The organism is Streptomyces sp. NPDC056883 (assembly GCF_042788835.1).
Taxonomy (GTDB): domain Bacteria; phylum Actinomycetota; class Actinomycetes; order Streptomycetales; family Streptomycetaceae; genus Streptomyces; species Streptomyces stoeckheimensis.
The window spans coordinates 106,795-190,754 of record NZ_JBHUBS010000016.1; the positions used below are offsets into that span (position 1 = coordinate 106,795).

The following is an 83,960-nucleotide window of genomic DNA, read 5'->3' on the forward strand; positions in this document are numbered from 1 at the left end:
AGGTGTCCGTCTCGCTCCAGCCCGGCGCCTCCAATTGCTGCTCCATGTTGGCGACGTGGACGGTCGCGATCCCGCGCACCTCCTGCCTGTTGAAGACGGGGCGCCGGGTCCAGGTCGTGCCGGTGCGGTCGAGGGTGTATCCCTCGGGGCGCCCGTAAGCGACGAGGAGGCAGCCGGGTTCGTTCCGGGCCGGGCTGATGGTGATCCACCCGCCCGCCTCGGCGACGTGGTAGAGCGCGAGCCCGAACCTCCAGTCGGTCTCGGCGCGTACGGTGAGTCGGTCGCCGGTCGGCGTCGTCAGGTGGAGCGGGCCGCCGGGCGGGGCCGGGGTCACGTGGCGGCGCCGGGCTGCGGGAATCCGGGAGCCCAGCTACTGCCGGTCCAGACCTCCCAGAGAGCGGCCTGGGGGGTGTCCCGGGCCAGCTGGCGCGCCACGCTCGGCGTGAACCGCTCGGGCGGCTGGTGAAGCGTGATGAAGGCGATCACCGAGCCCGTGGGGGAGAAGCCCCGGACCAGGGTGTGCTGGAGCCGGCTGGCCTTCTGGGTCTGGAGCTCCATGTCGTACTCGCGGACGAGATCGTCGTAGACCTCCTCGTCGCCGACGGGCTGGCCGCTGCGGCGGGCTGCGGCGACGAACGCGCGCACGGTGTCCAGGTGCGCGCGGGTGAGGGGGGAGAAGATGGCGCCGCCGCCCCGACCGGCGTCCTCGATGGACCCGGCCGGGCGCCCCTTGTAGGAGAGGACCGCGGTGTAGGCGGACAGGTCGCTCACGGCGTCGAGTTCGGTGACCTCAAGGTCGCCGTGGGGCACGACGAGGCCGGTGTGGCGCAGGATGATGGACACGAAGCGTCTCCTCGCTCTGGTTCATGGTGTCCGGAACGCGGTTTGCCCTCCCCGTTCCGACATAGACTAATTTACTCCATGAGTGTCGGTTCGTCAACCCGGGGCCCTCCCGTACGGATCCGGGCCGCCGGGCGATGGAAGGGGTGGAGCTCGGCCGTCAAGTCCCCTTCACCCGAAGGGATTGAAGCTCGAAAACGATCTTCAGTCCCGCACGCGGGTGCCGTACCGTTTGCGGACTGCGCGGGCCCAGGGGAGCGCAGCATGCCGGACCAGGGAGAGGGCGGGCACAGGGGTGGGCGCGAATGACCAGGAGGCCTGGAGTAAACGGGGGCTCTGCAGGACCGCGGATCCGGAGGAGTTGTTCGTCGACGGTGCGGCACAGAACCGGGCGAAGGCTATTTGCACCGGCTGTCCCGTGCGCACTGAGTGCCTCGCGTATGCCCTCGACGGGCGTATCGAGCACGGTGTCTTCGGCGGCATGACCTCCAGGGAGAGAAGGGCGCTGCTGCGCCGGCGCCCCCTGGTGACGTCGTGGCGGCGTTTGCTGGAGGCTGCCCGCGCGGAGCACGAGCGGCAGACGGGCAGCGGTAGCGGCCTCGCCGAGGCCGGCTGAGCCTCACCGGGCAGGCCGTGTCCCTGGACGGATCCGTTCGGCTCACCGCAGCCTCCACCGGCCCTGCCGACGATCCGGAGAAGCTCGGCACGGCGGTCCTACAGAAGCTCCTCGGCCCGGGGCGCGGGACATCCTCGCGGAGATCCGCCCGGCGGCCGCCGGCGCGCGGCAGGCCGCCCCCGTGGCAGACCATCGCGGTTCGGCGTGCCGCCGGGAAGCTCTGGTGGATCAGGCGCGCGAGGCGCTCTCAGAAGGCCGTGCGGATGTCGCTGCGCGGGTCCCCGGCTACCAGTCGGTCCTCGTAGAGCCCTTCCTGCGCCCGGCGGCGCCAGGGCCGGGCGTACCGAAGGGCCACGTCGCCAGCGCGGGTTGCCCGTCGGCGGGGCACTGCGCCAGCCACCGGCCGCCCGGCGCCACGATCCCGGACGGCACCGTGGCGCTGAACTGCGCCGGCACGGCATAACCCAACCAATAGCTGTATAGCGTCCCGTATGCCTGGGCGACACGCGCCCTCGGAGCGTCATCGACCATCACGGAGAGCAGGACGCAGTCGACGCCCAGACGCTCGTACTCGGCGAAGAGCGGCGGGAAATTCGCCTCGACGCACAGCGCGCAGCCGATACGGATGCCGCCGACCTCGAAGACCAGCGGCTCGCGCCCCGGGGTGTACAGGTAGGAGACCTCGGTGTGCGACAGGAACCGCTTGTCGTACCGCGCGACCAGCTCGCCGCGGTCGGAGACGACGAACTGGGTGGGCTGCGCGGCGAGGTCCCGATGTTCCGGGCCTTTTCCGCGCAGCCTCCCGCCGAACCCAACGGGCATCTTTCAATGCATTGGGCTCTCCAGTGACTATGCCGCGTTCGCTGCTGAGGAGGCGTGGATGTGTTGGTGACATCCGTGGCAGACAACGAGCGTCTTGCGCCGCTTCCTGGCCATCAGGGCTGCCCATGCGGGCTGGTCCGGCCCCCGTATCCCCAGATCCGCGAGCTTGGCGACCTGGTGGACTGCCACCGTCGCACCTTGCTCACACAGTTCGCATCGCCGCTCTCGGAGTCTGTGAATCAACTCCTTGGGCGGAGGGCGAACGTGGACCGGAGCCGGGTCATGGACGTTCGCACGCCTGTCATGTCTGAGAGGTATTCCACCGAATCGTGACACTAGATCTGGCTTGTCCGGGCGTGTCTTGCTGGCCTCGTAGCAGATCCGCAGCCCGTCTTTGGTTTCAGTCTTGACCCGATAGCGGGCTGACATTTTCCTGACGGTTGAGCGGTGCTTGGCGGCCAGTGTTTTCAGCATTGACGTCTGGGCGTTCCAGCACAACATGCCGAGTTGTGACACATTCTGGGCAAGTAAATAGTAGTTCACGACGCCCCGGTATTCGGCCCCATAGATCCGCACGATGTCGTAGTCGTCCAGATTCTGGAGCTCTCCCCGGTGCCACGGCTTTCCGTGTTTCCGGTAAGGGGCGCACTTGGCTTTGATCACATCCGTTGGCACGCGCAACGCGATTGTCCCGTTGACCGAACGGCGGCCCCGAGAGAGTTTCGTGTTGTCGTGCTGGACGATGACGTTGTAGCCGAGGAACCGCGCCGCACGTGTGCGGCCGTGTGTGATCAGGGTCTTGTCCTGGTTCAGTTCCAGCCCGAGGGTCTCCCGTAGGAACTGTGCCAGCCTGTCCTTAATCTCCTCAGCCTCAGCCTTCGGCCCTATGAAGCCCAGCAGGTGATCGTCGGCGTACCGTACATAGGTCAGCCTCCGATAGTCAGGGTCCATTGGGTCCGTTGCCGGGATGCGCTGCGTCTGCTTTTGCAGCTCTCGGGCCTGCGCCCGGTCGCCGCGTTGCACCGCACGAAACCGCCGACTTTTCAACCTGAGGTACTCAGTGTTGCCCTTTCGGCGGCTTCCCCGTGTGTATTCGGGGATAAGAGTCCCCTCTATGAATGCGTCGAGCTTGTCGAGGTAGATGTTACTTAACAGGGGGGAGAGAACGCCGCCTTGCGGAGTACCGCTCAGCGTTTCTTGGTATACCCAGTCCTCCATGTACCCGGCTTTGAGCATGTTACGAACGAGCCGGAGAAATCGGTTATCTTGGATCTTCTCCGCCAGTATCCCGAGAAGGATTTCGTGGTCAACTGACCCGAAGCAGTCGGAGATGTCACCTTCGATGAACCACACGGTTCCGGACCAGGTGCGCTGCACCTCGCCAAGCGCGGTGTGACACCCGCGCCCCTTCCGGAAACCGTGCGATCGGGGAGAGAACTGCGGCTCGTAGAACGCTTCCAATAGAAGACGTACCACTTCACCGACAAGCTTATCTCCCCAGGATGGCAAACCAAGGGGACGAAGCCGCCCGTTTTTCTTCGGGATGTATACACGGCGGGCCGGAGAAAACCGATACCGCTCGCCGCGCATTGCTTCGATGATCTGGTCGATCTTCCCTTCGGACATGCCATCAGCGGTTTCTTCGCTGACTCCCGGAGTCATCGCACCCTTGTTTGAGTAGATGCCACCATAGGCCAGCAAATACAGATCCTTGTTAAACATCTGCCTGTAGAGCTCGCTGCACGACAAACCCTTCTTGCCGCGTTCGCGGAGGACAGAAAGCACCGCTTCGGCGTCTTGCATTTCGCATACCTCGCGGTTCTATTTTGTCCATCACCTGTGCCCCTTCGCCCTGTGATCCGGCTCTCCCGGTCTCCAGATTGGCAGGACGTTACCCCTGCGACTACTACGGGCACTCTGTCGCCATAGGACTCGCGTCCCTTAGGCGATCCCACGTTCGTCAGTGCCGTACGTTCTAGCGTGACTTAGGCGTCCCGTTCGTTTCCTTGAATACCCTGACTGGGCATCGCTCCCGCGCCCCGGAGAATTGCAGCAGAAGCCTTTACATCCTGCCGTAGGGGCCGGCACCGGTTTCAGGCGTCTTTCCGGCGGGTGACAACATTTACACCTTCTGGAACTGGGATTCAGGCAATTCAGCTTTCGCCTTATCACGCGGATCTCCCGACGCACCGCCCCATACGCCTGGGCACGGTCGCCGGTTTCCTGGCATGCTGCTGTTCCCTTCACCTTTCGGATCTTGGGTAAGCCATCAGATCCAGAGACATTCCTCCAATCTCTGCCCGCTGCGCGGGCGATACGGCACTGCGCCTCGTGGCGCAGAGAGACTGTTGTGGGGCCGATTCGGCGGTGTGAGCGGGTGGAGCGACCCGAACGCCGTCCACAGCCGCAGCTCCCCCGCCAGCGCGGCGATCGACTCGGCCTCCTCGCGCAGGACATCCCAGGCGGCACGGCTCCAGTCGGCCGGGACCAGCTCGCCGTCCGGGCCCGCCGCCATCACGTGCTTGTTCGGGTAGGTGATCGCCCCCTCGGGGAACTGCACCAACTGCGCCCCCGCCCCGGCGGCCTCCGCCATCAGGGCCCGGATCTCCTGCCCCGCCGCCCGCAGCGCACCGCGGTCTGTGGGGTCCTCCGGAACAGTGCTCTGCGCGACGGCCAACCGCAATGTCCTCGCCATGGCGCAGAAGCTACGGGATCCGCACCGCCACGGTCCGAAGCTCCGGCCGAACCGGCCGGATCCGCGCGCGTTCTGTCCGGTTCGCCGGCCGCGCGCGGTGACCCGGCGCGCGCTGGCCCGGGGAGCGCTGGCCCGGGGAGCGGGCTCCGGTCGAATTTCTCCGGCGGTGCGGCACAGAACCGGGCGGAAAGCGGGTGTTCACGCCCGGTGCGCTCGCGCCGCCTGAGCGAGGACCTTCACCACCTTCGAGGCGACGCCCAGGGGGAGCCGCTCGATCCTCAGGTCGGCCGTCGCTCCGCTTCCGCTCCCGCTGAGCAGGGCTCTGACCTGAACGGGGGAGTCCTGGCGTGTTCCCGGTAGTGGGAGGGGGAAGTTCCCGGTGACCGTGGCGGCGTCATCGGGATGGCCGCTGGACCATCGGCCATCGGGGAGGAGGCGGGAGAGGTGCTCGGCGGCCTCCCGTCGCCGCGCCTTCGTCCACGCCGCGTCCAGGACGTGCTGGCGAGCTGCAGTATTGGCCTCCGCGTAGCGGGGGAGCAGCTTGCGGCGGACGTCCTGGGCGATGGCCTTCCCCCGGTCCGCGCGGGCCGAGATGGGGGCGGGCGCGAACGACTCGCCTCCGGCCGGCATCACGGCGTGGACGCGGACGTACACGGTGGGGTGCATCCGGGGGGCGGTGACCTCCAGGGTCAGGCCGTCGGGATGGTCGATCTGCGCGGCACGGCCGGAGTCGTGGTCGCCGCCCACGGCCCAGGGGGCGCCGAGGCCTTCCGCGATCTCGGCGGCGGCCTGGATGCAGATGTCGAGCTGGTTCATGCGGTCTCCGGTTCGGTGGGGCGGCTCGCGCGGCGTGCACGTGCACTCGGCGGCGGCCGCCGCGCGGTCAGGTGTCTTGCGGCCAGCGGAATCCGGCACGGTGGACGCGGTCTTGGACCTCGTGGAAGAAGTCGGCGCCGGAGGCGCCCTGCGCGAGTTCGTCCAGCGTGATCCGGGCGATGTCGAAGGGGTTGGGGACTCCGGCGCGGCGGGCCGTGTGGTCGGCGGCGCGCAGGAGGCTGCGGGCGAGGTGGGCGGCGATGGTGCGCTGGTTCATGGGGTGCCTGCCGGTCGGGCCGGGGCGCCGCGTTCGCGCGGCGCCCCGGGCGGCTTTGGGGTCTAGGCGTACGCGAGGGGCGTGGTGGCGTTCAGGCGGGACGTCGTGTGGTCGAAGCGCTGGCCGCAGGGGGTGCAGAGCCAGGTGCTGACCAGTGCGCCGGTGAGCGTCACGCGGCAGTGGCGCTGGAGCGCCTCGGGACGGCGGCAGTCGTCGCAGTGGTTCGTCATGATGGTCTCCGTGAGGTGCGGGCGGCGGTTCGAGGTGGCCGTTCCGGGGCTTGCCCTCCCTGATTCGACATGGACTAATCTACCAGCTTCGGGTATGGGGTGCAACCCCGCGTCCTTCGCGGTGGAGCTGCTGCCGGGCAGCGTCGGTCCGTGCGTCCGCAGCCGTGTAGCCGCACGGGCAGCCGGACCGGCAGAACGCCCCGGCGGGTGCTTCGCACCCTTCGCATGCCTCGTCGAAGTCGGCGGGTTCGAACGGGCGGAGAGCGGGGTGCGGTTCGATGCCGGTGTCACTCATGGGCGGATTCCTTGTCGGTGGTGGGGGCGGCGGGGGTGCGGTGGAGCCAGAAACCGGGGCTGATCGGGTCGTGATGCCGGCGACCCAGCTCCCATCCGCGCAGTCGGGCGAGCCTTCCCCAGGTCCATTCCTGGCCGGCCTCGCGGTAGTCCTCAGCGTCCGGCCGGTCCGTCACCCACAGCCGGGTGGTCGGCGGGGCGGTGAACGGTACGTCCGCGCGGTCGGGGTACTCCACGACGGTGCGGACCAGGACGCGGGCGGCGCTGAAGGGGATCTCCTCGGTGGAGCTGAGGAGGGCTTTCCAGACGGGGCAGGTTTCACAGTCGGGCTGCCGGCCTTCCCAACGGGAGTTTTTGACGCAGCTGCCGAAGCCGCCCCACCGCGCACGGACGGTGTTGTAGCTCTCCAGCAGGGCGGCGTACGACGTCGGCTGGAGCGCGCACTGGGCCCCGATGCCCATGTGCGCGTTGAGCGAGAGGCGGTTCCACCCGCCGCGGGGCCGCGTCGGGGAGGGTTCGGCCAGGAAGACCGGCATGACGTCATCTCCTGATGGTCGGGGGCCCGCCGCCCGGTGGAGGGCACCGTTGCGCGGGGGCGGCGGCAAGGTTGATCGGGCTGTTCGCGCCGATCGGCGGCCGTGCCCACCCGGCTGCTCAGGTAGCCGGGTGGGGTGCGGCCGGGGCGCGCGGCGACCCGGTGGGCCGCCGCGCGCCGACTGGACGGCTACCGCGCGGGGGCGGTGCTGCCGTCGCGGGTCGGGTAGCAGGCGTTCAGCGGGATGATGTCGATCTCGTGCCGTGTGTCCTCGTCGGGGATGTACTGGTGTTTGCGCAGCCGGTTGGTGGACTCCTCATCGAGGCGGATGACGGTGCCCTGCCGGGCGCCGCGCCGCAACGGGCTGATCTCCAGCAGCGTGCCGCGCAGCTGGGCGAGATACTTCGGGCGGATCTTGTCGACGATCACCTCGTCGCCCACCTTGAAGCTCGTCACCCTGATGGTGTCCAGGGCGGTACGCCTCTTGCTGATTGCGGGGCGCAGGTTCTCGAGGTGCGTGTCGGTGGCGTGCTTGGCGAGGAATTCGTTGACGGTGTCGGCGCTGAGGTCCACGGGATGAGTCCTTTCGGTGTGGGGTCGGTGGGCGGGGTCAGGCGGGATAGCAGCCCTCGGCGTGGAGCCGGGTGACCACGTGCTCCTTGACGCCGTCCGGGACTCGGTGGAAGTTCCCGTAGCGCTCGGTGGACGTCTCGTCGAGGCGGACGGCCACGTAGGTGGTCCTGCGCGGCTGTCGGTCGATGTGCTCGACCTTGCCCGTCAGGCCGTTGAGGCGGGCATCGGCGTAGTGGTCGAGCCGGACGTCCTGCCCGACCGTGAGGGCCGCCGCCCTCTGGGTGTTCAGGGTGCGGGTACGGGCGCGGGCGGTGTCCTCGAACCGGTCGAGGTCGTCTTCGGTGGCACTGTTGCGGATGAAGACGAGGGTGTCGTCGAACGTGATGGTGCTGGCCGTCATGGGCCTTCCTTCCGGAAGTCGGGGAAGTCGGGGCCGGGCCTGCGGGGGCCCGGCCCTGGATGGTGGTGGGCTCAGCCCAGGTCGAGCAGGAACCGGTGGGGGTCGGCTTCGCCGAGGGGGATCCAGGTGGACTCCTGGTCGTGGTGCGCGCACCTCTTCGCCCGCGGGGACCGCTCGGGAGCGCCGGGGCCGTAGTGGGCGAGGAGGATGGCGGCGATCAGGTCGAGCGGGTCGGGGGCCACCGGTTCCGGCTCGGGGGCGTCGTGTTCGCTGATGACGATGCGGATGCGGAGCGTGGTGGGGCCTTCGGCCCGACGGGAGGTCATGGAAGTTCCTTGCCTTCGATGGTCTGTGGTGTCCGAACCGGGCTTGCCCTCCCCGTTCCGACATTGACTAGTCTACTTCATGGGGTGGTGGGCGTCAACTGTGGAGTGGGTAACTAGCCCAGCCTGGTGAGCAGTTCGGTGATGGCGCTGGCCTGCTCGGCGTTCAGGCCGTCGATCGTCAGGGAGACCTCGGCTCCCGAGGCGCCGACGACCGCGCTGACGCTGACCGCCTTGACGCCCCTTCGGCCGGTGACGGTGGTCTGCCTGCGGTACGGGGCGTCGGGGTGTACGCAGATGTCCGGCGCGGTAGCGGCGAGCCTGTCGGCGATCTGCTGCGCGACCCGGGCGCGTTCGCGCTGTTCGGTGCGCTGCGCCTGGATCAGGGCCTGCTGTTCGTCGCGCGCGGCCGCGTAGCGGGGCAGGAGCCTGCGGCGGATGTGCCCGGCCACGTACCGGGGGCTTCGGGGAGTGACGCCGATCTCCGGTGGGGAGGGGCCGTGCCGGAGGCTGCGGGCCTTGGTGTCGGGCAGGAGGCCCCGGACGATTCCGGGAAGGAGGACGAGTCGTCCGCCCCGGCCGTCGACCAGCTGGAAGCGGCCGGGCCAGGTGGCCGGCCGGGGTGACCACTGCGGCCCCAGCTCGGCGGCGACGGCGCGGGCGAACTCGGCCTCGGTGTTGGCGGGGGCGGTGCGGGTCGGGGTGGACATGGGACGGTGCGCCTTTCGTGGTTCATGGCGCCGGGGGCGCGCGGTGGTGCGCCCCCGGCGGGCCGGGTGGTGCGGGGCGGGCTACTTGGGCCGGTTGACGGCGGCGCCGCGCTCCTCGTCGGTGAAGACGAACTCGCCGGTCTGCGTACCGCGCCGGACCATCGTTCCGGCGGCCGTGAGGGTGGCCTGGGTCTGGGACGCGTCAAAGCTCATGGTGGTGGCGCTGGGGATGCCCAGGGTGCCGCCGACGGTGAAGGCGTCCTGGTTCGCGCCGAGGAACAGCACCGTCCAGCCGTCGTTCTTCTGGGCCCCGTTGATCAGGTATCGGACCAGGCCCGCGTCGAAGCGGGTGGAGCGGTTGTCCTTGCCGTCGGTGAGGATGACGAGGGTGGTCTCGGACGGTGTCTCGGCGGGCGGGAGCGTGGCGATTCGCTGCCCCTCCTGCAGCACGGCGGTGCCGATGGCGTCCAGGAGGGCGGTCATGCCGCGCGGCCGGAGGATGAACTCCGGGACCTCGCCCAGCGGGCGTCCGGCGTAGACGGTCTCGACCTCCTCGTCGAACTGCACGAGGGTGACGGTGGTGATGCCGGGCGCCTGGCGCTGCTCGTCGAGGAGGGCGTTGAGTCCGCCCTCGGTGTCCTCGCGGACGCGGTTCATGCTGCCGGAGCGGTCGAGGACGACGATGATGTGCCGACGGGCGGGGGTGGTCATGGGGGAGAACTCCTCGTGCGGGACGGTTCGTGATGGCCGATTCAGGGTTTGCCCTCCCTGTTCCGACATTAACTAGTCTACCTATCGGGGTGGTGGGTGTCAATCGGGCGGGGGGTCAGGCTCGCTGGTCGCGCTCGCGGTGCCACAGTCGTTCGTCGGCACGTTTGGCCGCCCGGCGGGCCCAGCGCCGCGTGCGGCGGCGGATGCTTCCGCGCCGGTTCCGATGTGGGCGCCCTTCGTCGGGCGAGGCCGGTATGAGCCGGTAGTTCAGGACTGCCATGCCGTCTCTCTTGCCGCTTCGGGGTTCGCCCCGCGGGTGCGCGGGGCGGCGTGTGGTCGCTGCTGCCGGTTCGCTGGGCAGCGAGGCGCATCGGCTCGCGGGTCGAGAGGGCGCCGCCCCTGCGGGAGCGGCGCAAGCGGGCGGCTGCGGGGCTACGGCTTCGCGGCGGCGGGCGCGGCCTCGGTGCGGCACGTGTGGTTGAAGATGCTCCTGCGGGTGGCCAGGACGCCGACGAAGCCGGCCGCCGAAATCCGCACGCCGCAGGCGCAGTCCAGCTCCACGTACGGTGCAGGGGAGGGCTGGCGTCGGCTCCAGAAGCGCGGGAAGCGGCGCTCCGTGGGGCGGGCGGTCGCGGCGGGGGTCTCGGCGGTGTAGGCGTTCACGGAATGGCTCCTCGCGGGTGGCAGTGGGGTCGACCCGGGGTTTGCCCTCCCCTTCGCGACATTGACTATTCTACTTCACGTTCGGGGGTGGGGTCAACTCCGTGTCCGGGTGCCCGCGCACCTTCATCCAGAGGCGGGCGCACGGGCACCGGCCGGTATCCGCGCGCGAGGCGGCGCCGGCGTCACCAGGGGCTGGCGGCCTGGCCGTTCGCCCACCTCAGAGTGGTCTCGATCCCGGCGAACCAGTCGCGCGGGAGGTCGCGGCGCTGATGCGCGGCCGCGCTCGCCGCCCACCGTTCGGCCTCGACCTCGAGGAACCCCGGCCCTCGCGGCGGACTCTTCTGCCCCGTGAGCGGGCCGTGCGGCGCTTCCGCGGCGAGCCAGGCGAGCGCCTCGGCGGCGCCGCGCAGGTAGAAGGAGTCGGTGTCGTGCCGGGCGATGGCGTGGCGGTGGGCCAGGATCGGGGCGGCGCCGGGGCGGATCGCCGGGGGTTGCTCGCGGTCGCCGCCGAGGGCCCTGAGGATATTCAGCGGCGCGGCGTGGGTGGTGGCGAGGATCGCGGCGAAGAGGTCCTCGCGGCGGGTGTAGCGGGGGTCGTAGCCCATCAGCCAGACGGTCGGGTTGGAATTGACGGGGTCGCCGTCGCGCCAGAGCTGCGCGAAGTACGACTCCAGCCCCTCGTCGTAGCCCCAGGCGCTGAGCTCGGACCAGCCGTCGATATCCAGGGCGAAACGGAAGCTGCTGCGCGCGGCGGTGGCGGTGAGGGTGGTCATCAGCTTGCCACCCACCCGAAGAGCAGCCATGCCGGCTGTCCGTCGACGGGATGGAGGGGCAGGGCCCCGGCCGGGCCCCACTTGTCGCGGATGCGTTCGTCGTCGGCTTCGATCAGCTCGTGGGCGCGGGTCTGGGCTTCGTCCTCGGTCCGGGATTCCTCTTTGATCAGCACGACCTCGTCCTTCATGCCGACCGTTCCGGAGTAGGGGTTGTGTCCGTACTCGCGCTGGGCCTGCTCGACGGCGTCATGGAACGCCTCTTGGAGCGTCGCCCCGCTGATCACCTGTTCAAAGTCGTGTCCACCCACGGATATCTCCTCGGCTCGGCGGTGTGTGGTGCGTGATCCAGGGCTTGCCCTCCCTGTTTCGACATTGACTAGTCTACCCAATTTCGTGAAGGGTGGCAACCGGGCCGGTGGGTATGGCGGCCGGACGGTGGCGGGAGCGCGGGCGCCCCCACAGCCGCAGCACGGTCCGGTAGGCGAGTCCGGGGAAGCCGTTGTCGTAGAGGGTCCGATAGGCGGTGCGCCGGGCTGCGTCATCGCGTGCTTCGGCGTCGAGGTTGTCGCGTTCGGCGTGCAGGTATCCCAAGTAGACCGCGCCGAGCATGTTGTCGGTGAGGTGGCCCATGACGTCCTCGTCGGTGACGCCGTCGCGTTCGGCGGCACGCCGTACGAGCCGGGCTACGTGCTCGATGGCCTGGTCCAGGGCTCGGGGCCCGAAGGCTTCTTCGGAGACGAGGGCGGGCAGTTGCGTGTTCATGGTGTTCTCCAGGCTCGGCGGGATGGTCGGGGAAAGTCGGTGGTTGGCGGCGCGCACCGGGGTCCGGCCGGATGGCCGGGTGACGGTGGTGCGGCCGGGCCGGAGTGGACGTTCGCGACGGGATCAACCACCACAACGAGCCGGCGCCGACCGCGCGCGGAACGCGACCGCCGGCTCTCCTGCCGACCGGCCTCCTGTCCGCCGGTGTGCTGCGCCAGGGTGGCGGTCATCGGTGCTCCGAGAGGGGAAGGGCGGCGCGGGGCGGGAGTTCCTCGCCCGCCCCGGGCTCCGGTGTGTCAGGACGCGGAGGCTCGGATGAGGTCGAGCCTGTACCAGGTGGTGTGCGTGCCGCCGTCCTGGACGGCGCACAGCTGCTCCCAGGTGTCCTGGTTGTCGGTGGTGAGGAAGTGGGCCCACCCCTGGAGGTGGTAGACGTCGTCGGCTCCCTGGAACTCGCGGCGCTCCCCGTCGGCGGTCCAGTAGTAGCCCGTGGCGCTCACGGTGCCGGGGCCCGGGTTCAGCCGGAGCTCAAGCCCGGTGGCGTCGAAGGGGGCGTCGTGGTCGCAGTCGGTGAGCAGGTCGCGGACCGTGGCGGCCAGAAGGAGGCAGGCCGCGCGGGCGGCCCCCGCCTGGTCCGTCTCGTACTGCTCGGCGCGGTCACCGGCCTCGGCCAGGGCGAGGGCGGCGGGGAGGGTGTAGCTCTGGGCGGTGATCTGCTGCGGGGTCAAGGTGGTGTCCTTCGGTGAGGTGATGGACCGGCGGGCGGGAATCCGCCCGCCGGGGCGGGGCGGGTCGCCTCCGGTCAGCTGGCGGGCGTGAAGGTGCCGTGGACGCAGCTGGTTCCGTCCGGGCGGTGGAGCCACGGCGCGCACCACGAGCAGTGCTCGGCCTCGAAGGCCCCGCACCGCGTGCAGCTCGGCCCCCAGGAGGTGGGAGCGGCGACAGGCTCGGCGTGCCAGAACTCGGACGGGTCCCAGGGCATGGGCGGGGGGCCGGTGAACCGGATGATCCCGCCGGGGTGGAACTCCACCTGCCCGTGCGGCCATCCGACCGGCGGCTTGCGCGTGGAGCCCTCCACTGCGGCGCGCACGGTGGTCCCGCGCCACGTCTGCGGGCCGCTGGCGGTGCCGGACGGCGGGGTGACCGCGTAGGCCTCGGAGTAGAGGAAGCGGCTGACCCTGGCAGCCACTTCGGTGGAGCTGTAGTAGTGCGCGGTGACCGGGCGGGGGGCCGTAGTCGGCTGCTGGTACGTCATCGCTGTGTCCTTCGTCGGCGCGGGCGGCCGGTCGGGGGCGGGGTACGTGCCACCCCCGACCGGCGCCTACTCCCTTACGGCGTTTGGGGTCAGGCCGTGCGCTGACGGTCCTTCCAGGTCGCGTACGGGGTCTGGAAGTCCCCGAAGCAGAGCTGGGCCTCGATGATGACCCAGCGGCTGAACTCGGCGGCTTCGGCCTCGGTGGAACCCGCGGCGCGCGCGGTCTCCTTCAGGTTCTCGATGAAGACCGCGTTACTGGAGAGGTAGTCGTGCGGCAGGACGGAGAGGATCGGCTCACCGCCTGGGGCGGCATCCTCGGGGCGCTCGCCGTGCATGGAGCCAGGCGTGAGCAGGCAGTCCAGGCCGTAGAAGTCCTTGCCGACCCAAGGGCTGGGCCACATGGTGACGGGGAGCGCGGCCCGTACGGCGTCCTTGAGCATGGAGGGGACGGCTCCCGCGGGGGTAGCCGCGACGTGGGCGGAGACCTCCTCGGCGGTGACCGGCTCGGCCTTGGGAGCCCGGTAGTTGCGAGTCATGATCGCTCCTCGTGGTTGGTGGTGTCGTCGGGGCGGGTTGCCCTCCCTCTCTCCGACATGCACTAGTCTACCTAATGCGATGTGGTCTGTCCACCCGGGATCTGGCATCTTCGCAGTTCAGGGCACCTTCTCAGGTGCCCGTGCGGGGACTTGCGGCCGCTGGCCAGAGTTCCGGCCGAGCGGGGTGGGTCCCTCGTTGGGCGGCGATCACGGTGGGCCCTGCGGGCACCCGGGGGCGCGGCATGCATTTCGCCGCGCCCCCGGGCGGTCGTAGGGCATGGTGCGGAGAGCGACCAACGAGGGACCCACCCCGCGCCCCATCCCCCTTCACCCCCGGCGGGCCGCACGCCACGAGCGGAGCCTCACCCCCTCAGCAGGGTGGCCGGGGGTGCGGGGGCAGCGCCCCTGCCGGCCGTCACGCCGAGGCTCGGCGGATCGTGGCTACCTCCCGGCTGCCGGCCCTCCCCACCCCGTTCGGCGAGGCGATCCGTACACCTGCCACCACCAGCTCCAGCTGCACGGATTCCCGAGCGGCCTCCATGCCCCATGCGTAGATGACTGGGTGAGTCAGGGCGGCCGAACGGGCCCGCAGGAGTCAGCGGCGACGGCGCTTGACGATCACTGTGGCGGCGAGGGCGAGACTCACGGCGACGACGGCGCCGAGTGCCGGTCGCTGCCAGGAGAGGCCGGGTTCCGCGTCCGCGGCCGCCGCCGGGAGCGGCGCCGCAGCGGTCGGGTCGGTGCTGGGGGTGGGGGTCTTCGCGGGGGCCGGCGCGGCCAGGGGGTCGACGTCGGGCGCCCCCGGGTCTCCCTCGTGGTCGAGCAATACCTTGCGGGGTCGGGCGACTCCGTAGCCGACCCAGTCGCTGCGCTTGGTGCCGTCGGTGGGGGCGCCGGCGGTCTGGATGAGGACGCGGGCCACCTGGTTCGCGGTCCAGTCGGGGTGGGCCGACCAGACGAGCGCCGCGGAGGCGGAGGCCAGACTGGTCGCGTATGAGGTGCCGCCGTTCCCCACACACCAGCCCTTGTTTTCGGAGCAGCGGATCTGGACCTTGCTGCCGACGGAGGTCAGGTCCGTGTCGGGCCCGTGGGAGCTGAACGGCATGGCCTTGCCGGTCGGGTCGACGGCTCCTACGCCGATCACTCCCGGCAGGCCGGCGATCGCGTTGGTCCAGTTCTTGCGCTCGCCCTCGTTCCCCATCGCGGCGAAGATCAACAACCCCTTGCTCTGGGCGTACTCGACGGCGGGCTTGATCTTGTCCATCGGCCAGTCTGGAGTCACGCCGATGGACAAGTTGATGATCTTGGCTCCGTTGTCGGCCGCGTACCGGATTCCCCGTGCGGCTTCCGAGGCCACGGCGAAAGCCATGGGGGTGCCAACGGACGTGCGGATGGGCAGCACCTTTGCGCCGGGAGCCAGTCCCTTGGGGCCGCCTGACGAGCCGTCGCCGACGATCGCCGCGGTCATGCTCGTTCCATGCCCGACGAAGTCGTCGTGGGGCGGGTACGTGATATCCGGGCGCTCGAAGGGCGGTTCGATGTAGGACACGCCTGGAAGAACCGAGTCGCTCTTCCAGCCCGAGCCGTCCTTGACCCCGCTGTCGATGACGGCCACTGTGACGCCGGTGCCTTCCGCCACCTTCCACATCTCCCGGGCCTGCATCTTCGTGAGGTAGTCCCACGAGTCGGTATCGGCGGCCGCCGGCAGCACCGTGCCCGAGCTGACCGCCACCGCTGCCACGACGACGCTCGCCGCCCTCCACCACGACCCGTGTCGACGTATGGTGTCCTGCATCTTCGCGCCCCTCTTTGTCCATGCGCTGCTGCAAATCCCGCGCGGACCCACCCCATCACACTGTCCATCCAGGGCAGCACCTGACCCGAAAAGGGTTATTCAGGTTGTATGGGAGGATTCTGGCCATGGATGCGAACGCTTGGAAGTCGTCGGTGACCGGCGAGAACTGCCCGCCGTGGTGCACACACGCCGATCACAGCGCCGAGGACGCGGGCACCGACACGATCGTCCACCTCTCGCAGGCGGCGGCGGTGAGGTTCCCGCCGACGGTCAGCGGTGAACTCCTCAACGTCTCATTCGCGATGTCCGCGAACGAGACGTTCCAGGAACAGGGGACGCCGCGGCAGCCGCAGATCCACTTCGGAGTCGACGACGCGAAGGGCCACAACCAGCTGACGGACTACCTGCCGGTGCGCACCCGCGCCGAGCTGGACACCGTGCTGGCCGGCCTGGACCGGGTGGCCGGACAACTGCGTGCCTGGCGCGAGCTGCTCCCCGAGAACGCGCAGGACGCGGCCTGATCCGCTAGACGCCGGCCGCGGGGCGGGTGACCCTGCTCGGAGACGTCGGGGATCTTCCCGAAGGGCGCGTAGATGCTGACGGTGAGCGTCCCCGTAGGGACGGGCGCCGGTGTCAGTGGCATCGGGGAGGATGAGCACATGACTCTGGAATCCCTGGTGCGCTCGATGGCGGACGGCTGGTGGTACCCGTCGGCTGTCGCACTGCTGATGGCGCTGAACGTGGGGGGCCTCTACCGCAAGCTGGCCGCGATTGAGCCCGACGCCCCAACGTTCACCACCCGTGAGCGCGCCGGACTGCTGATGCCCGGCCCGACCAGCCTGCCCTTGCTGTACTTCCCGACGGCCTGGTCCTGGCTCTCCTTCGGCGGCTCCGGTACCCCGGCTGTCCCGACCATGGTCCTGGGTGCGGTCATTCTGCTCGCAACGGTGCTGGGCGGCCTCATCATGGTGAAGCGGTCACGAGGCGCTGGAGCCGGCAGCGTCCCGGCCTGACGACGAGGGCTTTCCTGAGCTCCGTCCAGGCCTCCGCGACGCACGACGTGCGGGGTTGGCGTGACGGCGGTTGGGCTTGGTCGTTGGGCTGTTCGTGGTGGGGATGCACCCCAGGCTTAGCCGTCGAGCAGCGCTGTTCCCGGTACGGGCCATGTCTCCCGCCTGCGACGGTGTAGCTGTGCGGCGGCCATCTCGCTCCATAAGCTGTTTGCGCGTATGCCTGTCTGTGACGTCAGCGTGCACACGGACGGTTTCCCGTTCGACCGAAGGACTGAGCCGTGCCCGACCGGCCCGAGATTGTCTGCATCTGTGGCTCCACCCGGTTCGTGAACGAGATGCGTGCGGCGAACCGCGATCTGACCTTCGCAGGTGTCATCGTCGTCGCGCCAGGCGAAGCAGACGAGTTGATCACCGACGAGCAGAAGACCGCCCTGGACACCCTCCACCTGCGCAAGATCGACCTGGCTGACCGGGTCCTGGTCGTCAACCCCGGCGGGTATATCGGCGAGTCCACGAGCAGGGAGATTGCATATTCCCAGGCCACCGGCAAGCCGATCTCGTACACCGATCCCGTCTGACCCGTCGACGCTTCGTCGTTCACACGGGCAACGAATCTCGGTCAGCCTCGGAGCCTGCTGCTCTTCCCACTCCTCGTACGCACGGTAGTCCCCGGTGATCGCGTACCAGCGCAGCTCAACCATCTCCGCCGCCCGGTAACCCCCGGGATCCACCTTGAAGAGCCCTGCGAGCGTGCGGGCCGCGTCCCGATCCGAGAGGCGGCTGGCGCCAGTTCCGGTACCGGGGCGCCGCCTCACTCCTTCACGGCGCCCTCGAGGAAGTCGTGGTGACGGGCGAGGGCTTGGCCGAGCTCGGTGCGGCCCGGTGTGCCGGGCTGGGAGGCCTGCCACAGCGCGATGCCGGCGTTCTTGATCTCTGCGGTTCGGAATGCCGCGATGGCGGAGTCGTCGGGGCCATTGGCGGCCACGAGGAGTGCGAGGACCTGGTGGGCGGTTTCGAGGTTCGGCCGCCGAGCCGCGCGTCGTGCCACGGCGGTGATGTTGGTGATGCCCGTGGTGCGCTTGAGGGTCTGGGCGGTCAGCTCCAGCCACACCGAGTCGTCCAGCGCTGTGGTGTGGGTAAAGCTCCCGGCCCCGTGCAGGTGGCCGGCCGAGTTGGGAAGGTCGAGGGCGAGAACGTCGCGCCACAGGTCAATGCCGTGCTCGATGTCCGGCGCGTTCTCCGGAGTGGTGGTGCGGGGTAGGAGGCGCTCGGCCTCGCTCAGCAGTCGGGAGATCGCCGCAGGGCCGCCGTCGTAGGTGGTGAGGAGGGCGAGGAATTCGGGGCGGCCTCCGAGGTCGGCTGGCTTGGCCAGCAGCAGGGCCGCGCAGTATGGCCAGAGCCTCGCGTGCGTCGTGTCGTCGCCGCTGGTGCGGCTCAAGTAGGCGGCGAGCTTGAGCGGGTCGAGGCGCCGCAGGATCCGCATGCCGGCCGCGTCGATGCTCCGCCGGGAGTTGATCCCGATGACGGCGGGCACGAACGGCTTGTCGAGGTCGAAGAGATCTGCCTGATGCCGTTCGGTCCACAGGGGCGCGTGCTGGATCAGGGCGGGGAGGTGTTGGCCGATGACGGCCAAGGCGCGGCTGTCGGTTCCCTCGTCGAGGATGCTGTCGAGGAGGGTCTCGATGGCCGCCGTGAGTTCGGCCGGGGCGACGGCGAACGTCAGGCCGTATCGGAGGAGGGCGTCGAGCGCGAGGCCGCCGATCTCGGAGTGCGTGGCCGACAGCGGGTCGGCCACCGGGTCAGTCGGCTCGGTCCAGGCAGCGAATGCCGTTTCCAGCCAGCCGGTGATCGCAATCGAGATGTCCCCGAGGTCGATGCGGCTCGTCCAGGCCTCGCTCAGCGCCAGGCACAGGGTGAGCTCCGTCTGCAGCCGGACCGAGGCCTCGACTCCGGGTGCGCAGAGCAGGTCCCACAGCGCTGCGATGACGGCCCTCGTGGTGGCCTCGTGGTCCGGGAGCGGGCACGGGTCGGCGGTCAGCGGGGTGCGCAGCGCGGCCAGGTAGGCCTGCTGCAGAGCGTGGTCCGCGAGAGCCGCGGTGACCGCGGGGACGTCGGCGGCCCACCGGGCCGGATCGGTGGCGACGAGCTGGCCCAGGACGATCCGACAGTAGTCCGGGGACAGGGAGCCAGCCTGCTGCCGTTGCAGCAGGAGCGCGGCGGCCACCGGCGCGCCCGGGCTGGCGGCCGCGGCCGCGAGGTCCTGTCCGGCGGCGGTGAGGGTGTCGAGGTAGGGGACGACCTGAAACCGCGGCAGCGGCTTGGCCGGAACGGGCCCGAGCCGGGAGGTCACCGCGTCAACGACGGGCTGCCACGGGGCCAGCACCGATGCGGGCAGCACCGGGGACAGCGACCACACCACGGACCAGCCCGCCGGGGCCGGGACAGTCCAGTCGGCCAGAGCGCTGCGGCCCGCTTCGAGGGCGGCCCCGGTCGGGGCCGGGCCGAGCGCGGCCGTGAGCTCCTCCTCCAGCTCCGGCAGGGCATCGGGCGGGCAACGGTCGAGGGCGACAGCGACCAGGTCGAAGGCGTCGGCGCCGATCATCTCGACCTCGCCCAGGCGAGCCAGGAGGCCGCGGGCGGCCGCGAGCCAGCTCTGGGAGGCATCGGAGTCGTCGCGCTGCTGGGGGAGGCTCTCCAGCAGGTGCACGGCCAGCACGCGGTCCGCCCACCGGGACGGTCCCGGCAGACTCGGCCATCCGTCGATGCGCTCGGCCAGGGTGACGCCGTGCTCGAACTCGGTCCGGGCGAAGTCGAGGCGGGCACGGACCGCGATCCGGGTGGCGGAGGGGCCGCCGAAGTCGTCGGCCGCGACGATCTGGCGCAGGTCGTCCGCCAGGTCAAGGTCCGCCCGCTCAACCTCGGACGTCACGGCGGCCTCGACGACCTCCCTCACCGCGGAACGTACGGCCCGCACCACGGCCGCCTCCCCGGCGCCGTTCGGGCCGTACGCGGCGCGCTGGAGCTCCACCAGCTGCGCTTGGAGCTCCCAGTACTGCCCGGCCGGGTTCTCCACCGCGAACAGCAGCACCCGCTTGGCCACCTCCACCCAGTTGACGTCCCGCTTGCCGGCCGGGATGTCGACCAGCCACACCACCAACTGGTGCCAGAGCACCTCCACGGTGCCGTCCTGGTCCAAGACGGCGCGCACCACGGGGGAGGAGTCCCCGCCGATGGAGCGACCCACCCGCAGCAGGCCGCCCAGCACGGCCGGGTCCACGCCGGTGAACGCGCCCTGGTGCAGCTGGATCCAGGCCAGGGCCCGCTGCGGATCCGCCTGCGCGACGCGCTCCAGGTACGGCTGGGCCGGCCACCGCGCCGCCTCGGGCAGCAGCCGCGTGGTACTGACGAGGTCGAGCCAGGCGGGGCTCACGGCGTTGGCGAAGAACCAGCGGATCGCACGCGGCTGGTGGATCGCGGCCACCGCGGCGGCGTCCGCCGCGCTTGGCACCTCGGTACGGGCGAGCCGGACCAGCAGCGGGGCCAAGGCGGGCAGGTCGAGCAGGAGCTGCTCGATGTGGGCCAGGAGGTCGACGAAATGGCGACGGGTGCTCGCCTCGTCCTCGGCCCCGCCGCCGTGAAGACTGCCGGAGGCGCGCCGGTAGAACTTCGCCCACGCCCGGAACGCCTCCTCCTCACCGTCCCCGGGGACGGTGCCGGTGCGCTGAGTGACGATGTACGCCAACTGGCGCCGCCGGAAACCGCCGCCGATCTGCCTCTCGCGCTCCTGGTAGGCCCACGCGTTTCGCAGGCCGTCGAGACCGTCCGGCAGGGCCGCCTCTTCGGCCGCTCCGGACATCTGGCGGGCCTGCCGCACGCGGCGCAGGATCTCGATGACCGCCCGCTGGTCATTCCCGCCAGCGGGCAGCGCCGGCAGCTCCTTGACCAAGTCCAGGAGCTCGCGGACCGCCTCGTACTCCGGCCGGGGGTCGGCGAGAACCGGCAGGCGGCCCTTGGGGATGTGGATCAGCCGCTCGACTTCCGCTCCCAGGCCGGCCTTCGGCTCCAAGGTGTCCGGCACATCTGCGGCGTCGAGAGCGGTGAGCAACTTGCCCAGCGGGGTCTGTCTCTGCTTCCCGGCCTGCTTGAGGAAGCCCGCGACCTCGTTGTTGACCTGCTCCTGGGCACCGCGCGGACCTTCGAAGTCCTCCCCGGCTTCCTTTAGGAGCGCATCCAGAGCGGACCGGCAGGACGCCTGGACGGTCTCGAACGGCCTGGGCCAGCGCTCGGGCTCCTGAAGCATCTGCGCGGCGGTGCGAAGGTGAGCCAGCGCACGCTCGCCGTTGGCTCCCAGCGCGGTGAGGGCGTTTGCAGTGTGCGAGCCGTCCACCAGCCGGGACGGGTCAACTTCCGCGCGAGGAGCGCCATTCGGTGTCACCGGGCCACGCTAGCAGTGCTTGACGCACCCCGGGGCGTGGTGCCAGTGCGCTCACGCGACGAAGGTGACCGACGGCTGCCTCCCCGGCGGAGCCAGCCTTCAACGGCGGGGCGCCGGTGTGCGGCTCACCCGGTGTAGACCTCCGAGAGCGGAAAGACCGACCAGTCCCACTTCTTGTTGTCGTCGAGGTCTGCGAGGACAACAAGGTCCTCGTCGCCGCCAGCGCGGGCCTGCCTGCGTGCCTCGTTGATCACGACCAGCAGCGCAAGGTGGAAGTCCTCGGGCAGGACGGGTGCGGGACCGCAGAGACCCTCGCTGTCCTTGTGGGCCAGCACCACTGAGTCCTCTGAGCCGATCCGCGAGGCGGTGACCTTCTCCGTGGACGCCTGTAGATGGGTGATGGCGTCGGCGCGGACGAGGGACCCGGAGTTGCCCTCTTGCAGGTGGGTGCCGAGTACCCAGACGTCGGACATGCAGTTCCTCCCCGTGCAGAATGATCGTCTCGGCCATCCTGCATGACGGCGCCGACAATCCGGAATGCAGCCCGGTCCGACCCGCCTCTCGCCGGCCGTGAGAACGCACCGGGCCAACCTGATGGCATGGCCGCCGCCGTCACGTTCTCCTCGGTGTCCTTCATGGCCTGCCCGCACCCGGCCACCACCAGCGGCGTGGGCGGGGCGGTGCCGGGGATTCCGGCGGGGGCTCGGACGGAGGGGCGACGCGGTCGGGCGGCGTACCGATCTTGTGGGGGTGGACGCATGCCGGCTCTCCGGCCAGGGTGTACCGGTGTCCGTCGGCGGGGTCGAAGGGTGCTTCGCGGCACGGCCGGTCGTAGATCACGAACTGCTCGCGTGGGTACCGCAGGGCGGGGCAGATCCCGCAGAGGCGGTGGTCCGAGTCGGGGTCGGTGTGGGGCGTCTGCCCGTCCGTGACCATGGGCCAGCATGGCAGAGGCAGAGCCCGCCGCGGCCCGGAAAGAATTAAGTCGGGGCCAGACGACACGGACCCGAAGGTCCGTACCGGCCTCGGAGGACCGGCTTGGGCAAAATCGTCTGACCCCTCACCACAAACCACCAGGCAGGGTTCCTCAAACTCAGAGAGCGAGGTCACCCACAAGGAGATTCGTAGGAGTAACTATAGCCGGGTGGGAACTGCTCTCGGGCTCCGGCCGTACCTCGTCCGGGCGCCGCAGGTACACCGACTTCGCCCGCCGCCCGGACTCGCCGACCTTCCACGCGGCACGCTTCGATTCCTGCGCCCCCTCCATGATCGGAAGTCTCCGGGACCGTCCCGAAAGACGTTCGGGACATTTGCCACGTCCACCCATGCGAGTGAACGGGGAATGATCGAAGGGCAGTCGGCCGTGGCGCGTTCACCCTGATCATGGTGGGGAGCGAAGTCCGCGCCGAGATGGAGGAGACGCTGGTGGGAGTCATTGAACGGATGTTTGGCAAGGGGGAGCCTGACCCTCCGTACAGCGACTGGCCCGTGAGCTACGCCGCGTACCAGGCCGACCTGGCTGTGGCTGCCGGTATCGGGGTGGCCCGCGTGCGCTGTCACGGCCACACCTGGGCCTACCTGCTGGAGAACGTCGCCAAGGACGGAGAGAGGGCTTACACCACCGGGCCTATGAAACAGGGGAGCGCGTTCCGCCCGCCGACGGAGGACGAGGTCTCGCCCGACGACGACGGCATGGTGACGGTGCCACTGTCCGGCATCACCCTCGCCGCCGTCCTCAGCTGGTGTCGCAACATTCAGCACAGCGACATTCACAGCGAGTGGACGGCGACGGACCGGGCCATCGGGCGGCGCGTCGGCGCCGCGGTCTCCCAGGCTCTGGGCAACGTGGTCCCCTCCGACGCTGGAGCCAGCGCCACAGCCGTGGTGTACCTCGACGACCGGATCGCCGCGAAGGACACGACCGTGTGATTCGGCCGTGAGTCCGTACGACAGGGGTTCGGTCGGGCCGTCCCGGAATCGACCGATTCCGGGACGGCCGCCCGCCACGGCGTCCGGAGCACCAGAGGCGTCCTGAAAGGCGTCCCGGAACTCGCGGACGCGTCGGGGAAGCGGGACGGGTTTTCGGGACAGGCTGACCGCTGACGTTCCCGTACCGGGCAGTTTCGCCGAAGTCACCGCGAGGTGAGGGGAGGCTACGAGACGATGTCACGGTGCAGCTCCGGTACAACTACCGCTTTTACCCGCGGTTGGCCGCGCGCGAGGCGCTGGCCCGGTCCTTCGGGTGTGCTCGGGTTGTCTACAACGATGGCCTGCTCCTGCGGAAGCAGGCATTCGAGGCCGGCGAGAAGTACATCCCCAGCGGAGAACTCCAGAAGCGCGTCATCACCGCGGCCAGGCACACGCAGGAGCGGGCCTGGCTCGCGGATGTGTCCCACACGATGCTGCAGCAGGCCGTTCGCGATCTGGACGGAGCCTTCCGTCGATTCTTCGATTCGCGAGCCGGGAAGCTGCTGGGGCCACGGGTCGGCTACCCGCGCTTTCGATCGCTGCGGGACCGCCGGCAGTCGATCAGATTCACCCGCAGTGACTTCCGGGTCCTGCGCGATGGCCGGGTTCACCTCGGGAAGATCGGCAATGTCGAGATCCGCTGGTCCCGTCCGCTTCCCGCGCCCCCGTCGTCCGTGACTGTGCTGCTGGACAGGGCGGGCCGCTACTTCCTGTCCTTCGTCGTCGACGTCGACTTCCTACCTCTTCCGGAAGTGGAGCCGGAGGTAGGGATCGACCTGGGTCTGACTCACTTCGCGGTTCTGTCCGACGGCACGAAGATCGCCGCACCCCGCTTCCTGCGGCGTGCGGAACGACGCCTACGCAAGGCGCAGAAGAACCTGAGCCGAAAGGCGAAGGGGAGCATGAACCGGGAGAAGGCGCGTGTCCGTCTCGCACGGCAGCATGCCCGGATCGCTGACACCCGGCTGGACTGGCACCACAAACTCAGCACTCGCATCGTCCGCGAAAATCAAGCGGTCTTTGTCGAGGACCTGGCGGTGCACGGCCTGGCGCGTACACGGCTGGCCAAGTCCGTTCACGACGCGGGCTGGGGCCAGTTCCTGACCATGCTGGAGTACAAGGCGCGACGGCATGCCCGTACCTTCGGCCGGATCGGCAGGTTCGTACCCTCCACCCAGGTCTGCTCTGCCTGCGGCACCAACGGCGGAGCCAAGCCGCTAGGGATCCGTGAGTGGACTTGCGGCAGCTGCCACGTGACCCACGACAGGGACATCAACGCCGCGAAGAATATCCTGGCCGTCGGGCGGACGGACAGCCAAAACGCCTCTGGAGGGCAGGTAAGACCGGGTCTGATCCCGGCACAGCCCGGCGAACGAGGAACCTCCCGCGCGAAGTGCGGAGCGGACGTCAAACCTATGCATCTCGATCACCCCCTGACCGACGCCGAGCACAGGGGGTAGCGAGTCCGAGCCCCGACCCGGCGGAGCCCCATCACCACACATGCACGGTCAGCCCGTGAGTTCATGGACGGCGGCGCCTATCAGCGCGACCGGGTCGTCACCGGTGAAGTCGAACCACTCGCCGTGCAGACGGCGGCCAGCGAAGTGGCGATGCAGTTTGGCCTCCAGCTGCTTGGTGCCTGCGAACTCGGCCAGGACCGTGAGGGGTACCGGCGAGCCGGTCTGGAGGGAGCGCAGGCGCTTCGTGGCGTCATCGCCGGTGAACCCGATCTTCACCGGGCCAGTCGCGGGCGGTGCCGGGCTGATGACGTACACGGCCCCTTGGTGGGTGCGCCGGGGGACGGTCACCTTCGGTGCGGTGGCCTTCTGGATCAGCGCGAAGACGTCCACGGGATCCTGCGGGTACGGCGGGTCCGTGAGCCAGGAAGTGTCGACCTGAGGTACGGGCGGGGTCCAGGGCCCGCGAGTATCCAGTGCCTGCACCATCTCGCTTGCTCTGTCTCGCACTTACTGCCAGTCCTTCGATCGGAGCATACGAGAGGCGGGCCCCCACAGTGGGGGCCCGCCGTGCTGCGGGTGATCAGCCTGCGAGTCGGAGGAACGGCTGGACGTCGGGCATGGGGGCTTCCTCGCCGCCGTCCGGGTCCGGATCGAAGTCAGTGCCTGCCCGTTGGTCGAGCCGCCGGGGCGGGCGAACGCCGGCGTCGTACGTCAGCGGCCACAGCTCCGTCGCGGGGTCGTTGATTGTGTTGACCATGTGCGCGAGGGACTCGTATCCGGCGAGCAGCGGGTTGATGCGGTACCGGCCGGGCGTGGTGCGCGCGTGCAGGATCCCGCGGTCTCGGAGTTCACCGATCGCGCGACCTACACCGGACTGCTGTATCCCGAGCTTGCCGGCGATGTCCTTCTGCTTGACGACGACCAGGCCGCCGGGCTGCTGGCGGGAGGTGAGCACGTCGAAGACATCGCGAGCCGTCCCGGACAGACGGGCGTTGGGCAGGTTCTCCCAGATCGCAGGGTTGTGCACCAGGGGGATGCCGCTCAGGGGTTCACCGCTCATGGCTTCCTCGTCTCGGGCATGGGGATCACGATGGGCCGGTCCGTCAGCACCGGCCGCATCTTGTCTACCAGGGCCCGCTGACGGCGGCTTCCCCACCGGTACGCGGCGCCCGGGTGAAGCTGGTACAGGCCCTGCTTCGCCTTCCATGCGAGGTTGACGGCGTCGAGGGCCTTCAACGCCCGGTTGATCTTCGAGTGGTGGCAGTTGAAGTGCCGGCCGAGCTCGGCTTGCGTGACCTTCGTCTGGCCTTCGTCGTCGTGGTTGGCCTTGAAGTGGCTGAACAAGTGGTGTGACATCAGCGGCAAGCCGAAGCGCCACAGGTTGTCTTCGAGAGCGACCGATTCGGCGATGAAGAACTTGCCGCCCAGCAGGTTGAAGTCCTGCTTCTCCCCGTCCGAGGAGATCATGCCGCCCTGGCGGCTGATCTTGGAGAGGGCGTCCAGCAGGAACTTCGCCTGCGAGGCGCCTAGGGCATCGTCGATCTGGGGCTGCGGCGCCGCAAGCTCCAGCTTGAGTGCGCGCCCCTCCGGGTCGACGACCCTGCGCCGTGCTTGTGGCACCTGACCCGCTCCTTCAAGTTGTCCGCAAGCGCAGTATATCCAAGAGGGTATGCGATCCGATTACCCGCCGCACAACTTTCGTTGATCAACTTGCTTCCCGCAGCTTGTGCATGCTGCTGCACAAAACCCCGGGATTCGAGGGCATCCAGTTGTGCATGCATGCGCACAAAACTCTCGCGTTTCCGCAGGTCAGAGCGATGCCGCTATCTGTTAAGAGGGAACCCCAGCCCCGGGATGCAGGAACGCGCACTTCACACCGCCGGGACATACTCACCGAGCGGCAGCACCAGGGGCAGGGCCTCCTGCTGGCCTGCACCACGTGTCCGGATCGATCCTCCCACCGGCGTGGCGGCCCGCGTGCAGGGCCGCGCCGGGACTCCACCCCTCATGGACTTCACCGTGCGGCTTCCTACGTCAGGGGCTCTGCCCCCGACACCCCCGCCGGGGCCACGCCCCCCGGAGGGCGGTCGCGTCCCGCCCCCTAGGGCCGGGACGACGCCCTGCGGGCTCGACGTGGGGCGTGGCCGCTGCCCCGCCCTAGGGGGCGGGACCCCGCCCCCTCCCCGGTGGGGGGCGCGGGCGCGTCAATACGGCTCATCTCGCGCGGTACTGGGGCCGGGACGCCTTGGACTGGCGTGGCTGGTGCCCGGGGGTGGCTGAGGCCCACATGCGAGCCGTATGTCGCCCGCGGGCCGCATGTGGCTGGCTTTCGGTGGCACAGGCCCAGGATCATGAAGACGAAGGCTGCAAGTATTCCGAGAACAGGCCCCCACGCCGTAGGGGTTCAGCCGGCTGCCGAGAGGGTGAAGGCCCCAAACCTCACCTGTCAGGGATGAAGCCCGGAGAGCTAATACCCGGCGGCGGCAGCATCGGCCGGACATTGGCACGCCGCCGGGCAGGCCTATTCTCGCCCATGCGCCCACGGTGATGTCTCGGACCGCTTGGGCGCACTCCACGAGGACGCAGTGCTTGTCGAGGTGGTAGGCGTCGACGAGCATGAACTCGCTGAAGGTCGCGAAGCCCCTGATCGCCAAAGAACTAGCCGGCTCCCTGCCAGGGCACTGTCCAGTTGCGGACCTGGTCCTCCGGTGGCCGAGCCCCGCTGTTCGTGACCGCGTGGCCTACGCGTCCTCGGTCGCGGTGGCGAGGAGTCCGCCGAGCTGGATCTTGACGAGCTGGAGTGATGCTCGGGTGTCGTCAAGGGAAGTGGAGAGCAGCTCGGAGTGCTCGTTCGTGGCCGCCTGGAGCTCGGTGAACCGGTCGTAGAGCTTCCTGGCGTCCTCGGCCTTCCCGTTGCGCTGGGCCACGGCGATGTCCATGGCGAGGGCGTCGAGTTCCTCCTTGGCCTTGGTGGTGAACGCGATGATGATCATCTCGCGCATCTCATCCTGGTCCGGCAGCGGGACCCGTACGAGGTGACTGCCCTGGCCGAACCGTCCGACGAGCTCGCGCAGCGCGCCAAGGGCCTGGGCGTGCTGGCGGTGGACGAAGTACACGCCGCCGGTCGGGCGCACCCTGATGGCGCTCAGGTACTCGACGTAGCGGCGGACGACCGAGCGCAGCTTGTCGCTGGTCAGGTAGGTGCACCGGTGGCGGAAGGAGGCGTTGACGTCGGTGAGCATCTGCCGGACGGTGGTCTGTTCCGCCTCGGGGAGCTTGGCGATGGCGGAACGGTTCTCTTCGATGGTGAGCGTGCCGGCCCCTTCGGGGCTGTTTTCGGAGTTGTCCCGTTCGAAGGTGCAGGTCGCAAGGCGGGTGTCGTACTTGAGACTGGTCTGCTCCTCGTCGCGAACCTCTCGTACTACGTGCCGCACGATCTGTCCGCCGTCCCGGCGTACGGGACGGACCATCAAGGTGGCGGTCTTGACGAGCTGGGTGCGGCTGCGGCGCTGGCCGCGCTTGCTGGCGGGTCCGGTCGCGCTCGGGTCGTCCAGGGGGTAGGTCACCCGGACGCCGTCGGGACCGGTGACGCGCTCGAAGGCGTCGACGGGCCGGACGGGCGGGGGGAGGAGGTTCTCGTCCAGCTCCAGTTCGGTGAACCAGTCGACGAGGTCGTCGCGGGTGACCTTGCCGTCGAAGATCGAGTAGAGCACGAGGTGGCCGAGCAGCGGGGTGCCTTCGCCGTCCATTGCTTCGGCGTAGGCGTCGAAGACCGCGTCGCCGGTCTTGAGGTCCGGCTGCTGCGTTTCGGGCGGGGGTGTGGACATGTCGGTCGGCTCCACTGCGAAGACGGGCGGGCGGGTGGGTCGGGGCGAGCGCCGGGTCGTCAGATCAGGCGGAAGAGATCTGATACGGCCCGCGGGTCCGCGAGGTCGTCGAGGCTCCGGAGGTTGTCGCACAGCGCGTCCAGTACGGAGCCGGGCGCGGTCGATCCGCCGTTGCCGATGGCGATGCCGAAGGTGCGGAAGTCCAGCTGTCGCTTGACCTCGTGCCAGTAGTGCGCCCATTCCTCGCTGACCTCGCACTCTCCGTCGGTGATCAGCACGATGTCGCCCTTGGGCCTGCCGGCGTCGTTGAACTCCGCCTCCAGCACCTCGACGGCGGCGCTGAGGGGGGCCTCGAAGTCGGTGCCGCCGCCGAAGAACGTCTCGGCGAAGTCGATGACGTCGCCGATCGCGGCCTGTGCGGAGGCGGGGAAGGGGTGGACGCTGATCTCGCTCGCAGAGCTGAAGAGGATCCCGACGAAGTCGCGCTTGGACTGCCGGGCCTGGTCCAGCAGCGCCAGGGCGCACGCCTTGGCCCACGCCTCGGCGGTGATGTGGTCGGCGTCGGCACGGTGGGGGAAGGACATGGAGTACGAGGTGTCGACGCAGGCGATGATCGCGCCCTGTCCGATGGCCTGTTCGCCCTGGCTGTCGTAGAGCATGAGGCTGGCGTCGGCGTACTTGGCGGCGAAGACGGCGCGCATCGCGGGGATGCCGAGGTTGGCGAGTTCGGAGGGGACGACGCGGGAGAGGTCGTCGCCGAGGGTGATCCCGACCAGTTCGCCGGGGGTGTTCTCCACCCGGCGGGCGCGCTCCCCGAAGGCCATCATCCGGAATCGGCCGATGAGACCGGCGAACTCCCCGAGCCGGCCCGTGCGCAGCCGTTCCGCGAGTCGGGCCCGTTCCTCGAACGGCATCCTCTCCAGCTGGCCTGCGTCCAGCCCCCAGGCGCGCATCAGGCCGTCCTCCTCCCGGGCGGCCTCCGCGGCCTGGGCCATCGCGCGACGGACCGCCGTACGGATGGTGGGGGTCACGGCGGCCAGGGCCTGCGCGGCCGCCCCGGCGGCCTGCTGCGCTTCCTGTTCCGCGGCTTCCGCCTCCGCGATGGCCTCATCCACTGCTGCTGCCGCGTCACCGGGCACAGCTCCGTCTTCACCCTCGCGCTCCGCGGCCGCCTCCATGGCGGCCGCGACGGCGCGGGCGGCGTCAGCTGCCTCATCCTGCGTTTCGCGGGCCCGGCGACTCTCCTCCTGGGCGTCGCGGGTCTCCTCGAGCAGCCGCCGCAGGGCCGTGCCCTGGGCGAGGACGGCCATGGCGGCGGCGTAGGAGTCTCCCACCGTCTCGCGGTGCAATTCTTCGTACTCCGGGCTGCCGGCCATCGCCGTCACCACCTGGTGGTTGACCAGCCGGGACGGGTCCATCTCGCCGCGCTCGCGAAGGTGCGGGCTCGCCTTGAACGCCGCGAGGAACACGTCGCGCAGCAGGTCCTCGGTGTGGTCGTGGCGCTCGTTCAGGTCCTCGGCCAGGTCCTGGAGGGCGGTGGCCTGCCCCAGGGTCTCCTGCCAGGTCATGCCGTCGAACCGGTCCGCGGTCACGACCGCGGTGGCCTTCGGCTCCGGCGGTGTGCTCGCGAGGCCCAGCCACCGGCCGGCCCGCACGGCCAGGTCCTTGAGCTTGGTGATCTTCTTTCCCACCGGGCTCATCCCTTTCCCGGCCGTCAGGCCTGGACCATGGAGGCGTCGACGCCGAGGGCCTCGGTCAGAATGCGGGCGTGGACGGCCTTCTGACGGGAGATGACGCGGTCGATGGCGCTGGTGGAGCGGCCGGTCGTCTCCGCGTCCGCACGGAGCTTGTTGAGCTTCTTGGCGGCACGGGCGAGCTTGGGGTTCGCCTCCCTGATGGCCCAGTCCGACACCGTGTCGCGGGCCTGGCCGGCCTTGGCGTCGAGATCGGCCGCCAGTTCCTCGATCGCGTCGGCGAGGTCCAGGGCCTCCCTGGCGCCGGGGTTGACCATCTGGAGGACTTCCCGTTCCACGGTCGGGCGTTGAGCGGGCGAGTCCCACAGGACATGGGCGAGCACCGTGAGGTCGTTCTCGCTCACCTCTGTCCGCCCGTCCAGGAACGCGGAGGCCTGGAGCAGCCGGACGGACACCCGCCAGCGCCGGTCGGACGAGATCAGCTCGCGCCGGCGCAGCGCGGCGCGCAGGGTGCACAGGGCGTCCACGATCACGTCCGGAACGTCCACCGCGGGTACGACGGTGGACACCGCGGCTTGGAGCTCCGCCAGGGTGATGGTGGTACGGGTCGGGGGGTGGGGTGCTACGACGGCAGACCGGATCAGGGCCGCGAAGTTCGAGGGATCGGCAAGGTAGTCGACCTCCAGGCGGACCAGGAGGCGGTCGTAGATCGCGGCGGAGTCCTCGCCCGAGGGCAGCTCGTTCGACGCCGTGACGGCGCTGATCAGCGGGCAGTGGATCGGGGCGCCACCGTTCTCGGGGTGGTAGAGCCTCTCGTTGAGGTAGCCGAGGGTCTCGTTGAGCGCGGCGGTGCTGCACTTGAAGATCTCGTCGATGAAAGCAACGTGAGCGGTGGTGGCACGGCCGTCGTACACCTGGCGGTACTCGCCCCGGCTGAGCGCCGCGACGTCGATCGGGCCGAACATCCTGGTCGGGCTGGTGAACTTGCTGAGGAGGATCTCCCAGAGACTGGCGTCCTCGATGCGGCTCGTCAGCTCCCGGGCGAGCTCGGACTTCGCCGTCCCGGGCGGACCGAGGAGTAGCGAGTGCTGACCGGCGAGCATCGCGACGATCAAGGTCCGCACGACGTCGTCCCGCTCGTAGAACCGGGCGGACAGCTCGGAAGTGATCGCCCGCAACCGGACTGCGATGTCAGGCGAGCCTTCGAAATCACGTGCTGCCATGGCCAAATCCCTTTCACCGAGGCCCTGATGGGACGCTGCACAGCCTATCGGGCTCGGCGCAAAAACGTCCGTTTTTGCTGCACTCTTGAGAGGGATGCTGAGCCAAGCCTTCCCGAGGAAGCCCGCCTGGGGGTGCCGGTGAACCGGGCCAGGTTGTCTTGCATGAACAGGACGCTTCCCGGGCCGAAGGAGTACTCGGCGGGGCAATTCCTTGCAGCGCGGGCCTTTCGACGGGCCTCGAGCCAGTCGGCCGGTCGAGCGCTGCCGACTCGACGATCTTCGGCTCGGATGGGATTGCTCGCCCAGCGGCGAACCGTTTCCGGTCCTCGGAGGGCGCCGTATGCCGGGATGTGGTCGGCGAGTGGGGGCCGGCAGGCGTCCAACCCCCACTCTGAATCGACCAAGCGGCCCCCCGGCGAACCGAAGGACTACTCGCAACCGGCGCGAAAGCAGTGCGCCAGTAGAGACGTTAGCGAGTCCGGGGGCACCGATGGGGCCCGCGTGACAGCCCTGGCACGCGGGCCCCAGCAGCTGCATCGTGTCCCATCCGGCCCTGGCCTCGACAGATTCCGTTACCCCCACGCACACGCCCCGCCTGGGGCCCGGTGCCAGGGGCAGCGTCGGTGAAGGAATTCGGCGGGGGGACCAGTCGATGCCCTCGTAGTCAGAGGAAGACACGGTGCAGCCGGAAAGCAGAGAACGGCCCGGACGCGGGGGGGATGCGTCCGGGCCGTTCTGCACTCCACAGTAGCGGGTGGAAAACGACACGCCGTGCCATTTTCAATCATGTTGTCCAGGTTCAGCGGGTTCCTCGGGCTCCTATCCCTGTACGACCTCCACCGTGGCACCGAGCGCCGCAAGCTTGGGCAGCAGGCTGCCGTACCCGCGGTCCAGGTGGTAGACGCCCTGGACAGTCGACGTCCCCTCCGCCACCAGCGCCGCGATCACCAGCGCGGCGACGGCCCGGATGTCGTCACCGGCGACGTGAGCCGCAGCGAGCCGGGACGGCCCGTGCACGGTGATATTCGGGCCATCAGTGGTCACCGCAGCGCCGAAGCTGCGCAGCGGCTCCACGTGGGTGGCCCGCGCGGTGTAGATCCGCTCTTCGATGCGGGAGGTGCCCGGGGCCTGCGTGAGCAGTGCGGTCAGCTGGGGCTGAACGTCCGTACAGGTTGCGGAGACGGTGGCCATCTGCACAGGCCTGGGGCCGGCGGGGCAGCGCGCGAGCGTGCCACCGTCCTCCGGGACCAGCTCGATTCCGGCATCGGCGAGCATGGCCACGAGGGCAGCGGGAAACGTCGCGGTGGGTACGTTGTCGAGGCGGACGGTCCCGCCGGTGATGGCGGCGGCCAGGGCCAGCGTCGCGGCCTCCAGCCGGTCCGGCGGCACGGGAACGGTCCCGCCGGTGATGCGGTCGGTGCCGGAGATGTGCAGGGCGGCGCCCTCCCAGCCGATGCCGACCCCGCCCGCTTCGAGCAGGGCAGCGGTCGCACGGACTTCGGGCTCCGAGTTCGGGTTGACGATGGTGGACGTACCGCGGGCGCGGGCGGCCAGCAGCATCGCGGTGACCGTGGCCCCCAGGCTCGGCCCCCAGCCCTTCGTCATCACGTCGGTGGTGAACGGCGCCGGGCCCCCGCTGGTGAAGCGGGCATCGACGTGGGTGTCGGTGACGTTGAGGCTGGCACCGGCGGCCTCCATGGCGGCCAGGTGCCGGTCAATCCGGCGGTGGCAGAACGCGTCGCCTCCTGGCAGAGGGAACCGGACTCGCCCCGCGCGGGCGAGCAGCCCGGCCGCCATGACGGCGGTCGTGCGGATGCGCCCGCCCAGCTCGTCCGGGATGACCGGCTGCCAGGCGGTGGCCGGCGTGACCTCGAAGCGGTCGCCGCTGATCGTGGCCGTGGTGCCCGTGCTGCTGAGGATCTCCGCGCAGACCTGGGTGTCCAGGATGAGCGGGGTCCCGGTCAGGGTCAGCGGCTCGTCGGCGAGCACGGCGGCCGCGTACAGGTGCAGGGCCACGTTCTTGCTGCCCTGTACCGCGACGGTGCCCTCCAGGCGGTGGCCGCCGGTGACGCGGATGACGCGGGTGTCGGTGAGTGGCGACAGCAGAGTCTGAGCGTTCACGGGTTCCTTCCCCGGTGGCGTGGGACGTGACGGAGTACTGCTCGCGGCCCCGGCCGGGAACGCGGGGCCGCGAGCAGCACGGGGGCTAGTGCGTGGCGTTCACCAGCCGAGTCAGGCCGGGGTCAGGGTGCGCGCGCCGTTCCGGAGGCTCACAGACAGGGCCTCGTCCAGGGGGATGCGGTCGACGGCCCCGTACATGCGCGTGAACAGGCTGAGGTCGGCGGTGAACGAGTCGATCTCGTTCACGCGCGGCGCGGTGTGGGTGATGGTGCCGGAGCCGGCGGCGCGGATGACGGCGCGCGCCAGGTCGAGGACAGGGATCGCCGTGCCGGAGCCGCAGTTGACGACGGGCAGCAGTTCGGGGGCGTCCAGGATGCGGGTGAGCATGGTGACGGAGTCGTCGATATACGTCATGTCGCGGGCCTGCGTGCCGTCGCCGTCGATCGTCAGCGGCCTGCCCTCGGCGACGGCGGAGAGGAAGGCGGGGACGACGGCGTCGGGGTCCTCGTGCGCGCCGAAGGTGTTGAAGAACCTGACGACGCCGATCTGACGGTCGTCGTCGAGGAGAGACCGGTAGACGCCGACCAACTGCTCGGTGGCGACCTTGCCCGCCGCGTACGGGGAACGGGGAGCGTACGACGCGCTCTCGGCGAGCGGGCCGGACTGCTGACCGTAGACCTCGCACGAGGAGGCGAGCAGCAGCCGCCGTGCGGTCGAGCCGACGAAGCTGTGCAAGATGTGGCGGTCGACGGCCACGTTGTGCTCGAACCCGCCGATCTCGAAGCTCTCGGGGACGGACTTGAGCGCGGCCAGGTGCACGACCGTGTCCACGTTGTCCAGGTCCTGTGCGGTCAGCGACCGGACGTCGCGGACCTGGAGGTCCGTCGGGGGGCGGCGCCGGGAGGCGACCGACAGGTTGTCCAGCGGGGTCACCGCGTGCCCGGCGGCGCGCAGGGCCTGGGTGAGGGCAGATCCGATGAAGCCGGCGCCGCCGGTGATCAGGAGGTTCAAGGGTGCCTCCGCGAAGGGGAAGGGAGAGGCCGCCCGGCGATCGGGTGCAGGAGGTCCGGCACGGTACCGGGCGGCGTTCGCTCATGGTGCAGCGCGGGCACACCCCAAGGGGGGTGCCAGCAAGGGGTGCATTTCCGGGGCGGGGTACCAGGTTGGGGGGCCAGGATGGGCTCTCACACCGGCAGCAGGCAGAGGGGACGTGCCATGGTGGCTCCAGGCGGGATCGGCGTCTTACTCCGGACAATCCGCGAGGACGCCGACCGGACCCGGGAACAGCAGGGGGGTCTGATCGCGCGGGTGCACGGCCGGCAGTTTGATGAGGCGAACCTCAAACGGTGGGAGACGGAGCGGCGCTTTCCCGTCCCGCACTGGCACTCCACCATCGCCACCGTTTACGGGATCACCGTCGAGCAAGTGCGAGCGGCCATCGCCACGTCGCAGCGATACCGAAAGGCCCAGAGCGACAAGGAGAACGACGTGAAGCGACGCAATTTCGGCCTGGCGGTCGTGGCCGCCGGTGCCAGCGTGCTGCCCGGCATCGCGCAGGCCCGCGAGGGCATCGACGGTGCCCTGGCCAGCTCCGGCCAAGGGGAGCTCGAATACCTGGAGGCCGCGTTTGAGCGGCACCGCGGCGGGTACCACGGCCGGTCACCCGACGCCGTCCTCACCGAGATGCGCCAAGACCTCGCCCTCCTCGGCCAAGCCCTGGCCCGCCCCCACCCCGTACGCGAGCGCGCCGACCTTGCCCGGACCGCTGCGGGCATCGCCGGGCTGGTGGCCATCGTCCAGCACGACCGCGGTGACCAGCCCGACGCACATGGCTGGTTCAGCACAGCCGCCAGGGCTGCCCGCGAATCCGGTGATCGCCGCATGACTGCCTGGGTCCTCGCCCGCCAGGCCATGGTCCCCCTCAACTACGGCGCCCCCGCGGCCGCCGCCAAGATCGCCGCCCAGGCCCGCCGGGAAGCCGGACGCGCGCCCACTGCCGCCGGCGCGCTCGCCGCCGCCGTCACTGCCCGTTCTCTGGCGGCCCTCGGCGACAGGCGCGGAGCCACCGCCGCGCTTGAGGATGTCAGGGCCCTGGCCGAACGCCTCGACGGCGACGCGACCGCGGACACCTGGTTCGGCTATCCCGAACAGAAGCACCTCGTCCATCTGTCCCAGGCGTACACCCTGCTCGGCAACACCACGGCTGCCTATCAAGCTCAGGACCAGGCCCTGGCCCTGACCGCCTCCCCCTCGGTGATGACTCGGGCGCTGCTGGGCATGGACACCGCCGCCTGCCTGCGCGCGGACGGAGACCCCAGCGCCGCGGCCGAGATGGCGGCCAGGATCTTCGGCCAGCTCCCCGGCCCCTACCGCGAAGGACTCATCCGCACCAGAGCCACCACCCTCCACCGCACGCTCACCGGCCGCCCCCAAGACCTTCTTGGCCAAGCCCTGGCCTGAACCCCGGCAATGGTCCTCACCAACCGGCGCCGACAACGGGACACGATGCTCCCGCTCTCCCAACCGGGCAGGACGGGACCACTACGGCTGTCACGGCGTCGGCACGAACCAGGCCTGGGTCTCGCCCTTCTCGACGAGCGCGATCAGTTCCCGCATCCGCTCGGTCATCGGCGGCAGGGCGTCCAGCGGGAACCAGCCGACCTCGTAGGACTCGTCATCACAGACCTGCGGCGACTGCCCCGCCTCTGCCGGGCGGCAGGCGAACAAGACCTCGAAGTACTGGGCCCTGTCCCCATTGCTGTGCCGCACTGGCGGGGAGTTCGTCACCGCCACCAGTCGCTCCACTACGACCCGCACCCCGGTCTCCTCCGCGACCTCCCGCACCGCCGCCGGGGCCGGGTCTTCACCGGGCTCAAGGATCCCGCTCAACAGCGTCCACCGCTGGTCCGCAGCAGATCGCCTTTGCAAGAGCACCCGCTGGCCCTCGTCGATGACAGCTGCGACGACTCCCGGCAGCCACAGCAGGTGATCGGGGCCGACCCGTTTCCGCAGATCTGATACAAAACCAGGAATCATGAATCCACCCTAGGGCGGGTAGCGGGCGTACGGCGGGCATTCGCGGTGCGCGCTGTGGTCGCCGCCGACGGTATGCGGCGCAGAACCTGCCTCGCCTCCTGGGGCCTTACGGCCCGAACACCACGATATCGAGGAGCACCATGCCGACCACCTACCCGACCAGCCTGCCAGCCGTCCCCCAGGACCGGTGGGATGCCGAGAAGCTCGGCGACCGGGGGATCGAGCGGCCTGCCGAGGGCATCGAGGGCCGGCCGGTCGCGGTCGCCGACTTCACCCTCCTCGCCGATTCCAACGAGCAGGCCGAGCTGCGTCTGCTCGCGTACATCGACAACGACTACGAGGATGACCTGCGCGGCGCGTCAGCGACAGCCACTGAGGAGACGGCTCCGGGTCGCTGGCTGGTGACCCTTCGCGTTCCGGGCGAGTACTGATCCAGCCCTGAAGACCGCCCTCGCCTTCGGGGTAGTCCACGGGCCGCCAAGTACGGCGGCGCGATGCCTGGCCTCTGGCGGGCCGGGCATCCGAGCCCGGCCCGCGTGGAACCGTGCTCCGGGTCCGGCCGGGAAGATCAGGCTGCGGTCTCGCGGAGCTCGGACAGGAAGGCACGCAGTCGCGGTGCGTCGGCGGAGTCGGGGGAGAGACCTCCGTGGCGGGCGGCGAACTGCCCGGCGAGGTGTTCGGAGTTCCAGCCGCGCTCCCCAGCTTCGCTGACGATCTCGAACCAGACGGCCTCGGGGTCGTCGTCGTCCACGATCTCGGCGTCGATGGGCTCCTCGTCGGTGGCGTTCGCCGCGTTCTCGACCTTCGCCTCAGGTGCCTTCCGGCCGGAGGCGTTGGCCTTCTCGGCGGCGCGCTTCTCCTTCCCGATGGCGATGAGTTCGGCCTTCAGGACGTCGGTCATGTCCCCGGCGGCCTCCGCTTCGCGGTAGACGGCCACAGCGGCATCGGCCGTGAGGGCCTTCCGCGCCTCGGCGGCGTAGTCCCGGCCGAGCGGCTCGATGGCCAGGTGCGCGGGCGGCAGCGGGCTCAGCTCGGAGCCGGGGATCGTTCCGGTGAGGGCCTGGCGCACGGTGCCCCTGACCTCGACGACCACGACGGGGAACCTCTTGGTCTTGCCCTCGGCGAGGCGCTGGCGCTGCTCGATGCGCATGCCGACGGGGATGACTCCCCGGCCGCCGGTGCCGGACACGACCATGTCCACGACGCCGGGCCACTCGTTGGCCGCGTAGAAGCCGTGCGTCTCGGCCCGCCACACCCCGATGCCGGGGAGGTCGGGGAGGATGACCTTGATGCGGCTGGTGGCCCGGCACACCTGCGTGGGCCCGAGGAGGTACCAGTTCTCTCCGTGCCGGTCGAGGCAGATGCACGGCTTCTTGGACAGCTTCTCGGTGATGCCGTCGCAGCGGCGCTCGCAGCCGCCGCCGCCCCACTTCTCGTTGTACTGCGAGAGAGGGTCCCCGGGCGGGAAGAGCGCTTCGATGCTCTGGGCTTCGGTGATCACCCTCCACTGGTCGGGGTTGTTCCCCTGCGGCGACCAGCGCTCGACCGTGCCGCCCCACAGGTCGGCGGCGGCCTGCACCCGGGTGCGGTCGTGGCTGGAGACGATCCAGGTCTGGGACTTCACGGGCCGGTTTCGGCCCTTGTCGGTGGGCACGCTCCATCCGGTGCGCAGCCGTCCGAGTTCGGCAGCCTGCCGCTGGAGGTTCAGGATTCGTCCGGCCATCAGGCAGCGCTCCTCAGGGTCGTGGGGTCAGGGTCGGCGGGCGGGGTGAGCGGGCGGAACTTCGTCTTCTCGGTGAGCTGGAGGTGCCTGGCGACGGTGAGGGCGGCGCGGAAGCCGGCGAAGGAGGCCCGGTTCGCGTTCATCGGCACGAGGTTGACGCGGCGGCGCCGAAGGTTGAGGATCGCGGCCCCGGCGACCCTGGGCATGGGGATGTCCGTACCGTCCGGTGCCCAGATGACGGGGGCGTACCGGTAGGCCGCAAGCTGCATGTCGTACTCGGGCCACACGTTCGTCGACGCCTGCGTCTCGGAGGTCTTGATGTCGATCAGCCAGAGCTGGCGGCGGCGTCTGGGGGTGGGGCCGGTGGGCAGGTGAAGCAGCATGTCCATGGTTCCCGCGTAGCCCAGGCGCCGATGGGCGACGGTCGCCTCGGCGGCTTCGAGGTCCCGGTCGGGATCCACCCCCCAGATGTCGAGGAACCTCAAGAACTGGTCGAAGTAGGGCCGGACGTCGGATTCCTCTTCGTCCGGGACGGGCTTGTGCAGGAGGTGGTCTTCGGCTCGCTTGTGGACGCGGGAACCCCGGTCGGCGGCCGTGTCGCGTACGAGGGCGGGCTGCTTCTTGAGCTCCTTGAGGATGCCTTCGGGGTCGGTGCGGGCCTGGGCGACGACGCGCGGCAGGTTCCCCATGACGTAATTCGCGACGACCTTGGAGGCCCAGGGAACGAGGATGGGCTTGGCGACGGAATGGTCCAAGACGTTCGTCACGGAGATGAGGTCGGGGCCGCCTTGCGGGTCCTCGTAGTACCGGCCCTGATCGGTGGCGATGGCCTGCCGGGGATCGGTCATGGAGCCGATCCCCGGCGCGGGGGAGTGGGGGCGGTCCCAGGCTGCGCGCCGGGGGCGGCCACGGTCCGTATGGTCACGTGGAGTCCTTGTCGAAGTGGTTCTGTGGCGGCCGGTCCAGGGCTTGCCCTCCCTTTCTCGACATTGACCAATCTACCCGATTAGGAGAGGCTTCGTCAAGCCCTCCCCGATATACTTCGAGGGTATTTCCGCTGGTGAAAGGGTCTCGCCGGTCCGCAGGCGCTGCCGTAATGCCGTCAGTCGAGGTGCACGGCCGCGGTGGTGGCGAGGGTGAGAGCGGCGGCGGCGGCCCGGGCGTCGGCGGCCAGGGGAGCGAGCGAGGACCGGATCTCCGAACACGCAGAATCCGGATCAGCCGCCGCCGCGGCCGCGCTCCAGGCGGCCCTCACGAGATCACGGGTCCGGTCGTGGGCCCGCACCTGCTCCTCGACGCCCTCGATGTCGGCCGCCGTCGCGAGTCCGCGGCCGAAGAACGCGTTCGTCTTCGACGCCGCCTCGAGCACGGTGACGGCATCGGGCCTGGCCGACGCGAGACGGTCCAGGTCCGGCAACCCCTCCTCGGTCCGCTGCTGCGCCGGGCAGCGGACCAACACGTCGGCGAGGATGGTGACCGCCAAGTCCAGGGTCCCGTGCGGGTACCGGCCCTGCAGGGCGGAAACGGTCCCGATGGCCTGCCTGTTGACCAGCCCGGATCGCGCGGCGTCAACGAAGGCCGCGCCGGCGCGCGTCACGAGCCGCCAGTAGGCGGGGGTTCCCTCCGGCGGGAGGGCGCTGTCCGCGCCGCGCCCGAACGGGGAGAAGCTCATCGCGATCCTTCCGAGGCCGGGACGACGGGCTGCCGGTGGGCGAGGAGGTGGCGCTTGCGCTGCTCGTCGACGTACGTCTTCGCGCCGGCCTGGCAGCTGAAGGTGCCGCAGCTGCATGTGGCCTCGTGGTAGGCCCGTCCGGGGCAGCCGGGGGTGAGGGGCTTCCCGCTGGTGGTGTAGCGGTGATCGGGTGGGCAGACGGTGTTCTGCGGGTCTGCGTGGTGTGCGCGCAGGGGGGCGGTGTGTTGGGTCATCAGGCGGGGTTCCTTCTGTATGGGTGCGGCGGGGCGGCGGAGGCCGCCCCGCGGGTTCATGCGGCCGCGGCGAGCAGCTGCGGACGGCTGGCGGCTATGGAGGTGGCGCCGTCGGTGACCTCGGCGAAGACCTCGTCGAAGGTGTCGCGGGCCTTGGCCGGGCTCAAGGCTGGTCCGACGGCAAGGAAGTGCTCGGCGGTCGGGTAGGTGGCTCCGGCCGTACGCAGGCTCGCTCGGGCGATGCCGTGCTTGTCGACAGCGACGGTGCTGTCGTGCTCGGCGGCCAGGTCCTCCAGGAGAGCGGTCATCGCCGTACGGGACCCGGTGTCCAGCGGCTGGATGCTGCGGTAGGCGTGTCCCTTGGCATGGGGGTCGCCGTCGCGGGCGTGGAAGACGCGGCGCACCTCGTAGACGCTCCAGTCGCGGAGCGCGAGGCGGTGGTGGTGGCGGGTGAGGATCTCGTGGAGTCCGGCGTCGCGCACCACGTCGTAGGCGGCGTGGCGGCCGAAGAGCTTGGCCTTCGGGTTCATCACCAGCGCGTTGTACTCGATCAGCAGGGACCGCAGAGCTGCCTCCGGCTCCGCACGCCAGCTCGCGACCAGACCCTCCCGGCCGGTGCGGCTGCCCTGGAACGGGCAGAAGTAGCAGCGAGAGCGTGCGAACTCCCTTCCGTAGACGGACCGGAGGTACTCGGAAGCGGTCGCCCTGGACCAGTTCCACCTGATGAGCGGGAAGTCGGGGACCCGGTGCCCCTTGTTGAGCCCGAGGTCCCGCTCCGCGCGGCCGGTCTCCTCGGCGCTGTACCCGATGCAGTGGACGAAGGGCGCGTGGCCGACGTTGTCGGCCAGCCAGGAGTCCAAGGGGAAATGCTTGATCCAGTCGCTGCACGACCTACGCGAGGCGCTGACCTGGGGGACGGTCCCGGCGTCGAGCATCCGGCCGCCGAGCGTCACCGGGACCTTCGTTATGAGGCGGGTCGGTGTCGGAGTGTCGGCCAGGACCAGGTACCCCTCGCCCGCGGTCTGTCCTGCTCGCGCGACTTGGACGGTCCGGACCCGGTGACGGGCGATGAGGGGGAACAGCATCTGCTCCATGGCGTCCTGGGTCCGCCGGTACTCCTCGCCCACGCTCGCGATCAGGATGGTCAGCTGGTCGAGGTCGAAGCCGCGGGTCTGCGGTTCGAGGAGCCAGCGGGTGATGACCGCGGAGCTGTCGACACCCATACCCAGGTTGGCGACGACCGGCAGGCCTGCGGGGACCGTGAAATGTGCCTGTTCGAGCACGGAGATTCCTCCCTGGACATCGTGGTCGTGGTGGCCGACCCAGGGTTTGCCCTCCCTGATCCGACGTATGCTAATTTACGTAGAGGGTGGAGTGGTGTCAACTCGGCCAGGCCACCCACACGGACAGCCCGGGGGTGGTTCGGCGGCGCGCCCGGGCACCGTCAGGAGGGCTCTTCGCCAGCCAGCTCCGCACAGAGGGCCCACCCGGCCTCGGTAAGCGTCTTGACGCCGCCCGGGCCGCGCCGGACGAGCTTTGAGGCGACGAGCCTGTCGATGGCGGCGCCGTGACCGTCGACCACGCCGCCGTCGTGGCTCATGAGGATCCTGATGCCTGAAGGGCTCAGCCCGTGACTCATGCGCAGAAACCTTTCGCCGTCGTGGTGTTCAGGGAGCCGGGCGGATCGTGCCGCCGAGACGGGTCCGGGCCCGGGACGGTACCGGCGTTCTGGAGACGGCGTCGGTGCTCGGCCAGGGGCAGCGGCCGGGAGACCCCGCCACGGCGCTCCCGCAGGATCGCGACGTCCTTGCCGAACTCGGCCCGGATCTCCTCCTCCTTGCGCTCCGCCTCGGCATACCTCAACGGTTCGTTCGCAAGGAGCTTCGCCCAGTGCCGGTGTCCTGCGCGGACGCAGAGGCCCGCGCAGTTGTTGTGCTCGGCCCAGGCGTACAGGCGGGGCGGTTCGATGCCGATGTCCCGGGACCACTGCAGCATCTCGCCCTTGGTCATGAACGGCTCGTCGCACATCGGGAACTCGACCCGCCACGGTGCCCAGCCGTTCCGGGTGCCGGGGATGCGGCGCTGTTCGGTGTGGTCGAAGCCGACGTAGAGGATCGCATCGTCGGGGTCGGCGTTCGCCTCGACCCAGCGCCGGCAGGGGTTCACCTTGAGCTGGATCGAGCAGGGCGCGAGGCGGGAGTTCCCTAGGAACCTCACGTCTCGGAACACCTGCCACGGGTCGCGGCCGTCAGCGACGACGACCGGTTCGATCCCGAAGTAGCGGGAGGTCTCGTCGACGTATCTCCAAAGGTCTGGGTCTTCGGCACGGCTGTCTGCGATCAAGAGCACGAGGTCATCGGCCCCGTGATGCTCGGCGACGCGCATGGCCGCGGCCCAGGACCCGATCCCGCCGGAGTACTGCACGATGTGCTTCGTCATACCGGGCTCGCGCCGACTCGTTCGGCGTTCGGGCCCCAGGGGGAAACGCTGCGCGGATAGGGGGACATGGGTGTATCTCTCCTGTTCAAAGCAGTCGGGGAAGCAGATGGCGTGCGCTAAAACGTCCGTTTTTGCTTTCTAGATAGTGGGGGCGGGCAGGCAGAGCGCGGCCGGTGCGGGGCGGAAGGCGGTATCGCGCTGGATGAGCCGCGGGACCCGGGGAGCGGTGCGGCCGCGGTGTGCCCGGCCGCCCTCGGGGAGGGTGAACGTCTCGAGCTCGCCGAGGATGAACTCCCCCCACTCGCCGTACGGTCCGCCCGCACGGAGCCATCCGAAAGCCCGGCCCGTGGCGGGGTCGAGTTCTGCGACGTACCAGTCGTAGTGCTCGTCAGGGACGGTGTAGTGGATGTGGATCGTCCGGGCCGGAGCGGGGACGTCGGTGGTGCTGCCAGGCGCCGGGATGCCGGCCAGCTCAGAGAACGCGGGGTAGAAGTCGTGCCCCCTGAGTTCGCGGTGCACGTCGGGGAGGACTCCCCAGGTTCCGGCGGGAAGAAGTACACGGCCTTCGACGATGCGGACGGTGTTGTCCATGGGTGACAGAGCTCTCTCCTGAATGGGGATTTGTGGTGGCGCCGCAGAGCTTGCCCTCCCTGCTTCGACGTTGACTACATTACCTGCTTGTCGGGCTGTCGCCAGCGCGTTGTGACCGGGATTCCGATCCTGCTTCGCACGCGACCGCCGTCGACTCCGTGATTCCCGGGGGCGAGGACCCTTGCCTGAAGGGACCGCGGCGCGCACCCCGCCGGCGTTGGGTAGGACCGGCCGGTCCGGGGCGCTGCGTACGGGGCGGCTCGATGCCGTCCCGTACGCAGTCGCAGCCTGCCGCAGCCCCATCCGGGAGAAAGGGCTGCGGCGTGTGGTTCACGCGACGGCGGCCAGGGCGAGGCGTCCGGTGAGGGCGGAGACGCATTTGTCGCCGCGCGCGATGTCGTCACGGGTCTGTTCCAGGGAGGGCAGCTCGGCCCACAGGTCGGCGCCGAGCTTGTACGCGCGGGTCCACAGGTCGAACTGGTCCTGGAAGGCGGCGAGGTCGCCGGTGGTGATGCTGAGGGGGCCGACCTGGACGCGGACCTGGCCTGCTCCGCTGAGGCTGACGGCTGCGGCGCGGGTGTCGACCTGCGGTCCGGGGACGGGGCCGTTGAAGGCGATGTGCGCGGCGGCCTCGCTGTCGGTTTGCGGGGGTGCGCTGTGCGGTACGACGGTGGGGCTGAACGTCTTCCTGGCCAGCCGCTCGGCCTCGTACCAGCCGGTGACGGCGGCGTAGAGGGCCTGGGGGTGCTTGATGCGGATCCGGGCGGTCGGGAGGGTGATGAGCAGGGAGCGGGCCATCTGCACGGCCTGGGCGGTGTGAGGGCCGACGAGGTAGACGGCGAAGTTGGCGCGGTGGCCGGCGGCCTGGGACGGGGTGATGCGGGCCATGTCGGCTCCTTCATGGGTGGTCGTGGCGGCCGCTCCGGGGTTTGCCCTCCCCGGAACGGCGGTTGTTGGTGTTGCTCGACTGGTGGTCCGGGGCCGGGGTGTGCCTCGCGGTCACACCCCGGCCCCGTTGGCCGTGGCGGGTCAGGCGGCCAGCGACATACCGACCTCGGCTGCGGCGTGGTCGCCGTTCTCGGGCTCCTCGGCCGGGTCTGCGTCCTCATCCGTCCGGTCATCCGGCGCGGCCTCGGGCTCCGTAGCCTCGGCCTCGATCGGCTCACCATCGAGTGCAGCAGCAGCCTCGATCACGTCGTCGGACGGAGCCGCGTCGTCCGGCCGAACGCCATCCTCTTCGTCTTCCTCCTGCTCGTCCTCGCCTTCCTCGTCCTCGTCCTGCTGCTCGGGGGCGTCTCGCTCCGCGCGCTGTTCCCGCAGCTCGGCGAGCATCTCCTCCTCCGGCTCGGTGAGGGTGTAGCCGTACGTGTTGAGCAGTTCCAGCCAGGCGATGGCGAAGTCGATGTTGAAGCGGTAGCGGTGGTCGCCGTACTGCATGTTCGTCTCCGCGAGGACGGCGAGCTGGGCGAACATGACGAGCGGGAGCTTGTGCTCGGGCGTGCGGTCCACCCGGCGCCGCATGGACTCCGCGAGCGGCACGTCCTTGGCAGGGTTGGCCCCCAGGAGACTGAACGCGTCGCCAAGCCGTGCCCGGTCCACGTTCTCGGTCAGCCCGAAGGCGAAGAGGTTGGTGACCACGGCCTTGTAGAGGCCCTTGGGCACCTTGTTCGCGCGGGCGAGTTCGGCCACGTAGTCCCGGCGCACCTGCCCGGCGATACTGCGGGCCTCCTTCCGTTCCGCCTTGGCCTGCTCGGCGGCGTCCCGGGCCGCCTGCTCCTCCTCGCTCAGGTGCGTGTAGTAGCCCAGAATCTCGTGCCCGTACTTCTTGGGTTCGCGGCACACGTAGCTGATGGCGCCCTCCTCGCTGAGGTAGGCGGCGTGGCCGGGGCACTGAGCGTGGGTTTCCGCCGTGTGGGTCTCTTCGCCGTTCCGGATGCTGTGAAGCCGCACCGACACCGCGCTGTAGCCGGGCTGGGGGATGACGTTCACCCCGGCGAGCAGGAGCTGGGCCCTCGCCTTCGCCTTACCCTCCCGGTTCCTCTTCCGGCGGCGCTCGCTCTCCAGCGCGTACTTGAGGTTCCCGCCGTCCGCGACGACTTTCAGGAGCCGGGTGTACACCTTGTCGTTGGTCTCGAACTCGGCAATCGCCATGGACTGTTCGAGGTCGAGCTGCCCGGCGTCCGCAGCGTCCCGTGCTGCCTTCGGCATCTTGTGGAGCCGCAGGGAGGCAGTGACCTTGGTCTTGTCCTGGGAGACCTGGCGGGCGATCTCGTCTACGTCGAGGCCTTCGAGCGCGAGCTGGTCGTAGGCGGCGGCGATGTCGCTGGGCCGCATGTCCGAGCGGTGGATGTTCTCGGTGAGCTGCTCGATGATCTTCGCGGCGTTGGTGCTGATGTCGTTGCGGACGATCGCGGGGATGCGGTCGAGCCCGGCTTCGACGGCGGCGGCGTGGCGGTGGAAACCGAAGACGAGGGAGTAGCCGAGAAGGTCATCGCTGACGACGGTGACGGGCTCCAGGACGCCGCGCTCCCGGATGGAGCCGACGAAGGCGGGGTCGAGATCGACGGGCCGGATGTTCCGCCCGGCCTGGATCGCGCGGGGGTCGAGCCAGATGAGCGCCATGTTCTCGGCGTCGGTGGTCGATGCGGTCGCTTCGGTGGAGGTGATCTCTTCGACGATGGCGGTCATGGCGGCCGTCTCCTTGGTTGGATGGTCTGTGGTGTCCGGCCCGAGGTTTGCCCTCCCCGTTCCGACATGTACTAATCTACGCGATGGAGGGGGTGTTGTCAACCCTTCCCTGATGCCTGATCAACATCGGTTTTCGCAGGTGAGCGGCGTGAATTCGAAGGTGGCAGCCTCTATGAGCATCTCGCGCACCAGCCCGTGACGGCCACCCGGTAAAGCGCCGGCTGCCACTGCGCGCCCCCGTAGGCCACTACAACGCCCGTCCAGGCCATGCCGGTGACTCCCGGACCTCGATCCCTTCGCGGGAAGTTCCCACGTCCAACCTCGTCGGGTTGGCCGGGCGCGGCGGGTGGTGGGCGATGGCCTGTGGCCGCGGACCATTTCCTCCTCCCTCCCTGCGAAATGAGATCTCGGGGGCCAGGTGGCGGAGTGCAGGGGAGGGAGGGAGTACCGGAGCCGGTAGAGCGACGCAGGAGCGGGCCGGCGAGGACACGCACCAGACGACCTTGCTCGTAGCCGCCGGGTCTCCAGAATCGAAGAGCAGGGAGGGTGGGGGAAACCGTACGGTCCGAAGCGCAGCGTAGGACCGTACGGGCAGCTTGCCCCGGCACCGCCGGGCCCTAACGCTCTGAGGTCGGCCCGCCATTGATCAGGGAGCGGCGGCTCCGGTGCAGTGGGCGCACTCCCAGATAGCGGACGGAGTCCGTGAAGGTGCCCGGCACCCGTTGGCCGTCAGCTCAGTGGTACGGGTCAGACGCCGTTGCGGTGTTCCGCGTAGCGGCGCGCGGCCTCGCGCAGTGCCGTCGACCAGAGGCCGGGGTTCTGATCGGCGATCGAGGCCCAGAGCCGGGCGTTGGCCTGCGCGAACGCGTCCAAGGCGGCCGGGGGTGCGGTCCGCCAGGCCGGCATTCGCGCCGCCCACTGCTCAGCCGCTGCCGGGGACTGCCGGCCGGTGGATACGAGCCAGATGCAGCACAAGGCCGAGTCAACCCACGGCGCCGCGGTGGACGCCCAGCCCCAGTCGACCAGTACAGCGTTGCCGTCCGTGATGATGACGTTCTCGGGGTTGAAGTCCGTATGGGCGAGATGCGTGCCCCCGAGCATGGACCGGATCTCCGGGTCCGGGAGGTAGGAGGCCCAGCGGCTGGACGCGTCCTTCAACTCGATCGGGGGAGCGGGGATCTGGGCGAGGGAGGTCAGCGTGTCGGCCAGCAGTGGAAGGTCGGGGGAGCCCGCCGAGTAGTCCGCGTGGTGGCCCCCGTCGAGGAAGCGGAAGGCGAGCAGGTCCCATCCGCCGCTCTGCATGTGCCAGAGCAGGGGCGGGGCGAGGTCCCGGGTGTAGGGGGCGACGGCCGCCTCCCGGCTCTGGGTCCAGACCCTCGGATGGGTGCTGCTCAGCCCCTTAAGGAAGATCGTTCCGCTGCCGGTATCGAGACGGACGGCGATCGAGGAGTTGTAGCCGCCCGAGACGGTCTGCACATGCTGGATCGGCCCGGTCCTCTCCTCGATCTCGTCCCGGACCGTCTGGGGAAGATCCGACCAGTGCAGGCGCGCAGTGACCATGCGAGCAGCATCGCAGATCCCGACGAGCCCGAGGCCAGTTACGCGGCAGCCTCCGGCGGGCCCATCCACGGGAAGCACAGTTGCCAGTGCTTGCTCTCGTCAGACGGTCTGGCCGAGCAGGTGCCGCGCGCCGCCGCCTGCTGGGGCACCGCTGATCAGAGGTCAGCGGTGCCGCTGCCTGCGGGGGTGGTGGCTCAGATGTTGCGCGAACGCGTCGGTTGTCGGTGGCGGCCGCAACGATGAAGGGATGGACGACAAGGTCGTCCGGGCGCCGACCGACGACGGGGTTGCCCGGACCTGTGAGGACACGTGCAACCTGCTGGCCTCCTGGGCGCCCCAGCTGCTCGGTGTGCATGTGCGCGACCGGGCGCACGCTCCTAGGGATGTGGCAGTGCTCGTGACGGTGGTCGCCGACGCCGCGGACTGCACCGTCCTGCCCGGCGACGGCGACGCCGCCCGCAGTGAGCTGCGCCAGGCGGCCGCCCGTGCCGCGGCAGGTGCCGACGAGTCGGTGGCTGTGGATGTGCGGGCCGAACTGGTCGCGGTGAGGGCGGCATGCCGACGCGCGGCTGTGGCCCTCGGGGTACCGATTCCGATCGCGCCTGCCAGCTGGACACGGGACCAGGTGACGGCCGCGGCGCAGGCTCCTTCGACGAGGCGCACCTCGGCCACGAGGTAGGGGGGAACTGGCGACCCCAAGAGGCAATTCGTCGACGCTGAGCGACGACTACCCCGCTGTATCACCTGGGGGTGGACAGTTCCCGGCTACCCGGACGCTGGATAGCCACCGTCGCTACCGTGTCGCCCATGAGCAACCAAAACGAGCAGACCCCGGCGACGGTGGAACAGATCGCCGCGGCCTTGACGGCCCTCGGCGCGTACGCGGGCGACAACACCCCCGCCGAGCACAAGGATGAGGCGGCCCGGCTCGGCGGCCCTGACGTCTACCGTGCCCTCCTCGCCAATAGCCTCCTCGGCGTCGTCCAGGGCCAAGCCATCCTCGCGGAGGGTGTCAGCCTGGACCATGAGCAGCAGCTCGCCGTGTGGGAGGAGCAGCTGCGCGTGGCCGGCGCCGGAGTCGACCACCCAGCGCAGCGGGCGGAGTTCCTGCGATGGGAAGCCTTGCGCATCGGCACCCCGCTCCGGCTGATGGCACAGCATCCGGAAACCGGGCCGGTCCCCGTCGCGGCCGCGCACGCCGCGACGGCCCTGCAGGCCCTCCTCGGCGTCATCGGCGCGAGCCAGGCCGCCGTCGCCACCGGGGAGGTGGAAACGCTTGCCGCCCAGGCCGGACAGCTCCGCGAAGCGCGCGAGGCGCTGGAGAACGCCATCGCCAACACGGACATCCTGCTCGACATGCTCGCCAGCGTCGGCATGTAGCTGGCCTCATGGCCTTTGGAGAAGATACCCGCGGCCACACGCCCCCGGAAGGGGTGAGGTGGCCTGCAATGGCTGATCGGGCGTTCATCTAAGCCGTGTCGGCCTGGAATTAGAGTGGGGGTGAAGTGTGCGCGAGTAGAACGGTCCAGTCGGCATGAACCCATCCCTTGTGAGTACGGTCGGGTACACCGCTGGTGTCGAGAGCAGGAGCGGTCGCCGGCCGGTTCGCTCGCGGGTCCGTCACGGCAGTCCCTCCTGCGCCGACTACGGGTGCACCCGCGAGGTGTGCAAGGCCGCGGCGAGACGGGACCGCGCCCGGCGCACCAGCGAACTGCGGGCCGGGCGCCCCGCCCGCATCCCCGCATCACAGGCCGCCGCGCACGCTCGCGGGCTGCGGGAGGTCGGTGGCCTATCGGCCGGGGACATCGCGGCGCTTTCCGGGATCTCGGTCACCCTCGTGCGGCGCATCCTTCGCGAGCCTGAGGGCGGGCCCGACATCCACCGCACCACCGCGGACGCCATCTTGGGCGTCGCCCTGGCCGTAGCGTCCACCCGCCACCGCCACCGTCACCGCCTTCCCGGACTGGTGGGGACGGACAAGGCCGCCGCGTGTCTGCAGACCCTGTCGGAACGAGGCTGGCCCACGAGCTTCCTGGCCCAGCACCTGGCAACCAGTACGCAGACCATCGCCGCAGTCCGCGGCCGCAAGCGCCGACACCTCACACTCGTGCTCGACCAGCGCATCCGCACCCTCTACTCGCGGCTCGTGGGAAGCGACCCAGCCGAGTACGGCATAGCCCCGCACCGCAGCCACCGAGCCATCACCGCGGCCCGCCACCGGGCAGAGTAACGCTGACCTAGCTTGCCAGCCGGGGTTGTGGGCTTCGGAGTTGTGGTGAGCCTGACAGATCACCGGTCAGTGGGGAGGATCGGAGCTATGAGTACCTCGCAGAGCACCGACCATTCGCCCATCTACAACCGGCTGGTCCTGGAAAGGGGCGACGTCTTGGCCGAGACCCGGGCCGTTGCGGAGCAGGTACTGCGCCAGTCCCAGCAGGCTCTCGACTGGAGCGCCGTACGGTCCGTCTGGCAGGCAGGCGAAAGAGCGGGCACCTTCTCTCCCTTCGGCTGATGGCGCCCGAGCGGCGTTCCCCGCCGCTCACCTCAGTCAGGCGGGGACTCGAGCCGCGTCTCGCCGGCAACCAGCGCCACAGCACCCCCTACGGGCCGAACTCGGTGTGGGGGACTCGGCCAGGCTGAGGGCGGACACTCCGGCTCGGGTCCCAGGGCCGGCACACGGTCCTGGGATCATGGGCGTCCGGGCTGCTTCTCCACCGGGTGGATCCGGCATCCGGCCTGAGCAGCGCCTTCCTGGCCCGGTGCGAGCGGTCCGGCTACCAGCAGCCGCCTGGCCTGGCCGGACAACTCAGACCACCCGGCGCAGCCCCCGTCGCAGCCATCCCCCGACGGGTGGGAGCACCAGCAGCGCGCCCTGGCCCAGGCCGTGGCCCGGAGGGCCGGGGAGCTGAGCCCGCAGGACTTCCTCGACGCCCGAGAACGAGAGCGCCGCACATGCCGGCACCTCCCCGCCGCTGGCCTGTGCGGCCTGCCCGAAGCCGTCGTGTGCGTGGCGGACTTCGAACCAGCCATCCAGCGACACGAGCACGCCGTGGACGTCCTGGCCGCAGGCAAGGAGATCACCTTCACGGCGAAGGCCTACCCCGCACTGACCCTGCTGCTCAGCGGCCACCCTGGCCGCATCGCTGATGCCGCCGCGACATCCTGACCGCGGCGCTGGACCTTGGAGTGGACGGACTCGACACCGCTGCCCCGTACCACGGGCACCTTTCCCATCAGACGCTCGCCAGGACCGCCTGCGACTTGCTGCCGAAGTTCGTGATCTCCACGAAGTTCGGCTACTTCCGGGCCTTGGATACTCCCTCGACCCAGCCCGTCTGCGCAGGGGAGTGGAGCTGGCCGTGCGGGACCTCGGAAGGGAGCCGGACCTGGTGTTCCTGCACAACCCCGAACAGGGCCTGACCGGCGTCCCGGCGGGCATCCTCGCTGATCGCCTTGCGGGCGGCGTCCTTGAAGCGGCGGTGCATCAGGGGCTGTGTCGGACCGGGAGGGACCTCGCCGACGGGGGTTGCGGCGAGGTCCCTCCCGCACGGTACTCCTGCGGCCGGCGCCGGTCGCAGCATCTGCGAATTGCAGAAGTCTGCAATTTCATACATGCTGTGATTGCTGTGTCCGCAGGTAGCCGCGGGCACAGCGCCAGGCGTTTGCCCCGCTCGGGGTGGTGAGAAGGGTGCGAGACCGTGCCGGTTCCGCTGTATCAGGCGAAGGCCGAGTTCTTCCGGATGCTCGGGCACCCGGTGCGGATAAGGGTTCTGGAGCTGCTGCAGGACGGGCCGATGCCGGTACGGGACCTGCTGGCCGCGATCGAGGTCGAGCCCTCCGCCCTGTCCCAGCAGCTCGCGGTCCTGCGCCGCTCGGGGATCGTGACCTCGACCCGTAACGGCGCGACCGTTGTCTACGAACTGGCGGGCGGGGACGTCGCGCAGCTGATGCTGGCCGCGCGGCGGATCCTGACCGAGGTCCTGACCGGGCAGAGCGAGCTGCTGGAGGAACTGCGCGAGTCCGAGGTCCCGGCGTCGTGAGCGTGCACACCGCCCTGACGGCCATGCTCGGCCGCATCCGCTCCGTCCTGCCCGCCCGGGCCGACTACGCGGTCATGGCCCGCAGCCCCCGCCGGGACCTCCTGGCCGGTCTCACCGTGGCGATCGTCGCCCTTCCCCTCGCCCTCGGTTTCGGGGTCTCCTCCGGCCTGGGCGCGGAGGCCGGGCTGGCCACGGCCGTGGTCGCGGGCGCACTCGCCGCGCTGTTCGGCGGGTCGAACCTCCAGGTGTCCGGACCGACCGGTGCGATGACCGTGGTCCTGGTACCGATCGTCGCCCAGTACGGACCCGGCGGCGTCCTCACCGTCGGCCTGATGGCCGGCGTGCTCCTGATCGGCCTCGCCCTGCTGCGGGCCGGGCAGTACATGCGGTACGTGCCGGCGCCCGTGGTGGAGGGCTTCACCCTCGGGATCGCCTGCGTGATCGGCCTCCAGCAGATACCCAATGCCCTCGGCGTCGAGAAGCCGGAGGGGGAGAAGGTCCTGCTCGTGGCGTGGCGGGCGCTCGTGGAGTGCGTGGCCTTCCCGAACTGGACGGCGATCGGCCTCTCGCTGGGTGTCGCGGCGGTGATGCTGGCCGGCGCCCGGTGGAAGCCGACGGTCCCGTTCTCGATCGTCGCGGTCATCGCAGCGACCCTGATCGCGCAGCTCTTCCACCTCGACGCGGCGGCCCCCATCGGTGACCTTCCCTCCGGGCTCCCCGCCCCCTCCCTGGCCTTCCTCGACGCCTCCGCGTTTGGATCTCTGCTGGCCCCGGCCGTCGCGGTCGCGGCGCTCGCCGCGCTGGAGTCGCTGCTGTCGGCGACCGTGGCGGACGGGATGACGGTGGGGCAGAAGCACGATCCGGACAAGGAACTGTTCGGGCAGGGCATCGCCAACCTGGCGGCCCCGCTGTTCGGCGGCGTCCCGGCCACCGCCGCGATCGCCCGGACCGCGGTCAACGTCCGTACCGGCGCCTCCTCCCGGCTCGCCGCCCTCACCCACGCCCTGGTCCTTGCGGTGATCGTGTTCGCCGCAGCCCCCCTGGTCTCGAAGATCCCCCTCGCCGCGCTTGCCGGGGTGCTGCTGGCGACGGCGATCCGGATGGTGGAGGTCGGCTCGCTGCGCGCGATGGCGAAGGCGACCCGCTCCGATGCTGTCGTCCTCGTCCTGACCGCGGCAGCCACTCTGGTCCTTGACCTTGTGTACGCGGTGATCATCGGCCTGGTCGTCGCGGGGGCCCTCGCGTTGAAGGCGGTGGCGAGTCAGGCCCGGATGGAGCAGGTCGACTTCCGCCCGGACCTGCCCGGCGAACACAGCGACGAGGAACACGCCCTGCTCGCCGAGCACATCGTCGCCTACCGCATCGACGGTCCCCTCTTCTTCGCCGGTGCCCACCGCTTCCTCCTCGAACTCTCCGAGGTCTCCGACGTGCGGGTGGTGATCCTGCGCATGGCGAGGGTGACCACCCTGGACGCCACCGGCGCCCTCGTCCTGAAAGACGCGGTGGAGAAGCTGAACCGGCGCGGCATCGCCGTGATGACCTCCGGTATCCGGCCCGGCCAGCGCCAGGCCCTGGACGCCGTCGGCGCCCTGGAGCTGCTGCGCCTGGAGGGCCGGGAGTACGCCACCACGCCGGAGGCGATCGCCGGCGCCCGTAAGCATCTGGAGCAGGCGGGCCTGCTGCCCCGTACGCATCACCGACCGCACCGCATCCGGAAGGCCGCACGATGACCGTCCCCGCCGACCTGCGCATGATCGAGGTCTCCGGCACCGAGGCCCTGTGGCTCCTCGAAGGATCCGCCCAAGGCCGGCTCGTCTACATCCAGCGGGAGATGGCCGTCGTCCGCCCCGCCGCACACGTGATGGAGTACGGACGCCTCGTCGTCCGAGCCCCCGTACAAGCCGCCACGATCCCCGGCCGTGCGCTGCTGACCTACCAGGTGGATGAGATCCGCAGCCCGGCCGGGACCGGCTGGACGGTCAGTGCGCACGGCCCGGCCGACGTCATCGCCGACCCGGACGAGGCCGCCCACTACCGGCGCACCCTGCCCGGCTGGGCCCACGGCCCCCACGACACCCTGCTACGCCTGCACCCGCAGTCCGTGTCCGGGTTCCGACTGGCCCGCACCGTGACGGGGGCGGGCCGGTGAGCGTCCAGGTCGAGACGATGCCCTACCGGCATGTGCTGGACGTGCCGGCCATGGGGTCGGCCGTCCGTATCGCCCGGGAGACCACCGAGCTGGTCCTGGTGGAGTGCGGGGTGGGGCTTCGGCATCCAAGTGTCGGGCCGGCGCTGCTGATCGTGGCCGAGCTGGTCACCAACGCGGTGCGCCACGCCGCCGTGACGTCCCCGATGATCACGGTCACCTTCGCGCACGGGCCGGGGGCGTTCGCGTTCGCCGTCCACGACCGCCACCCGTACCAGCCCGCCCTGTTCGGGGCCCTGGCTTCTGCACCGGGCAGCGGCCTGGCCATGGTCGTCGAGATGACGATGGAGCTCGGCGGCACCGCTGTCGTACGGGCGGATGCGGACGGTCGTGGCAAGGCCATCTGGATCACCCTTCCCCTGTGAAGCCGAGGAGCTGACGATGACGATCGAATGGCGCTACACGACCCGCCAGGACCTGGGCGTGCTGTCCCTGGCCGGGTATCTCGGCGCGGACGCCACCGACCGGTTCACCGGCGCCATCGGCTGGGCGCTCGCCCGGGGCACCGGCCCGGTCATCCTTGACCTGACCGGTCTGCTGGGCTGGTCGGCCGGCGGGCAGATCGCCGTCGCCCAGGCCGCCCGCCGCCTCGGCGAGAGCGGGCGCAGACTCGAGCTCGCCGCGATCCCCGCGGACGGCTCTCTCGTCCCGGATGCGACCTGCCCGCCCGTCCCGGTCCACTGCGACCTCGCCGCCGCCCTGGCCGCCCACGGCGCTCACGGCACGGTCAAGCAGTGGACCACCGACGACTGGCCCACCGAGCAGTCCCCCGGGGAACCCGCCCTCATCTAGACCAGCACGACCATCCACAAGAACGACGAAGGACACCGGCACCATGAGCAACATCATCTTCAAGGACTCCAACGGCACCGTGCTGGAGGACGGGGACTCGGTCACCCTGACCAAGGACCTGAAGGTCAAGGGCACCTCCGAGACCCTCAAGCGCGGCACTCTGGTCAAGAACATCCGCCTCACCTCCCGCCCCGGCGAGGTCGAGTGCAACACCAAGAAGGTCAAGGGCCTGGTCCTGAAGACCGAGTTCCTCAAGAAGGCCTGACCGGCGAAGGACCCGCCCTGGGGGGCCGAACGTCACGAAGGTGCACTGCCGGGTCCCGCGAGTTGCAGGGATCTGCAATTGTGGAGGTCACAAGGTGTGAAGAGGGGCGAACGGATGCCTCTACGAAGGAACGGTTCCGGGTGGATGAGATGGCCAGTCAAGGCAGGGGTACGCAGGTGAGCACGCCGCTGTACCAGCTGAAGGCGGAGTTCTTCAAGACGCTGGGGCACCCGGTGCGCATCCGCGTCCTGGAGCTCCTGTCCGTACGCGAGCATGCGGTCGCCGAGATGCTGCCCGAGGTCGGGGTGGAGGCCGCGAGCCTCTCCCAGCAGCTGGCCGTCCTGCGCAAGGCCAACCTGGTGGTCACCCGCCGCGAAGGCTCGAACGTGTTCTACAGCCTCACCCACCCGCAGATCGCCGAGCTCCTGCGGGTGGCCCGCGGCATCCTCTCCGGCGTGCTGGAGGGCCAGGCCGAACTGCTGGCCGACCTCAAGGCCGGCCGTCACGTCTGACCGGGTGGCTCACGGTGCCGGCCCTGCGGGGCCCGCACCCCCAATACGGCGGCCGTCTTCCGTTAGTGCGGGTTCAACGCGCTTCTGACACCGGAAGACGGCCGCTCCCTCATCTCTCTCCGCCTCCCGCCACGGCGGGGACGGGCGCCGGCCCCGTCGCCCTGGCCGTCAGGGCCGTGGGGCGAGCGGGTCCCGATGCCCGGCGGGGACAGGCGCGACGGTGTGGGGGATTCATTTCTCGAGGGTGAGGGTCATCTCTCCCGGGGCCAGTCCCGGGCCGCCGGTGCACTTGGCGGTCATGCCGTTCGTCGACCTGTCGATCTGGAGCGTGAAACGGCCCAGGCAGTTGCCCATGGCCTGCTGGCCGCGCTGGTTGGGGTGGAACACCTCCTGCTTCATGCTGACGGTCATCTCCGTCCGCGCGGCGTAGCGGGCCCACTCCGACTTGTTGGCCGGTGGCACGTAGATGCTGCCGTCATCGGCGTAGCCGGTCTGGCGTGCGTCCTTGCTGCAGACCTGATGCCCCTCCAGGGCGGTGGACAGGTCCAGGAAGTGGACACCGGAACTCTTGGCCGTGTCCTTCAGCGTGATCGTGAGGCTTGGGCCTGCCTCCTTGCTCAGGTACAGCAGGTCCTTGTTGTAGAAGGGGCAGCCGTAGGTGCTCCAGCGGTCCCAGCTGTTCTCGTCGCTCTGCGGCGTCGTGGCGGCCTCGCCTGAGGCCAGCGGGTGCGGATAGGACTGGAGGATGATCTTGGCGTTCGATCCGCGTTCCTTGAGGACGCCCTTGACCTTGTCGATGACGATCGTGACCTTCGTCTTCAACGTGCGGGTGTTCTCGTAGAGCGGGCCGGTGATGGCCGTGTTGGTCGAGCAGTACTCGCTGGCCTTCCAGGACTCGCCGCACTTGGCCATGACGCCTGCGAGGTCGAGGTCGTTGCCGCCGATGGAGATCACCACGAACGCCAGCGACTTGGGGTTGCGGCTGACGAGTGCGTCCAGCTGCTGGATCTGCGGTGGCTGCTCCTTGTGGTGGCGGGTGAGGATGTCGTCGGTCGTCGCGCCGGAGCAGGCCAGGTTGAAGACCTTCTTGATGGTGCCGGAGCCGAAGGACGTACCCCGTACCGCGGTGATCTCCGAGGTATCCGAGCGGTGGCAGCCGGGTGTCGTGTCGTCGCTCAACAGGTCCTCTGGGGCGTAGATCTGATCGAGGGCGAGCCCGTCGGTGACGACCCGGTCCGTCTTGTCCCACAACTCCTTGGGGATGCCGCCGTTGTTCTTGCGGCCCGCGGCGTTCCCGCTCCACCGCGCGCCTTCGCCGGCGATGTAGGAGTCGCCCATGCTCACCGCGTAGAGAGGTTCGTCGGCTGCCGCCGCGGCACGGGCCGGGCCGATCGCGGCCGTCGCGGGGACGACCGCGAGGGCGCAGAGCAGGGCGGACAGGCGAATGGCTGACTTCATGGGCGGTGTCCCTCTCGCTGGAATCCCCCCTGTGATGTGATCTTGAGGGCTGGCTCTCCCCTGCGAACCTCCCGCCCCGCGAAGATCACCCGTACGGTGCCGGGCTTGTCGGCCTTCGGGCGCAGGGTGGTGGCCCGAGAGCTGAGATCACGGTGGACCGGGATTTCGTGCCCAGCCCGGCTGGGCTGCCCGTGCGATGAGGGCTGCCGCCACGTCGCAAAGCTTGATCGTTTCTGCGGTGATTGCGGGCGGCCGTGCGGGTGAGTTGGGGATCGACTATCTGTCCACCGGGTCCTGGGTACCGCTACAACCACTGCGTGATCAAGAACTTCCTCCAGCGTGGTCTCCCCGCTCTCGCTCTCGCTGCCCTGCCCCTCCTCGCCACCGCTCCCGCCGCGCACGCGGCCACCGCACAGGCAGCCGTGCCTGCCGCGCTCGGGGTCGCCGGGGCTCCCGGAGTCCGTGCACCGCTTCCGCTGTTCGAGGCGATCGACCGGATCCCCGTCGCCGACGAGCAGCGCGAGGGCTACAAGCGGGACCTGTACAAGCACTGGAACCGGGGCCTGGATCTCGGGGATGGGTGTGACACCCGCCGCGAGGTGATCCTGTCCGAGGCGCTTGAGGCGCCGCAGGTCACTGCGGGCTGCAAGCTGTCGGGCGGGGTGTGGCTGAGCCCGTACGACGACGTCACGATGACCGATGCGGCAGGAATTGACGTTGATCATTTTGTCCCACTAGCCGAAGTGCATGATTCGGGCGGTTTTGCGTGGGATGCGGCCCGCCGTGAGGCGTACGCGAACGACCAAGCCTCCCCGGACACGTTGATCGCGGTCACGGCAAAGTCGAACCGGTCCAAGGCGGACAAGGACCCGGCTCAGTGGCTCCCGCCCGCCGCCGGCTACCACTGCCAATACGCGGCCACGTGGACCGCGACCAAGCTGCGCTGGTCCCTGGCCGCGGACGACGCGGAACGTCAAGCCCTCCTCGGGGTGGCGGAGGACTGCCCGAACACCACGGTCGTCTACGAGCCGGCTGCGTGATCGCCGTGACGGGGCGGTCCAGGCCCGCGCCTGGCCGGTTCCCCGTTCCCGGCGGGTGGCCCGCCGGTCAGTTGGTGCCGTACTTCGTCGATGCAGGAGTGGTCATGAGTCTTTCAGCAGCGCCCCGGGAGTTCGCGTTCACCCTTCCCCACGGGTACACCGATCCGGCTGGTGTCACCCACCGGGAGGGAGTGATGCGCCTGGCCACCGAGAACGATGAGCTGACCCCGCGGGTAGACCCGCGGGTACGGGAGAACCCGTCGTATCTGGGCGTGGTGCTCCTCAGTCTGGTGATCACACGCCTGGGCACGGCGGGCCAGCCCTCCCCGACGGTGATCGAATCCCTCTTCCCGGCAGACCTCGCCCACCTGCAGAAGATGTACCGGGAGATTAACGGGGCGGAACTGCCAGGCGGACTGCCCGACAGCGTCTGAGGGCCGACACCGCTCATGTCGGTGAGAACGGCGCCGGGGGGCGGCGACGAAGCTGCACCGCAGCCTCGCCACGGACAGCCCGAATACCCCGTGGTTTGAATGACGCCCCCCGCCAACTGGGGCATCGTAGTGGACTGCTGAGAGGCGTGAGGCTTACGTCCATGACCTCGACGCCGACACCTTCCTCGTCGCTGTCACGGTCGGCTCGAACCGCAGCGAGGCCGACAAGGACCCTGCCGAGTGGCTCCCGTACGCCGAGGTGACGTGCCGGTACGTGGCCGAGTGGTCCGGAGACAAGTTGCGCTGGCGTCTGACCGTCGACGCTGGCGAACTGGCGGCCCTGGCCCAGCTCGCCGAGGCACGCCCCAAGACCACAGTCGAATTCGAACCGGCCGCGTAAGCACACCGAACACCGAACGCAACCGACTTGGAGATCCATGTCCAATCTCAGAACGAACGGCCGAGTAGATGTCCTGGGCGAGCCGGGCATCTGGATCGACTCATCGGAATCGACAACCCACAACGAGGCCGTCAAGGGGAGCGGCATGCTGGCCGTCGCCCTCCGGTCCGAGTCTCACCACGCCGCCACGGTGACCGTCGTCATCACCGACGCCGGCGGCCAGCAGGACACCCGCACCATCACGTCACAGAGCAACGAGACCATCCCGGTCCCCTCCGGCTCCAAGGTCCGGGTGACGTACACCGCTGACGAGGAAAGCCACGCAACGGTCAGCTGGACCCCGATGGGGGCCAGCTAGACCAGGAGCCCCGCCGCACGTCGGCGCCCTCGCCCCCTTACTTGGGCGAGGGCTGGGCAGACGAAACCGCCCGGTGCCCAAGGACGCCTCCCCCAGCGACGGCTCCCCGGCCATGAGGGGCCTGGGCGGCGCCACTTCAGACGTGGTGGGCAAGGGGTCCGGACTGTTGGGGGGTGGCCCGTTCGAGGAAGCGCAGGAGTTCGACGGGGAAGGGCAGGACGAGGGTGGAGTTCTTCTCGGCGGCGACCGCGACGACCGTCTGCAGCAGCCTGAGCTGGAGGGCGGCAGGCTGGTCGGACATCACAGCGGCAGCCTCCGCCAGCTTCTTGGACGCTTGGAGTTCGGCGTCGGCGTTGATGATCCTGGCCCGGCGTTCGCGGTCGGCCTCGGCTTGGCGCGCCATCGACCGTTTCATCGTCTCCGGGAGGGAGACGTCCTTGATCTCCACCCGGTCGATGGTCACGCCCCACTCGACTGCCGGGCTGTCCATCATCAGTTCCAGGCCCTGGTTCAGCTTCTCGCGGTTGGAGAGGAGCTCGTCGAGGTCGCTCTTGCCGAGGATGGACCGCAGTGAGGTCTGTGCCATCTGGGAGACGGCGAATCGGTAGTCCTCGACGCGGATGATCGCGTCGACGGGGTCGACGACCTTGAAGTAGATGACGGCGTCCACCCGGACGGTGACGTTGTCGCGGGTGATGCCGTCCTGGGCGGGCACCGGCATCGTCACGATCTGCATGTTCACCTTGTGCATCGAGTCCACTACCGGAATGATCATGGCGAACCCGGGCCCCCGGACCTGGCCGCGCAGGCGACCGAAGCGCAGGACGACACCCCTCTCGTATTGCCGGACCACCCGGGCCGCCGCTGCCAGATAGAGCAGGCCTGCGACGCCGGTGATCGCCAGCGCGGTCAGCAGTTCCTGGACCATGGCGAACCATCTCCCTCCAGCACGGCCTCCCTCTCCTGGATATGCCCCCTTTGCCATCCTTTGACCCTCATGCCGGGTGGAACCCCGGAGGCCGGCTCGGGGCCCGAGGGCGGGCATGTGCGGCGACAGGACATCACGTACGCCGTGCCGCCGGGGCGGTGTGCGTGCTGCCTGCCACCAGGACGGGTGTCAGGGGCCGTGAAGATGGGTGCTGGCCCCGATGCGCCGGGTCGGGGTGTTAGGCGATGGTGGGATCCTGAAGTCCCTCTTGTTCGGTACGGCCCTCGTGGAGCGCAGGGGACGGCAGGCCGGGATACGCAGGCTGGTGTGATGAACTGACGGGCACTCGCTGAAAGCAAGAGGAGGAAGAATGGCGGGCGACGAGGCGGCTGTGGAAGCCGCTCCCGCAGGTACCGCACCGGGGCAGGCCGGGAAGACCGGCAGGGACGCGCGCCGGATCGAGGGGTGGTCCATCGCGTGGATGCTCCTGGCCCTGGTGATCTGGGGATGCTTCGCCTTCCTGCTGTTCGCCGACTACGGCCCCGAGGCGTCGTCGTACCAGGGGTCCCGCAGTCTGTGCAGGGGCCCGTTCGTTGAGCCCTTGCCCCAGGAACGGGTCTGCCGCAGCGACGAGTTGCGGCAGTGGCCTTCGCTCCTGGGCATCCTCGCGCTGGCGACCGTTGCGACCGTCACCGCCGCGGCGACCACGGTGTACGCCAAGGTCCTCGACCATCTGGCGCACGGCGAAGAAGCCCGCGTGAACCCGCAGGACTGAGGTTCGCCGTTGCAGCCGCCCGGTGGCCGGCACCGGGGTCGGCTACAGGCTGGTGGTGAACGCGCGGACCGTCAACGACTGCCGGCGTGAGAGTTCGCAATCGGGGCCGGTGCGGGGGAGGTCCTCCGTTGCCGGGGTGGCGAAGATGGGTGTTGGCCCCGATGCGCCGGGCGGGGGCGCCAGGTGATGGTGGGGATCCGGAGCACCTTTGGTTCGGGGCAGCCCTTGTGGGGCGCGGGTGCTCGCGGCAGCACCTGTGAACGGAGCCGCGCCGATGACGACCCCGCCCCCGTCTCCGCACCAGCCCCGCATCTGCCGGGCGGGTCCGCCATGAGCGTGACCGCGTGGTTGGCCGTGGCGGTGTTCGGGGCTGTCTACGTGCTGATCGCCACGGAGAAGGTCCACCGGGTGGCCGCGGCCCTGGGCGGTGCGGTCGTCATGCTGCTGATCGGCGCGACGAGCCCGGAGCACGCGTTCTTCTCCGATGTGGCCGGGATCGACTGGGACGTCATCTTCCTGCTGCTGGGCATGATGCTGATCGTCTCCGTCCTCAAGCGCACCGGCCTGTTCGAGTTCGTTGCGATCTGGGCCGCCAAACGGTCGCACGGCCGCCCCTACCGGCTGATGGTGCTGCTGATCTTCGCCACCGCGTTCCTGTCGGCGTGGCTGGACAACGTCACCACCGTCATGCTGATCGCCCCGGTGACCATCGCGGTCTGCACCAAGCTCGGCGTCCCGGTCGTGCCGTACCTGATCGCGGAGGTGATGGCCTGCAACATCGGCGGGGCCGCCACCCTGATCGGCGACCCGCCCAACATCATGATCGGCTCCCGCGCCGGACTCTCCTTCAACGACTTCCTGCTCCACATGGCACCCATCACCACGGTGCTGATCGTGGTGTTCGCGGTGATGGCCCGCTGGATGTTCCGCGGCTCCTTCACCTACGACCCCAAGCGGGCCGTGCAGGTCATGGCCATGCGCGAGCGGGACGCCATCACCGACGCCCGGCTTCTGGCCGTCAGCGGCATCGTCGTCGTGATCGTGATGGCCTGCTTCGTCCTGCACACCACCCTCCACCTGGAGCCGTCGGTCGTCGCGATCTCCGGTGGCCTGATCCTCCTCGCCGTATCCCGGCTCGATGCGCGCAAGGTCGCGGCGGACGTCGAGTGGGAGACCCTGGCATTCTTCGCCGGCCTGTTCGTGATGGTCGGCGCACTGGTCCAGACGGGGATCCTCACCGACCTCGGCCAGGCAGCCGCCCGCGTACTGGACGGCAACCTGTTCGGGGCGTCCATGGCCCTGCTGTTCGGGTCGATCGTGCCGTCCGCGGTGATCGACAACATCCCCTTCGTCGCCTCGACCAGCCCAGTCGTCTCCGAGATCGTCGCCGCCTCCGGAGGAGGCGAGCAGGCGCAGGTGTTGTGGTGGTCCTTCGCCCTCGGTGCGGACCTCGCGGGCAACGCCACGATCATCGCCTCCTCGGCCAACGTCGTCACCGTCGGCATCGCCGAGCGCGCCGGACACCACATCTCCTTCTGGCAGTTCAGCCGCTACGGCCTGGTCGTCACCGCCGTCACCACTGCCATCGCCGGCCTCTATGTGTGGCTGCGCTACTTCGCCCTCGCCTGACCGATGAAAGGAGGCAAAGCCATGACCGACTCCGATGACGAGCGGATCGCCGACCTCGAAGCCGCGCTGTGGCACGACGATCCCCGCTTCGCCCGCGGCCTGGGCAAGGGCCGCCCCCGACGGCCCCGCGAGTACCGGCGCGGCCGGGCCTGGCTGGCCCTGCTGCTGGCCCTGGCCGCCGTGGTCACCGGGGTACTGGTCCCGCACGGGCTGCTGCTGGCGGCCGGCCTGATCATGGCCGCGCTCGCGGTCAACCTCCTCGACAGCAACCGTCTGCGCCGCCTGCGCCGGCGCAGGCCCTAGGGGGCGTGCCGTGACGCTGCAGCAGCTGTACCTGGTGCTGCTGGTGGGCGGCGTCGTCCTCATGGCCAGCATCGCCGCCGCCCGCACCGCGCACCGGCTCGGCCTGCCCAGCCTGCTGCTCTTCCTCGCGGTGGGCGTGATCGCGGGCGAGGACGTGATCGGCATCGAGTTCGACGACGCGCAGCTCGCCCAGTCCCTGGGCACCGCCGGCCTCGCCGTCATCCTCGTCGAGGGCGGCCTGAGCACCCACTGGCCCGACGTCAGGCGCCGGCTGGCACCTGCCGGTGTGCTGGCCACCGCCGGGGTTGCCGTGTCGGTGGCGGTCACGGGTGCCGGCGCCCACTACCTCCTGGGCATGGACTGGCACCTGGCCCTGCTTCTGGGTGCGATCGTCTCCTCTACCGACGCCGCCGCCGTCTTCGCAGTCCTGCGCTCCCTGCCCCTGCCGCGCAAGACCACAGGTCTGCTGGAGGCGGAGTCCGGGTTCAACGACGCCCCGACCATCATCCTGGTCCTGGTCTTCTCCACCGCCGTCGCCGACCTCCCCGGCCCGGCCGCGATCCTCGGCAACGTCGTCTACCAGTTGGTCGTCGGCGGTCTGCTGGGGCTGGCCGTGGGCAGGATCGGGGTGGCCGCGCTGCGGCACATCGCCCTGCCGGCCACGGGCCTCTACCCGCTGGCGACGGTCGGGTTCGGCATCATCGCCTTCGCCGCCGGCGGGTTCGTCAACGCGAGCGGCATCATCGCCGCCTACCTGGCCGGGCTGGTCCTGGGCAACTCGCGCCTGCCCCACCGCGCGGCGACCCGCTCCTTCGCCGAAGGGACCGGATGGCTCGCCCAGATCGGGCTGTTCGTCATGCTCGGGCTGCTCGTCGACCCCAGCGAACTGTCCTCCGCCATCGTGCCCGCCCTCGCAGTCGGCCTGGTCCTGCTGCTGATCGCCCGCCCCGTCTCGGTCGCCGCCTGCCTGCTGCCCTTCCGCACCCCCTGGCGGGAACAGGCCTTCATCTCCTGGGCCGGCCTGCGCGGCGCCGTACCGATCGTCCTGGCCACGTTCCCGATCGTCGCGGCCGTCGAGGGCTCCCGTCACCTGCTCAACATCGTCTTCGTCCTCGTCGTCGTCTTCACCCTCGTCCAAGGGCCCACCCTGCCCGCCGCCGCACGCCTCCTGCACATCGCCCGGAGTGGGGCCGTGCGGGAGATCCAGGTCGAGAGCGCGCCCCTGGACGTCCTGGATGCCGACCTGCTGACCGTCACGATCCCGCCCGGCTCACGCCTGAACGGCGTCGCCGTCTTCGAACTCCGCCTCCCGCCACCGGCGGTGATCACCCTCCTCGTCCGCGGCGGCGTCACCCAGGTACCCAGCCCCGACACGGTCCTCGCCGCCGGCGACGAACTCCTCCTCGTCACCACTCCAGCCACCCGGCAGGCGACCGAGCGGCGCCTGCGCGCGGTGGGCCGCCGAGGCAAACTCGCCCGCTGGCTCGGCGAACAAGGCAGATCCGAACCCGCCGGCGGTGACACCGAATGACATGGGCCTTGTCCGATCAGGTCGAAAGCCCGGAGAGGACTCCGGTGTCATCGGGCGCCATCCCCGGCCCTTCGAAGGGAGGCCAGGGCGGCAAGCAGGCATCCGGCCACCGCGACGATTCCGGCGACGGCGGTCAAGGCCAGGCTGAACTGCGGCGAGGCCCCCGTCAGTCGCGGAACCGCATTGAGGGGTGCCGTGGCGTAGAGGGCGAGGACGGCCCAGCCGTAGGCCCGTGGGGGTCTGAGCCTGGCGGGCAGGCGGGCCGGCACCCGACCGGCGGCGATCGCCAGCCCGGCGGGCAGCAGGGTGAGGGAGAACATCGTCAGGCCGATCCACTGCCAGGTCATCTCGGTCAGTTCCTCTGGGTGTCAGGACAGGGCAAGAAAGTGAGTGGTGTCACGGGCGGGCGGCTGCGGCCATGACGAGGCCGGTGACGAGCAGGGCCGCGCCGATGATGAAAACGGGGACGCCAGGTCCGGGCAGCAAGTACATCGCCACACCGGCCAGGGCGAGAGGAGCGCCGATGGCGGCCATCACCCATCCGATCCGTCCTTGCGACATGAGCTTCTCCTTGTTCGGTGCCGGGGAAGGCGGGGCAGCTGAGGCGCCCCCTCGACCGCCCGTCCGCGCCCGCATCGAGGTTCTCCGCCTCCAGGCGAGGCGGGTCACCGATCGCCGCGGGCGGTGATCTTGAAAGCGAGGTAGGCGGCGGTGGCCGGCCACAGGACGATCAGCACGGTCAGGGTGAGGGCGCTGGAGACCGGGTCGTGTTCGGTGTCCCGGCGCCAGCCCGGGTGACGTGCCAGGAGGCGGGGCAGGCGGTGGGCGAAGCCGACCGCGCCGCCGAGGTAGACGGCCAGGGAGGCGAGCAGCAGCACGGTCTCCCGGCTGGTGATCGCCGCCCAGGTGTCCTCGCTCACGCGCGGCCGGCCGGATCCTGAGCCTGGTCCTTGACGTCCTCCGGCGATCTGGGCTGCGACGGCACCGCGGCCAAGGCGGCCGGGCCCGGCGGGTTGCGGCGGCTGGACACCCATGCGGCCACGGGTTCGGTGTAGCGGGCGGTCAGCGGTCCGATCACCACGAGGATCAGCACGTACGCGGTCGCCAGCGGTCCCATCGCGGGCTCGATACCGGCCGTGACGGCCAGCCCGGCGATGACGATGGAGAACTCGCCGCGGGCGACCAGCGTGCCGCCGGCTCGCCAGCGCCCCTTGACCCCGACGCCGGCGCGCTTCGCCGCCCAGTACCCGGTGGCGATCTTCGTACCCGCTGTGACCACGGCGAGGGCGAGCGCGGGCAGGAGGACGGGCGGGATGCTCGCGGGGTCGGTGTGCAGGCCGAAGAAGACGAAGAACACGGCCGCGAACAGGTCGCGCAGCGGGCTGAGCAGGGTGTGGGTGCCCTCGGCGACCTCGCCGGAGAGGGCGATGCCGACGAGGAACGCGCCGACGGCCGCCGAGACCTGGAGCTGCTGGGCGATGCCCGCCACCAGCAGGGTCAGGCCGAGGACCACGAGGAGGAGCTTCTCGGGGTCGTCGCTGGAGACGAAACGGGAGATGTGGCGCCCGAAGCGCACGGCGATGAACAGGACCGCTCCGGCGACTCCGAGGGCGATGGCCAGGGTCGCGCTGCCCGCGGCCAGGCTGACCCCGGCGAGGAGGGCGGTGATGATCGGCAGGTAGACCGCCATCGCCAGGTCCTCGAGGACCAGGATGCTGAGGATGACCGGGGTTTCGCGGTTGCCGACCCGGCCCAGGTCGCCCATGACCTTGGCGATCACTCCCGAGGAGGAGATCCAGGTGACGCCGGCCAGCACGACCGCGGCGACGGGGCCCCAGCCCATGAGCAGGGCGGCGACGGCGCCGGGTACGGCGTTGAGGCCGAAGTCGACCAGACCGGCCGGGTACTGGGTCTTGAGGTTGGAGACCAGATCCGAGGCCGTGTACTCCAGGCCGAGCATCAGCAGGAGCAGGATGACGCCGATCTCGGCGCCGATCGCGACGAACTCCTCGCTGGCACCCATGGGCAGCAGTCCGCCGGTACCGAAGGCGAGGCCGGCCAGGAGATAGAGCGGGATGGGGGAGAACTTCAGCCGTCCGGCGACCCGGCCGAGGAGGCCCAGTCCGAGGATGATCGCGCCGAACTCGATCAGGAAGAGAGCGGAGTGCACAGGCGTCACTCCCGACCGAGTATCGCGGCGGCCGCGTCGACGCCCTCGCGGGTGCCGATCACGATGAGGGTGTCCCCGCCCGCCAGGCGGAAGTCCGGCGCGGGCGAAGGGCGGGCCTCCGCGCGGCGCAGCACGGCCACGATCGACACCCCGGTCTCGGTCCGCATCCGGGTCTCGCCCAGCACCCGTCCGTTCCAGTGCGAGTGGGCGGACAGCTCGATCCGCTCGGCCACCAGCCCCAGGTCGGTGGTGTGCAGCACGTTCGGGCTGTGGTGCGCCGGCATCAGCGCGTCGATCAGCGAGGCCGTCTCCGCACCGGTCAGGTGCAGGGACTGCGCGCAGGCGTCGGGGTCATCCGCCCGGTAGAGGTTCACGGTCCGGGTGCCGTCGCGGTGCGCGACCACGGACAGGTGGCGGTGTTCGCGGGTGGTGAGGTCGTACTGGACCCCGATGCCGGGCAGTGGTGTGGTGCTCATCCGTGGAGCAGGCACAGCTGTCCCCCTCGTGTTCGCTTTCGTACGTGACGCCGCTGCGGCGGACACTGGTCTCGGGCAGGAGAAGCCGCTCGGCGGGGCCCATCGTGCCACTTTCCGCGTGTCCGAAATATGGGTGCCGGCACGGATGGACAGCAGCGTTCTATCGGCGTGAGGATGGGGCGGGGAAGTGGGCTCCGTCGCAGGTCAAAGCGCCTGGATGCGGGGAGGCCGGGCGGCCGTGGAGGATGCTGGGGGACCGGCTGGAAAGGCGTGTGGCCGTGTCGTTGTACTGGCGGATCTTCCTGTTGAACGCAGGTGTGCTGGCTGTCGCGGTGGCCTTGCTGCTGGGTCCGGTCACCGTTTCCACGCCGGTTCTGTTCGGGGAGGCGCTCGTGCTGCTCGGTGGGCTGGCCGCGATGCTCGTCATCAACGCGGTCCTTCTGAAGGTCGGGCTGGCCCCGCTCGCCCGGCTGAACCGGGCCATGGCCACCGCCGACCTCCTCAAGCCCGACGCCCGCCCGGCGGTCACCGGCGGTGGGGAGGTCGCAGCCCTCACCCGGACCTTCAACGCCATGCTCGACCGGCTCGAGGCCGAGCGCGCCACCAGCAGCGGCCGGGTGCTGACCGCGCTGGAGGCCGAACGCAAGCGCATCGCCCAGGAGCTCCACGACGAGATCGGCCAGACCCTCACCGCCGTGCTCCTCCAGATCAAGCACGCCGCCGACCGCGCCCCCGAGCCCGTGCGCAGCGATCTGCACCAGGCCCAGGAGACCACCCGCGCCAGCCTGGACGAGATCCGCCGCATCGCCCGCCGGCTGCGCCCCGGTGTCCTGGAGGAACTCGGCCTTCATAGCGCGCTGCGTTCGCTGGTCGCCGAGTTCACCACCCCGCGCCTGGGTGTCACCGCCCACATCACCCCCGGCCTGCCCCACCTGGACCCGGCCACCGAACTCGTCCTCTACCGCGTGGCCCAGGAGGGCCTGACCAATGCCGCCCGGCATTCGGGCGCCACCCGCGTCGAGGTCCACCTGCGCCCGCTGCCCCGCGGCGGCGTCGGCCTGCTGGTCCGCGACAACGGCCACGGGCTCGGGGACGCACCCGAGGGCGCCGGCATCCGCGGGATGCGCGAACGCGCCCTGCTGATCGGCGCCGAACTCCTCGTCGGGGCCAGCCCGCACGGCGGCACCCAGGTCCGACTCGAAATCCACGACACCACGGGGGCAACAGCATGAGTCAGCCGGAGGGCGGGCCCGCCCGCATCCTGCTCGCCGACGACCACACCCTCGTCCGCCGAGGCGTACGCCTCATCCTCGACGCCGAAGCCGACCTGACAGTGGTCGCCGAGGCCGCCGACGGCGCCGAAGCCGTCACCCAGGCCCGCACCCTCGACATCGACCTCGCCGTCCTCGACATCGCCATGCCCCGCCAGACCGGCCTCCAGGCCGCCCGCGAACTCGCCCGCATCCGCCCCGGCCTGCGGATCCTGATGCTCACCATGTACGACAACGAGCAGTACTTCTTCGAAGCCCTGCGCGCCGGCGCCTCCGGCTACGTCCCCAAATCCGTCGCCGACCGCGACCTCGTCGAAGCCTGCCGCGCCGCGCTCCGCGACGAACCCTTCATCTACCCGGGTGCGGAGAGCACCCTCATCCGCACCTACCTCGACCGCGCCCGCACCGGCGGCCCGATCCCGGAGCGGGCCATCACCGAACGCGAGGAGGAGATCCTCAAACTCGTCGCCGAAGGCCACAGCTCCAAGGAGATCGGCGACCTCCTCGTCATCAGCCCCAAGACCGTGGAGCGCCACCGCGCCAACCTGCTCCAGAAGCTCGGCCTGCGCGACCGCCTCGAACTCACCCGCTACGCCATCCGCGTCGGCCTGATCGAGCCCTAGCCGTAGTCGCCCCGGTGCTCACCGGGGACAGACCAACGTCCGCAAGCCATCCGGCCCGCCCGCGCATCACGCCTGCGTGCGGTGGGGCGCCCAATCGCTTTCGACCCGGGGGGAAAATCCTGTGCACCACGACGCCGAGCCCGTCTTCAAACGCAGCACGTGGGGAACCAACCGCTACTACTACAACCCGCGCAACCCCGTCGGCCTCGCACTGATCGTCATCACCGTGCTCTTCGTCGGGACGATGCTGATCCTCGTGGCCAACCGGGCCGGACCGTTCGCGGCCCCTCCCGCCCCCGAACCGTGGAACCCCCCTGGGTACGAGCACTCCCGGACGCCCCTGCCGACGGCGGGCACCCCGGGAGTGGGTGCCCCGTGAGAGGGATACGGAACTGGCGGCGGCAGACGGGCTCCCTCCTGGTGTGGTGGGCCGTCGTCACCCTCGTACTGGTGCTGCTCAGCGCGGCTCTGGGCCAGCCGGTGACCCTGGTGGGGTGCGGTGCGTCCGCAGTGCTCCTGATCGCGGTGGGCGAGGCGGGCAACGGGTTGAGGCAGCGCCTGCGGCACAGGACCAGGAGAGCAGGGTGAACCAGGGCGCCCCGATACCCGGGCTGATGATCGTCTGCGGTGACGACGCGCTCGCCGTACGACTGGCCGGCGAACTCCACGACATCTACCGCCAGCCCGTCACGCTTCTCGTGCCCGACGCCGACACCATCGGCCCCCAGCCCCCTGCCACCACCCGTGTCGTGGAAGCCGACACTGCGGACGCGGCGGCCCTGCGGGAAGCGGGCGCCGCCCACGCCGCGGCGGTCGCGCTCGTCTACGAGGACGACGAGTTCAACATCCGGGCCGCGCTGGCAGCCCGCCGTATCAACCCGCGGGTCCGCCTCGTCATCCGCCTCTACAACCGCAAGCTCGGCCGCTACCTCGCCGAACTCCTCGACCAGGCCTCAGTGGTGGCCGGCGGCCAGGCGGGCGACTCGACGATCACGGTCCTCTCGGACGCCGACACCGCCGCCCCCGCACTGGCGGCCACCGTCGTCGCCGGGACGAGCAAGGTCCTCCAGGCCGACGGCCTGCTGTTCCGCGCGATCGAACGCACCCCCGTGCAGCGGCGCGAGGCCACCGAACCGGTCCTGTGCACACTGGCCCTGCTCTCCTCCACCACCGAGGACCCCGACGGCACCGAGGGAACGGACGCCAGCGGGCCGGCCGGCCCCCGGCTCCTGCCCGCCCCGATGGAGATCGCACAGTCAGCGCAACGCGGCGCCGTCGTCCTCGAAGCCGTCTCGCACACCGCCCCCTCGCCCGCACCCGGCAGGCTCAGTGCCGCCCGCCTGCCGGTGATGGAGCTGTTCTCACGCCGGGTCCGCTGGTCACTGGCCGGCTTCACCGCCGCCGTCATCGCCATCGCCATCACCTCCAAGATCACCACCGGTGACCCCGTCGCCCACTCCGCCTACATCACCCTCCTCGACCTCTTCTCCATCAACGACCCCGCCGTCGACGACCCCGTCGAGCGCCAGCTCCTCCAGCTGTTCACCGGCCTCGTCGGCCTGCTCCTCCTCCCCGTCCTGGTCGCCGCAGTGCTGGAGGCATCCGGATCCTTCCGTAGCGCCTCCGCCCTGCGCAGGCCCCCGCGCGGCACCACCGATCACATCGTCCTGCTCGGCCTCGGCAAGATCGGCACCCGCGTCCTGGCCCGCCTGCGCGAACTCGACATCCCCGTCGTCTGCGTAGAAGAAGACCCCGAAGCCCGCGGCATCCCCCTCGCCCGGAGCCTGCGCGTGCCGGTCATCCTCGGCGACGCCACCCAGGACGGCATCCTCGAAGCCGCCCGCATCCACCGCGCCCACGCCCTCCTGGCCCTCACCAGCTCCGACACCACCAACCTCGAAGCCATCCTCTGCGCCCGCACCACCAACTCCGACCTGCGCGTGGCACTGCGCCTGTACGACGACGAATTCGCCACCGCCGTCCACCGCACCCTGCGCACCGCCCACCCCCAAGCGGTGACCCGCAGCCGCAGCGTCACCTCCCTGGCCGCCCCGGCCTTCGCCGCAGCCATGATGGGACGCCAGATCCTGGGCGCCATACCCGTCGAACGCCGGGTGCTGCTCTTCGCCGCGATCGACGTGGCCGGCCTGCCCCAGCTCGAAGGCCGCACCATCGCCGACACCCTCAACCCCGGCCACTGGCGCATCCTCGCCCTGGACACCACCGACCCCGCCGACCGGCGCCCCGACTTACGCGCCACCCGCCTCGACGGCCAGAGCCACGTCAGCGGCCTTCTCTTCGACCTTCACCCCGGGCACCTCCTCGGGCCCGACGACCGAGTCGTCATCGCCGCAACCCGCCAAGGCCTCGCCGAACTCCTCAGCCATCGACCGCAGGCCACCCCGGCCCACTGACCGCCGCCGCACCACGAGACCCGACCGAGGCAGAGGGCTCGGCCGCACACAACCCGGTCCTGCGGCCACAAGACCGGGGAAGGCGAACCGGCTTTGCTCCGTCCGCCCTTGCACCCAGCGGAAGGGAGAGAAAGGCGGCGACGGGTGGCTGCGGCGCGCGATGCCCACCAGAAGGATCGATTCACCTGGTTTGGACCGCTTTAGGGTGGGCGCGCGCGTGGTACGCGGCCAGAGCGTCGCTTCGTTCGCTGAGAAAGCAGGTGCCCATGAACGCAACGGCTTCCGCCTCCCCTGCCGGCCCTTCCCTGTTCTGCGGTGAGGTGTTCCACGTCGATCCGAACGGGCCCGAGGTGCACAACGACCCGGTCGCCACGGCGGTGCGCCACCTCGTGCCGTACCTGAGCTTGCGCGCTGTCCTGGCTGTGCCCACCTACCAGTTCGTCAACGACACCAGCCGGTACTGGGTCTTCGGGCAGCAGGTGGTGCTGGATGCGGCCAACGCCCAGCTGATGGCGAAGGCTGCCGAATACCTGCTCGTCGAGGCCGGACCGGCCCCGGACCGCAAGATCAGCATCGTGCGCCAGGCCCGTCCGGTGACCGAATGGCCGTCCTTGAAGGACATCGGCCGCCTCGCCTGCTTCCTGCCGGTCCCGGACCGGCAGAACGTCGACGGGCAGAGCGAGCAGTGGGTATTCCACGTCAAGGACGGACAGCTGATGAGCCGCAAGACGGCCATCCAGCACGACGGAGCCCACACCGACACCATCCTCAAGAACGACCTGCCCGTCGCCGAGGACTGGCCCTCCCTCGACGGGATCGGCCTCCTCACCTCATTCGTCCCCGTACCCGGCAAGCAGGACGCCGACGGGGAAAGCCACTTCTGGGTCCACGCCCTGGACAGCGCCTGGAACCCGACGGTGCGCACCATCGCGATCAAGAACGGCAGCCACAAGGACATCGTCATCGACTGGGACAGCGGCAAGCAGTCGACCTATTTCCAGGGGATCCAGAACTGTGTCAGGGCCGGCGAGATGCTGACCCAGGCCGTCGTGCAGGGGCCGACGGGCGCGCGCACAGAAATGATCGGTCTCACGCTCGGCGGCCAGGCGGCCGGCACTGGCCGCCGCAAGCAGTGGAAGGTCGGCTTCCGCGTGGTCGAGCTCGACACGGGTACCTACAGGATCAGCCCGCTCACGGAGGACAGTGATCCGCGCAACCCGTGGCTGGCGGTCACCGGGCCGGTCAACGAAGCCCTTGGCCGGACCAGCGAGGACCTGTCCGACCTGTTCACCGGTGCCGGCGGGAAGCCGGGGACAGGCATCACCCAGATCCGCAACCTCCTGTGCCGCTGAGTATCCACCGCCCGCACGAGCTCACGCGGCGGCACCCAGGCCGGAGTCGAACCTTTGGCGGGTGCCGGTCTCACTTCTGCGCGTGCTGGCCCAGGTAGAACAGCAGCCAGATGAACCCGGCGAACACGTGCGTGCCGAAAATGTAGAAGAAGGCCCGCATCGCGACGCCCTTCTCCTTCCACTTCTCATGGTCCGCCGCCGAGTCCTTCCCGGTCGGGTGGTCCGTCATGATCAGTCTTCCTTCCTGGTGTCCGGTTCCTGGGGCGGGCGGGTGCACGGGCGGACGAGGATCTGCATGCCGTGCTCGCCGGCGTGCTCGATGACGGCCGCGACCTCCCCGACCTCGACCGTACGCACCTCGGGCTCGCGGCCGGTGCCGAGGTAGGTGATCTCGTACAACTGGACGGCCCCTTGGCTGCTGCTGGTCACGGTGTTCCTTCCGGCAGAATGAAGCGGACGACGACCGCCTTGCCGCGCCCGCCGGCGGAGGGCTCGATACGGATGTCGCCGCCGAAGGCGCGCGCCAGCTCCGCCACCGTGCGCAGCCCCTGACCGGAGGTCCGGCCAGCATCGGCCAGCGTTATCGGCCGCGGGTCCAGATCCCCGACACGGACCACGAGCAGATGCTCGGCCATGTGGACGGTGACCTCCGCGTCCGGGGAGTGCTGCGCGTGCCGGACGGCGTTGGTCACCAGCTCGCTGACCACCAGGAGCACGGCACCGAAGAGCGCGGAGGAACTCTCCAGGCCGAAGAGGACCAGGGAGCGTTCGGTGCGCTCGCGCGCGGCCCGGACAGAGCCCGGCACCAGCGGCACCGCCCACACGTGCTTGCGGACCTCGACGGCCGGCTGCCCGCTGGGGTGCCGGGCCATCACCGCCGCCTCGGACGAGCCGGCGGTGACACCGGCTTCACCGGCTGTCCCCGTCGGTGGCCACTCCGTGATCGTGAGCCACGCGCAACGCGTCCTCCAGCTCCTCCGCGGCCTGCGCCTCCTCGAAGGCATCGTCAGCCTCCTGCGCAGCACGGAGACGAGCCCGCGCCACACGGACCCGTTCCAGCGCCGCTTCCTCGAACCCGGCCACACCGCGACCCCCGTCCACCGACTACAAAACTAGTAAATTGCATAACTCTGCAAGTCTAGCGGCTGCGGGCCCGCCGACCGGTTCGCGATGGTCGGGTGGCTGGTCAGTTCGTACCGGCCCCCATCACGGGTGATGTCCGCGTCCGCCGAGCCGCACCCTGAGCGGTGAAGTCGATCGCCGGACGGATCTGGTCGATCAAGGCCGACACGCGGCCGGGTGACGGGCGCCCATTGCGTCGAGCGGAGAGTGAGGGCCCTTTCGGGGGCGCCAGATGGCCATCGTCGGCCCGGACGGATGGGCACTATTCCAGGTCGCCGCTCTGCGCGATATGGGTGTTGACACCCATATCGCGCTCTCGCCGCCCTCCAGTGTTGACGCCGCCGGAGGGCGCCATACCTGCCAAGTGCGGCCCTGGTCCGCCCGCAAGCCTCCCTCATGAAGGACTTGGTGCTACTTTCACTAGCATCATGCTGCTGAGACTGGACACGACAGACAGCCGGCCTCTCCATGAGCAGGTGGCGGGAGCCATCCGGCGCGCCATCGGCGAAGGCGAGTGTGTGCCGGGAGATCGGCTGCCATCGGCCCGGGATCTGTCCCTGGCGCTGGGGGTGAACGCCAACACCGTGCTCCGCGGCCTGCGGGCGCTGCGGGACGAGGGGGTGTTGGAGTTCCGCCGAGGCCGCGGGGTCACCGTGGCCCAGGGCGCGGGACAACGGTCCGAGTTGCTCGAGCGGGCACGCGAGTTGGTGGCCGAGGCGGCACGGCTGGGCTACAGCAAGAGCGATCTCATCGAATTGATCAGGGGGCTTTCGTGACTGACTGTATGAAGCGACCGGGCGACGCAAGGTGGGGGGCGGCCGTGTGGGTCGCAGGTGTCTTCGCACTGCTGGCCGCGCTGCCCCTGGCCACGAGCGGCCGGCTGCCCGAGCGGGTGGCCACGCACTGGGGCGGCGAGGCACCCGACGGGTCGATGCCGTTGTGGGCAGCTTCCGCGTTCCCGGCCCTCATATGGGCCGCGCTGGCACTCGGGACCATCCTCACGACGCGGCGCATGAATGCGCCGACCCCGTCGTGGGCCGGTGCGACCCTGGCGTTCACGGGCGTCTTCATGGCGGGCATCCAGGCGTCGATAGTCCGCGCGAACCTGGACCGCGCCGATTGGCGGGAGGCGGGCTCTGTAAGCCTGGGAATCACCCTGACGTTCGTGGCCGCGCTGGCTGTCGGCGCGCTCGGCTGGAGCGCCGGGCGGCGCGGCGAACTGCCTTCCCCTGCCGTCGAAGCCAGCGGAGGCGCGGCCATGGAGATCCCCGCCGGGGAGCGCTTCGTCTGGCTCTCCCGCACCACGAATCCCTGGCTGCACCTCGTCGCGGCCGTCACCGGCGTCGCGGCGCTCGCCGCCGTCCTCGCCGCAGCGTGCGGCCTGCTTACCGGCATGCAGTGGGCGGTTGTCACCCCCTTCGCGCTCGCCTCGGTCCTGACGTTGGCCTTCTCCTCCGTGCAGGCGCGCGTGACGGAGAAGGGCCTGGAGGTGGCTTTCGGCCCGCTCGGCTGGCCGGTGCGGCGCTGGGCGCCGCAGGACATCGACTCCTCCCGCGCCGAGTCGCGGACTCCGGCCCAGGTCGGCGGTTGGGGGTACCGACTCAGCGGTCTGGGCACCACCGTGATGCTCCGCGCCGGCGACTGCCTGGTCGTCCACCCCCGCAAGGGAGCCGAGTTCGCCGTGAGCGTCGATGACGCCGAGCGGGGGGCGGCGCTCCTCAACACCCTTTCCGCCGGGCGCCCTGAATGACGACACCGGCCACCAACCACATTCAAGCCATCGCACGCAGCGCGTCCCACAGCTCCTCCACGGCCTGCGCCCCCTCGAAGGCAAACGTGAGCCTCCTGCGCAGACTGGGTACGAGCCCGCGCCATGCGGACCCGTTCCAGCGCCGCTTCCTCGGACTCGGCTACACGGCGACCTCATCCACCGAATTTAGAACTAGCGAGTTGCGCAACTCTGCAAGTCGAGCGGGTGCGGGCCTGCCGAGAGCTTCATGGTGAGGCGGGTCAATGGATCCGGTGGACCCGCTGGCTGGTCAGTTCGTACCGGGCCCCGACCACGGCCAGCCCACCCGCCATGACCCTGGGCGCGAGGTCAGGCTCGGCGGCCAGGCGCGAGCGGACCAGCCGCACGTTCGCGGTGATCGCCGCATCCAGCCTCGCCAGCCCTTGCAGCGCCGGGTCGATCGCCGGACGGATCTGCTCTGCCAGGTACTGCATGTGACCGGGCAGCGCCTGCCCGTCCTGGACCGCCTGGACGGCGGCGGTGACCGCGCCGCACGACTGATGCCCCAGGACGACGACGAGCGGGATGCCTAACTCCAAGACCCCGTACGTGATGCTGGCCAAGATTGCCTCGTCCAGGACGGAGCCCGCCGAGCGCACCGTCAGGAGATCACCCAGACCCTGATCGAAGACCAGCTCCGGCGGAACACGGGAATCGACGCAGCCCAGTACCGCTGCGAACGGATGCTGCCCGGCCACCAGGGTCTGCCGCACGACCCGAGTCCGATCCGGATTGCGCTCGTGAAACGTCCGCCACCGCGCATTACCCGCCGTCAGCTCCCGCAGAGCCGACTCCGGAGTCCTGGGACGCGGACCCTTCTCATCAGCGCGGGGCGTGGTCGAGGTCGCAGCGGGCCCGGAGGCAAGCCCGACGGCCATCATCACCATTCCCGTCAGCCCCGCCCGCACGAACCGACGCCGCCCCATGGGGGCGGAACCTTCAGTGCTACCTGTCATGCAGGGACAAACTAGGCGTAGCGCAGCCGGTGCGCAGGCTGCCGCATCGGGCTTGGGCGGGCCTTGAAGAAGTCTTGGACAAACTCCCCGTTCCAGGTCGGCATGGGCTGTTGCCGCGCTACCGACTGCCCCTGGCCGGAGGAGCTGGGGTTCCTTCGCGGTCGCCGACGCAGCCGTCGATTTCGATCGGTCAGAGAGCGGTGGCCCCCGTGCGTTGGGCGAACTCCCTGATGCCGACGAGCTTGTGTGATCCGTAGAGCAGGTCCGTGGTCAGGGCCCGAAGCGCAGGCCGCCTGACTTCCTCGGGAGCCTCGCGTTCCACGGCGCACAGCGACTTGTATGCCCGCACGGGGTCGCCGGCGGCGTGCCACATGCGGGCGGCGTCGGTCCAGTAGCGGGCGCGCCGCTCAGCCGTCGGCAGGTCGGCGGTGACCACGCCCCTGGCGTAGGTGATGCCGTCGTCGGGGGTGCCCAGGGCGTTGTAGGTGCTGATGCGGTACATCGCGCACTCGGCGGGGCTCGCCGCGATCACGAAGAGGCCAAGGGGCCGGCCGTCGCGAGGGATTCGAGCGGCGGTCGCTTCAGCTTCGTCGAGCAGGTCCATGGCGGTGGAGCGTCGCTGTGCGGTGGCCGCGGTGTACGCGGCGGTGAGCAGCAGGCAGGTACGGGCGGCCAGGGCGTCGGCCTGCGGAAGGCCGCGTTCGGCGTCCAGGGTGAGGGCGGTGCGGGTGAGGAAGTCGACCGCGAGGCGGCTTTGGCCGGCGCGGCGCATGGTGATGGCCACGGCGCGGGCGGCGTCGCTGATGGGGGCGGGGTCTCCGCTGGCCCGGGCGGCGAGCAGGGCGCGGTCGGCGGCGACCATGGCGACTTCCGAATGGCCTTTGGCGCCGACTTCGGAGGCCAGTACGTAGGCGCGAGCGACGATGGTGTTCGCGCGTTCGCGCTCATGGCCGGTGGCGGCGTCCCGCGTTGCTTCGGCGGCGGCGATGAGGTGGGGCAGTCGCCGGCCGAGGCGGACGTACTGCGCGGTGGTGAATTCCTCGCGGGCGGCCGCCAGGCTGGTGCCCAGCTGGGTGAGGGCGACGGGTCGGCCGACTGCGGGTTCGAACAGGGCGCGGGCGAGGAGCTCTTCGGGAGGTGCCGACGGGGTGGCTTCGGCGGAAGGGCTGCTGGTGATGAGTGCCGCGCCGAGCCCCAGCGCGCCGGTCATCAGGTTGCGACGCCGCACGTCGTCCTCCTCGGTCTCGTCCGACACCCTAGTGGCCCAGGCTGGCGGAGCGGGGGCATCGGGATGCTTCCCGTGGTCCGAGTTCTGCCCGTGATCGTCCTGAGCCAGTCCGAGCAGGGTGGCGGGAATCGACAGGCCGTCGGCGATCCGGTCCAGGACCTCTACGGTCTTGACCTGTCGTAGGCCGCGCTCGATGGCGCTGACGTCGGACTGGCTCATTCCTACCCGGCAGCCGAGGGCAGTCTGGCTGGCGCCGGTGTGCCGGCGGAAGAAGACGAAGAGGCGGCCGACGTCGCGTGCCTGGAGTGCTTGTTCGATGTCGGAGCGGGTCCACAGGCCATCGGGGACGTCTAACGGGGTGAAGGGGCTGGGCCGCACGAGGACCCCCTTGGGGCCGGACGACATGGCGCACCCACTGTAGATGGACGGTGACGTGATGTCAGCGGTACGTGCTCGTCCTATAGGGCCCTCGTCTGGAAGCGGGCTGTTCGGCGGCCGACTCTGGCGGCAGGAGCGCCGCCTGGACGCCGGGGCGGGGCTGCTACCGAGGGGATGGAGGCTGCAATGCCCGTACTCCATGATGACCCGCCGAACGCGACGGTGGCCCGGCTTTGTCTGGGGGGTCACCTCGAACAGCTCAGGTGTACCCGGGGCCTGACCCTGGAGCAGGTCGCCACCACCTTGTACGTGAGCACGTCGAAGCTGTGCCGGATCGAGCGGGGACGCCACCGCGCCTCGGTGGACGATGTCGCCCGGCTCGCGGACTTCTACCAGGCCCACGGCCCGGAGCGGGACCGGCTCCTGGAGTGGACCAGGCTCGCCCAGGGCCGAAGCGTCTACCACTCCTTCGCCGACGTGGCCGATGCGAGCTGTCGGGACTACCTGGACGTGGAGGCGGCCGGGCTGCGGGCCGTGTACATGCCCCAGGTCCTTCCGGCAGTGCTGCGCACCGCGAGCTACGCCCGGGAGCTGCTCGGGCCGGTGAGCGGTGCGGAGGCCGACCGGCGCTTGTGGCTGATGCGCCTGCGCCAGCAGCGCTTCCTCCAGACCGGCTCCGGGGCGGTGCGGGTCCTGCTCGGCGAGGGGGCGCTCGCCCCCGGCGTGGGCGGCCCGGAGGTGATGCGGGAGCAGCACCGGCGGCTTCTGCATGCCCCGGTGGAGGTCCGGGTGTTGGCCGGGCATCGTGCTCTCCGGGCTTCAGCGGGATTCTCGGTGGCGGTCCTGGACGGCGGCCGGCTCACGCTAACGGCCCGGGAGGGAGAGGACGGGCGGCCCAGTCTGAGCCCCGACCGGAAGGGGCGTACGGCCGCCCGCTTCGAGGAGCTGTGGCAGGCCGCCTGCGACTTCCGGGTGCTGGCGGCGTGAAGTGTGGCCGCCGCGTGGCCGGGCGGCTATGCGGTGTCCGCGGTCAGCACGGTGCGCTCGTCCTCGGCGAGGACTGGTGCGACCTGCCAGCCCAGCCAGCCGGGGACGACCGCGAGGAGTCCGGGGCGGGTGGTCAGGGTCACCGGGCGGCCCCAGGGCAGGCCGGGGAGGCCGACGTTGGCGGAGCCGGCCCGCGGATCGTGGAGGATCACCGCTCCGGACAGCGTCCCGGGAGCGTCGGTTCGGGCGTCGAGGACGAGCAGGGCGCACCAGGCTCCGGTGCCGTGGCGGAGTCCGGCGTGATATCCGCCGTTCCACTGCTCGGTCCGGCTGGTCCAGGTCAGGTCGCGCCCCGGATGTCCGGCTGGCAGCAGGTCGGGCAGCATGCGGGGATCGGCGGCGACTCGGGCGAGTACGTCGCCGGTCAACTCCGCGGTGAGGACGGGGCTCTCCCACAGGGACGTGATCACGTGCGGCTCCTCAGGTTCGGGTGTCGGGGCGGCGGTCAGGGGGTCTGGGTGAAGCCGACGTTGAACGCGATCACGATGCGCTGGGCGTCGCCCTGGTAGGGGGTGACCCAGTGCCGCAGCCAGGCGGGGAAAGCGACGAGCAACCCCGGAGCCGGGGTGAGCGTGTGCAGGGGCGACCGGTCGGGCTGCCGAGCGGCGGCGCCGGGGCGGGGGTCGACGAACTCGAGCAGGCCGGTGCCCTCGGTCATATGGCCGGTGGAGACGTAGTAGACGCCGGACCAGGCGGCGTCGTGGTGACTGTGGAGCTGGTGAAGACCCCCGGGCCGGTAGACGACCGCCCACGCCTCGGCCACCATCTGCTGCTCCTGGCCGGCCGCGTTCCGCCCGGCGCCGACGTGGTCGTTCAGCGCGCCCACGGCGTCCAGGATCCACCCGCGGAGCTGGTCGACAGCCGGGTGCTCCCAGCGCAGTACGTCCGAGGTCGTCTTGTCGGCGTCCCGCACGCCGACGGCCGAGCTCGGCACCCTTCGGGTGCGTTCCAGGATCAGGTCGCGCAGTGCGTCGTTGACGGCGGGGTCGGGGTCGACGGAGCGGGTGTAGAGCGGGGTGCCCCAGAATCCGCCGGCGAGCGGCGGGGTGGCGGTGGTGGTCATGCAGGTACCTCCAGGATTCGGTCGGCGAGGGCGTGGCCGTGTTCGGTCAGGCATGGGCGGGCGGCCTCGATGAGGGCAAGGCAGCCGTGCCGGTAGGCGGCGAGGTGGTCCAGGCGCTGCTCGCGCACGGGGGCAGGAACGTCGAGGAGGGGCCACAGGCGGGCGAGTCCGCAGGTGACGTGGGCGGCGCCGAGGAGTTCGGCGGGGCTGCGGCCGCTGGTGCCCGAGGGCAGGGTGATCCGGTGGGTGCAGCCCGCGTGCTGGAGGGCCGCAAGTTCCTCGCACAGGTAGAGCCACTGGTGGAACGTCTCGTGCAGGACCTGCTCGGCGAGGACCGCAGGGCCGGCGAACGCGCCCTCGGCGAGCAGGATGTGCTGGGGCCAGGCGAAGCAGGACGCGCTGACGGCGCCGCGCCCGGCCGGCATCGGTAAGTACCGCATCGGCAGCATCGACATCAGCGGAGCCCACGCGGGGACGAGGCGGCCGATGACGCTCGCCGTCCGGTGGACCTGCTCGGCCTGGCCGGGGGTGAGGGTGCCGTCGGGCAGCGGCTCGGGGAGATCGAGGGCCCGGATCCGTACGGCTTCCTCCGGGTCCAGGACGGCCGCCGGGTCGGCCGGCTCCCGGGGTGTGGGGGAGGGGCGGGTGCTGTTGCGGCGGGCGATGCGGGTGGCGGCCGCGGCGCTCAGCAGCCGCTGTGGGTCGAGACGGTCGTCGAGTCCGGGCCAGCCGCCGCAGTACGCGGGCACGAACGGGATGGTGCCGGTGACCGTGTCCATGATTGCTCCGTGAGGTAGGCGGTGAGGTCGGCGGACTTCCACCGGATCGCGGGCATGCGGGGCAGGTAGGTACGGGCGGCCGCGGCCGCGCTCCGGCCGGCGGTGGCCTCGACTGCGTGGAGAAGGGCGGGCAGCGAGCGGTCCCCGAACCACCGGCCGGCCAGAGCGCCGACCGCGTCGCAGGCTGCGGCCCGGCCGATGACCCCGGCGTCCGCCAGGTGCTCGGCGAAAGCCCGCAGGTCCACCAGGGCCTCGGTGATGGGCCGGTAGTCGGGGGCAGGCCCGTGCAGCAGGGCGACCTCGTCGTCCGGGGCGCCACTGTCCCGCAGGTGCGCGAAGACGCGCCCGTAGCCGGACATCCCGAAGCCGTCGAGTTCGGCGGCGCGCAGCGCCCCGATGGAGCCGAGGCCGGTCACCTGCCAGCCGGCCGCGATGGCGTCGAGGATCTCGCGGTGGCCGACGGCGGGCACGTCGTCGTACCGCCCATCGACCAGCAAGATGCGGCCGGGAGGCAGGTGCTCGACGAGGGCGGCGATGCTGCCGCGCCGGGCCGGGGGGTGCAGGCGTACGCCGTCCTGGGACAGGAGACGGGCCGGCAGACCGTGCCCGGTGGGGCCGACCAGCACATCCAGCACCGGCGCCGTGCGCGGTGGGGTCATCGGTGCCTCCGGGCGTGCGCGGCCAGGCGGGGGCCGAACCGGCGGGTATGCGCGGTGAAGTGCTCGGCGTGGGCGACCACGACGCGCACGACGTGGAACGGCGCGGCCAGCGGCGCGAACGTGTGCACCCCGACGGGCCCGAGGCCCGCCTCCCCGACCGCCGCGAGCAGCTCCTCCAGGAGCCCGTCCGGGGAGGTCGGGCCGGGGCGAGGCCGGTCGGCGGGGAAGGGCGCCGCCGGGGCCGGCGCGCTGTGGCGGGCGAGGAGCTGCTCGCGCCAGCGGTCGCGCCCACTGGGGGCCATGGCGGCGAATGCGGCGTAGCTGTCGGGAAGATCGTGCCGGGAGCCCTGGATGTAGGTCAGGCGGGACTGCGCGGCCTCGGCCAGCGCGCGGACGGCCGCGACCTCGGGCAGGGGATGAAAGCCGAATCCGCCGTTGCAGTACAGCGGGTGCGCCCGGTCCGGGTCGTCGATCAGGCAGGCCATGTAGTGCCCGCCGTACGCCGGCACCCACCGCAGCCACACCCCGAGCCCGGCCGCCCGGATCTGCTCGTACAGCTGCGCGGGACCGGACGGCAGGGTCCCGGGGTCGACGAGGGCGGAGGTGTCGGCGACGCTCATCAGCGAGGTGAGGTCGCGCTCCAGCACCTCGCACAGCCCGTGCAGTACCGCCTCCGTACGGCTGTTGCCGGAGGCGAGTCCCGTGGTGGTGGACCCGAACAGGCCGATGGTGGCTTCGGCCGGAGGCGGGGTGAGGACCAGCTCGGCGGGAACGGCGAGATCCGCCGCCCCGTCGAGACGGGGGACGGTGATCCACGGCAGCTCCTGGTCGACGTCGACCGGCTTCTCCGGTCGCGGGCACCACGCACCGAGCAGCACACCGCCCTCCCCGGCGATCTCCCGGGGTGAGGCCCACCGCAAGGGAGTGGTGGGCGCGCACTGTGCGGCAACGGCCTGCTCGACGGCCTCCATCAGCGCCCCCGCCCGCGCCTCGTCCGGGTGCAGGCCCTTCCCGGCGGTCACCACGACCAGCTCGGCGCCGGGCCGCACCGCGGCGAAGACCGGGATACCGATCCGGTCCAGGTACGTGGTCTCGGCAACCCGGCTCACGCCCAGCTGTTGCGCCACCGGCCAGGCACGCCGGCAGCTTTCGGCCGCCGCTACCTCGCGGACGCTGCTGCTCAGCACGCTCACCGACCGCTCACCTCCAAAGCGGAGATCCAGGCGGGCAGGACGGGTCTGGGGTGCAGCGGCACCTCAGCGAACCACGGGTGCACGGCGAGCGGGGTGTCGTCGAGGCCCAGGACGATGATTCCGGTGCCGCTGCGCCGGCCGCTCTGCAGGCACGGCAGCGGGTAGTCGGCCTCGACGTCGCCCACGAACATCCGCCCCAGATCGGGAAGGGCGGCGGTGATGAGTTCCGGCCCGCAGACCACTTCGTCGTAGGTGTCGTGGCCGAACCGCGGGTGACCGATGTGGAAGTCGTCGACGATGACGACCGCCCGTTCGTCCCTCAGCGTGGCCAGTTCGGCGCGCAGCGGCCAGTCGGGGCCCCAGTGGGCGTCCAGGAACACCAGGGGCCGCTCCAGCCCGGACAGGAGGGCGGGCAGCAGCCGGCCGGAGTCACCGTGGCGGACCACCGTGTTGCTACGGCCGGTCAGGCGGGCTCGAGTGAAGGCGGCGCGCCGCTCGTCCAGGTCGCAGGCCCGAACCGGCAGGTGGGGGTAGGCGCGGGCGAGGTACTCGGTGGTGTCCCCGAGGTGGCAGCCGGTCTCGATGATCCCGTCGCACCCGAACAGGCTGATCAGAGCGTGGAGGCGGCAGGCGGCGGTGATGTCGAAGCCGAGCGGGCCGCCGCCGCCCGCGAGGCGGTCGAGGCCGCCGGCCCGCGGCGTCCGGTAGAAGGCGCCGAGCATCTGCTCGACGGCTTTGTCGTCCATCAGCTGGGGCGGGGGTGACGTGCGGATTGCGGGCATGCGCGCGCCTTCCGTTTCGGTCGGCCCCTTCGGCGGGCCGGGCACCCGCCCACCATCACCCGCCCACGGTGCCCGCCGGGAGGCCCGCCCGGGGATGTGGCATTGCACGTCCTCCCGGCAAACCATCTGTGATGGGGCGGTAGTTGGGCGAAGTGTGCCTGTGCTCGCGACCGGGGGCGGCCTACGGTTCACCACGATCCACCCACCCCACCCGACCGGGAGGCAAGGAATGGACGCAGTGACCCGCTACACCACCGACGAGGAGAAGGCGAACATCGCCGGGATCGACCTCAACCCCGACGATGTCGCCCACGTCATGGACCTGGTGCACAAGGGCCTCGTCGGCGCGGCCGCCATGCACGAGGCGGCCGTCCAGGAGGACATGGCCCTCAGCGCCAAGGTGACCGTCACGCTGACCCGCGGCGGCATCGCCACCGCCGACGGCGCGGTCGAGGAGCTCACCGGCACCGAGGAGGTCACCGGCCTCGTCCGGGCCAGCAAGGTCTTCCTCGACCCGGCCAAGGCCCCCGTCACCGACAGCTGAACCGCCACCGCGGCGCGGGGGGGGGGGGGGGGGGGGGGGACAGGAAAGAGGACAGCAAAAGCGCCGACACAAAAAACACGAATAGAGGAAAAGGGAAGGGCCCACGGAAGAAA

The 83,960-nt window shown here is 70.4% G+C and carries 101 protein-coding genes (1 of these 101 running past the window's edge); 37 read left to right on the forward strand and 64 right to left on the reverse strand.

Annotation, left to right across the window (positions count from 1 at the left end):
- Both ACFRU2_RS31600 and ACFRU2_RS31605 read right to left on the reverse strand, forming a co-directional pair.
- Positions 1–334, reverse strand: the beginning of a protein-coding gene (locus tag ACFRU2_RS31600; protein ID WP_382978603.1) for a hypothetical protein. It extends 407 nt beyond the left edge of the window; only the first 334 of its 741 coding nucleotides appear in the window; its start codon is at positions 332–334; its stop codon lies off the left edge, out of view.
- On the reverse strand, positions 331–843 hold the full coding sequence (locus tag ACFRU2_RS31605; protein ID WP_382978606.1) for a hypothetical protein: 513 nt from the start codon (positions 841–843) through the stop codon (positions 331–333). The genes ACFRU2_RS31600 and ACFRU2_RS31605 overlap by 4 nt, the downstream gene beginning before the upstream one ends.
- A gap of 292 nt (positions 844–1,135) precedes the next feature.
- Between ACFRU2_RS31605 and ACFRU2_RS31610 the strand changes: the two genes are divergently transcribed.
- Positions 1,136–1,456, forward strand: a complete 321-nt coding sequence (locus tag ACFRU2_RS31610; RefSeq protein ID WP_382978607.1) for a WhiB family transcriptional regulator — start codon at positions 1,136–1,138, stop codon at positions 1,454–1,456.
- 285 nt (positions 1,457–1,741) lie between these two features.
- On the opposite strand, the gene ACFRU2_RS31615 is transcribed toward ACFRU2_RS31610, so the two are convergent.
- The 20 genes from ACFRU2_RS31615 to ACFRU2_RS31710 all read right to left on the reverse strand — a co-directional run bounded on the left by ACFRU2_RS31615 (position 1,742) and on the right by ACFRU2_RS31710 (position 15,626).
- On the reverse strand, positions 1,742–2,278 hold the full coding sequence (locus tag ACFRU2_RS31615; protein ID WP_382978609.1) for a carbon-nitrogen hydrolase family protein: 537 nt from the start codon (positions 2,276–2,278) through the stop codon (positions 1,742–1,744).
- A gap of 27 nt (positions 2,279–2,305) precedes the next feature.
- Positions 2,306–4,081 (reverse strand): reverse transcriptase domain-containing protein, encoded by a 1,776-nt coding sequence (locus tag ACFRU2_RS31620; protein WP_382978611.1) that lies wholly within the window; start codon positions 4,079–4,081, stop codon positions 2,306–2,308.
- 466 nt (positions 4,082–4,547) lie between these two features.
- The gene (locus ACFRU2_RS31625; protein WP_382978613.1) at positions 4,548–4,973 is read right to left on the reverse strand and encodes a hypothetical protein; all 426 of its coding nucleotides are present in this window, start codon (positions 4,971–4,973) and stop codon (positions 4,548–4,550) included.
- 198 nt (positions 4,974–5,171) lie between these two features.
- Positions 5,172–5,789: a hypothetical protein gene (locus ACFRU2_RS31630; protein ID WP_382978615.1), complete on the reverse strand. Its 618-nt coding sequence runs from the start codon at positions 5,787–5,789 to the stop codon at positions 5,172–5,174.
- Positions 5,790–5,856: 67 nt separating this feature from the next.
- Entirely contained in the window at positions 5,857–6,066 is a 210-nt protein-coding gene (locus ACFRU2_RS31635; protein WP_382978617.1) for a hypothetical protein, read from the reverse strand.
- A 62-nt stretch (positions 6,067–6,128) separates the two neighbouring features.
- Positions 6,129–6,296, reverse strand: a complete 168-nt coding sequence (locus ACFRU2_RS31640) for a hypothetical protein (protein WP_382978620.1) — start codon at positions 6,294–6,296, stop codon at positions 6,129–6,131.
- A 287-nt stretch (positions 6,297–6,583) separates the two neighbouring features.
- A complete protein-coding gene (locus ACFRU2_RS31645; RefSeq protein WP_382978621.1) occupies positions 6,584–7,126 on the reverse strand; it encodes a hypothetical protein in 543 nt (180 codons plus the stop codon).
- A 188-nt stretch (positions 7,127–7,314) separates the two neighbouring features.
- Entirely contained in the window at positions 7,315–7,698 is a 384-nt protein-coding gene (locus tag ACFRU2_RS31650; RefSeq protein ID WP_382978624.1) for a hypothetical protein, read from the reverse strand.
- 37 nt (positions 7,699–7,735) lie between these two features.
- The gene (locus ACFRU2_RS31655; protein ID WP_382978626.1) at positions 7,736–8,098 is read right to left on the reverse strand and encodes a hypothetical protein; all 363 of its coding nucleotides are present in this window, start codon (positions 8,096–8,098) and stop codon (positions 7,736–7,738) included.
- A 71-nt stretch (positions 8,099–8,169) separates the two neighbouring features.
- Complete coding sequence (locus tag ACFRU2_RS31660) at positions 8,170–8,424, reverse strand: hypothetical protein (RefSeq protein WP_382978629.1); 255 nt, start codon at positions 8,422–8,424, stop codon at positions 8,170–8,172.
- A 113-nt stretch (positions 8,425–8,537) separates the two neighbouring features.
- Positions 8,538–9,131 carry a hypothetical protein gene (locus ACFRU2_RS31665; RefSeq protein ID WP_382978632.1) on the reverse strand — a complete coding sequence of 198 codons (594 nt, stop codon included), beginning with the start codon at positions 9,129–9,131 and terminating at the stop codon, positions 8,538–8,540.
- Between the two features lie 81 nt (positions 9,132–9,212).
- A complete protein-coding gene (locus ACFRU2_RS31670; protein ID WP_382978634.1) occupies positions 9,213–9,842 on the reverse strand; it encodes a VWA domain-containing protein in 630 nt (209 codons plus the stop codon).
- A 432-nt stretch (positions 9,843–10,274) separates the two neighbouring features.
- Positions 10,275–10,505: a hypothetical protein gene (locus ACFRU2_RS31675; protein ID WP_382978637.1), complete on the reverse strand. Its 231-nt coding sequence runs from the start codon at positions 10,503–10,505 to the stop codon at positions 10,275–10,277.
- A gap of 182 nt (positions 10,506–10,687) precedes the next feature.
- Positions 10,688–11,308: a hypothetical protein gene (locus ACFRU2_RS31680; RefSeq protein WP_382978639.1), complete on the reverse strand. Its 621-nt coding sequence runs from the start codon at positions 11,306–11,308 to the stop codon at positions 10,688–10,690.
- Positions 11,278–11,586, reverse strand: coding sequence for a hypothetical protein (locus ACFRU2_RS31685; RefSeq protein WP_382978641.1), 309 nt, complete (start codon positions 11,584–11,586; stop codon positions 11,278–11,280). Before ACFRU2_RS31685 ends, ACFRU2_RS31680 begins: the two co-directional genes overlap by 31 nt.
- Positions 11,587–11,659: 73 nt before the next feature.
- Positions 11,660–12,040 (reverse strand): hypothetical protein, encoded by a 381-nt coding sequence (locus ACFRU2_RS31690; protein WP_382978643.1) that lies wholly within the window; start codon positions 12,038–12,040, stop codon positions 11,660–11,662.
- Positions 12,041–12,336: 296 nt separating this feature from the next.
- Positions 12,337–12,768, reverse strand: a complete 432-nt coding sequence (locus tag ACFRU2_RS31695; protein ID WP_382978645.1) for a hypothetical protein — start codon at positions 12,766–12,768, stop codon at positions 12,337–12,339.
- A gap of 74 nt (positions 12,769–12,842) precedes the next feature.
- Positions 12,843–13,295 carry a hypothetical protein gene (locus ACFRU2_RS31700; RefSeq protein WP_382978646.1) on the reverse strand — a complete coding sequence of 151 codons (453 nt, stop codon included), beginning with the start codon at positions 13,293–13,295 and terminating at the stop codon, positions 12,843–12,845.
- A gap of 89 nt (positions 13,296–13,384) precedes the next feature.
- The gene (locus ACFRU2_RS31705) at positions 13,385–13,831 is read right to left on the reverse strand and encodes a hypothetical protein (protein ID WP_382978649.1); all 447 of its coding nucleotides are present in this window, start codon (positions 13,829–13,831) and stop codon (positions 13,385–13,387) included.
- A 595-nt stretch (positions 13,832–14,426) separates the two neighbouring features.
- Entirely contained in the window at positions 14,427–15,626 is a 1,200-nt protein-coding gene (locus tag ACFRU2_RS31710; RefSeq protein WP_382978651.1) for a S8 family serine peptidase, read from the reverse strand.
- 125 nt (positions 15,627–15,751) lie between these two features.
- On the opposite strand from ACFRU2_RS31710, the gene ACFRU2_RS31715 reads away from it, so the two are divergent.
- The 3 genes from ACFRU2_RS31715 to ACFRU2_RS31725 all read left to right on the forward strand — a co-directional run bounded on the left by ACFRU2_RS31715 (position 15,752) and on the right by ACFRU2_RS31725 (position 17,217).
- A complete protein-coding gene (locus tag ACFRU2_RS31715; protein WP_382978653.1) occupies positions 15,752–16,147 on the forward strand; it encodes a DUF6907 domain-containing protein in 396 nt (131 codons plus the stop codon).
- 138 nt (positions 16,148–16,285) lie between these two features.
- Positions 16,286–16,639, forward strand: a complete 354-nt coding sequence (locus ACFRU2_RS31720) for a hypothetical protein (protein ID WP_382978656.1) — start codon at positions 16,286–16,288, stop codon at positions 16,637–16,639.
- A gap of 335 nt (positions 16,640–16,974) precedes the next feature.
- Complete coding sequence (locus ACFRU2_RS31725; RefSeq protein WP_382978828.1) at positions 16,975–17,217, forward strand: hypothetical protein; 243 nt, start codon at positions 16,975–16,977, stop codon at positions 17,215–17,217.
- A gap of 233 nt (positions 17,218–17,450) precedes the next feature.
- On the opposite strand, the gene ACFRU2_RS31730 is transcribed toward ACFRU2_RS31725, so the two are convergent.
- Together ACFRU2_RS31730 and ACFRU2_RS31735 are read right to left on the reverse strand one after the other, a co-directional pair.
- The gene (locus ACFRU2_RS31730; RefSeq protein ID WP_382978659.1) at positions 17,451–21,074 is read right to left on the reverse strand and encodes a hypothetical protein; all 3,624 of its coding nucleotides are present in this window, start codon (positions 21,072–21,074) and stop codon (positions 17,451–17,453) included.
- A 125-nt stretch (positions 21,075–21,199) separates the two neighbouring features.
- Positions 21,200–21,547 (reverse strand): hypothetical protein, encoded by a 348-nt coding sequence (locus tag ACFRU2_RS31735; protein WP_382978660.1) that lies wholly within the window; start codon positions 21,545–21,547, stop codon positions 21,200–21,202.
- A gap of 910 nt (positions 21,548–22,457) precedes the next feature.
- Here ACFRU2_RS31735 and ACFRU2_RS31740 point away from each other — a divergent pair.
- Together ACFRU2_RS31740 and ACFRU2_RS31745 are read left to right on the forward strand one after the other, a co-directional pair.
- On the forward strand, positions 22,458–23,003 hold the full coding sequence (locus ACFRU2_RS31740; protein ID WP_382978663.1) for a hypothetical protein: 546 nt from the start codon (positions 22,458–22,460) through the stop codon (positions 23,001–23,003).
- 242 nt (positions 23,004–23,245) lie between these two features.
- Positions 23,246–24,502, forward strand: coding sequence for an RNA-guided endonuclease InsQ/TnpB family protein (locus ACFRU2_RS31745; RefSeq protein ID WP_382978666.1), 1,257 nt, complete (start codon positions 23,246–23,248; stop codon positions 24,500–24,502).
- Between the two features lie 48 nt (positions 24,503–24,550).
- On the opposite strand, the gene ACFRU2_RS31750 is transcribed toward ACFRU2_RS31745, so the two are convergent.
- The 8 genes from ACFRU2_RS31750 to ACFRU2_RS31785 all read right to left on the reverse strand — a co-directional run bounded on the left by ACFRU2_RS31750 (position 24,551) and on the right by ACFRU2_RS31785 (position 34,378).
- A complete protein-coding gene (locus tag ACFRU2_RS31750) occupies positions 24,551–25,009 on the reverse strand; it encodes a GIY-YIG nuclease family protein (RefSeq protein WP_382978669.1) in 459 nt (152 codons plus the stop codon).
- Between the two features lie 73 nt (positions 25,010–25,082).
- Positions 25,083–25,562 (reverse strand): hypothetical protein, encoded by a 480-nt coding sequence (locus tag ACFRU2_RS31755; RefSeq protein WP_382978672.1) that lies wholly within the window; start codon positions 25,560–25,562, stop codon positions 25,083–25,085.
- A complete protein-coding gene (locus ACFRU2_RS31760) occupies positions 25,559–26,122 on the reverse strand; it encodes a hypothetical protein (RefSeq protein ID WP_382978674.1) in 564 nt (187 codons plus the stop codon). The genes ACFRU2_RS31755 and ACFRU2_RS31760 overlap by 4 nt, the downstream gene beginning before the upstream one ends.
- 1,121 nt (positions 26,123–27,243) lie before the next feature.
- A complete protein-coding gene (locus ACFRU2_RS31765; RefSeq protein ID WP_382978676.1) occupies positions 27,244–28,329 on the reverse strand; it encodes a DUF6744 family protein in 1,086 nt (361 codons plus the stop codon).
- Positions 28,330–28,388: 59 nt separating this feature from the next.
- The gene (locus ACFRU2_RS31770) at positions 28,389–30,029 is read right to left on the reverse strand and encodes a VWA domain-containing protein (protein WP_382978678.1); all 1,641 of its coding nucleotides are present in this window, start codon (positions 30,027–30,029) and stop codon (positions 28,389–28,391) included.
- A gap of 14 nt (positions 30,030–30,043) precedes the next feature.
- Positions 30,044–31,246, reverse strand: a complete 1,203-nt coding sequence (locus ACFRU2_RS31775) for an AAA family ATPase (RefSeq protein ID WP_382978680.1) — start codon at positions 31,244–31,246, stop codon at positions 30,044–30,046.
- 819 nt (positions 31,247–32,065) lie between these two features.
- Positions 32,066–33,367 (reverse strand): UDP-N-acetylglucosamine 1-carboxyvinyltransferase, encoded by a 1,302-nt coding sequence (locus ACFRU2_RS31780; RefSeq protein ID WP_382978683.1) that lies wholly within the window; start codon positions 33,365–33,367, stop codon positions 32,066–32,068.
- Positions 33,368–33,478: 111 nt separating this feature from the next.
- Entirely contained in the window at positions 33,479–34,378 is a 900-nt protein-coding gene (locus tag ACFRU2_RS31785) for an NAD-dependent epimerase/dehydratase family protein (protein WP_382978685.1), read from the reverse strand.
- Positions 34,379–34,855: 477 nt separating this feature from the next.
- Between ACFRU2_RS31785 and ACFRU2_RS31790 the strand changes: the two genes are divergently transcribed.
- Positions 34,856–35,827 carry a transcriptional regulator gene (locus ACFRU2_RS31790; RefSeq protein WP_382978687.1) on the forward strand — a complete coding sequence of 324 codons (972 nt, stop codon included), beginning with the start codon at positions 34,856–34,858 and terminating at the stop codon, positions 35,825–35,827.
- Positions 35,828–35,917: 90 nt separating this feature from the next.
- On the opposite strand, the gene ACFRU2_RS31795 is transcribed toward ACFRU2_RS31790, so the two are convergent.
- On the reverse strand, positions 35,918–36,403 hold the full coding sequence (locus ACFRU2_RS31795; RefSeq protein WP_382978688.1) for an NUDIX domain-containing protein: 486 nt from the start codon (positions 36,401–36,403) through the stop codon (positions 35,918–35,920).
- Between the two features lie 140 nt (positions 36,404–36,543).
- Here ACFRU2_RS31795 and ACFRU2_RS31800 point away from each other — a divergent pair, with 140 nt between their 5' ends.
- On the forward strand, positions 36,544–36,834 hold the full coding sequence (locus ACFRU2_RS31800) for a hypothetical protein (protein WP_382978693.1): 291 nt from the start codon (positions 36,544–36,546) through the stop codon (positions 36,832–36,834).
- Between the two features lie 137 nt (positions 36,835–36,971).
- On the opposite strand, the gene ACFRU2_RS31805 is transcribed toward ACFRU2_RS31800, so the two are convergent.
- The 11 genes from ACFRU2_RS31805 to ACFRU2_RS31855 form a co-directional block, all read right to left on the reverse strand.
- On the reverse strand, positions 36,972–38,126 hold the full coding sequence (locus ACFRU2_RS31805) for a hypothetical protein (protein WP_382978696.1): 1,155 nt from the start codon (positions 38,124–38,126) through the stop codon (positions 36,972–36,974).
- Positions 38,126–38,974 (reverse strand): hypothetical protein, encoded by an 849-nt coding sequence (locus tag ACFRU2_RS31810; protein ID WP_382978697.1) that lies wholly within the window; start codon positions 38,972–38,974, stop codon positions 38,126–38,128. The genes ACFRU2_RS31805 and ACFRU2_RS31810 overlap by 1 nt, the downstream gene beginning before the upstream one ends.
- A 254-nt stretch (positions 38,975–39,228) precedes the next feature.
- Entirely contained in the window at positions 39,229–39,798 is a 570-nt protein-coding gene (locus ACFRU2_RS31815) for a hypothetical protein (protein ID WP_382978700.1), read from the reverse strand.
- On the reverse strand, positions 39,795–40,052 hold the full coding sequence (locus tag ACFRU2_RS31820) for a hypothetical protein (RefSeq protein WP_382978702.1): 258 nt from the start codon (positions 40,050–40,052) through the stop codon (positions 39,795–39,797). Before ACFRU2_RS31820 ends, ACFRU2_RS31815 begins: the two co-directional genes overlap by 4 nt.
- Positions 40,053–40,108: 56 nt before the next feature.
- Positions 40,109–41,335, reverse strand: coding sequence for a hypothetical protein (locus ACFRU2_RS31825; RefSeq protein WP_382978704.1), 1,227 nt, complete (start codon positions 41,333–41,335; stop codon positions 40,109–40,111).
- A gap of 161 nt (positions 41,336–41,496) precedes the next feature.
- Entirely contained in the window at positions 41,497–41,691 is a 195-nt protein-coding gene (locus ACFRU2_RS31830) for a hypothetical protein (RefSeq protein WP_382978707.1), read from the reverse strand.
- Complete coding sequence (locus tag ACFRU2_RS31835) at positions 41,688–42,491, reverse strand: hypothetical protein (RefSeq protein ID WP_382978710.1); 804 nt, start codon at positions 42,489–42,491, stop codon at positions 41,688–41,690. Before ACFRU2_RS31835 ends, ACFRU2_RS31830 begins: the two co-directional genes overlap by 4 nt.
- 138 nt (positions 42,492–42,629) lie before the next feature.
- On the reverse strand, positions 42,630–43,082 hold the full coding sequence (locus ACFRU2_RS31840; protein WP_382978712.1) for a hypothetical protein: 453 nt from the start codon (positions 43,080–43,082) through the stop codon (positions 42,630–42,632).
- Positions 43,083–43,412: 330 nt separating this feature from the next.
- The gene (locus tag ACFRU2_RS31845; protein ID WP_382978714.1) at positions 43,413–43,970 is read right to left on the reverse strand and encodes a hypothetical protein; all 558 of its coding nucleotides are present in this window, start codon (positions 43,968–43,970) and stop codon (positions 43,413–43,415) included.
- 141 nt (positions 43,971–44,111) lie between these two features.
- On the reverse strand, positions 44,112–45,770 hold the full coding sequence (locus ACFRU2_RS31850) for a ParB/RepB/Spo0J family partition protein (RefSeq protein ID WP_382978716.1): 1,659 nt from the start codon (positions 45,768–45,770) through the stop codon (positions 44,112–44,114).
- A 747-nt stretch (positions 45,771–46,517) separates the two neighbouring features.
- A complete protein-coding gene (locus tag ACFRU2_RS31855; RefSeq protein WP_382978719.1) occupies positions 46,518–47,330 on the reverse strand; it encodes a phosphotransferase in 813 nt (270 codons plus the stop codon).
- Between the two features lie 247 nt (positions 47,331–47,577).
- Here ACFRU2_RS31855 and ACFRU2_RS31860 point away from each other — a divergent pair, with 247 nt between their 5' ends.
- The 4 genes from ACFRU2_RS31860 to ACFRU2_RS31875 all read left to right on the forward strand — a co-directional run bounded on the left by ACFRU2_RS31860 (position 47,578) and on the right by ACFRU2_RS31875 (position 49,842).
- The gene (locus tag ACFRU2_RS31860) at positions 47,578–48,009 is read left to right on the forward strand and encodes a hypothetical protein (protein WP_382978727.1); all 432 of its coding nucleotides are present in this window, start codon (positions 47,578–47,580) and stop codon (positions 48,007–48,009) included.
- A 128-nt stretch (positions 48,010–48,137) separates the two neighbouring features.
- Positions 48,138–48,710 (forward strand): DUF6245 family protein, encoded by a 573-nt coding sequence (locus tag ACFRU2_RS31865; protein ID WP_382978730.1) that lies wholly within the window; start codon positions 48,138–48,140, stop codon positions 48,708–48,710.
- Between the two features lie 154 nt (positions 48,711–48,864).
- Positions 48,865–49,560 (forward strand): hypothetical protein, encoded by a 696-nt coding sequence (locus tag ACFRU2_RS31870; RefSeq protein ID WP_382978732.1) that lies wholly within the window; start codon positions 48,865–48,867, stop codon positions 49,558–49,560.
- Positions 49,561–49,647: 87 nt separating this feature from the next.
- The gene (locus ACFRU2_RS31875; RefSeq protein ID WP_382978734.1) at positions 49,648–49,842 is read left to right on the forward strand and encodes a hypothetical protein; all 195 of its coding nucleotides are present in this window, start codon (positions 49,648–49,650) and stop codon (positions 49,840–49,842) included.
- A 294-nt stretch (positions 49,843–50,136) separates the two neighbouring features.
- On the opposite strand, the gene ACFRU2_RS31880 is transcribed toward ACFRU2_RS31875, so the two are convergent.
- Complete coding sequence (locus tag ACFRU2_RS31880) at positions 50,137–50,376, reverse strand: hypothetical protein (protein ID WP_382978736.1); 240 nt, start codon at positions 50,374–50,376, stop codon at positions 50,137–50,139.
- Between the two features lie 250 nt (positions 50,377–50,626).
- Positions 50,627–50,815 carry a hypothetical protein gene (locus ACFRU2_RS31885; RefSeq protein ID WP_382978738.1) on the reverse strand — a complete coding sequence of 63 codons (189 nt, stop codon included), beginning with the start codon at positions 50,813–50,815 and terminating at the stop codon, positions 50,627–50,629.
- A 213-nt stretch (positions 50,816–51,028) separates the two neighbouring features.
- On the opposite strand from ACFRU2_RS31885, the gene ACFRU2_RS31890 reads away from it, so the two are divergent.
- From ACFRU2_RS31890 to ACFRU2_RS31920, 7 genes are all read left to right on the forward strand, one after another.
- Entirely contained in the window at positions 51,029–51,370 is a 342-nt protein-coding gene (locus ACFRU2_RS31890) for an ArsR/SmtB family transcription factor (RefSeq protein WP_382978741.1), read from the forward strand.
- Between the two features lie 23 nt (positions 51,371–51,393).
- Positions 51,394–53,100, forward strand: a complete 1,707-nt coding sequence (locus ACFRU2_RS31895) for a SulP family inorganic anion transporter (RefSeq protein WP_382978830.1) — start codon at positions 51,394–51,396, stop codon at positions 53,098–53,100.
- Positions 53,097–53,519 (forward strand): pyridoxamine 5'-phosphate oxidase family protein, encoded by a 423-nt coding sequence (locus tag ACFRU2_RS31900; RefSeq protein ID WP_382978743.1) that lies wholly within the window; start codon positions 53,097–53,099, stop codon positions 53,517–53,519. The genes ACFRU2_RS31895 and ACFRU2_RS31900 overlap by 4 nt, the downstream gene beginning before the upstream one ends.
- Positions 53,516–53,941, forward strand: a complete 426-nt coding sequence (locus ACFRU2_RS31905; RefSeq protein WP_382978746.1) for an ATP-binding protein — start codon at positions 53,516–53,518, stop codon at positions 53,939–53,941. Before ACFRU2_RS31900 ends, ACFRU2_RS31905 begins: the two co-directional genes overlap by 4 nt.
- A 16-nt stretch (positions 53,942–53,957) precedes the next feature.
- The gene (locus ACFRU2_RS31910) at positions 53,958–54,368 is read left to right on the forward strand and encodes an STAS domain-containing protein (RefSeq protein ID WP_382978748.1); all 411 of its coding nucleotides are present in this window, start codon (positions 53,958–53,960) and stop codon (positions 54,366–54,368) included.
- A 43-nt stretch (positions 54,369–54,411) separates the two neighbouring features.
- Complete coding sequence (locus ACFRU2_RS31915; protein WP_382978749.1) at positions 54,412–54,633, forward strand: alkylphosphonate utilization protein; 222 nt, start codon at positions 54,412–54,414, stop codon at positions 54,631–54,633.
- 176 nt (positions 54,634–54,809) lie between these two features.
- Positions 54,810–55,145: an ArsR/SmtB family transcription factor gene (locus ACFRU2_RS31920; RefSeq protein ID WP_382978751.1), complete on the forward strand. Its 336-nt coding sequence runs from the start codon at positions 54,810–54,812 to the stop codon at positions 55,143–55,145.
- Positions 55,146–55,376: 231 nt separating this feature from the next.
- On the opposite strand, the gene ACFRU2_RS31925 is transcribed toward ACFRU2_RS31920, so the two are convergent.
- Entirely contained in the window at positions 55,377–56,603 is a 1,227-nt protein-coding gene (locus ACFRU2_RS31925) for a GDSL-type esterase/lipase family protein (protein WP_382978754.1), read from the reverse strand.
- A 317-nt stretch (positions 56,604–56,920) separates the two neighbouring features.
- Here ACFRU2_RS31925 and ACFRU2_RS31930 point away from each other — a divergent pair, with 317 nt between their 5' ends.
- The 3 genes from ACFRU2_RS31930 to ACFRU2_RS31940 all read left to right on the forward strand — a co-directional run bounded on the left by ACFRU2_RS31930 (position 56,921) and on the right by ACFRU2_RS31940 (position 58,835).
- The gene (locus ACFRU2_RS31930; RefSeq protein WP_382978756.1) at positions 56,921–57,643 is read left to right on the forward strand and encodes an HNH endonuclease family protein; all 723 of its coding nucleotides are present in this window, start codon (positions 56,921–56,923) and stop codon (positions 57,641–57,643) included.
- A 104-nt stretch (positions 57,644–57,747) separates the two neighbouring features.
- On the forward strand, positions 57,748–58,077 hold the full coding sequence (locus tag ACFRU2_RS31935) for a hypothetical protein (RefSeq protein WP_382978758.1): 330 nt from the start codon (positions 57,748–57,750) through the stop codon (positions 58,075–58,077).
- A 437-nt stretch (positions 58,078–58,514) separates the two neighbouring features.
- A complete protein-coding gene (locus ACFRU2_RS31940) occupies positions 58,515–58,835 on the forward strand; it encodes a hypothetical protein (RefSeq protein WP_382978761.1) in 321 nt (106 codons plus the stop codon).
- Positions 58,836–58,971: 136 nt separating this feature from the next.
- Here ACFRU2_RS31940 and ACFRU2_RS31945 read toward each other — a convergent pair whose 3' ends face one another.
- The gene (locus tag ACFRU2_RS31945) at positions 58,972–59,763 is read right to left on the reverse strand and encodes a slipin family protein (RefSeq protein ID WP_382978762.1); all 792 of its coding nucleotides are present in this window, start codon (positions 59,761–59,763) and stop codon (positions 58,972–58,974) included.
- A gap of 370 nt (positions 59,764–60,133) precedes the next feature.
- On the opposite strand from ACFRU2_RS31945, the gene ACFRU2_RS31950 reads away from it, so the two are divergent.
- From ACFRU2_RS31950 to ACFRU2_RS31965, 4 genes are all read left to right on the forward strand, one after another.
- Positions 60,134–60,538 carry a hypothetical protein gene (locus ACFRU2_RS31950; RefSeq protein WP_382978765.1) on the forward strand — a complete coding sequence of 135 codons (405 nt, stop codon included), beginning with the start codon at positions 60,134–60,136 and terminating at the stop codon, positions 60,536–60,538.
- Positions 60,539–60,868: 330 nt separating this feature from the next.
- Positions 60,869–62,167 (forward strand): SLC13 family permease, encoded by a 1,299-nt coding sequence (locus tag ACFRU2_RS31955; RefSeq protein WP_382978767.1) that lies wholly within the window; start codon positions 60,869–60,871, stop codon positions 62,165–62,167.
- Between the two features lie 21 nt (positions 62,168–62,188).
- Positions 62,189–62,470 (forward strand): DUF3040 domain-containing protein, encoded by a 282-nt coding sequence (locus ACFRU2_RS31960; RefSeq protein ID WP_382978770.1) that lies wholly within the window; start codon positions 62,189–62,191, stop codon positions 62,468–62,470.
- A gap of 10 nt (positions 62,471–62,480) precedes the next feature.
- Positions 62,481–64,001 (forward strand): potassium/proton antiporter, encoded by a 1,521-nt coding sequence (locus tag ACFRU2_RS31965; RefSeq protein ID WP_382978772.1) that lies wholly within the window; start codon positions 62,481–62,483, stop codon positions 63,999–64,001.
- A gap of 47 nt (positions 64,002–64,048) precedes the next feature.
- On the opposite strand, the gene ACFRU2_RS31970 is transcribed toward ACFRU2_RS31965, so the two are convergent.
- From ACFRU2_RS31970 to ACFRU2_RS31990, 5 genes are all read right to left on the reverse strand, one after another.
- Positions 64,049–64,348 carry a hypothetical protein gene (locus ACFRU2_RS31970; RefSeq protein ID WP_382978775.1) on the reverse strand — a complete coding sequence of 100 codons (300 nt, stop codon included), beginning with the start codon at positions 64,346–64,348 and terminating at the stop codon, positions 64,049–64,051.
- A 49-nt stretch (positions 64,349–64,397) separates the two neighbouring features.
- On the reverse strand, positions 64,398–64,562 hold the full coding sequence (locus ACFRU2_RS31975) for a hypothetical protein (protein WP_382978778.1): 165 nt from the start codon (positions 64,560–64,562) through the stop codon (positions 64,398–64,400).
- Between the two features lie 104 nt (positions 64,563–64,666).
- A complete protein-coding gene (locus ACFRU2_RS31980; RefSeq protein WP_382978781.1) occupies positions 64,667–64,921 on the reverse strand; it encodes a hypothetical protein in 255 nt (84 codons plus the stop codon).
- Entirely contained in the window at positions 64,918–66,171 is a 1,254-nt protein-coding gene (locus ACFRU2_RS31985; protein WP_382978832.1) for a cation:proton antiporter, read from the reverse strand. Before ACFRU2_RS31985 ends, ACFRU2_RS31980 begins: the two co-directional genes overlap by 4 nt.
- A gap of 5 nt (positions 66,172–66,176) precedes the next feature.
- Positions 66,177–66,647 (reverse strand): cation:proton antiporter regulatory subunit, encoded by a 471-nt coding sequence (locus ACFRU2_RS31990; RefSeq protein ID WP_254381299.1) that lies wholly within the window; start codon positions 66,645–66,647, stop codon positions 66,177–66,179.
- Positions 66,648–66,925: 278 nt separating this feature from the next.
- On the opposite strand from ACFRU2_RS31990, the gene ACFRU2_RS31995 reads away from it, so the two are divergent.
- The 6 genes from ACFRU2_RS31995 (at position 66,926) to ACFRU2_RS32020 (ending at position 72,307) form a co-directional block, all read left to right on the forward strand.
- Entirely contained in the window at positions 66,926–67,879 is a 954-nt protein-coding gene (locus ACFRU2_RS31995) for a sensor histidine kinase (protein ID WP_382978783.1), read from the forward strand.
- A complete protein-coding gene (locus ACFRU2_RS32000; RefSeq protein ID WP_382978786.1) occupies positions 67,876–68,541 on the forward strand; it encodes a response regulator in 666 nt (221 codons plus the stop codon). Before ACFRU2_RS31995 ends, ACFRU2_RS32000 begins: the two co-directional genes overlap by 4 nt.
- Positions 68,542–68,662: 121 nt before the next feature.
- Positions 68,663–68,920, forward strand: a complete 258-nt coding sequence (locus ACFRU2_RS32005; protein ID WP_382978788.1) for a hypothetical protein — start codon at positions 68,663–68,665, stop codon at positions 68,918–68,920.
- The gene (locus ACFRU2_RS32010) at positions 68,917–69,129 is read left to right on the forward strand and encodes a hypothetical protein (protein ID WP_382978790.1); all 213 of its coding nucleotides are present in this window, start codon (positions 68,917–68,919) and stop codon (positions 69,127–69,129) included. Before ACFRU2_RS32005 ends, ACFRU2_RS32010 begins: the two co-directional genes overlap by 4 nt.
- 26 nt (positions 69,130–69,155) lie before the next feature.
- The gene (locus ACFRU2_RS32015) at positions 69,156–70,955 is read left to right on the forward strand and encodes a potassium channel family protein (RefSeq protein WP_382978833.1); all 1,800 of its coding nucleotides are present in this window, start codon (positions 69,156–69,158) and stop codon (positions 70,953–70,955) included.
- Positions 70,956–71,221: 266 nt separating this feature from the next.
- A complete protein-coding gene (locus tag ACFRU2_RS32020; protein ID WP_382978792.1) occupies positions 71,222–72,307 on the forward strand; it encodes a hypothetical protein in 1,086 nt (361 codons plus the stop codon).
- 70 nt (positions 72,308–72,377) lie between these two features.
- On the opposite strand, the gene ACFRU2_RS32025 is transcribed toward ACFRU2_RS32020, so the two are convergent.
- Genes ACFRU2_RS32025 through ACFRU2_RS32035 form a run of 3 tightly spaced genes read right to left on the reverse strand, consistent with a single transcriptional unit; the run spans position 72,378 to position 73,179 of the window.
- The gene (locus tag ACFRU2_RS32025; RefSeq protein ID WP_382978794.1) at positions 72,378–72,536 is read right to left on the reverse strand and encodes a DUF6126 family protein; all 159 of its coding nucleotides are present in this window, start codon (positions 72,534–72,536) and stop codon (positions 72,378–72,380) included.
- Between the two features lie 2 nt (positions 72,537–72,538).
- Positions 72,539–72,736 carry a hypothetical protein gene (locus ACFRU2_RS32030; protein WP_382978796.1) on the reverse strand — a complete coding sequence of 66 codons (198 nt, stop codon included), beginning with the start codon at positions 72,734–72,736 and terminating at the stop codon, positions 72,539–72,541.
- Complete coding sequence (locus tag ACFRU2_RS32035; protein ID WP_382978798.1) at positions 72,733–73,179, reverse strand: ATP-binding protein; 447 nt, start codon at positions 73,177–73,179, stop codon at positions 72,733–72,735. Before ACFRU2_RS32035 ends, ACFRU2_RS32030 begins: the two co-directional genes overlap by 4 nt.
- A gap of 73 nt (positions 73,180–73,252) precedes the next feature.
- Between ACFRU2_RS32035 and ACFRU2_RS32040 the strand changes: the two genes are divergently transcribed.
- The 3 genes from ACFRU2_RS32040 (at position 73,253) to ACFRU2_RS32050 (ending at position 75,179) form a co-directional block, all read left to right on the forward strand.
- Positions 73,253–73,423 carry a hypothetical protein gene (locus ACFRU2_RS32040; RefSeq protein ID WP_382978801.1) on the forward strand — a complete coding sequence of 57 codons (171 nt, stop codon included), beginning with the start codon at positions 73,253–73,255 and terminating at the stop codon, positions 73,421–73,423.
- 434 nt (positions 73,424–73,857) lie between these two features.
- Positions 73,858–74,205 carry a GntR family transcriptional regulator gene (locus ACFRU2_RS32045; RefSeq protein ID WP_382978803.1) on the forward strand — a complete coding sequence of 116 codons (348 nt, stop codon included), beginning with the start codon at positions 73,858–73,860 and terminating at the stop codon, positions 74,203–74,205.
- An 8-nt stretch (positions 74,206–74,213) separates the two neighbouring features.
- Positions 74,214–75,179, forward strand: a complete 966-nt coding sequence (locus tag ACFRU2_RS32050; protein ID WP_382978836.1) for a DUF1648 domain-containing protein — start codon at positions 74,214–74,216, stop codon at positions 75,177–75,179.
- 260 nt (positions 75,180–75,439) lie between these two features.
- Here the strand turns inward: ACFRU2_RS32050 and ACFRU2_RS32055 are convergent, their stop codons facing one another.
- Positions 75,440–76,174, reverse strand: a complete 735-nt coding sequence (locus tag ACFRU2_RS32055) for a carbonic anhydrase (RefSeq protein WP_382978806.1) — start codon at positions 76,172–76,174, stop codon at positions 75,440–75,442.
- Positions 76,175–76,364: 190 nt separating this feature from the next.
- Positions 76,365–77,807 (reverse strand): helix-turn-helix domain-containing protein, encoded by a 1,443-nt coding sequence (locus tag ACFRU2_RS32060; RefSeq protein WP_382978808.1) that lies wholly within the window; start codon positions 77,805–77,807, stop codon positions 76,365–76,367.
- Between the two features lie 159 nt (positions 77,808–77,966).
- On the opposite strand from ACFRU2_RS32060, the gene ACFRU2_RS32065 reads away from it, so the two are divergent.
- Positions 77,967–78,767 carry a Scr1 family TA system antitoxin-like transcriptional regulator gene (locus ACFRU2_RS32065; protein ID WP_382978810.1) on the forward strand — a complete coding sequence of 267 codons (801 nt, stop codon included), beginning with the start codon at positions 77,967–77,969 and terminating at the stop codon, positions 78,765–78,767.
- Positions 78,768–78,793: 26 nt separating this feature from the next.
- Here the strand turns inward: ACFRU2_RS32065 and ACFRU2_RS32070 are convergent, their stop codons facing one another.
- Genes ACFRU2_RS32070 through ACFRU2_RS32095 form a run of 6 tightly spaced genes read right to left on the reverse strand, consistent with a single transcriptional unit; the run spans position 78,794 to position 83,303 of the window.
- Positions 78,794–79,237 carry a hypothetical protein gene (locus ACFRU2_RS32070; protein ID WP_382978813.1) on the reverse strand — a complete coding sequence of 148 codons (444 nt, stop codon included), beginning with the start codon at positions 79,235–79,237 and terminating at the stop codon, positions 78,794–78,796.
- 35 nt (positions 79,238–79,272) lie between these two features.
- A complete protein-coding gene (locus tag ACFRU2_RS32075) occupies positions 79,273–79,890 on the reverse strand; it encodes a TIGR02466 family protein (RefSeq protein ID WP_382978815.1) in 618 nt (205 codons plus the stop codon).
- Positions 79,887–80,669, reverse strand: a complete 783-nt coding sequence (locus tag ACFRU2_RS32080) for an aKG-HExxH-type peptide beta-hydroxylase (protein ID WP_382978817.1) — start codon at positions 80,667–80,669, stop codon at positions 79,887–79,889. Before ACFRU2_RS32080 ends, ACFRU2_RS32075 begins: the two co-directional genes overlap by 4 nt.
- Entirely contained in the window at positions 80,576–81,328 is a 753-nt protein-coding gene (locus ACFRU2_RS32085) for a TfuA-like protein (RefSeq protein WP_382978819.1), read from the reverse strand. The genes ACFRU2_RS32080 and ACFRU2_RS32085 overlap by 94 nt, the downstream gene beginning before the upstream one ends.
- The gene (locus ACFRU2_RS32090; protein ID WP_382978821.1) at positions 81,325–82,521 is read right to left on the reverse strand and encodes a YcaO-like family protein; all 1,197 of its coding nucleotides are present in this window, start codon (positions 82,519–82,521) and stop codon (positions 81,325–81,327) included. Before ACFRU2_RS32090 ends, ACFRU2_RS32085 begins: the two co-directional genes overlap by 4 nt.
- Positions 82,518–83,303 carry a hypothetical protein gene (locus ACFRU2_RS32095; protein ID WP_382978822.1) on the reverse strand — a complete coding sequence of 262 codons (786 nt, stop codon included), beginning with the start codon at positions 83,301–83,303 and terminating at the stop codon, positions 82,518–82,520. The genes ACFRU2_RS32090 and ACFRU2_RS32095 overlap by 4 nt, the downstream gene beginning before the upstream one ends.
- Positions 83,304–83,532: 229 nt before the next feature.
- Between ACFRU2_RS32095 and ACFRU2_RS32100 the strand changes: the two genes are divergently transcribed.
- Positions 83,533–83,847, forward strand: coding sequence for a hypothetical protein (locus tag ACFRU2_RS32100; RefSeq protein WP_382978824.1), 315 nt, complete (start codon positions 83,533–83,535; stop codon positions 83,845–83,847).
- Positions 83,848–83,960: the final 113 nt, after the last annotated feature.

Coding starts and splice junctions, on each gene's coding strand:
- ACFRU2_RS31615 (WP_382978609.1), bottom strand. CDS start 2,278: ATGCCCGTTGGGTTCGGCGGGAGGCTGCGCGGAAAAGGCCCGGAACAT.
- ACFRU2_RS31620 (WP_382978611.1), bottom strand. CDS start 4,081: ATGCAAGACGCCGAAGCGGTGCTTTCTGTCCTCCGCGAACGCGGCAAG.
- ACFRU2_RS31625 (WP_382978613.1), bottom strand. CDS start 4,973: ATGGCGAGGACATTGCGGTTGGCCGTCGCGCAGAGCACTGTTCCGGAG.
- ACFRU2_RS31630 (WP_382978615.1), bottom strand. CDS start 5,789: ATGAACCAGCTCGACATCTGCATCCAGGCCGCCGCCGAGATCGCGGAA.
- ACFRU2_RS31635 (WP_382978617.1), bottom strand. CDS start 6,066: ATGAACCAGCGCACCATCGCCGCCCACCTCGCCCGCAGCCTCCTGCGC.
- ACFRU2_RS31640 (WP_382978620.1), bottom strand. CDS start 6,296: ATGACGAACCACTGCGACGACTGCCGCCGTCCCGAGGCGCTCCAGCGC.
- ACFRU2_RS31645 (WP_382978621.1), bottom strand. CDS start 7,126: ATGCCGGTCTTCCTGGCCGAACCCTCCCCGACGCGGCCCCGCGGCGGG.
- ACFRU2_RS31655 (WP_382978626.1), bottom strand. CDS start 8,098: ATGACGGCCAGCACCATCACGTTCGACGACACCCTCGTCTTCATCCGC.
- ACFRU2_RS31660 (WP_382978629.1), bottom strand. CDS start 8,424: ATGACCTCCCGTCGGGCCGAAGGCCCCACCACGCTCCGCATCCGCATC.
- ACFRU2_RS31665 (WP_382978632.1), bottom strand. CDS start 9,131: ATGTCCACCCCGACCCGCACCGCCCCCGCCAACACCGAGGCCGAGTTC.
- ACFRU2_RS31670 (WP_382978634.1), bottom strand. CDS start 9,842: ATGACCACCCCCGCCCGTCGGCACATCATCGTCGTCCTCGACCGCTCC.
- ACFRU2_RS31680 (WP_382978639.1), bottom strand. CDS start 11,308: ATGGCTGCTCTTCGGGTGGGTGGCAAGCTGATGACCACCCTCACCGCC.
- ACFRU2_RS31690 (WP_382978643.1), bottom strand. CDS start 12,040: ATGAACACGCAACTGCCCGCCCTCGTCTCCGAAGAAGCCTTCGGGCCC.
- ACFRU2_RS31700 (WP_382978646.1), bottom strand. CDS start 13,295: ATGACGTACCAGCAGCCGACTACGGCCCCCCGCCCGGTCACCGCGCAC.
- ACFRU2_RS31705 (WP_382978649.1), bottom strand. CDS start 13,831: ATGACTCGCAACTACCGGGCTCCCAAGGCCGAGCCGGTCACCGCCGAG.
- ACFRU2_RS31710 (WP_382978651.1), bottom strand. CDS start 15,626: ATGCAGGACACCATACGTCGACACGGGTCGTGGTGGAGGGCGGCGAGC.
- ACFRU2_RS31715 (WP_382978653.1), top strand. CDS start 15,752: ATGGATGCGAACGCTTGGAAGTCGTCGGTGACCGGCGAGAACTGCCCG.
- ACFRU2_RS31720 (WP_382978656.1), top strand. CDS start 16,286: ATGACTCTGGAATCCCTGGTGCGCTCGATGGCGGACGGCTGGTGGTAC.
- ACFRU2_RS31725 (WP_382978828.1), top strand. CDS start 16,975: ATGCGTGCGGCGAACCGCGATCTGACCTTCGCAGGTGTCATCGTCGTC.
- ACFRU2_RS31735 (WP_382978660.1), bottom strand. CDS start 21,547: ATGTCCGACGTCTGGGTACTCGGCACCCACCTGCAAGAGGGCAACTCC.
- ACFRU2_RS31740 (WP_382978663.1), top strand. CDS start 22,458: ATGGTGGGGAGCGAAGTCCGCGCCGAGATGGAGGAGACGCTGGTGGGA.
- ACFRU2_RS31755 (WP_382978672.1), bottom strand. CDS start 25,562: ATGAGCGGTGAACCCCTGAGCGGCATCCCCCTGGTGCACAACCCTGCG.
- ACFRU2_RS31765 (WP_382978676.1), bottom strand. CDS start 28,329: ATGTCCACACCCCCGCCCGAAACGCAGCAGCCGGACCTCAAGACCGGC.
- ACFRU2_RS31770 (WP_382978678.1), bottom strand. CDS start 30,029: ATGAGCCCGGTGGGAAAGAAGATCACCAAGCTCAAGGACCTGGCCGTG.
- ACFRU2_RS31775 (WP_382978680.1), bottom strand. CDS start 31,246: ATGGCAGCACGTGATTTCGAAGGCTCGCCTGACATCGCAGTCCGGTTG.
- ACFRU2_RS31795 (WP_382978688.1), bottom strand. CDS start 36,403: ATGATTCCTGGTTTTGTATCAGATCTGCGGAAACGGGTCGGCCCCGAT.
- ACFRU2_RS31800 (WP_382978693.1), top strand. CDS start 36,544: ATGCCGACCACCTACCCGACCAGCCTGCCAGCCGTCCCCCAGGACCGG.
- ACFRU2_RS31805 (WP_382978696.1), bottom strand. CDS start 38,126: ATGGCCGGACGAATCCTGAACCTCCAGCGGCAGGCTGCCGAACTCGGA.
- ACFRU2_RS31810 (WP_382978697.1), bottom strand. CDS start 38,974: ATGACCGATCCCCGGCAGGCCATCGCCACCGATCAGGGCCGGTACTAC.
- ACFRU2_RS31815 (WP_382978700.1), bottom strand. CDS start 39,798: ATGAGCTTCTCCCCGTTCGGGCGCGGCGCGGACAGCGCCCTCCCGCCG.
- ACFRU2_RS31820 (WP_382978702.1), bottom strand. CDS start 40,052: ATGACCCAACACACCGCCCCCCTGCGCGCACACCACGCAGACCCGCAG.
- ACFRU2_RS31830 (WP_382978707.1), bottom strand. CDS start 41,691: ATGAGTCACGGGCTGAGCCCTTCAGGCATCAGGATCCTCATGAGCCAC.
- ACFRU2_RS31835 (WP_382978710.1), bottom strand. CDS start 42,491: ATGACGAAGCACATCGTGCAGTACTCCGGCGGGATCGGGTCCTGGGCC.
- ACFRU2_RS31840 (WP_382978712.1), bottom strand. CDS start 43,082: ATGGACAACACCGTCCGCATCGTCGAAGGCCGTGTACTTCTTCCCGCC.
- ACFRU2_RS31845 (WP_382978714.1), bottom strand. CDS start 43,970: ATGGCCCGCATCACCCCGTCCCAGGCCGCCGGCCACCGCGCCAACTTC.
- ACFRU2_RS31850 (WP_382978716.1), bottom strand. CDS start 45,770: ATGACCGCCATCGTCGAAGAGATCACCTCCACCGAAGCGACCGCATCG.
- ACFRU2_RS31855 (WP_382978719.1), bottom strand. CDS start 47,330: ATGGTCACTGCGCGCCTGCACTGGTCGGATCTTCCCCAGACGGTCCGG.
- ACFRU2_RS31860 (WP_382978727.1), top strand. CDS start 47,578: ATGGACGACAAGGTCGTCCGGGCGCCGACCGACGACGGGGTTGCCCGG.
- ACFRU2_RS31865 (WP_382978730.1), top strand. CDS start 48,138: ATGAGCAACCAAAACGAGCAGACCCCGGCGACGGTGGAACAGATCGCC.
- ACFRU2_RS31870 (WP_382978732.1), top strand. CDS start 48,865: ATGAACCCATCCCTTGTGAGTACGGTCGGGTACACCGCTGGTGTCGAG.
- ACFRU2_RS31875 (WP_382978734.1), top strand. CDS start 49,648: ATGAGTACCTCGCAGAGCACCGACCATTCGCCCATCTACAACCGGCTG.
- ACFRU2_RS31885 (WP_382978738.1), bottom strand. CDS start 50,815: ATGCACCGCCGCTTCAAGGACGCCGCCCGCAAGGCGATCAGCGAGGAT.
- ACFRU2_RS31895 (WP_382978830.1), top strand. CDS start 51,394: ATGCTCGGCCGCATCCGCTCCGTCCTGCCCGCCCGGGCCGACTACGCG.
- ACFRU2_RS31900 (WP_382978743.1), top strand. CDS start 53,097: ATGACCGTCCCCGCCGACCTGCGCATGATCGAGGTCTCCGGCACCGAG.
- ACFRU2_RS31910 (WP_382978748.1), top strand. CDS start 53,958: ATGACGATCGAATGGCGCTACACGACCCGCCAGGACCTGGGCGTGCTG.
- ACFRU2_RS31915 (WP_382978749.1), top strand. CDS start 54,412: ATGAGCAACATCATCTTCAAGGACTCCAACGGCACCGTGCTGGAGGAC.
- ACFRU2_RS31925 (WP_382978754.1), bottom strand. CDS start 56,603: ATGAAGTCAGCCATTCGCCTGTCCGCCCTGCTCTGCGCCCTCGCGGTC.
- ACFRU2_RS31935 (WP_382978758.1), top strand. CDS start 57,748: ATGAGTCTTTCAGCAGCGCCCCGGGAGTTCGCGTTCACCCTTCCCCAC.
- ACFRU2_RS31940 (WP_382978761.1), top strand. CDS start 58,515: ATGTCCAATCTCAGAACGAACGGCCGAGTAGATGTCCTGGGCGAGCCG.
- ACFRU2_RS31945 (WP_382978762.1), bottom strand. CDS start 59,763: ATGGTCCAGGAACTGCTGACCGCGCTGGCGATCACCGGCGTCGCAGGC.
- ACFRU2_RS31950 (WP_382978765.1), top strand. CDS start 60,134: ATGGCGGGCGACGAGGCGGCTGTGGAAGCCGCTCCCGCAGGTACCGCA.
- ACFRU2_RS31955 (WP_382978767.1), top strand. CDS start 60,869: ATGAGCGTGACCGCGTGGTTGGCCGTGGCGGTGTTCGGGGCTGTCTAC.
- ACFRU2_RS31960 (WP_382978770.1), top strand. CDS start 62,189: ATGACCGACTCCGATGACGAGCGGATCGCCGACCTCGAAGCCGCGCTG.
- ACFRU2_RS31970 (WP_382978775.1), bottom strand. CDS start 64,348: ATGACCTGGCAGTGGATCGGCCTGACGATGTTCTCCCTCACCCTGCTG.
- ACFRU2_RS31975 (WP_382978778.1), bottom strand. CDS start 64,562: ATGTCGCAAGGACGGATCGGATGGGTGATGGCCGCCATCGGCGCTCCT.
- ACFRU2_RS31990 (WP_254381299.1), bottom strand. CDS start 66,647: ATGAGCACCACACCACTGCCCGGCATCGGGGTCCAGTACGACCTCACC.
- ACFRU2_RS32000 (WP_382978786.1), top strand. CDS start 67,876: ATGAGTCAGCCGGAGGGCGGGCCCGCCCGCATCCTGCTCGCCGACGAC.
- ACFRU2_RS32015 (WP_382978833.1), top strand. CDS start 69,156: ATGATCGTCTGCGGTGACGACGCGCTCGCCGTACGACTGGCCGGCGAA.
- ACFRU2_RS32020 (WP_382978792.1), top strand. CDS start 71,222: ATGAACGCAACGGCTTCCGCCTCCCCTGCCGGCCCTTCCCTGTTCTGC.
- ACFRU2_RS32025 (WP_382978794.1), bottom strand. CDS start 72,536: ATGACGGACCACCCGACCGGGAAGGACTCGGCGGCGGACCATGAGAAG.
- ACFRU2_RS32035 (WP_382978798.1), bottom strand. CDS start 73,179: ATGGCCCGGCACCCCAGCGGGCAGCCGGCCGTCGAGGTCCGCAAGCAC.
- ACFRU2_RS32045 (WP_382978803.1), top strand. CDS start 73,858: ATGCTGCTGAGACTGGACACGACAGACAGCCGGCCTCTCCATGAGCAG.
- ACFRU2_RS32050 (WP_382978836.1), top strand. CDS start 74,214: ATGAAGCGACCGGGCGACGCAAGGTGGGGGGCGGCCGTGTGGGTCGCA.
- ACFRU2_RS32055 (WP_382978806.1), bottom strand. CDS start 76,174: ATGACAGGTAGCACTGAAGGTTCCGCCCCCATGGGGCGGCGTCGGTTC.
- ACFRU2_RS32060 (WP_382978808.1), bottom strand. CDS start 77,807: ATGTCGTCCGGCCCCAAGGGGGTCCTCGTGCGGCCCAGCCCCTTCACC.
- ACFRU2_RS32065 (WP_382978810.1), top strand. CDS start 77,967: ATGCCCGTACTCCATGATGACCCGCCGAACGCGACGGTGGCCCGGCTT.
- ACFRU2_RS32075 (WP_382978815.1), bottom strand. CDS start 79,890: ATGACCACCACCGCCACCCCGCCGCTCGCCGGCGGATTCTGGGGCACC.
- ACFRU2_RS32080 (WP_382978817.1), bottom strand. CDS start 80,669: ATGGACACGGTCACCGGCACCATCCCGTTCGTGCCCGCGTACTGCGGC.
- ACFRU2_RS32085 (WP_382978819.1), bottom strand. CDS start 81,328: ATGACCCCACCGCGCACGGCGCCGGTGCTGGATGTGCTGGTCGGCCCC.
- ACFRU2_RS32095 (WP_382978822.1), bottom strand. CDS start 83,303: ATGCCCGCAATCCGCACGTCACCCCCGCCCCAGCTGATGGACGACAAA.
- ACFRU2_RS32100 (WP_382978824.1), top strand. CDS start 83,533: ATGGACGCAGTGACCCGCTACACCACCGACGAGGAGAAGGCGAACATC.